General features: G+C 73.9%; 92 protein-coding genes, 3 pseudogenes and 1 riboswitch (1 of these 96 only partly in view). Of the genes and pseudogenes, 51 read left to right on the forward strand and 44 right to left on the reverse strand.

The features are described from left to right. The 3 genes and pseudogenes from ACFPP6_RS23515 to ACFPP6_RS23525 all read left to right on the forward strand — a co-directional run. Window positions 1-364: pseudogene (locus ACFPP6_RS23515) on the forward strand (flavin reductase family protein); the annotation flags it as partial. After that, a pseudogene (locus ACFPP6_RS23520) lies at window positions 348-503 on the forward strand (NF041680 family putative transposase); the annotation flags it as partial. The pseudogenes ACFPP6_RS23515 and ACFPP6_RS23520, both read left to right, overlap by 17 nt. Window positions 504-597: 94 nt before the next feature. After that, window positions 598-1914, forward strand: coding sequence for a CAP domain-containing protein (locus ACFPP6_RS23525; RefSeq protein ID WP_382045690.1), 1317 nt, complete (start codon window positions 598-600; stop codon window positions 1912-1914). Here ACFPP6_RS23525 and ACFPP6_RS23530 read toward each other — a convergent pair. The 7 genes from ACFPP6_RS23530 to ACFPP6_RS23560 form a co-directional block, all read right to left on the reverse strand. Further along, complete coding sequence (locus ACFPP6_RS23530; RefSeq protein WP_382045693.1) at window positions 1860-3011, reverse strand: enoyl-CoA hydratase/isomerase family protein; 1152 nt, start codon at window positions 3009-3011, stop codon at window positions 1860-1862. The two genes, ACFPP6_RS23525 and ACFPP6_RS23530, sit on opposite strands and share 55 nt — an antisense overlap. A 63-nt stretch (window positions 3012-3074) precedes the next feature. Next, window positions 3075-3527 (reverse strand): type II toxin-antitoxin system VapC family toxin, encoded by a 453-nt coding sequence (locus tag ACFPP6_RS23535; RefSeq protein ID WP_382045696.1) that lies wholly within the window; start codon window positions 3525-3527, stop codon window positions 3075-3077. A 668-nt stretch (window positions 3528-4195) separates the two neighbouring features. Continuing rightward, window positions 4196-4723 carry a DUF4352 domain-containing protein gene (locus ACFPP6_RS23540; protein WP_382045699.1) on the reverse strand — a complete coding sequence of 176 codons (528 nt, stop codon included), beginning with the start codon at window positions 4721-4723 and terminating at the stop codon, window positions 4196-4198. Between the two features lie 147 nt (window positions 4724-4870). Further along, the gene (locus ACFPP6_RS23545; RefSeq protein WP_382045701.1) at window positions 4871-5461 is read right to left on the reverse strand and encodes a hypothetical protein; all 591 of its coding nucleotides are present in this window, start codon (window positions 5459-5461) and stop codon (window positions 4871-4873) included. 181 nt (window positions 5462-5642) lie between these two features. After that, complete coding sequence (locus ACFPP6_RS23550) at window positions 5643-6515, reverse strand: undecaprenyl-diphosphate phosphatase (protein WP_382045703.1); 873 nt, start codon at window positions 6513-6515, stop codon at window positions 5643-5645. A gap of 150 nt (window positions 6516-6665) precedes the next feature. Further along, window positions 6666-6986 (reverse strand): nuclear transport factor 2 family protein, encoded by a 321-nt coding sequence (locus ACFPP6_RS23555; protein WP_382045706.1) that lies wholly within the window; start codon window positions 6984-6986, stop codon window positions 6666-6668. Between the two features lie 142 nt (window positions 6987-7128). Continuing rightward, complete coding sequence (locus ACFPP6_RS23560) at window positions 7129-7839, reverse strand: TVP38/TMEM64 family protein (protein WP_382045708.1); 711 nt, start codon at window positions 7837-7839, stop codon at window positions 7129-7131. A gap of 170 nt (window positions 7840-8009) precedes the next feature. On the opposite strand from ACFPP6_RS23560, the gene ACFPP6_RS23565 reads away from it, so the two are divergent. Together ACFPP6_RS23565 and ACFPP6_RS23570 are read left to right on the forward strand one after the other, a co-directional pair. Continuing rightward, complete coding sequence (locus tag ACFPP6_RS23565; RefSeq protein WP_382045711.1) at window positions 8010-9224, forward strand: GTP-binding protein; 1215 nt, start codon at window positions 8010-8012, stop codon at window positions 9222-9224. A 15-nt stretch (window positions 9225-9239) separates the two neighbouring features. Continuing rightward, entirely contained in the window at window positions 9240-10085 is an 846-nt protein-coding gene (locus ACFPP6_RS23570) for a spermidine synthase (RefSeq protein ID WP_382045714.1), read from the forward strand. Between the two features lie 86 nt (window positions 10086-10171). On the opposite strand, the gene ACFPP6_RS23575 is transcribed toward ACFPP6_RS23570, so the two are convergent. Beyond that, entirely contained in the window at window positions 10172-11239 is a 1068-nt protein-coding gene (locus ACFPP6_RS23575; RefSeq protein WP_382045717.1) for a DUF8017 domain-containing protein, read from the reverse strand. Between the two features lie 81 nt (window positions 11240-11320). Here ACFPP6_RS23575 and ACFPP6_RS23580 point away from each other — a divergent pair, with 81 nt between their 5' ends. Beyond that, window positions 11321-11776: a DUF4442 domain-containing protein gene (locus ACFPP6_RS23580; protein WP_058041388.1), complete on the forward strand. Its 456-nt coding sequence runs from the start codon at window positions 11321-11323 to the stop codon at window positions 11774-11776. 136 nt (window positions 11777-11912) lie between these two features. Here the strand turns inward: ACFPP6_RS23580 and ACFPP6_RS23585 are convergent, their stop codons facing one another. Then, window positions 11913-12278: a hypothetical protein gene (locus ACFPP6_RS23585; protein ID WP_382045720.1), complete on the reverse strand. Its 366-nt coding sequence runs from the start codon at window positions 12276-12278 to the stop codon at window positions 11913-11915. A 455-nt stretch (window positions 12279-12733) separates the two neighbouring features. Between ACFPP6_RS23585 and ACFPP6_RS23590 the strand changes: the two genes are divergently transcribed. From ACFPP6_RS23590 to ACFPP6_RS23615, 6 genes are all read left to right on the forward strand, one after another. Further along, a complete protein-coding gene (locus ACFPP6_RS23590) occupies window positions 12734-13828 on the forward strand; it encodes a carbohydrate binding domain-containing protein (RefSeq protein ID WP_382045722.1) in 1095 nt (364 codons plus the stop codon). A gap of 93 nt (window positions 13829-13921) precedes the next feature. Next, the gene (locus ACFPP6_RS23595) at window positions 13922-14788 is read left to right on the forward strand and encodes a glycosyltransferase (RefSeq protein WP_382045725.1); all 867 of its coding nucleotides are present in this window, start codon (window positions 13922-13924) and stop codon (window positions 14786-14788) included. Beyond that, window positions 14785-18804, forward strand: coding sequence for a glycosyltransferase (locus tag ACFPP6_RS23600; protein ID WP_382045728.1), 4020 nt, complete (start codon window positions 14785-14787; stop codon window positions 18802-18804). Before ACFPP6_RS23595 ends, ACFPP6_RS23600 begins: the two co-directional genes overlap by 4 nt. A 412-nt stretch (window positions 18805-19216) precedes the next feature. Continuing rightward, complete coding sequence (locus ACFPP6_RS23605; RefSeq protein WP_382046207.1) at window positions 19217-20488, forward strand: glycosyltransferase family 4 protein; 1272 nt, start codon at window positions 19217-19219, stop codon at window positions 20486-20488. A gap of 50 nt (window positions 20489-20538) precedes the next feature. Beyond that, window positions 20539-21240: a hypothetical protein gene (locus tag ACFPP6_RS23610; protein WP_382045730.1), complete on the forward strand. Its 702-nt coding sequence runs from the start codon at window positions 20539-20541 to the stop codon at window positions 21238-21240. Between the two features lie 169 nt (window positions 21241-21409). Then, window positions 21410-22075, forward strand: coding sequence for a DedA family protein (locus ACFPP6_RS23615; protein WP_382045734.1), 666 nt, complete (start codon window positions 21410-21412; stop codon window positions 22073-22075). A gap of 126 nt (window positions 22076-22201) precedes the next feature. Here ACFPP6_RS23615 and ACFPP6_RS23620 read toward each other — a convergent pair whose 3' ends face one another. Continuing rightward, window positions 22202-22423 (reverse strand): response regulator transcription factor, encoded by a 222-nt coding sequence (locus ACFPP6_RS23620; protein ID WP_058041396.1) that lies wholly within the window; start codon window positions 22421-22423, stop codon window positions 22202-22204. Between the two features lie 291 nt (window positions 22424-22714). Between ACFPP6_RS23620 and ACFPP6_RS23625 the strand changes: the two genes are divergently transcribed. The 4 genes from ACFPP6_RS23625 (at window position 22715) to ACFPP6_RS23640 (ending at window position 36312) form a co-directional block, all read left to right on the forward strand. Further along, the gene (locus tag ACFPP6_RS23625) at window positions 22715-24088 is read left to right on the forward strand and encodes an MFS transporter (protein WP_382045737.1); all 1374 of its coding nucleotides are present in this window, start codon (window positions 22715-22717) and stop codon (window positions 24086-24088) included. After that, window positions 24085-27453, forward strand: a complete 3369-nt coding sequence (locus ACFPP6_RS23630) for a type I polyketide synthase (protein WP_382045739.1) — start codon at window positions 24085-24087, stop codon at window positions 27451-27453. Before ACFPP6_RS23625 ends, ACFPP6_RS23630 begins: the two co-directional genes overlap by 4 nt. Beyond that, complete coding sequence (locus tag ACFPP6_RS23635; RefSeq protein ID WP_382045742.1) at window positions 27450-35468, forward strand: MupA/Atu3671 family FMN-dependent luciferase-like monooxygenase; 8019 nt, start codon at window positions 27450-27452, stop codon at window positions 35466-35468. The genes ACFPP6_RS23630 and ACFPP6_RS23635 overlap by 4 nt, the downstream gene beginning before the upstream one ends. 79 nt (window positions 35469-35547) lie before the next feature. After that, window positions 35548-36312: an acyltransferase gene (locus ACFPP6_RS23640; RefSeq protein ID WP_382045745.1), complete on the forward strand. Its 765-nt coding sequence runs from the start codon at window positions 35548-35550 to the stop codon at window positions 36310-36312. Window positions 36313-36352: 40 nt separating this feature from the next. Here the strand turns inward: ACFPP6_RS23640 and ACFPP6_RS23645 are convergent, their stop codons facing one another. Further along, window positions 36353-36577, reverse strand: a complete 225-nt coding sequence (locus ACFPP6_RS23645) for an MbtH family protein (RefSeq protein WP_382045748.1) — start codon at window positions 36575-36577, stop codon at window positions 36353-36355. A gap of 391 nt (window positions 36578-36968) precedes the next feature. Between ACFPP6_RS23645 and ACFPP6_RS23650 the strand changes: the two genes are divergently transcribed. Genes ACFPP6_RS23650 through ACFPP6_RS23665 form a run of 4 tightly spaced genes read left to right on the forward strand, consistent with a single transcriptional unit; the run spans window position 36969 to window position 51670 of the window. After that, window positions 36969-48323 (forward strand): amino acid adenylation domain-containing protein, encoded by an 11355-nt coding sequence (locus ACFPP6_RS23650; protein WP_382045751.1) that lies wholly within the window; start codon window positions 36969-36971, stop codon window positions 48321-48323. After that, complete coding sequence (locus ACFPP6_RS23655) at window positions 48320-50296, forward strand: class I adenylate-forming enzyme family protein (protein WP_382045753.1); 1977 nt, start codon at window positions 48320-48322, stop codon at window positions 50294-50296. The genes ACFPP6_RS23650 and ACFPP6_RS23655 overlap by 4 nt, the downstream gene beginning before the upstream one ends. A 26-nt stretch (window positions 50297-50322) precedes the next feature. After that, the gene (locus tag ACFPP6_RS23660) at window positions 50323-51099 is read left to right on the forward strand and encodes a hypothetical protein (protein ID WP_382045756.1); all 777 of its coding nucleotides are present in this window, start codon (window positions 50323-50325) and stop codon (window positions 51097-51099) included. A gap of 49 nt (window positions 51100-51148) precedes the next feature. Continuing rightward, the gene (locus ACFPP6_RS23665; protein WP_382045758.1) at window positions 51149-51670 is read left to right on the forward strand and encodes a hypothetical protein; all 522 of its coding nucleotides are present in this window, start codon (window positions 51149-51151) and stop codon (window positions 51668-51670) included. A gap of 391 nt (window positions 51671-52061) precedes the next feature. Here the strand turns inward: ACFPP6_RS23665 and ACFPP6_RS23670 are convergent, their stop codons facing one another. Together ACFPP6_RS23670 and ACFPP6_RS23675 are read right to left on the reverse strand one after the other, a co-directional pair. After that, window positions 52062-52679 carry a TOPRIM nucleotidyl transferase/hydrolase domain-containing protein gene (locus tag ACFPP6_RS23670; RefSeq protein WP_382045760.1) on the reverse strand — a complete coding sequence of 206 codons (618 nt, stop codon included), beginning with the start codon at window positions 52677-52679 and terminating at the stop codon, window positions 52062-52064. A 187-nt stretch (window positions 52680-52866) separates the two neighbouring features. After that, window positions 52867-53733, reverse strand: coding sequence for an EamA family transporter (locus ACFPP6_RS23675; RefSeq protein ID WP_382045762.1), 867 nt, complete (start codon window positions 53731-53733; stop codon window positions 52867-52869). Window positions 53734-53870: 137 nt separating this feature from the next. Between ACFPP6_RS23675 and ACFPP6_RS23680 the strand changes: the two genes are divergently transcribed. Next, complete coding sequence (locus ACFPP6_RS23680; protein ID WP_382045764.1) at window positions 53871-54446, forward strand: helix-turn-helix domain-containing protein; 576 nt, start codon at window positions 53871-53873, stop codon at window positions 54444-54446. A 49-nt stretch (window positions 54447-54495) separates the two neighbouring features. On the opposite strand, the gene ACFPP6_RS23685 is transcribed toward ACFPP6_RS23680, so the two are convergent. From ACFPP6_RS23685 to ACFPP6_RS23695, 3 genes and pseudogenes are all read right to left on the reverse strand, one after another. Beyond that, a complete protein-coding gene (locus ACFPP6_RS23685; protein WP_382045766.1) occupies window positions 54496-54993 on the reverse strand; it encodes a GNAT family N-acetyltransferase in 498 nt (165 codons plus the stop codon). Window positions 54994-55010: 17 nt separating this feature from the next. Next, window positions 55011-55442 carry a CoA-binding protein gene (locus ACFPP6_RS23690; protein ID WP_382045769.1) on the reverse strand — a complete coding sequence of 144 codons (432 nt, stop codon included), beginning with the start codon at window positions 55440-55442 and terminating at the stop codon, window positions 55011-55013. 70 nt (window positions 55443-55512) lie between these two features. After that, window positions 55513-55644: pseudogene (locus ACFPP6_RS23695) on the reverse strand (IS110 family transposase); the annotation flags it as partial. A 111-nt stretch (window positions 55645-55755) separates the two neighbouring features. Between ACFPP6_RS23695 and ACFPP6_RS23700 the strand changes: the two are divergent. Next, window positions 55756-56130 (forward strand): ADP-ribosyltransferase, encoded by a 375-nt coding sequence (locus ACFPP6_RS23700; protein ID WP_382045773.1) that lies wholly within the window; start codon window positions 55756-55758, stop codon window positions 56128-56130. A gap of 21 nt (window positions 56131-56151) precedes the next feature. On the opposite strand, the gene ACFPP6_RS23705 is transcribed toward ACFPP6_RS23700, so the two are convergent. Continuing rightward, window positions 56152-57027 (reverse strand): hypothetical protein, encoded by an 876-nt coding sequence (locus ACFPP6_RS23705; RefSeq protein WP_382045776.1) that lies wholly within the window; start codon window positions 57025-57027, stop codon window positions 56152-56154. Then, the gene (locus ACFPP6_RS23710) at window positions 57020-58549 is read right to left on the reverse strand and encodes a hypothetical protein (RefSeq protein WP_382045778.1); all 1530 of its coding nucleotides are present in this window, start codon (window positions 58547-58549) and stop codon (window positions 57020-57022) included. The genes ACFPP6_RS23705 and ACFPP6_RS23710 overlap by 8 nt, the downstream gene beginning before the upstream one ends. A gap of 762 nt (window positions 58550-59311) precedes the next feature. On the opposite strand from ACFPP6_RS23710, the gene ACFPP6_RS23715 reads away from it, so the two are divergent. After that, window positions 59312-59938 (forward strand): YigZ family protein, encoded by a 627-nt coding sequence (locus ACFPP6_RS23715; RefSeq protein WP_382045780.1) that lies wholly within the window; start codon window positions 59312-59314, stop codon window positions 59936-59938. 94 nt (window positions 59939-60032) lie between these two features. Here the strand turns inward: ACFPP6_RS23715 and ACFPP6_RS23720 are convergent, their stop codons facing one another. Beyond that, the gene (locus ACFPP6_RS23720) at window positions 60033-61007 is read right to left on the reverse strand and encodes a polysaccharide deacetylase family protein (protein ID WP_382045783.1); all 975 of its coding nucleotides are present in this window, start codon (window positions 61005-61007) and stop codon (window positions 60033-60035) included. 99 nt (window positions 61008-61106) lie between these two features. Here ACFPP6_RS23720 and ACFPP6_RS23725 point away from each other — a divergent pair, with 99 nt between their 5' ends. Together ACFPP6_RS23725 and ACFPP6_RS23730 are read left to right on the forward strand one after the other, a co-directional pair. Then, window positions 61107-62276 (forward strand): exonuclease SbcCD subunit D, encoded by a 1170-nt coding sequence (locus ACFPP6_RS23725; protein ID WP_382045786.1) that lies wholly within the window; start codon window positions 61107-61109, stop codon window positions 62274-62276. After that, a complete protein-coding gene (locus tag ACFPP6_RS23730; protein WP_382045788.1) occupies window positions 62273-65428 on the forward strand; it encodes an AAA family ATPase in 3156 nt (1051 codons plus the stop codon). Before ACFPP6_RS23725 ends, ACFPP6_RS23730 begins: the two co-directional genes overlap by 4 nt. Window positions 65429-65528: 100 nt before the next feature. On the opposite strand, the gene ACFPP6_RS23735 is transcribed toward ACFPP6_RS23730, so the two are convergent. Then, entirely contained in the window at window positions 65529-65975 is a 447-nt protein-coding gene (locus ACFPP6_RS23735; RefSeq protein WP_382045791.1) for an Lrp/AsnC family transcriptional regulator, read from the reverse strand. 94 nt (window positions 65976-66069) lie between these two features. Here ACFPP6_RS23735 and ACFPP6_RS23740 point away from each other — a divergent pair, with 94 nt between their 5' ends. From ACFPP6_RS23740 to ACFPP6_RS23750, 3 genes are all read left to right on the forward strand, one after another. Continuing rightward, window positions 66070-66573, forward strand: coding sequence for a rhodanese-like domain-containing protein (locus ACFPP6_RS23740; protein WP_382045794.1), 504 nt, complete (start codon window positions 66070-66072; stop codon window positions 66571-66573). Between the two features lie 78 nt (window positions 66574-66651). Further along, entirely contained in the window at window positions 66652-66882 is a 231-nt protein-coding gene (locus ACFPP6_RS23745; RefSeq protein WP_058041442.1) for a hypothetical protein, read from the forward strand. Further along, the gene (locus ACFPP6_RS23750) at window positions 66882-67253 is read left to right on the forward strand and encodes a hypothetical protein (RefSeq protein WP_058041443.1); all 372 of its coding nucleotides are present in this window, start codon (window positions 66882-66884) and stop codon (window positions 67251-67253) included. Before ACFPP6_RS23745 ends, ACFPP6_RS23750 begins: the two co-directional genes overlap by 1 nt. An 80-nt stretch (window positions 67254-67333) precedes the next feature. On the opposite strand, the gene ACFPP6_RS23755 is transcribed toward ACFPP6_RS23750, so the two are convergent. From ACFPP6_RS23755 to ACFPP6_RS23770, 4 genes are all read right to left on the reverse strand, one after another. Next, entirely contained in the window at window positions 67334-69019 is a 1686-nt protein-coding gene (locus ACFPP6_RS23755; RefSeq protein WP_382045796.1) for a DUF885 domain-containing protein, read from the reverse strand. 74 nt (window positions 69020-69093) lie between these two features. Next, window positions 69094-70491, reverse strand: coding sequence for a GNAT family N-acetyltransferase (locus tag ACFPP6_RS23760; protein WP_382045799.1), 1398 nt, complete (start codon window positions 70489-70491; stop codon window positions 69094-69096). Between the two features lie 258 nt (window positions 70492-70749). After that, complete coding sequence (locus ACFPP6_RS23765; RefSeq protein WP_382045801.1) at window positions 70750-72150, reverse strand: dihydrolipoyl dehydrogenase family protein; 1401 nt, start codon at window positions 72148-72150, stop codon at window positions 70750-70752. Between the two features lie 63 nt (window positions 72151-72213). Further along, on the reverse strand, window positions 72214-73785 hold the full coding sequence (locus ACFPP6_RS23770) for an alkaline phosphatase D family protein (protein WP_382045804.1): 1572 nt from the start codon (window positions 73783-73785) through the stop codon (window positions 72214-72216). A gap of 185 nt (window positions 73786-73970) precedes the next feature. On the opposite strand from ACFPP6_RS23770, the gene ACFPP6_RS23775 reads away from it, so the two are divergent. The 4 genes from ACFPP6_RS23775 to mug all read left to right on the forward strand — a co-directional run bounded on the left by ACFPP6_RS23775 (window position 73971) and on the right by mug (window position 77031). Next, a complete protein-coding gene (locus tag ACFPP6_RS23775) occupies window positions 73971-74636 on the forward strand; it encodes an HNH endonuclease family protein (protein ID WP_382046210.1) in 666 nt (221 codons plus the stop codon). Window positions 74637-74712: 76 nt separating this feature from the next. Then, complete coding sequence (locus tag ACFPP6_RS23780) at window positions 74713-74931, forward strand: hypothetical protein (protein WP_382046213.1); 219 nt, start codon at window positions 74713-74715, stop codon at window positions 74929-74931. Window positions 74932-75058: 127 nt separating this feature from the next. After that, entirely contained in the window at window positions 75059-76492 is a 1434-nt protein-coding gene (gene purB / locus ACFPP6_RS23785; RefSeq protein ID WP_382045806.1) for an adenylosuccinate lyase, read from the forward strand. Then, window positions 76489-77031 carry a G/U mismatch-specific DNA glycosylase gene (mug, locus tag ACFPP6_RS23790; protein ID WP_382046216.1) on the forward strand — a complete coding sequence of 181 codons (543 nt, stop codon included), beginning with the start codon at window positions 76489-76491 and terminating at the stop codon, window positions 77029-77031. The genes purB and mug overlap by 4 nt, the downstream gene beginning before the upstream one ends. Window positions 77032-77132: 101 nt before the next feature. Here the strand turns inward: mug and ACFPP6_RS23795 are convergent, their stop codons facing one another. Both ACFPP6_RS23795 and ACFPP6_RS23800 read right to left on the reverse strand, forming a co-directional pair. Beyond that, a complete protein-coding gene (locus ACFPP6_RS23795; protein ID WP_382045809.1) occupies window positions 77133-77879 on the reverse strand; it encodes an ABC transporter permease in 747 nt (248 codons plus the stop codon). Further along, window positions 77876-78613: an ABC transporter ATP-binding protein gene (locus ACFPP6_RS23800; protein ID WP_058041451.1), complete on the reverse strand. Its 738-nt coding sequence runs from the start codon at window positions 78611-78613 to the stop codon at window positions 77876-77878. The genes ACFPP6_RS23795 and ACFPP6_RS23800 overlap by 4 nt, the downstream gene beginning before the upstream one ends. Before the next feature lie 107 nt (window positions 78614-78720). On the opposite strand from ACFPP6_RS23800, the gene ACFPP6_RS23805 reads away from it, so the two are divergent. From ACFPP6_RS23805 to ACFPP6_RS23815, 3 genes are all read left to right on the forward strand, one after another. After that, window positions 78721-79932 carry a sensor histidine kinase gene (locus tag ACFPP6_RS23805; protein ID WP_382045813.1) on the forward strand — a complete coding sequence of 404 codons (1212 nt, stop codon included), beginning with the start codon at window positions 78721-78723 and terminating at the stop codon, window positions 79930-79932. A gap of 9 nt (window positions 79933-79941) precedes the next feature. Then, window positions 79942-80592: a response regulator transcription factor gene (locus ACFPP6_RS23810; RefSeq protein ID WP_382045816.1), complete on the forward strand. Its 651-nt coding sequence runs from the start codon at window positions 79942-79944 to the stop codon at window positions 80590-80592. 84 nt (window positions 80593-80676) lie between these two features. Beyond that, complete coding sequence (locus ACFPP6_RS23815) at window positions 80677-81858, forward strand: ROK family protein (protein WP_382046219.1); 1182 nt, start codon at window positions 80677-80679, stop codon at window positions 81856-81858. A gap of 221 nt (window positions 81859-82079) precedes the next feature. On the opposite strand, the gene ACFPP6_RS23820 is transcribed toward ACFPP6_RS23815, so the two are convergent. Next, window positions 82080-82823 (reverse strand): GntR family transcriptional regulator, encoded by a 744-nt coding sequence (locus ACFPP6_RS23820; protein WP_382045819.1) that lies wholly within the window; start codon window positions 82821-82823, stop codon window positions 82080-82082. A gap of 205 nt (window positions 82824-83028) precedes the next feature. On the opposite strand from ACFPP6_RS23820, the gene ACFPP6_RS23825 reads away from it, so the two are divergent. Continuing rightward, the gene (locus ACFPP6_RS23825) at window positions 83029-83775 is read left to right on the forward strand and encodes an SDR family oxidoreductase (protein WP_382045822.1); all 747 of its coding nucleotides are present in this window, start codon (window positions 83029-83031) and stop codon (window positions 83773-83775) included. A gap of 17 nt (window positions 83776-83792) precedes the next feature. On the opposite strand, the gene ACFPP6_RS23830 is transcribed toward ACFPP6_RS23825, so the two are convergent. Then, the gene (locus ACFPP6_RS23830; RefSeq protein WP_382045825.1) at window positions 83793-84725 is read right to left on the reverse strand and encodes an RNA polymerase sigma-70 factor; all 933 of its coding nucleotides are present in this window, start codon (window positions 84723-84725) and stop codon (window positions 83793-83795) included. 119 nt (window positions 84726-84844) lie between these two features. Between ACFPP6_RS23830 and ACFPP6_RS23835 the strand changes: the two genes are divergently transcribed. Together ACFPP6_RS23835 and ACFPP6_RS23840 are read left to right on the forward strand one after the other, a co-directional pair. After that, complete coding sequence (locus ACFPP6_RS23835; RefSeq protein ID WP_382045828.1) at window positions 84845-85675, forward strand: alpha/beta fold hydrolase; 831 nt, start codon at window positions 84845-84847, stop codon at window positions 85673-85675. A 111-nt stretch (window positions 85676-85786) separates the two neighbouring features. Beyond that, entirely contained in the window at window positions 85787-86623 is an 837-nt protein-coding gene (locus ACFPP6_RS23840) for an ATP-grasp domain-containing protein (protein WP_382045831.1), read from the forward strand. A 36-nt stretch (window positions 86624-86659) separates the two neighbouring features. Here the strand turns inward: ACFPP6_RS23840 and ACFPP6_RS23845 are convergent, their stop codons facing one another. From ACFPP6_RS23845 to bioB, 7 genes are all read right to left on the reverse strand, one after another. Continuing rightward, a complete protein-coding gene (locus ACFPP6_RS23845) occupies window positions 86660-87499 on the reverse strand; it encodes an SGNH/GDSL hydrolase family protein (protein ID WP_382045833.1) in 840 nt (279 codons plus the stop codon). A gap of 90 nt (window positions 87500-87589) precedes the next feature. Further along, window positions 87590-88606, reverse strand: coding sequence for a hemolysin family protein (locus ACFPP6_RS23850; protein WP_382045836.1), 1017 nt, complete (start codon window positions 88604-88606; stop codon window positions 87590-87592). After that, window positions 88603-89949: a hemolysin family protein gene (locus tag ACFPP6_RS23855; protein WP_382045839.1), complete on the reverse strand. Its 1347-nt coding sequence runs from the start codon at window positions 89947-89949 to the stop codon at window positions 88603-88605. The genes ACFPP6_RS23850 and ACFPP6_RS23855 overlap by 4 nt, the downstream gene beginning before the upstream one ends. A 295-nt stretch (window positions 89950-90244) precedes the next feature. Continuing rightward, the gene (locus tag ACFPP6_RS23860; protein ID WP_382045841.1) at window positions 90245-90955 is read right to left on the reverse strand and encodes a class I SAM-dependent methyltransferase; all 711 of its coding nucleotides are present in this window, start codon (window positions 90953-90955) and stop codon (window positions 90245-90247) included. 141 nt (window positions 90956-91096) lie between these two features. Further along, window positions 91097-91813, reverse strand: coding sequence for a dethiobiotin synthase (gene bioD, locus ACFPP6_RS23865; RefSeq protein ID WP_382045844.1), 717 nt, complete (start codon window positions 91811-91813; stop codon window positions 91097-91099). A gap of 169 nt (window positions 91814-91982) precedes the next feature. Then, entirely contained in the window at window positions 91983-93290 is a 1308-nt protein-coding gene (locus ACFPP6_RS23870) for an adenosylmethionine--8-amino-7-oxononanoate transaminase (protein ID WP_382045847.1), read from the reverse strand. Then, window positions 93283-94497, reverse strand: coding sequence for a biotin synthase BioB (gene bioB, locus ACFPP6_RS23875; RefSeq protein WP_382045850.1), 1215 nt, complete (start codon window positions 94495-94497; stop codon window positions 93283-93285). The genes ACFPP6_RS23870 and bioB overlap by 8 nt, the downstream gene beginning before the upstream one ends. 181 nt (window positions 94498-94678) lie before the next feature. Between bioB and ACFPP6_RS23880 the strand changes: the two genes are divergently transcribed. Beyond that, on the forward strand, window positions 94679-95869 hold the full coding sequence (locus tag ACFPP6_RS23880; RefSeq protein ID WP_382045853.1) for an 8-amino-7-oxononanoate synthase: 1191 nt from the start codon (window positions 94679-94681) through the stop codon (window positions 95867-95869). A gap of 19 nt (window positions 95870-95888) precedes the next feature. On the opposite strand, the gene ACFPP6_RS23885 is transcribed toward ACFPP6_RS23880, so the two are convergent. Then, the gene (locus ACFPP6_RS23885) at window positions 95889-96143 is read right to left on the reverse strand and encodes a DUF397 domain-containing protein (protein ID WP_382045856.1); all 255 of its coding nucleotides are present in this window, start codon (window positions 96141-96143) and stop codon (window positions 95889-95891) included. A gap of 9 nt (window positions 96144-96152) precedes the next feature. Next, a complete protein-coding gene (locus ACFPP6_RS23890; RefSeq protein ID WP_382045859.1) occupies window positions 96153-97031 on the reverse strand; it encodes a helix-turn-helix domain-containing protein in 879 nt (292 codons plus the stop codon). A 282-nt stretch (window positions 97032-97313) separates the two neighbouring features. Between ACFPP6_RS23890 and ACFPP6_RS23895 the strand changes: the two genes are divergently transcribed. After that, on the forward strand, window positions 97314-97751 hold the full coding sequence (locus ACFPP6_RS23895; RefSeq protein ID WP_336013110.1) for an ATP-binding protein: 438 nt from the start codon (window positions 97314-97316) through the stop codon (window positions 97749-97751). 147 nt (window positions 97752-97898) lie between these two features. On the opposite strand, the gene ACFPP6_RS23900 is transcribed toward ACFPP6_RS23895, so the two are convergent. After that, window positions 97899-98369 carry a C40 family peptidase gene (locus tag ACFPP6_RS23900; protein ID WP_382045862.1) on the reverse strand — a complete coding sequence of 157 codons (471 nt, stop codon included), beginning with the start codon at window positions 98367-98369 and terminating at the stop codon, window positions 97899-97901. A 4-nt stretch (window positions 98370-98373) separates the two neighbouring features. Further along, a riboswitch (cyclic di-AMP (ydaO/yuaA leader) is annotated at window positions 98374-98558 on the reverse strand. 730 nt (window positions 98559-99288) lie between these two features. Here ACFPP6_RS23900 and ACFPP6_RS23905 point away from each other — a divergent pair. The 9 genes from ACFPP6_RS23905 (at window position 99289) to ACFPP6_RS23945 (ending at window position 106874) form a co-directional block, all read left to right on the forward strand. Further along, window positions 99289-99591, forward strand: a complete 303-nt coding sequence (locus ACFPP6_RS23905) for an urease subunit gamma (RefSeq protein ID WP_336013106.1) — start codon at window positions 99289-99291, stop codon at window positions 99589-99591. 15 nt (window positions 99592-99606) lie between these two features. Continuing rightward, the gene (locus tag ACFPP6_RS23910) at window positions 99607-99918 is read left to right on the forward strand and encodes an urease subunit beta (RefSeq protein ID WP_382045865.1); all 312 of its coding nucleotides are present in this window, start codon (window positions 99607-99609) and stop codon (window positions 99916-99918) included. Beyond that, complete coding sequence (locus ACFPP6_RS23915) at window positions 99911-101632, forward strand: urease subunit alpha (protein ID WP_336013104.1); 1722 nt, start codon at window positions 99911-99913, stop codon at window positions 101630-101632. Before ACFPP6_RS23910 ends, ACFPP6_RS23915 begins: the two co-directional genes overlap by 8 nt. Next, the gene (locus tag ACFPP6_RS23920; protein ID WP_382045867.1) at window positions 101632-102366 is read left to right on the forward strand and encodes an urease accessory protein UreF; all 735 of its coding nucleotides are present in this window, start codon (window positions 101632-101634) and stop codon (window positions 102364-102366) included. Before ACFPP6_RS23915 ends, ACFPP6_RS23920 begins: the two co-directional genes overlap by 1 nt. 62 nt (window positions 102367-102428) lie before the next feature. Beyond that, entirely contained in the window at window positions 102429-103136 is a 708-nt protein-coding gene (ureG, locus tag ACFPP6_RS23925; RefSeq protein WP_382045870.1) for an urease accessory protein UreG, read from the forward strand. After that, on the forward strand, window positions 103094-103927 hold the full coding sequence (locus tag ACFPP6_RS23930; RefSeq protein WP_382045872.1) for an urease accessory protein UreD: 834 nt from the start codon (window positions 103094-103096) through the stop codon (window positions 103925-103927). The genes ureG and ACFPP6_RS23930 overlap by 43 nt, the downstream gene beginning before the upstream one ends. A 191-nt stretch (window positions 103928-104118) precedes the next feature. After that, window positions 104119-105726 (forward strand): alpha/beta hydrolase, encoded by a 1608-nt coding sequence (locus tag ACFPP6_RS23935; protein WP_382045875.1) that lies wholly within the window; start codon window positions 104119-104121, stop codon window positions 105724-105726. A gap of 196 nt (window positions 105727-105922) precedes the next feature. Beyond that, window positions 105923-106102 (forward strand): hypothetical protein, encoded by a 180-nt coding sequence (locus ACFPP6_RS23940; protein ID WP_079110107.1) that lies wholly within the window; start codon window positions 105923-105925, stop codon window positions 106100-106102. Window positions 106103-106454: 352 nt separating this feature from the next. After that, on the forward strand, window positions 106455-106874 hold the full coding sequence (locus ACFPP6_RS23945; RefSeq protein ID WP_382045878.1) for an SSI family serine proteinase inhibitor: 420 nt from the start codon (window positions 106455-106457) through the stop codon (window positions 106872-106874). A 29-nt stretch (window positions 106875-106903) separates the two neighbouring features. Here ACFPP6_RS23945 and ACFPP6_RS23950 read toward each other — a convergent pair whose 3' ends face one another. From ACFPP6_RS23950 to ACFPP6_RS23970, 5 genes are all read right to left on the reverse strand, one after another. Next, entirely contained in the window at window positions 106904-107062 is a 159-nt protein-coding gene (locus ACFPP6_RS23950) for a hypothetical protein (RefSeq protein WP_382045881.1), read from the reverse strand. A gap of 132 nt (window positions 107063-107194) precedes the next feature. After that, a complete protein-coding gene (locus ACFPP6_RS23955; protein WP_382045884.1) occupies window positions 107195-108148 on the reverse strand; it encodes a cytochrome c oxidase assembly protein in 954 nt (317 codons plus the stop codon). Between the two features lie 112 nt (window positions 108149-108260). Next, window positions 108261-109286, reverse strand: a complete 1026-nt coding sequence (locus ACFPP6_RS23960) for a 6-phosphofructokinase (RefSeq protein WP_382045887.1) — start codon at window positions 109284-109286, stop codon at window positions 108261-108263. A 120-nt stretch (window positions 109287-109406) separates the two neighbouring features. Continuing rightward, a complete protein-coding gene (locus ACFPP6_RS23965) occupies window positions 109407-110135 on the reverse strand; it encodes a type 1 glutamine amidotransferase (protein ID WP_058041480.1) in 729 nt (242 codons plus the stop codon). 28 nt (window positions 110136-110163) lie between these two features. Beyond that, on the reverse strand, window positions 110164-111402 hold the full coding sequence (locus tag ACFPP6_RS23970; protein WP_058041481.1) for a MurT ligase domain-containing protein: 1239 nt from the start codon (window positions 111400-111402) through the stop codon (window positions 110164-110166). 166 nt (window positions 111403-111568) lie between these two features. Between ACFPP6_RS23970 and def the strand changes: the two genes are divergently transcribed. Beyond that, window positions 111569-112144, forward strand: a complete 576-nt coding sequence (def, locus tag ACFPP6_RS23975; protein WP_382045889.1) for a peptide deformylase — start codon at window positions 111569-111571, stop codon at window positions 112142-112144. Between the two features lie 29 nt (window positions 112145-112173). Here the strand turns inward: def and ACFPP6_RS23980 are convergent, their stop codons facing one another. Beyond that, entirely contained in the window at window positions 112174-112818 is a 645-nt protein-coding gene (locus tag ACFPP6_RS23980) for a TetR/AcrR family transcriptional regulator (protein WP_382045892.1), read from the reverse strand. Between the two features lie 158 nt (window positions 112819-112976). Here ACFPP6_RS23980 and ACFPP6_RS23985 point away from each other — a divergent pair, with 158 nt between their 5' ends. Then, a protein-coding gene (locus tag ACFPP6_RS23985; RefSeq protein WP_382045894.1) for an acyl-CoA dehydrogenase family protein crosses the window boundary here: on the forward strand, window positions 112977-113919 show its 5' portion. It continues 284 nt past the right edge of the window; only the first 943 of its 1227 coding nucleotides appear in the window; its start codon is at window positions 112977-112979; its stop codon lies beyond the right edge, outside the window.

Genomic DNA, 113919 nt, shown 5'->3' on the forward strand with positions numbered 1-113919 from the left:
CAACCCGGTGCCCGAGAGCAAGCAGGCGGTGTACCGGTACGAGCCCGACAAGTGCGCCGCGTCCGGGCTCACCCCGGCCGACTCCCACATCGTGAAGCCGCAGCGGGTCGCCGAGTGCGCGCTGCAGCTGGAGGCACGGGCCCGTGCACTGACGCCGGGCGGAGCGGGTCTTTTCTTCAGCGTCGAGTGCGACGTGCTGCGCGTCCACGCCGACGAACGCATCGTCGTGCCGGGCACGCACCACATCGACCCCGCTCTCTGGAGCCCGCTCATCTACAACTTCCGCCACTATCACGGTCTGGCACCGGAGGTCGGATACGGCTTCCGCTCGGAAACGGTGAACGCAACGACCTGTGCTGCATGACAGCCCCTCGGCGTCCAACCGGCCCGGCCCCGGCAGGCCCCTCGGCTCGAAGAACCGCAGGCCGGCACCCCGCTACGACGTAGGTAAAACCGTCAAACGTCCCGAGACACTCATCGAACGCGACCAGGCCAGACCATGAAGAACAAGCTGAGCACCGGCTCGGGAACCTCCCGGACGTACGGCACGTTTTCCACCGCACCGGCCCGAAGGCGGCCGTGTTCGGAGGAGCCGCGATGAACGACCTGGTCGCCGGAGGGAACGCCACGCTGCCCGACGGCACGTTGACGCTCCGCGTGCCCGGCCCCTTCGACCTCTCGGTCATCGTCACCGGCGAGAGCGGAAAGGTCGAAGGGGACGGGGACTTCGTCTTCTACAACCAGCCGTCCGCGCCCGGAGCCCGGCTCGCCGGTGACACCGTCACCGTCGACCCCCGCGGCTTGCGGCGCGGGGCCGCGCGGGTGACGGTCGTGGTCAGCCCGGCCGACCCCGGCACGCGCCTCGGGGCGTTGCCCCTTCCCGTCCTGAGCGTCGCGGGAAGCGGCGGCGGGCTCCTGGCCAGGTTCGCGCCGCCGCGCCCCGGCCCGGAGACCGTGCTGATGCTCGCCGAGCTGTACCGGCGCGGCACCGGCTGGAAGATACGGGCCCTGGGCCAGGGCTACGCGGACGGACTCGCGGGTGTGGCCAGGGACTTCGGCGTGGACGTGGCGGACGAGGGGGACGAGGGGCACGGGGCGCAGGCGACGCACAGGCCGGGCGCGACGCACAGCCCGGACGCGACGGGTGACGCCTTCGCCGCCCTTGTGAACGCCGAGCGGTCCGCGGCCGGGGTGCCGTCCGTGACCGTGGAACACCGGCTGGCCTCCGCGGCCCGGGCACACGCCGCGGACATGGCCGCGCACGGCAACCTCGCCGCCGAGAGCCCGGACGGGACGTCCCTCTACCACCGCATAGCCGCCACCGGCTACCACTGCCTGACCGTCACCGAGCACCTCGTCTCCGGCCCGCGCACCCCGGCCGAGTTCGTCGCCTACTGCCTGGGCGGGAGCGAGCGGGCGCTGCCGTTCCGGGATCCGGCCGTCGCCCACGTCGGCGTGGGCCACGCGGCGGCACCCTCGGGGGACACCTACTGGACCGCCGTGTGGGCCGCGCCCATGACCCCCGGCGGGATCGCCCGGCTTGCCGCGGAGGTCTCCGCCCTCACCAACGCCGAGCGCACCGCGGCCGGTCTGCGCCCGCTGGCCGCCGATCCCCGGCTGGCCGCCGCCGCGCAGGCGCACAGCGACGACATGGTCGCCCGCGACTTCTACGCCCACACCTCGCCGGAGGGCAGCGAGCCCTGGGACCGGGCGCGGGCGGCGGGGTGCCCGCACCCGGGCATCGGCGAGAACATCGCCTGCGGGCAGCGCAGCGCGGCCGAAGTCGTCCGGGGCTGGATGAACAGCCCCGGCCACCGCGCCAACATCCTCAAGCCGGACTTCGCGCACATCGGCGTCGGTTACGCCACAGGCAGCCGGGCCGGCACGTACTGGACGCAGCTGTTCGGCACGTGACCGGGCCCGGCGGTTGGGCCAGGACCGGTGCCGGTGCCGGTGCCGGGCAGGGTCAGGCGAGCCCGAGACCGCCGTCGTCCGCCGGCGCGAAGTCGCTCCACGTCCGCATCCGTCACGGCCTCCAGCCGGGCGGGCGCCCACCGCGGTGTGCGGTCCTTGTCGACGACCTGCGCACGGATGCCCTCCAGCAGGTCGGGGTCGGCCAGCGAGGCGCATATGACGCGGTAGTCCTGCTCCAGCACCTCGGGCAGACCGGGCAGCCGGCGGGCGCGGCGCAGCGCGCTCAGCGTGACCTTCAGCGCCGTGGGCGACTTGCCCCGGATCGCCTCCGCGGCCTTCCCGGCCTCCGCGACGCCGCTCCCGGCGAGCCGGCCGAGGATCTCCTCGACGGTGCCGGCGGAATAGCAGTGGTCGATCCAGTCCTGCTGTGCGGCCAGTTCGCCGGCGGGGGCTGGGGCGGCGAAGGCCCGTACGGCCTCGGCGGGTTCGGCCACGGCCAGCGCGGCGGCGAACTCCTGCAGCCGCGCCGCCGGGACGAAGTGGTCGGCGAATCCGGCGCGCACGGCGTCGCCCGGGCCCATGCGCGAGGTCGTCAGGGCGAGGTGGGTGCCCAGTTCGCCCGGGGCCCGTGAGAGCAGGTACGTGCCGCCGACGTCGGGCGCGAAGCCGATGGCCGTCTCCGGCATGGCCACCGCCGACCGCTCGGTGACGACCCGTATGCCGCCGTGCGCGGACAGGCCGACGCCGCCGCCCATCACCAGGCCGTCCATGAGGGCGACATACGGCTTGGGGTAGGCGGCGATCCGGGCGTTGAGCCGGTACTCGTCGCGCCAGAACTCCCTGGCCTGCGCGCCGCGCCCGGCGCGGACGTCGTCGTGGACGGCCCGGACGTCGCCGCCCGCGCACAGGCCGCGCTCGCCCGCGCCGTCGAGCACCACCGTGGTCACGGCGTCGTCGTGCTCCCACGCGTCCAGGGCGGCGTGGATGCGGCGGACCATGGTGTGGGTGAGTGCGTTGATGGTGCGGGGCCGGTTGAGGGTGATGCGGCCCGCGCGCCCCTGCCTGCGCAGCAGTACGGCGTCGTCGATGGTGGTCATCGTTCCCCTTTCACTGGATGGCGGAGCGGGGTGGCCGGGCGGCGCGCGGCGGGTGGGTTGCCGTCAGGAGCGGCCGGGCGCGGTGGCGGTGCCCGCCGCGTCGGTGATGCCCCGGATCGGGCAGCGCGGGCCGGTGGCGCGCAGCAGCCGCAGGTCGGCCGTCACGAGCGTGGCCCCCAGCTCCTCGGCGACGGCGACGTAGGCCGCGTCGTCCGGCGTGAGGTTGTCCTTCAGCTGCCACATCCGTCCCAGCAGGGGCTCGACGGCGACCTTCCGCAGCGTCAGCCCGGGCAGCTGCCCGGCGACTTCGGCCACCCGCTCGGCGGTCACCTGTCCCGCGAGGTACATCCCGCGCAGGGACTGCATCACTTCCACCAGGATGTGCTCGGGAGCGGCCCACTCGGCGTCCGCCGCGAGCGCGGCGCGGGCGCCGTCGCCCCGCGGTCCGTCGTCGGCGAGCGCCAGAACGAGTGCGGAGGCGTCCACGACGATCAAGGTGTCTCCCAGCGTGTGCATGATGTGGCGGTTGCGGCTGAGGCCGCGCCGCCACCCTAACCGCGCGGGCGTGGCCGCGGAGCGGCCGGGTGTGGCGCCGGCGCCGGCGCCGGACCGGTTTCGCTGCCGCGGACTTGAACGCCCTTCATACGGGCGCGGGCCCGGGCCGGCATGTCAGCTCGGGCTCTCGCCCTGGCTCGGGCTCTCGCGGCTGGGGGCTCGTCCCGGCTTGGGGCTCTCATGTCGGCTTGGGCCCTCGTGTCGGCTTGGGCTCGCGCGGGGTCGGGCTTTCCCCTGGCGTTGGGGGGCTCGCCCCGGCTTGAGCCCTCATGTCAGCTCGAGCTCTCTCACCCTGACTCGGGCTCTCACCCTGGCGTGGTCTCCCGCCCCGGCTTGGGCCCTCGTGTCGGCTTGGGCTCTCACCCCGGCTCGGGCTCTCGTCCCGGCGTGGGCCCTCGCCCCGGCTCGGCCCCTCACGCCGACCTGGCCCTCACGCCGGGCCGGGCCACCCGCCCCCTTACACCGGTCCGCCCTCGTTCCGGCCTGGAAACGCCGACCCCGGTACCGGGTCGTGCGGGGTGTGGCGCGCGAGGGAGCCTGCCGCACGGCACGCACGGCGCCGGTGCCGTGCCGTCACTCGGCCGGGTCGCGCAGCGGTACGCGGTCGCCGTGCCGGCGAACCGTCGCTCTCAGTTCACCGGCCCCGCCCAGTGGACGGTCGCGAACTCCTGGCCGAAGCCGGGGCGGACCGCGACGTCCACGCGGCCGAGTCCCTCCTGCGGCACGTCGAAGGCGAGTGTCGCCTTGCCCGACGCCTTCGGATTCAGGGTGCCGGTGAAGGGGGTGCCGACGCCGCTCGCGCTGTCGAAGATCTGGGCCGCCCGGTCGGCCTTGGCGCCGGATTCGACGGTCACCAGGATGCCCGCCGTGTCGAGCTGCTCCTTGGAGCCGTTGGTGACGCTGACCGTGAACTTCACCGGCTGGTTGCCCGCCGTGTGCCCGAGGGAGGTGCCGGACGGCGTGAACCGTACCGGCTTCGTGACCGTCACCTTCAGGCCGCTGCGGTACGCGTAGGTGTCGCCGAAGGCGGCCACCCGCGCCGAGGGGGAGGCCGAGGGGCCGCCGGACAGCGTGATCGTCTGTCCCGTGCCGACCTTGCCGGAGCCTCCGCAGGCCACGCCCGCCGTCGCCACGGCGGCCGCGGCCGCAAAGGCCACGGCCGCCTTCCGCGCGCTGGGCCGGACCGCGCCCCGGGGCCGAACGTGCGCCGCCCGGGGCGGTCGTCTCGTGCCCATGTGCACTAGCGTGCGCCGCGGGGCGGCGGTGCGCATCCGGAGCGCGGGGGAGCGGTCCGCCCGGCGGTGTCAGCCGCCCAGGACCTTCTTGAGCTGGGCGGTCTGCGGGCCGGAGTCCTGTGCCGGGATCGTCCAGCGGAAGCTCTTGCCCTCGCCGTCGGTGTAGGTGAGGGTGCCGCCGCGCTGGGCGTCGCTGATGTCGAAGGTGCGCGCCCGCACCTGCGAGGCGCCGGCGCGGATCGGGCCGCCCGAGTCGAAGCCCTGCAGGAAGATGTTCGCCTCGTTGTTGGCGGCCTGGCCGTCGGCGGCCATCCACCGCCAGCCGCCCTTCTCGGTCGGCGTGGTCTCGGCGGCGGCCACGTCCGTCATCGGGCGTTCCTTCACCGTGACGATCGCGAACAGGCCGCGCGCGGGCTTGTCGGTGGCGGTCTTGGCCGCGTAGACGACGCTCATGGGCGTGATTTCGAGCTTGCCTCCGCCGCCCGCGCCGACGGTCTCGGTGCCCTTCCCCATCGGCAGGGCCTCGCCCGCGGGCTCGTCGGCCGCGGCGGAGGGCGACGAGCCGGCTGACTTCACGGTCTCGGCCTTCGTCTCGCCGCTGCAGGCGGCGAGGGACAGGGCGGCAGCGAGGCAGAAGGCGGTGACGGCTGTGGTGCGCATGCATCCCCCGGAGGTGCGGGTTACTTGAGGTACGAACGGACCGGGGAACCGTACCCTCGGTAACAACCGCAAACGTGCCGTCTGCATCAATCGTGACCAGCTCGCTACCTTCCCGGTATTGCGAAGGGATTGCTTCGTCCTACTAAGGCGCCCCGAAAGGGGATGAGCCGGGCCTGCGCTCTCAGCCGAGGTCCTCCCCGGCACGAGGGCTCAGCACCCCCGCCGCCACCAGGGCGAACAACAGCAGCCCGAGCAGGACGCGATAGATGACAAAAGGCATGAAGCTCCTGGTGGAGATGAAGCGCATGAACCAGGCGATCACGGCATAACCCACCACGAACGCAACGGCCGTTGCGAAGATCGTCGGCCCCCAGGCGGTGTGCCCCGTACCCGCGTCCTTCAGTTCGAAGACCCCGGAGGCGAGCACCGCCGGGACGGCGAGGAGGAAGGAGTAGCGGGCCGCCGCCTCGCGGGTGTAGCCGATGAGCAGGCCGCCGCTGATCGTCGCGCCCGACCGGGACACGCCGGGCACCAGCGCCATCGCCTGGCAGAAGCCGAAGACCAGGCCGTCCCGGACCGTCAGGTCCCGCAGCTCCTTGCGCCGCCTCGCGGCCCGGTGCCGCCCGCCGCCCTCGTCGCGCGCGGCCAGCCGGTCGGCGCACCCGAGCACCACGCCCATCACGACGAGCGTGGTGGCGATCAGCCGCAGATCGCGGAACGGCCCCTCGATGGCGTCCTTGAGCACCAGCCCCAGCACCCCGATGGGGATCGAGCCGACGATGACCAGCCACCCCGTCCGGGCGTCGGGATCGCGTCGCGCCCGCCGGTCGTGCAGCGACCGGAACCAGGCGCCGACGATGCGTGCGATGTCCTTGCGGAAGTAGATGAGCACGGCGGCCTCGGTGCCGATCTGGGTGACCGCGGTGAACGCCGCGCCCGGGTCCGGCCGGTCCGCGAACGCGGCCGTCAGCCGCAGGTGGGCGCTGGAGGAGACCGGGAGGAACTCGGTCAGTCCCTGGACGAGCCCGAGGACGAACGATTCGAACCAAGACATGTGGGCCTGTGCCATCCAAGTCGTCGCGGCCGGGCCGGCACGATGGCACCGGCCGCCCGATCATCCACAGGATGGAAGGCGCGCCGAAGTCGTACGGGTGAACGGTTCCTTAACCCGGGGCCGTAGCGGACGACGGATGCGGACGGAGCGTCAGGCCTGCCCCGTCTCGAAGCGGGTGACCTTCCCGCCGTCGACGGTGAACCGCCACTTGGTGCGCATCTCGCCCCACGTGTCGTTGCGGTAGCGGGCGACGAGGGCCAGGCCGTCGTCGCTCTCGGACTCGACGTCCATGTGGCCGTTGGACGTGAAGACCTCGCGGTCCGCCCACTGGGTGAGGTTCCGGTCGGTGCCGTCGTCGGCCATCGTCGCGCCCGGCGCGAGGGACTCGTGGAAGGCGGTGCGGTCGCCCGCGTTGAGGGCGCTCACCAGCGTCCGTACGGCGGGTTCGGAGAGCTGTTCGACGGGGATCACGGGGCGGCTCCTTTCGGGGGTGTGTCCAGGACAGGACAGCACCCCCGCAGTGCCGGCGCGCGCCGGGCCCGCCCGGATGGCGGAGGGCCCAAGTCGCCCACCGGCGGCCGGAAACGGGCGGAGTGAGCCGGAAACGGCCGCGCTACGACGACCGCGACAGCCGCCGCGACAGGCCCTTCTTGCGCCACGCCACGACCACCGCCGCCAGACCGGTCACCGCGATGAACGCCGTCGCGCCGAGGAAGGCGGGCGACGTCGGCGCCGTGGCGTGGCTGCCCGCGATCACGTAGGCGGCCGTGGCCGGCGCGCTGCCCAGGGCGGTCGCCAGCAGGAACGGGGTCCAGCGCATGCGGGAGACGGCGGCGCAGTAGTTGGCCGCGGCGAAGGGCACGCCCGGGAAGAGCCGGACCGCCATCATCGACCGGAAGGCGTGCCGGCTCAGCTGCCGGTCCGCGGCCTTCAGCCACCGGCCGCGCAGCAGCGGCCGCAGCGCGTCCTGCCCCAGCAGCCGGCCCAGCCCGAAGGACGCGGCCGAGCCCAGCACCGTGCCGACCACCGCGGCCGCCGTCCCCGTGGGGGCGCCGAAGAGCGCTCCGGCGGCGATGTTCAGGATCGGGCGCGGCACGAACGCCGCGGTGCACAGCCCGTACGCCGCGGAGAACAGCACCACCGCAGCGCCTCCCGACAGCTCCGGCCAGCCCTCGGCGAGCATCCGCTCCGGGCGCAGCGCGAGCACCGTGGCCGCGGCGGCGGCCAGCAGCGCCACGAGCAGGCCCAGACGGAACCACGGGGACAGCCGGGCATGCGAGCGGAGCTCGGCGGGGCCGGGGGAGTGCGGGGCGGCTTCGGGCATCGCTGGAGCCTAACCGACAGGGATATAAAGAGGTCGTCATCCCGGAAAGACGGGGCGGCGCCAGAACACTCCTTCCCCGTACGTTCACTCGAACGCCTTCCGTGCGCCCACCGCCCGTGGCCGGGGAAAACCGTTCGACGCCCCGCACACCGTGCGCGAGCATCGAGCGCATGAACCGGCCAGCATCCGGCCATCCGCGCCACAAACCGCACGTCAACATCGCCACCCTCGGCCCCGCCGGCCACGGCAAGACGACGCTCACCGCCGCCCTCACCCACGTCCTCGGCACCCGCGCCCGGGCCCTCTCCGCCCCGCCCGCCGGCCCCGGCCCTGGCCCCGGCCCCGGCTCCGGCCCCGGCCGCGGCCCGGGGGAGAGCGCGCCCCGCGCCACCGTCGCCTGCGTCCACGTCGCCTACGAGACCGGCACCCGTCACTACGCCCACACCGACCCGCCCGGCCGGCCCCGCTTCACCAAGAACCTGCTCGCGGGCACGGCCCGGCTCGACGGCGCCGTCTTCGTCGTCTCCGCCGTCGACGGGCCCGCGGCGCGGGCCTCCGGGCACCTGCTGCTCGCCCGCCGGGCGGGCGTGCGCCACCTCGTCGTCGCCCTCACCAAGGCGGACGAGGCCGGGCCTGAGCTCACCGACCTGGTCGAGCAGGACGTGCGCGCCCTGCTCACCGCCCACGGCTACGACGGCGAGCACACCGCCGTCGTCCGCGTCTCGGCGCTGTGCGCGCTGCGGGGCGACCCGCGCTGGACCGCCACGATCGAGGCCCTCCTGGACGCCGTCGACACCTACGTGCCGACGCCCCTGCGCTACACGGACGCGCCCTTCCTGCTCTCCGTCGACAGGGTCCTCACCGTGCCCGCGCGCGGCACAGCCGTCACCGGCGTCATCGAGCGCGGCACCGTCCGGCTCCGCGACCACGTCCGGCTCCTGGGGCACGAGGGCCCCTGCGACACCCATATCACCGGGCTGGAATCGTTCGGTCGTCCGCTGACGGAGGCCCGGGCCGGAGACCGCGTCTCCCTGCTGCTGCGCGGCTTGCACCGCGAGCACGCGCACCGGGGCGACACCGTCGCGGCGCCCGGCAGCGTCGTGCCGCGGCGCCGCTTCACCGCGGACGTGCGCCTGCTGCGCGCGGACGAGGGCGGCCGGCACACGCCCCTGTTCTCCGGATACCGGCCGCAGTTCCACCTCCGCACGGCCGACGTCCCCGGCACCGTGATCCTCGGCGGCCTTGGCGTGGCGCTGCCCGGCGAGACCGTCACGATGTCGGTCGTCCTCGACCGGGAGTTGCCCCTCGAAACCGGCCTCGCCGTCGTCATCCGCGAAGGAGGCCGCACCGTCGGCACCGGAACGGTCTCCCCCGCCGTGCCGTGAACGCACAATAGGGGAGTGGAAGAACCGATACCCGTCACGCGGGACGTGGACTGGGGCACCGCCAAGCTGATGCCCGACGTGGACCGGCAGCGGGCCTGGCTGCTCACGGTGAACGGCGCGCCCCAGTCGTACGTCGACCTGGACGACCCCACCCACCTCGAATTCGAGTACGCCCAGCGGATCGCCCACGTCCTCGACGCCGCCGCGGAGCCGCACCGGGCCCTCGACGTGCTGCACCTCGGCGGCGGGGCGCTGACGCTGCCCCGCTACGTCGCCGCCACCCGCCCGGGCTCGCGGCAGCGCGTCGTCGAGGCCGACCGAGGCCTGCTCGCGCTGGTCACCGAGCACCTGCCGCTGCGGCACGGCTCGGGCGTCGAGGTGATCGCCGGTGACGCGCGCAGCGAGCTGGAGGCCGCCGCGGACGCCTCCGCCGACGTGATCGTCGCCGACGTCTTCGGCGGCTCGCAGGTGCCGGCCCACCTCACCTCGCTCGCCTACGCGCGCGCCGCCGCCCGGGTGCTGCGACCGCACGGCCGCTACGCGGCGAACCTCGCCGACGGCGCGCCCTTCACCTTCCTGCGTTCACAGGTGGCCACGTTCCGGGCCGTCTTCGCCCACGTGTGCCTGATCGCGGAACCGTCGGTGCTGCGCGGCCGGCGCTTCGGCAACGCGGTCCTCGTCGCCTCGCACACCGAACTCCCCGTCGCCGCGCTCGCCCGCCGCGCCGCCGGGGACGCCTTCCCGGCCCGGGTCGAGCACGGGGAGGCGCTGGAGCGGTTCGCGGCCGGCGCGCGGCCGGTCGACGACGCGGACGCCGTGGGATCCCCCGAGCCGCCGGGCGGGGCGTTCAGCGTGGGCTGACGCGGACGCTGCGGGTGCCTCGGACGCCACGGACGCCACGAGTGTCGCGAATGCCGCGGTCCGGCGGGGGCGGGGGTCACCGGGGATCAGGAGCTCTTCAGGGGCCTGAGGGAGCTCATGATCTTCTTGATGACGTCGTCGGGCACCTCGTCCTCGGTGCCCGTGGCGCTGTAGAGACACCATGTGGCCAGGTCGCCGTTGACGTCCTTGTACGTCACGGTCACGGACTTGGCGCTGGTGGCGCAGTGGTGCTTCTTCGCGATTCCCGTGACCGTCGCCGAGGCGGAGGTGCCGGTCAGGCCGTGGTCGCTCTTGAACTCCTTGCCCTTGGAGTAGTTGAACTTCCCGGTCTTCTTCTGGTCGAAGCCCCAGAAGAGCCAGTTCAGCGCCTCGTTCTCGGCGGCGTCGGCCTCGCTCTTGGCGCCCTGGGCGCCCTTGGTGCCGGCGGAGACCGGGGTGGCGTCCTTCTCGCACCGGTCCTCGTTGAACTGGGCCGTCCCGGTCATGCTGATGCCCTTGCCGTTGGGCGGGAACGACTTGTCGTCCTCGTCCTGGAAGCCGATGCTCGTTCCCGGAGGAGCGACCTTCCACTCCGGCGGCACGTCGAAGACGACGTGCCGCTTGCTGTTGGTGACCACCTTCCAGCCGTCGATCACGGGCTTGACCTGGACGTTCGCCCGCGGGTTGTCGGCGGGGTCCTCACTGGCGCCCTGGGAGGGGGACGGGGCCGCCGACGACGAGGACGCCGAGGGCGCCGTCGTCGGGTCGCTCTTCGCCACGTTCTCCTTGTCGTCGTCCTTCAGGACGACGACACCGGTGATCACGGCGGCGGCCACGACGGCGATCGCCGCGGTGACCGCGATCACGGTGGTGCGCTTGCGGTTGTCCCGCGGCGGCTCCGGGGCCCCGGGCGGGCCCGGCGCGTGCCACTGCCGGCCGATGGGCGGGGTCGGGTGCTGCGTCCCGGCGGCCTGCTGCTGGTACGGATTCGGCTGCTGGGCTCCGGCCTGGGCACCCGGCTGCTGGTACGGGTTGGGTTGCGGGTAGCCCGGCTGGGCGCCGGACGGCGGCCCCGGCGGCGGCACCGGCGTCTTGTACGGATTCGGGTCCTGCGGGTTCTGCTCGCCCCCGGGCGGCTGCTGTCCTGGCCACATGGCCGATAACCATAGAGGCAGAAGACGACCTCGGTGAGGGCACCCCTTCCCGCCATTGCTACCGACTGGTAACTTTCGGGCATGTCTGAGACCACCCAGCCGTCGATCGGCGACATGCTCCTGGCCACCGTGCCCATGGCCAAGACGCTCAACCTCGTCTTCGAGGAGGCCAACGCCGAGCGCGCCGTCGTCCGCCTCCCCGACCAGCCCGACTACCACAACCACGTCGGGGGCCCGCACGCCGGCGCCATGTTCACCCTGGCCGAGTCCGCGAGCGGCGCGATCGTCCTCGCCGCCTTCGGCGACCAGCTCTCGCGCGCCGTGCCGCTCGCCGTCCGCGCCGAGATCGGCTACAAGAAGCTCGCCATGGGCCCCGTCACCGCCACCGCCGAGCTCGGCCGCCCGGCCGCCGAGGTCGTCGCCGAGCTGGACGCGGGCGGCCGGCCGGAGTTCCCCGTCCACATCGCCATCACCCGCGAGGGTGGCGACGTCACGGGCGAGATGACCGTCGTCTGGACCCTGCGGCCCAACGCGTAGCGGCTGCTGAGTCCGCCCGCACGGCGAGAAGGCCCCACCCGGCTGTACGGGTGGGGCCTTCGTCGGTTTGCGGCCCCGGTCACCGCTTCATGGAGACGGTGACCGTTCGGTTGCCGGCGCCAGGGGAGGGGCCGGGTTACGAGCTGGACCCTGCAAGGTCGGCGATGACGAGCACGTTGACGGTGGCGCGGAACTGGAAGGCCGGGTTCGTCTTCGCGACGACTTCCTGCGGGCGTATGTTGGCGCGCACGGTGACCGTGACCCTGCGGCGCCCCTTCGGCGCGACCTCGAGCGCGACGGACTCGCCGCCGATTTCCCAGTCCTCCGTGTTGCCGTTCACGAAGTTCTCGAACTTGAACGACTGGAGCGCGGCCCGGACGACATAGCCGTCGTCGTCCTCCCGGATGGGGGTCGGGAATTCGATGTCGTACTTCCCCTCCGCCGTGTTCGAGGACGGGGTGATGGGGAGGTCGAATTCATGAGACTTGAACGCCAGTGCCATTGCCTTTACCTCCGATGAATTCGGGAAAGGTGTTACCCGCTGCGCCGGTGATTTCGGCGAGGGGGCTTGCGGGGTCATTGATAGCACGCCGGGAAGTGCGGCTGCCAGTTGATGCCGGGCGGGCGCCGAATTTTGGTCAGCAGGCTGTTTCGGTGACGGTTCAACCGTATTGGCGCCATGTTCGAGCCGGTTCCCGCTCGGGACGTTTACCTGTGTTTATGCGTGGTCAGGGCGCTCTTGACGCCGGGTCGGCCGTAACGGTATCCGGACCCGGATTCTCTAGATCGTAAAGCTCGGGATCAGGCTGATCCGCTGGCTCGATGTGCGTGACATATACCGAAGCGGACGACTCCGTTTTGCATTTCTTTATCCGCCCGTCGGTAATCTCTCCCTCGGCTCGAACGGACAAGTGAGAGGTGGGATTCATGCCCTTCGTCATTGCTCAGGGACTTCCTGTGCCGAGGCGTCTGGCCCGCGGGCAGCAGGAGTTCTTCGCGATAGACCTCCGGCTGACGCCGGGGAGTCTGCCGATCAGCGGTAAGGAGGAGACGATCTGGATCGAGTTCCCGGAGGGGGTGACGTTCCCCGAGGGCGGAAAGGTTTACTACCACTCGCCGAAGAAGCCGCGGGAGGAGCTCAGCCCCCGCCCTTACGACAAGGCGACCCGGCAGCTGCGGTTCGTCCATTCCATCCATCTCGGGGATCACTCGGAAGCGGCCGACGGCTACTACTCCGTCAATGTCCAGGTGCTGCCCGAAGCCCCCGAGGACCTGCTGTGGGGGCGGATAGGGATCGGTACCGCCACGGCGCCGCTGCGCATTCAGGTGGGTGCGCCCGGGCCCGGGCCCGAGCCGGAGAACCTGATCAAGAACGGTGGGTTCACCGACGTCCGGTTCAAGCCCGGCAAGGACTGGCAGGCCCTCGGAGGAGTCCTCTACGGGCGGGACGCCCAGCAGCTCGGCGCCTGGACCGTCGGCCAGTACAAGGGCAGGGGGGTCTGGGAGACCTCGAAGACCGGCGAGCCCGGCAGGCTCATCGACCTGATCAACGGTGACGCCGACGGACACTTCCCGGCCGACGCCGAACCCCCCTTCGACAAGGGGGAGAACGTCGTCGACATCAACGGCGACAACACCTGCGGCTTCATCGAGCAGGCCGTCGACGTCACCCCCGGCGCCTCGTACCGGCTCGCGTTCCACACCGGCTACCACGTCCTGCCGAACCCCGAGGCCCCTTATCACCGGCCCACCTGCCTGCGGGCGGAGGTGCGGTACGGAAAACCGGGCGCCGAGACCGTCCTGGCCTGGGACGACTACGTCCAGTACTGCACCGGCGCCGGCGCCGCCGCCTCCCACGACGCAGGGAAGAAGCTCAACGCACCCGGCTGGCGCGAGCGCCTGCTGCCCTTCCGGGTGCCCCAGGGCGTCACCTCGGTGACCGTGCGGTTCGCCAATCCCGGACGGTCCGGCTTCGACAAGGAACTCGACGCCAACCCCGACGGCAGCTCCGGAATGCTGCTCGCCCACGTCCGGCTCAGCGCCACCCCGTAACCGCGCGACAGGGACGGTGGCCCGCCGTACGCGAAGGCGGGCCCCCGGTTCCCGCGCGCCCGCACGCCCTCGCACAAGGAGACGTCCCCACCCATGAACAGCCCCCAGACGGCAGCACCCGCACCGAACGAGGACTCCGCCCCCGTCCCCTCACCCGGGGCCGGCCCCGGCCCCGCGCCGGTCGCCACCGCCTGTGACCTCGAACTCGTCATCCCCGCCTACAACGAGGAGCAGCGCCTGGCCCCCACCGTGCTCGCCCTCGCCGAGCACCTGCGTGGCATGCCCCTGACCGCCGCGCTGCGCGTCGTCGACAACGGCAGCAGCGACCGCACGGCCGAGTGCGTGGACCGGCTCGCCGCCTCCGGCATCCCCGTCACCGTCACCGGGTGCTCCCGCCGCGGCAAAGGGGCCGCGGTGGCCCGGGGGATGGTCGGCACCAGGGCCCGCTGGGTCGGCTTCTGCGATGCCGACCTCGCGACCCCGGCCACCGCCGTCGACGACGCGGTCGCCCTCCTGCGGGACGGCTGGCAGGTCGTCATCGGCTCGCGCCGTTGCACGGGAGCGCGCATCCCGGTCCGTCAGCCCGCCCTGCGGCGGCTGGGCGGGGCCGGGTTCCGGCTGGCGACGCGGCGGTTCTCGGGGCCGGTCAAGGACACCCAGTGCGGGTTCAAGTTCTTCGAGGCGGGGGCAGCGCGGCGGGTCTTCGCCGATGTCACCACCACCGGCTTCGCCTTCGACCTGGAGGTCATCGCCCGGGCCCGGGCCCTCGGGCTGAGCCTGACCGAGTTCCCGGTCGTGTGGAGCGACCAGGAGGGCTCCAGCTTCCGGCCGTTCGCCGACGGCCGCCGGGTGGCCGGGGAACTGTGGCGGCTGCACCGGACCATGCACCGGCTCCCGCCCCGGGTCGTGCACCACGCCCACGCCGCCCCCTCCGCCCGTGCTGCCGGGGAGGCGGGATGACCCCGACGGACTTACGAGCCGCCCTCCCCGCCACCCGGGACTGGCAGGGCCGTCACGTCGTCGTCTGCAACTGGCGCGACAGCCGCCACCCGCAGGCGGGCGGTGCCGAGCTGTACTGCGAGGAAGTCGCACGCCGGCTCCATGACGCGGGCGTCCGCGTCACCTACCTGACCTCCCGGCCCCGGGGCACCGCCCGCCGCGAGGACACCGGTTTCGGCACCGTCGTGCGCGGCGGCGGCCGGTTCACCGTCTACGCGTTCGTCCTGCTGTGGCTGCTGCGCCACCGCCGCTCCGTGGCCGGTGTGATCGACTCGCAGAACGGCATCCCCTTCTTCACCCCGCTGGCGCTCCGCCGCCGCACCCCCGTCGTCCTGCTCATCCACCACGTCCACCAGGGGCAGTTCGCCCTGTGGTTCCCGCGCCCGGTCGCCGGTTTCGGCCGCTGGCTGGAGGGGCGGGGGAGCGGTCTGGCGTACGGGCGGCGCGCGGTGTGCGCCGTATCGCCCTCCACCCGGGCGGAGATCCGCCGGTGGCTCGCCGTGCGCGGCCCGGTCCACTTCGCGCCCGCCGGCCTCGATGCGGTGCCGCCCGCGGGCCGCCCCCGGCAGCGGGCCGCCGCACCGCGCATCGTCTGCGTCGGCAGGCTCGTCACGCAGAAGCGCGTCGACCGGCTCGTCCGCGCCATGCCCGCGCTCCGCCGTGAGCTGCCGGACGCGGAACTGCACGTCGTCGGCGACGGCGAGGCGCGCGATCAGCTGCGCGCACTTGTGGACGAACTCGGCGTCGGCCACTGCGTCGTCCTGCACGGCCGCGTGCCGCAGGAGGAGCGGGACGCCCTCGTCGACTCGGCGTGGATCACCGCCACCACCTCCCTCGCCGAGGGCTGGGGCCTGTCGGTCATGGAGGCCGCGGCGGCCGGGGTGCCCGCGCTCGCCTACGACGTCCCCGGGCTGCGCGACACCGTCCGCCACGACGTCACCGGCTGGCTCCTCGACCCCGACGACGATCTCGCCTCCGGCCTCGTCAAGGCCCTGCGGGCCGTCGCATCACCGCAGGACGCCGCCCGCTGGGAGGCCGAGTGCCGGAAGTGGGCGGCCGGGTTCAGCTGGACGGCCACCGCCTCCCACCTGCTCGCCACACTCACCGCCGAGGACGGCCGGCTGAGCCGGACAGGCCGGCGGAAGGCCGCCGAGCGGCGCACCGTCACCGACGCCTGCACCCTCGTCAGCGCCCCGGCCGACGTCCTCGAACGCGCCGATCTCGCCGCCCTGCGCGCGACCGACCTCGTCGACCTCGCCGGCCCCCGCCCCGGCCTGCTCCTGCTCGGCGCCGACGAACGGGACGCCGAGGCCGTCCTGGCCCGCATCGGCGTCGACACCGGCGACGAGCGGGTGTCCGTCCGCCTCGCCCGGCACAGCGACATCCTCGGCTGGCAGGCCCACCCCCCTGCCCGGGCGCGGCGGCATGACGCGGGCCGCCGCCGCGCCACCACCCGGGCCGCCGGCCTCGGCGCCCCGCTCGCCCTCCTCGCCCTCTCCGCGCTCGCACTCGCCCTGCGCCTGGCCTTCACCGGCCGTTCCTACGACGTCTTCGTCGACGAGCTCTACTACACCGCCATCAGCCGGCACCTCGCCGACGGCCAAGGCCCGCTCTTCGACGGGCAGTTCTTCGCCCTCCACCCGCCCGCCCTCTTCGCGCTGCTGGCCGCCTTCATGCGCCTCACCGGCCAGGGATCCGGCGACCTGCTGCACCAGGTACTGGACCTGCGGCCTGTCATCGCCGTCACCGGCGCGGTGACCGTCGTCGCCGTCACCGCACTGCTGCGCCGCGCCGCCCGGGGCCCGCTCGCGCTGCTCGCCGGGCTGTTCCTCGCACTCGACCCGTTCCTCAACCGCTTCGACAGCCGCGTCATGCTCGAAGCCCAGGCCACGGCCGCCGCCGCGCTCGGCATGCTGGTCCTCGCCCGCACCCCGGCAACGCCCCGCGGCCGGGCCGCCACCGGCGCCGGCGCGGGGCTGCTGTTCGCGCTCGCCGTGACCACCAAGGAGCCCTACGCGCTGGGCACGTTCGTGCCCGTCACCGTGCTGGGCCTGGCGGCCCGCGGCGAGGTGCGGCGGATGCGCCTGACGGCCGCCGCCGTCACCGCCGCCGGGTACGCGGTGTACGTCGTGACGACGGCTGCCACGGGCAACTGGGCGGCTTGGTGGGCGCAGAAGACCGACGGCATCGCCCGCGCCCTCGGCATCAAGCAGATCAGCGGCTTCAACAGCGGCGACGGCTCGGTCGCGTTCACCGACCGGCTGCTCGTCCAGCTCGGCCAGTTCGCCGTCCCCTACGCGCTGATCGCCCTCGGCACCGCCGCCACCGCGTGGCTGCTGTGGTCCCGTGCCCGGCGACCCGGGATGTTCACGGAACGGCCCGGGCGGATCCTGATCACGGCGTGGGCGGCGTGCACGCTGCTGCACCTGCTCTACGCCATGGCGCTGGGCACCCTCGAGGAGCAGATGTTCTACCCGCTGGTCGTCACCAGCACCGCCGCCCTCGCCCTCGCGGCCGACGTCCTCCTCCTCCGGGACAGGGGCAGGGGCAGGGGCAGGGGCAGGGGCAGGGGCAGGGACAGGGGCAGGGACAGGGGCAGGGACAGGGACAGGGATGGGGACAGGGGCATGGCTACGGCGACCAGGGCGCTCGCCGTGCTCGCCGCCCTCGCCCTGGCCGCGAACGCCGTCGTCTGGACGCGCGTCCACACCCGCCACGACGACGCCCTCCGGCGGACCCTGGCCTGGTCCCGGTCGCACCTGCCCGAAGGCAGCGTCGTCGCGGCCACCGACGAAGGCGCGTCCTTCGTCCTGCCCGGCGCCCGGCTCGCCGAGTGGCGGACCACGGCCGACCTCAGGCGTGACCGCGTCGACTACCTCGTGCTGTCCACCGAGCTGGTGCAGCAGGGATACGCGCGGATCGGCCCCCGGCTTCCCGGCGTGCTGGAGCGCGAGGCCCGGCTCGTCCACAGCGAGCGCGGGGCGACCGTCGGGGCGCTGCGCGTGTACGACGTGCGGGCGCTGTCGCCGGCTCCGGAAAGGCGGGCTGACGATGGTGACGACGACCGCCGCTCCCGCAGTGACCCCGGCGCAGGAGAACCCGGAGAAGGGGACGGTCCACGGAGCACTCCCCCTCGCCCTGTCCGCCGTGCTGGTCGGCATGGGGAACTACGGGCTCTCGCTGTTCCTCGTCCACCGCCTGTCCGCGCCCGACTTCACCGTCTACGCCGCCGTCTCCTCGGTCCTGCTCAGCGTGGGCACCCTCGCCGGCGCCACCGTGCCCTGGGTGCTGGCCCGCGAGGTCGCCGCCAGTGCCCCGGGCAGCGCACGGCGGCGGCAGTCGGTGCGCACCTGCCTGTGGCTGGCTCTCGGCCTGGCCCTCCTGACCGCCGCCGCGTCGTGCGGGGCCGTCGCCTCGTACGCCGGGACGGGCCCGCTCGCCGGCCTGGCGGCGGCCTGCCTGATGCTCTGGCTCAACTCGGTGGGCGCCGGCCACCTGCAGGGCCGCGAGCGCTTCGCCGGGCTGGCCGCGCTGCGGGTCGCCGAGGTGGCCGTCCGTATCGCCGCCACCGCCGGGGCCGTCGCGGCCGGGTGGGGGAGCGCCGGTGCCATCGGCGCCTTCGCCGCCGGTGCGGGGGTCACGGCCGCCGCCGGGCTCGTCGCCCTGCGCGGGGAGCGGACGGCGTGCGGACAGGCCGCGGCGGAGCCGGGCGACCGGGCTTCCGAAGTTCCGGGAGTTTCCGAAGGCCGTACGGAGTGGTGGCGGCGGGCGGTCGCCGTCGGCGGCATCCAGGTCCTCACGTGCGTGCTGTTCACGCTGGACGTGGTGGTCGCCGTGGCGGTGCGGGGCGGATCGGCCGACCTGGCGCCGTACCAGGCCCTGCTCGTCCTCGCCCGGGTGCCGCTCTTCCTGTCGGCCGCACTGGCCACCGTCGTCTTCCCCCGGCTGGCGGCCGGGCCGTCCCCCGCGGCGGGTGAGCGCTTCCGGAGCGCGCTGCGGCTGCACTGGATCACCGGCACCGCCGTCACCGTCACCATCGCCACCTGCCCCGGCGCGCTGACCGGGCTCGTCCTGCCCCGGCACTACACCGCCTCGGCCGCCCTTCTGCTCCCGCTCGCACTGGCCGGGTTCGCGGGCGCCACGATCGCCCTGGCGAGCGTCGTGTTCCAGGCCTGGGGCCCGGCCCGGCGGGTGGTCGTGCCGCTGGGTCTCGCCTGCCTGGCCGGGGGCGCCGGCTACGCGCTCACGGCCGCCCGCCCCCTGGCCCTGGCCTGGTGCTCGGCCGCCGTGACCTGTGCTGCCGCGGTGGTGACGGTGGGGCGCGCGCGGCGCCGGGTCCCCGGCCTCGGCCCGGCCGCGGGGGCCGCCGGCCCGCTCGCCGCGGGGGCCATGGCCTGCTGCGTGCTGCTCGCCCTGCGGCCGCACCCCGTGCTGTGGGCGCTCGGGGCGCTCGCGGTGCTGGGCGCTGCGGGCCCGGCGGCTCGCACCCGTCCCCGCCGGCCAGGCCCGTACCGCGTGCTCCACCTGGGCTTCGAGGACCCCCGGCGGCCCGGCGCGGGCGGCGGCTCGGTCCGTACGCACGAGGTCAACCGGCGGCTGGCCGCGCGCGGCGTCGACGTGACCGTCGTCGTCGCGCCCTGGCCCGGCGCCACGGAGACCGTCCGCGACGGCGTGCGGTACGTACTCCTGCCCGCGCACCCGGGCCCGTTGGCCCGCAGCCGCTTCGCCTCCCAGATCGCCTACTTCGCGGTCGTCGTCACCCGGCTGGGGCGGCTGACACGCCGGTACGAGCCGGACGTCGTGGTGGAGGACTTCGCCGCCCCGTTCTCGTCCGTCTGCGTCCCCCACCTGACCCGCAGGCCCGTCGTCGGGCTGGTGCAGTGGCTGTTCGCGGCGGACAAGGCCCGCGAGTTCCACCTGCCCTTCGGCGCCGTCGAGCGGCGCGGGCTCGCCTCCCACACCACGCTGCTCGCCGTCAGCGACGACCTCGGCGCCGAGCTGGGCCGGCGCAACCCGGCCGCGCACGTGGAAGTGATCCCCAACGGCGTCGACCGGGCAGCGTTCACCCGGCCGCGCGTCGAGCGGGCCGACCACGTGCTCTACCTGGGCCGCCTGGAGACGACTTCGAAGGGCCTGGACCTGCTGCTGCGCGCCTACGCCCTCGCCGCCCCGCACACCACCGCCGCCCTGCACATCGCCGGCGACGGGCCGCACGCCGACGCCGCCCGCGCCCTGGCCGCCGGGCTCGGCATCGCCGACCGCGTCCGGTGGCTGGGACGCGTCGACGGCCCGGCCCGCTTCGACCTGCTGGCCTCGGCCCGCCTGGCCTGCGTGCCCAGCCGCCGGGAGACCTTCGGCATGGTCGCCGCCGAGGCGCTGGCCACCGGCACCCCCGTACTGGCCTTCGACATCCCCCGCCTGCGCGACCTGGTCACCGACGACGTGGGCGTACGCGTCCCGCCCGGCGACCTCCACGCCTACGCGGCCGCCCTGGCCGCGCTCACCCGCGACCCGGCCCGCTGCGCGGCGCTGGGCGCGAAGGGGCCGCCGACGGTGGCCCACCTGGACTGGGACCGGATCGCCGCCGCGCAACTCGCGGCCTACCACCGGGTCACCCCGGGCGTCCGGCTCCCGCACGAGGCACCTGTCACCGACGGGTGACCGCTCACCGAGAGACACCAAGAGAAACCGAGAGAAGAGGAAGCAGAGACATGGCCTTCCACATCAACCAGGGCAACCCGATCCCGCAGGTCCTGCAGCCCGGGGCGAACGCCTCGTTCGCGATCGAGGTCTACGTCGACGGCAACCCGGTCGGCCCCGGCGAGATCATCCAGGTGAAGCTCCCCGACGGCCTGGTCTTCCCGCCCACCGGCGAGATCCGCTTCATGAACCTGGACGCCGGCATCAACCGCCCCCTGCCCATCGAGAGCCGTGACCCCGACGGACGGCTCGTGCGCTTCAAGGCCGAGGCCATCGGCAACAAGCCGGAGGGCTTCTACTCCGTGAACGTCCAGGCTCTGCCGAACGCCGCACCGGGCGACCGCAGCGTCACGGACGGCCTCACCATCGGCGCCACCGCGGCGAAGCTCAGCTTCCGCGTCGGCGGTCCGCGGCCGGTGGAACAGCGGGTGTACGGAATCGTCCGGTCCGACGGAGCTGTCGTCGTCGGCTCCGGCTTCACCGCGAAGCTGTCACCGAACCCGACCTCGACCTCGACCGTCACGATCACGTTCGCCAAGCCCTTCACCACGGCGCCGGTCGTCGTGGCCACCGCGACGCTGGCGAGTCCGTCGGTGAGCGTCACGATCGGCGGTGTCTCCGCGACGTCGGCCACGATCTGCACCGCGAGCCCGGTGGGCACCTGGAAGCCCCTGTCGTTCCACTTCATGGCCATGGGGCTCGCGCAGCCGTAGCCGCGACCGCGGGGCGGCGGTGCGGAACGGTGTGAGCCATCTCGCCCGGCAACGCGCGGCCTCAGCTCAACCTCCGAGCCGCTCAGTGAGTCCTTACCTCAAGTAGGCTTCCCGCCGTGCGCCGCATCGGCGCACGGCGGGAAGCAGGTCTTAACGGGAGGAACCGGCGTTGCACATCCAGGAGTGGCTCGAAACGGTACCGGCGATCGCCGTCTACCTCTTGGTGGGCGGGGTCATCGGACTGGAGAGCCTGGGTATTCCGCTCCCCGGTGAGATCGTCCTCGTCAGTGCCACGCTGCTGGCCGCCACCCAGGACCACATCAACCCGTACGTTCTGGCGGCGTGTGCCATCACGGGCGCCATCGTCGGCGATTCCATCGGCTACATGATCGGCCGCAAGGGCGGCAAGCCGCTGCTGGAGTGGCTCGGCCGGAAGTTCCCCAAGCACTTCGGCCCGCACCACGTGGCCACCGCCGAGCGGTCCTTCCAGAAGTGGGGCATGTGGGCGGTCTTCGTCGGCCGCTTCATTGCTCTGCTGCGGATCTTCGCGGGCCCGCTCGCGGGCGTGCTGAAGATGCCGTACTGGAAGTTCCTGATCGCCAACGTGCTCGGCGGCATCGTCTGGGCCGGCGGCACCGTCGCCGTGATCTACTCCGTCGGCAAGGTGGCCGAGGAGTGGCTGAAGAAGTTCTCCTGGCTGGGTCTGGTGGCCGCTCTGCTCTTCGGTCTGGGCTCGTTCGTCGTGATGCGGATCAAGGCCAAGAAGGCCGAGGCCGCCCACGCCGCCGATCCCGCCGCCGCCGCTCAGCCGGAGCCGGTCCGGGCCGCCGACTGATCGCCGGGTGACCTCGGGGCTCCCCGGAGCCTCGCCGAAGCCCCCGGGCCCTGCAGAGGGTCCGGGGGCTTTTTGCGTCCGTCCGCGCTTTCGCGCTGCCGCGCTCTCCGTGTTGCCCGCGGTCGCTCAGCCCGCGTCCTGGCTGATGCTGAGGCGTACGAGATCCGCCAGCGTCGGCGCGGGGCGTTTGGCGCGGATGCGGCGGAGGTAGGTGCCGACGGTGTGGACGCTGATACCGAGCCGCCTGGCCGTCTGGTGGTAGGTGAGCCCCGCCCCGATGTGGGCCAGCACCTGCCGCTCGCGAGGCGAAAGGCGCGGCGGTCCCGTCTGGACGCTGAGGCCGGGCATCGGTTCTCCATGGGGCAGGCGGAGCCGCGCGGCATGGGTGGCCCGCGGCCGGCCGCGGGTGAAGTTCCTTCCCCCCGCGCGACGCTTTTGAATGGATCTAACCACGAACTCGGCTAAAAGCAAGCAAAAAATACTGGCCAACCGGTCAATGGCCCCTTAATCACAGGTAAGACGACTGTCAAGTCCCCAACTTCCGTGGCTCCAGCGCCGCTTCGAACAGGGCGAGTGTGAGAGCGTGCGCCGCCGACCGCGGCGTCGACGCAACCCGGAGCGAGCGGAGGGGGACCGCGCATGGGGCACTTCCGTCTGCTCGTCGTCGGAAACGGAATCTCGGCGTACGGCAGCTACTTGAACATGGTGGCGCTGAACGTCTTCATCTACCACGTCACCGGCAGCGCGCTCACCGCCGGCCTCTTCATGGCCGTCCGCCTGGTCACCAACGTGCTCTCGGGCTTCGTGGCCGGGCGTCTCGTCTCGACCTGCGACCGCAAGCGGCTCATGGTGGGCGCCGACCTCACCCAGGCCCTGGCCCTGATCGCCCTGCTGCTCGCGCCCGACGGGGCCCGGGTCGGGCTGCTCTTCGGCCTTGCGGTGATCACCGGGTTCTGCTCGACGCTCTCCCAGGTCGCCCTGCGCAGCAGCGTGCCGGAGATCGTCGGCGCCGAGCACCGGGCCCGCGCCAACGGCCTGCTCGTCACCGGCCGCTCGCTCGCCATGATCGCGGGCTTCGCGTCGTCCGGCCTGGTCGTGGCGCAGCTCGGCTACTCCGCGGCGTTCGCGCTGGACGCCGCGACCTTCGTGATCTCCGCGACCGTCCTGTTCCTGCTGCCCGTACGGACCCGGGCGGCCGCGGAGGACCCGGCGGCGCAGGCGGGCGCCGAACAGGAGCAGGGCGGCGCCGCGAGCGGCTTCGCCCGGATGCTGCTGCGCACGGCGCCCCTGCTCGCGGTGATGATTGCCGTCCGGGCCGTCGACGGGCTGGGTTCCTCGTCCCACAACGTGGCCCTGCCCATCTACTCGGACAGCCTCGACCCGGGCCACCCGGCGACGTTCATCAGCCAGTTCTGGGCCACCTGGGCCATCGGCAACATCGTCGCGCAGCAGCTGTTCGGCCGGGTCACGAAGAAGACCGGCCGCACCCCGGGGGAGCGGGCGTTCGCGCTCGGGGCGTGCGTGATGTCGGCGGCGTTCATCGTGGTCTTCGCCGGTCTGCCCACCGTTCCGGCCATCATCGCCGCGCTCGTGGCCGGCATGGCCGACGGGTTCACGGAGATCGTGTACATCTCCCGGCTCCAGGCCGCCCCCGACGCCCGGCGCGGCCGGCTCTTCGGGCTGTCCGCCTCGGCCGAGAACACCGGGTTCGGCCTCGGCATGATCGTCAGCGCGGCCCTGCTGGAGTCGTTCTCGCCGCTGCAGGTGGTGGCCGCCTTCCACGGCCTGGCCATCGCCCTGTGCGTCGCCCTGCTCGCTCTGCTCCTCAGGCGCGGCGGCAGGCTCACGCGGAGGGAGGACGGGCCGGCCGGTGATCAGGATGTACGGGATGTACGGGATGCGCGGGACGTATCGAAGGGTGCCACGACGGACGTATCAGCGGGCGCATCGGCTGACCACGCGACGGACGACGCATCGACGGACGTAAAGACGGCGGAAGGCCGCAGCTCATGACATCCACACACCACGAAGGCGCCGGTCAGGGCATCGCCGTCATCGGACTGGCCTTCCGGTTACCGGGAGCGGACACCCCCGAGGAGCTCTGGCGCGTCGTCCGCGAGGGGACGGACTGCATCACCCGCTTCACCGACGAGGAGCTCGCCGCGGCCGGGGTGCCCGCCGAGCACTACGAGGCCCCCGACTTCGTCGGCGCCTCCGGCATCCTGGACGACCTCACCGGCTTCGACGCCCAGCACTTCGGGATGAGCGCCCGCGAGGCGCGGCTCACCGACCCGCAGCAGCGCATGTTCCTGGAGTGCGCCCAGCACGCCCTGGAGAACGCGGGATACCCGGGAGAGCGCGACGGCACCAGGGTGGGCGTCTACGCCACCACGGGCTACCACCTCTACACGCTGGAGACCTACCTCCTCAACCACGTCCTGCCGAGCGTGCCCGCCGACAACTGGATGACGGGCATGCAGATCGTGACCGGCAACGCCCCGGACTTCACCGCGACCCGCGCCGCCTACCGGCTCGGCCTGACCGGGCCCGCCGTCAACGTCCAGACCGCCTGCTCCAGTTCGCTCGTGGCGGTGCAGACGGCCGCGCAGGCGCTGCTCGCGGAGGACTGCGACATCGCCCTCGCCGGCGCGGCGGCCGTCCACGTGCCGCAGGTGCTGGGCTACCGGTACGTCAAGGGCTCCATCCTCTCCAAGTCCGGCCGGCTGCGCGCCTTCGACGCGGGCGCGGACGGCACCGTCGGCGGCACCGGTGTCGCCGCCGTCGTCCTCAAGCGGCTCGACCGCGCCCTCGCCGACGGCGACACCGTCCACGGCGTCATCCGCGGCTGGGGCGTCACCAACGACGGTGCGGACAAGAAGGCGTACACCGCCCCCAGCGCCGGCGGCCAGTGCGCCGCCATCCGCCGGGCCCTGGAGCGGGCGGGCGTCGGCGCGGACACCATCGGCTACCTGGAGACCCACGGCACGGGCACCCTCAAGGGCGACCCGATCGAGTTCGACGGCGCCGCGGCCGCCTACCGCCAGGACACCGACCGGACCCACTACTGCGCCCTCGGCTCGACCAAGGCCAACATCGGCCACCTCGACGTGGCCTCCGGCCTGGCCGGCCTGATCAAGACGCTGCTCGTCCTGAAGCACGGCGTCGTCCCGCCGATGGCGAACTTCACCACGCCCAACCCGCTGCTCGCCCTGGAGGGCAGCCCGTTCTACATCCCCGGCACGGCCGTGCCCTGGCCGGAGGGGGACCACCCGCGCCGCGCGGGCCTGACCTCGCTCGGCATCGGCGGCACCAACGTCCACTTCGTCCTCGAACAGGCCCCCGAGCCCGAGCCCGCGCCCCGGCCGGCCGCCGCCGTAGCCCCGCCGGACGTCCTCCTGGTCTCCGGCAGCAGCGAGGAGGCGCTGGCCGCCAACGCCCGCGCCTTCCGCGACGCGCTGCGGCAGCGCCCCGGGACCCCGCAGGCCGACCTCGTCACCACCGCCGCGCTCGGCCGCACCCACCACCGTCACCGGCTCGCCGCCCGCGGTACCACCCCGGCCGCGCTCGCCGACGCCCTCGACGCCTGGCTCGCCGGCACGGGCACCGCGGCCGTGACGACCGGGACGGCGCCGCGCGAAGGCGCCGCCGGCGCCGCCTTCCTCTTCACCGGGCAGGCCAGCCCGTACCGGGGCATGGCCGCGGAGTTGTACGAGCGCTTCCCCGCCGTACGCGACGTCCTCGACGCCTGCGAGCGCCATTTCCGCGACCTCACCGGGGGCACCCTGCTCGACGGGCTGCTCGGCGGACCTGGCTCCACGGGAGACGGCTCCACGGGCGACGGCTCCCCCTGGCCCACCGACACCGCCCAGCCCGCCCTGTTCGCCCTGCAGTGCGCCCTGACGAGGCTGTGGCAGGACACCGGCGTCACCCCCGCGGCCGTCACCGGGCACAGTGTCGGCGAGTACGCGGCCCTGCACGCCGCCGGAGCGCTCTCGCTGGAGGACGGCCTGCGGCTGACCGCCGGGCGCGGCCGGCTGATGCAGCGGCTCTGCGCCCCCGGCGCGATGGCGGCCGTACCGCTCACCCGCGAAGAGGCCCTCGCCCTGGCGGCCGAAGTCCCCGGCGCCGAGCTGTCCGTGGCCAACGGCGAGCGTTCCCACGTGCTCGCCGGGCCCGCGGCCGCCGTGGACCGGGTGTGCGCGCTGCTGGAAGCGCGCGGCACGCCGGGCGAACGCCTGCCCGTCGACCGCGCCTTCCACACCGCCCTCATGGACCCGATGCTGGAGGACTTCCGGGCGGTGCTCGGCGCGGTCACGTTCCGGCCGACGGCGATCCCCTTCGTCAGCGGGCTCGACGGCACCGTCCGCCCGCCCGGCTGGACCCCGGACACCGCGTACTTCCTGCGGCACACCCGGGAGCCCGTCCGCTTCGACGAGGCGCTGCGCACGATCGGCGGGACGGCGCCCGCGGCACTGGTCGAGATCGGCCCGCACACCACCCTCAGCGGCCTGGCCCGCCGGGCCCTGCCCGGAGTGCCCGCGCTGCCCTCGCTCCGCCGCGGCACCGGCCTCGGCACGCTGTGGGGCACGGCGGCGGGCCTGCACTGCGCGGGCGCGGACCTGGACTGGCGGCCGCTGCTCACCGGCTGCGGCGGCCGCAGGATCCCGCTGCCGGGATACCGATTCCAGCACAAGGACTACTGGACAGGGCCGGAGTTGACGGCCGTACGTACCGGAACACCAGCGACATATGGAGCCACAGTGGTAGAGCACGAGGCAGCGGTCGAGCGGGTCGTCCGAAGCATCATCGAGTCCACCGCCCGGCATCTCGGCCACGACCCGGAGGCCATCACCGGGGACACCTCCTTCTTCGACCTCGGCGCCGACTCGCTGCAGATGATCAGCGTGCTGCGCGAGCTGGAGCAGGAGCACCAGGTCAAGGTCTCGATGCGGGAGCTGTTCGAGGAGACCGGGACGCCGCTGCGGCTCGCGGAGCTCATCGCCGGCCGGATGCCGGGGCAGGCCCCCGGGGCGGCCGCGCCCGCTGCGGCGCAGGCCGCGCCACCTGTGGCGCCTGTGGCGCCGGTTCCGCCCGTACAGCCCGTACAGCCCGTGGCGCCTGTGGTGGAGCAGCCGGTCGCGCCGCAGCCTGCCGCCGCGCAGTGGCCCGCCGCGCCCGCACCTGCCGTTCCCGCGGCCCCCGCCGCCCCTGCGGCCCCCGCATCCGAGTACGCCACGCGCCGGGAGCTGGAGGACCTCGCCCACAAGCTGCAGCAGATATCGCAGATACAGCTGCAGATGATGTCCCAGCTCTCCCAGTTGCTGTCCCTGCAGACCGCCGCCGCGACGGTCCGCCTCAACGGCAAGGTGGCCCAGTGACCGGCCTGGACGCCGCCTCCGCGGCGCTCGAACAGGACCTCGCCGCCATGACCGAGCTCTCGCGGCGCATCGCCGAGCAGATCGGCGGCGGACCGGCGGGGAGTCCTCCGGACGGGAGGGTGCCGGGCACGGAGAAACCGGCGGGCACGGACAGGCCGCCGGTCGGGGCAGCGCCGGCAGGCGTGGAGCATCCGGCGGTGTCGGGCCAGGCGCCCGCCACGGGAACGCCGGCGATCACCGCAGACCCGGTGGCCCCGGGCAAGCCGCCCGTCGCGGAGGCACCGGCGACCGCGGGCGGGACGGCGGCCACGGGTGAGGCGGCGGCCGCGGAGCAGGCCGCCGCGCCGCGCCGCGTCCACGGCCCCTGGGTGACCGTCTCGCGCGCCTCCGGCATGGTCCAGGGCGGTGCCCCGCGCTCCCAGCAGGACCACCTCGACGACCTCGTGCGCCGCTACACCGCCAAGACGCCCACCTCCAAGCAGATCGCCCAGCGCTACCGCCGGGTCCTCGCCGACAGCCGCGCCGTCGTGGGCTTCCGCAGCGGCACGAAGGAGATGCTCTACCCCATCGCGGGCCGCCGGGCGAGCGGCGCCCGCCTGCAGGACGTCGACGGCAACGAGTACGTCGACATCACCATGGGCTTCGGCGTGCTCCTCTTCGGGCACGAGCCGGCCTTCGTCAGCGAGGCGGTGCGCGAGCACCTCGGCCGCGGCATCCAGCTCGGCCCCCGCAACGCGGAGACCGGCGAAGCCGCCGAGCTGCTGGCCGGCATGACGGGCATGGAGCGCGTGGCGTTCGCCAACTCCGGCACGGAGGCGAACTCCGCGGCGATCCGCCTCGCCCGCTCCGCCACCGGCCGCAACAAGATCGTCACCTTCCTCGGCGCGTACCACGGCCACGCCGACACCGTCCTCGGCCGCTCCTCGGGCGGCCCAGGGGCCCGGGTCACCGTGCCCGTCTCCCGCGGCATCCCGGACAGCGCCGTCTCGGACCTGATCGTCCTGGAGTACGGCGGCGACGCCTCCCTGGAGGCCATCGCGCAGCAGGCCGGCGACATCGCCGCGGTCATCATCGAGCCCGTGCAGAGCCGGCACCCCGAGCTGCAGCCCGTCGAGTTCGTACGGAAGCTGCGCGAGCTGACCGCCCGCCTCGGCATCATCCTCATGTTCGACGAGATGCTGACCGGCTTCCGCCCCGCGCTCCGCGGCGCCCAGGAGCTGTACGGCGTCACGCCCGACCTCGCCACCTACGGCAAGCTGCTCGGCGGCGGCTTCCCCATCGGGGCCATCGCCGGCCGCGCCGACATCATGGACGGCGTCGACGGCGGCTACTGGTCGTACGGCGACAACAGCTACCCGCCCGCGGACACCACGTTCTTCGGCGGCACGTACATCCAGCACCCGGTGTCGATGGTCGCCGCGCGCGCCGTCCTCACACACCTCAAGGAGCACAGCCCGCTGCTGCAGGAGCGGCTCAACGCCCGCACCGGCGAGCTGGCCGCGGGGCTCAACGCCTTCTTCGAGGCGGAGGAGTTCCCGCTGCGGATGAGTCACTTCGGCTCGCAGTTCCGCTTCGACCACCGTGCGGACATGGAGCTCCTGTACCACCACCTGATGCTGCGCGGTGTGCACGTGTGGGAGTGGCGGAACTTCTTCCTCTCCACCGCGCACTCGGACGGCGACCTCGAGTTCATCGCGGACGCGGTGAAGGGTTCCCTGCGGGAGCTTCGGGGTGCGGGGTTCTTTCCGGGCGCCCACCGCGCGGCGCCTGCGGCGGGTGGGGCGTCCTTGGCGGACCTGGTCACCGTAGCCGCGAAGGCCCCGGAGCCGGCCGCACCGCCCCGGGGCTCCGCCCCGGACCCCGGTCCTCAATCTCCCCCAGCTACCGCTGGGGGTGCCCCCAACGGGCATGAAAAGGAAGGGGATTCCGGTCCGCTGGAGCCGAGCGTCCCCGGCGAGGGGAAGGTTTCCGTCCTGCAGGCGGCGGGAGAGCCCGGCCGGGAGCGGGTTTCCGGCCCGCAGGAGACGGGCCGGCCCGCCACGGGGCAGGTCCCCGGCCTTGAGGGGCTGGGCGGGCCCGGCCAGGAGCGGGCCTCAAGCCCGCACGAGGCGGGCGGGCCCGGCCCGCAGGCGGACTCCGCCGGCGACGGGCCCCGCGGGCCCGGGCGGCGCGTCGCCGCCATGGCCTGGAACACGGCCGCGGCCGTCGCCCCGGCCGCGCCGCAGGGAACCTCCGCCCCGGCCGCGCCGCAGGCAACCTCCGCCCCGGCCGCGCCGCAGGCAACCCCCGCACCGGCCGCACCGCAGGCAGCCCCCCGTACGCCCGACTTCAGCGTCTACTTCTTCGGCGACTACCCGCAGGACGCCGGCGCCGGCGCCGCACCCCGCGTGGGCAAGTACGAGCTGCTCCTGGAGACCGCGCGGTTCGCGGACCGGAACGGGTTCCACGCGCTGTGGATGCCCGAGCGGCACTTCCACTCCTTCGGCGGGCTCTTTCCCAACCCCGCCGTGCTCGCCGCCGCCCTGTCCCGGGAGACCTCGCGCATCCGGCTCAACGCCGGGTCCGTCGTCCTGCCGATCCACGACCCGATCCGGGTCGCGGAGGAGTGGTCGATGGTGGACAACCTCTCCGGGGGCCGCGTCGGCATCGGCATCGCCAGCGGCTGGCACGCCAACGACTTCGTCTTCTTCCCCGAGCGCTTCGGCCGGCACAAGGAGGCGATGTACGAGCAGCTGGAGCAGGTGCGGCGGTTCTGGCGGGGCGAGGCGCTGCGCCGGACCACCGGTGACGGCGAGGCCGACGTGCGGCTCTTCCCGCGGCCCGTCCAGGACGCCCCGCCCATGTACACCGCCGTGGTCGGCAACCCGGCCTCGTTCGAGCTGGCGGCCCGCCACGACCTCGGCGTCGTCACCAACCTGATGACGCAGAGCGTCGAACAGCTCGCGGAGAACGTCGCGCTGTACCGCCGCACCCGCGAGCAGCACGGCCTGGACCCGGCCGCCGGGCGCGTGGCCGTCCTGATGCACACCTACCTCGCCGGCCGTCACGACGTCGCGCGGGCCGAGGCGTACGAACCCCTGTCGCGCTACATGCGGGCGTCCCTGTCGCTGTTCGGCGGTGTCACCAACAGCCTCGGGCACAACGTGGACCTCTCCTCGCTCAGCGAGGACGACCTCGACGTGGTGTTCCGCCGCGCGTACGACCGCTACTGCGACCAGCGGGCGCTGATCGGCACGGTCGACAGCGTCTCGTCCGTGGTGCACACGGTGACCGCGGCCGGCGCCGACGAGATCGTCTCGCTCGTGGACTTCGGCGTCGCGCCGGACGAACTGCGGGCGAGCCTCACCCACATCGACGCGCTGCGCCGCCGCCACCGCCAGGTCCCGGCCGGTACCGGGGCCGGGACGGAGGGCGGGGCCCAGGCGCCGGCCCCGGCGCTCGTGCCCGCCGCACTCCTCACCCCCGCGCCCGTCCCCGCTCCCGCGGACGCCCCCGCGGACGCCCCGCTCTCGCCGGGCCAGCAGCGGATCTGGTTCCTGGAGCGCATGCTGCCGGGCCGCACCGCCTACAACGAGACCAAGGCGATCCGGCTCGACGGCCCCCTCGACGTGGCGGCCCTGCGCGCGGCGCTGCGCGGCCTGGTGGCGCGCCACGAAGGCCTGCGCACCGTCTTCCGGGAGACCGGCAACGAGCCGCGCCAGGTCGTACGGGCCCCCGCCGAGCCCGACTTCGCCGTCGTGGACGGCACGGGGCGGGGCGAGGCGGCGGTGCAGGAGGTCCTGGCGGCCGAGAGCGCCCGCCGCTTCGACCTCGCGGAAGGGCCCCTGTTCGTCACGCGGCTGGTGAAGCTGGCCGACGACGCGCACGTCCTCGTGCTGTCCCTCCACCACATCGTGGTCGACGCGGCCTCCGCGACCGTCCTGACCCGGGACCTGTCCGCCCTCTACCGTGCCTGGCGCGACGGCACCGAGCTCGGCCTGCCCGAGCTGACATGGAGCTACGCCGAGCACGCCCGCGAGCAGGCCGCCGCCCTGGAGGGGCCGGAGGCCGCAGCGGACCTGGCCTACTGGCGCGAGACGCTCGGCGGCGGCCTGCCCGCCCTGAACCTGCCCACCGACCGGCCGCGCCCGGCGGTGATGACGTCCAACGGCCGGGCCGTCTTCCGCACCCTGGACCCGGAGCTCTCCACGCGGCTGCGGGAGCTGAGCCGGGCCCGCCGCGGCACGCTGTTCATGACCCTGCTCGCCGGCTACGTGGCCATGCTGCACCGGGTCACCGGGCAGGACGACATCGTCATCGGCACCCCGATCTCGGACCGGCCGCAGCACGCCGAGGACCTGCTCGGGTTCTTCGTCAACACCCTGGCCCTGCGCTTCGACCTCTCCGGCGACCCGTCCTTCGCGGCGCTCCTGGACCGGGTGCGCGGCCGCGCCCTCGACGCGTACGACCACGCGGGCGTGCCCTTCGAGGCAGTGGTGCGCGAGCTCGCGCCGCCGCGCGTCCTGGACCGCACCCCCGTCTTCCAGGTCCTCGCCGAGTTCCAGAGCAGCGAGCCGTTCCGCTTCGAGCTGCCCGGGGTGCGGGCCACGCCGCTGGACGCGGGCCCGGACAAGGCCCTGACGGACTTCACCGTCTACTTCACGGACCAGCCGCAGGGCATCCGCTGCCACCTGGAGTACAACACCGACCTGTTCGACCCGGAGACGGCCGAGCGGTTCTTCGGCACCTTCCGGGACCTGCTCGCGGCCGCCGTCGAGGCGCCGGAGGCCCCGCTGTCCCGGCTCGCCGCGACGGCCGCCCCCGGCGACCCCGTACCGGCCGCATGGCAGAACGGACCGGTGCGGCCGGTGGCGACCGGCACCGTCCACGAACTGGTCGCCCGGCAGGCCGCGGCGGCGCCCGACGCCACCGCCGTGATCGACGGCGCCACCGTCCTGACCTACCGCGGGCTGGAGGAGCGGGCCGAGCGGCTGGCCGCCGTGCTGCGGGAGCGGGGCGGCGACGGCGCCCCCGTCGCCCTGTGGCTGCCGCGCTCCGCCGACCTCGTCGTCGCCATGCTCGCGGCGCTCAAGACCGGCCGCGCGTACGTGCCCCTGGACCCCGCACTGGGCCGCTACCGCGCCGAGACGGTGCTCGCCGAGTCCGGCGCCCGCACCCTGGTGTCCACGCACGACCGGGCTGCGGACCTCCGCCTTCCGGCCGGCGTCACCGTCGTCACCCCCGACGACGTCCCGGCCGGCACCGCGGACGGCACGGCACCTGTGGCGCCCGCCGTGGACGGCGAGTCCCTCTGCTACGTCATCTACACGTCGGGCAGCACCGGTACGCCCAAGGGCGTCGCCGTGCCGCACGGCGCCGTCACCGACCTGTGCGCGTGGCAGCACCGCCGCTTCGGCTTCACCGCCGCCGACCGCAGCGCCGTCGTCTGCAGCCAGAGCTTCGACGCCTCCGTCATGGAGATCTGGCCGGCGCTGACCGCGGGGGCCTCGGTCGCCGTCGCCGGCGACGCCGTCCGCAAGGACCCGCTCGCGCTCGCCCGCTGGTACGCCGCTCAGGGCGTCACCTTCACCATCCTGCCGACGGCCCTCGGCGAGACCGTGCTGCAGCTCGCGCCGGACGACCAGCCGCCGCTGCGCCACCTGCTCCTGGGCGGTGACGTGATGCGCACCCGGCCGCGCCCCGGCACGCCGTACGAGGTCGTCAACGTCTACGGGCCCACCGAGGTCACCGTGCTGTGCACCGTCGGGACGGTCGACCCCGGCCCGCAGGCCGGCGGCGAGGAGATCGCGATCGGCCGCCCCGTCGACAACGTGCGCCTGCGCGTCCTGGACGAGTCCGGCGCGCCGGTCCCGGTCGGCGGGGCGGGGGAGCTGTACGTCGGCGGACCGGGCGTGGCCCGCGGCTACCTGAACCGGCCCGAGGCCTCCGCAGGACGCTTCCTGCCCGACCCCGACGGCGGCCCGGACGCCCGGCTCTACCGCACGGGCGACCTCGTGCGCTGGACCGCCGACGGCAGGCTGCAGTTCCGCGGCCGCACCGACGACCAGGTGAAGATCCGCGGCTACCGCGTCGAGCCGGAGGAGGTCTCCCGCGCGCTCAACGCCCTGGACGGGGTGCGCGAGGCCGTCGTCCTGGCGCGCCGCAACGGCCGGGGCGAGGCGTACCTCGCCGCCTTCGCCGTCCCCGCCGACCCGGTGGGGGACGGGGCCGACGACCGGCAGGCGTTCGCCGACCTCATGGCCGACGCCCTGGCCGAGCGCCTGCCCGAGTACCTCGTGCCGCGCGCCTGGACGGTCCTGGCCGCGCTGCCGGTGACGGCGGCGGGCAAGCTGGACCGCGCGGGCCTGCCGGCTCCGGACCTCGTCACCGCAGCACCGGCCGCATCCGCTGCCGCGACCCCTGCCGCTCCGGCCGTGCCCTCTGCATCCGCAGCGCCCGCGCCCCGGAACGACGTCGAGCGGCGGCTGCGCGCCCTGTGGGCCGCGGAGTTCGGCACCGACGCCGGCGCCATCGCCCCCGACGCCTCGTTCTTCGACCTCGGCGGCCACTCCATCACCGCGATCCGGCTGGTCAACCGGGCCCGCGAGGAGTTCGGCACCGAGTACCCGATGGTGCGCTTCTACGAGGAGCCGACCCTGCGGGCCATGGCGGCCTTCCTGTCCGGATCACCCTCGTCGCAGGAGGACGCGGACGCGGGAGTGGTCTTCGGTGACGCCGTGGAGCACCGGGCCCCCGCCACCGAGCAGCAGATCCGCTTCGCCACGGGCCAGCTCGGCCACCCCCTCCCGCAGGTGTTCAACGTCGCCATGCGCCTGACCCTCACCGGCGACCTGGACGTGGCGGCGCTGCGCACCGCCCTGACCGGGCTCGTCGCGCGGCACGAGGGCCTGCGCACCCGCATCGTCCCGGCGGGCGACGACGACTGGCAGCAGGAGATGCTGCCCGCCGGGCCCGTCGACCTGCCCGTCGAGGACCTGAGCGGGCTGCCCGCGGGGGAGCGCGAGGCGGGTCTGGAGCGGATCGCCGCCGAGGCCGCCGAGGCGCCGTTCGACCTCGCCGCCGGAGCGGGGCCGAGGCTGCGTCTGCTGCGGGCCGGTGAGCGCACCTGGGTGCTGCTGTTCGTCCTGCACCACGCGGTGTGCGACGGGTGGGCCGTCAGCCTGGTGCTGAAGGAGCTGGCCGCGCTCTACGGCGCCGCCGCGAAGGGCCTGCCCGACGGGCTGGCACCCGAGCCGCTGCAGCCGGGCGCGTACGCGCGCTGGCAGCGCGAGCACGCCGACCCGGCCGCCGACGAGCGCAAACTGGAGTTCTGGCGGCGGGAGCTGGACGGCGTGCCGTTCGGCATCGACCTCCCGCTGGACCGGCCGCGACCGGAGAAGGCGAGCGGGCGGGGCGGCGCCGTGATGTTCACGGTGCCCGCCGACGTGCGCGCGGACGTGGAGCGCCTGGCGCGCAGCAGGGGCACGACGCCCTACGTGGTCACCGTGGCGGCGCTGGGCCGGCTGATGGCCCGGAAGTCCGGCCAGTCCGACGTCGTGTTCAGCATCTCCTACGCCAACCGGGAGCGGCGCGAGTTCGAGTCGCTCGTGGCCTGCACGACCTCCGGGTTCGCGCTGCGGGTGCGCGACGGCGAGGCGGCGTCCTTCGCCGCGCTGACGGACCGGGTCGCCCGTACGTCCGTGGAGTGCATCGACGAGCTCCTGCCGCCGCGGCGCCTCGCCCCCCTCATGCAGCGGGAGGGGGTGGACATGCCGGACCGGCTCGCGGTGGGCTTCGCGTACCAGAGCTCGCTGGACACCGACATCGAGATGCCGGGGCTGACCGTGGCCGTCGAGGACCTCGCGCCCGCGGCCTCCCGGGCGGAGCTCACCTTCGGGCTCGTCCCGGCGGGCGACGTGCTAGCGGGGATGGCCGAGTACTCGTCCGACCTGTGGGACCGGGAGACCGTCGAGGGCTGGACGCGCGACTACGTCGAGCTGCTGCGCGACGAGGTCCGGGCGGCCCTCGGAGGGTGATCGGTCCGGCCGGCCGGTGGGGTGAAGATCACAGGTCACCCCGGCGGCCGGCCGGCACCCGGCCGATTACCGTGTCCGGGTGCCGAAGAACCGGAACACGTTCTCTTCCGACGCCTCCGCCGCCCTGCGGGCGTGGGGGCGTCGTGCCGCGTCCCGCGCGGTCCACCGCGGCTGGCGGTGGGTCCAGGAGGCGGGTGCGGTGACCGCCGAGCGGCCGGGCCCGTACCGCTTCCGCCGGATCGGTCCGGCGACCAGGCTGGCCTTCCCGCTCGGCACGGTCTTCGGCGAGCGCTGGATCGAGCTGGGCGACCACTGCATCATCGGCGAGCAGGTCACCCTCACCGCCGGGATGATGCCCGGCCTCGACCTCGGGCCCGACCCCGTGCTCCGGCTGGGCAACGGCGTCGTCCTCGGCCGGGGCAGCCACGTCGTGGCCTCGCAGCCGGTGACCTTCGGCGACGACGTCTTCTGCGGCCCGTACGTCTACGTCACCAGCGACAACCACTCCTACGACGACCCGCACCAGCCCATCGGCAGGCAGTGGCCGCGCAGCGCGCCCGTCTCCATAGGCTCCGGCAGCTGGCTGGGCACCGGCGCGGTGATACTGCCCGGCGCCCGCCTCGGCCGGAACGTGGTGGTCGCCGCGGGCTCCGTCGTCCGCGGGGAGGTCCCCGACCACGCGGTGGTCGCGGGCGCCCCGGCGAAGGTCGTACGCCGCTGGGAGGCGGCGACCGGCTGGATCCCGCCACTGCGGACGGCGCCTCCGGTGCCGATCCCGGCGGAGATGACAGCGGAGCAGCTCAAGGCGCTCGCCGAACTGCCGCCACCGGTGGACGGGGCCTAGCCGGCGAGGCCGGGTCCCCCCCGGCCCCACCGGGCGCGTGTCAGGATGCGCCGGGGCCCTCCATGGCCTGGACGAGGCTCTTGGGGCGCATGTCGGTCCAGTGGGTGTCGACGTACTCGAGTGCCGCCTCGCGACCGGTCTCCTCGAGGACGGTCCGCCAGCCCGCCGGGACGTCGGCGAATGAGGGCCACAGCGAATGCTGTCCCTCGTCGTTGACCAGAACCAGGTATGTGGCGTCGGGGTCCTCGAAGGGATTGCTGCTCATCCGGTCACTCCCTCTCAGCGAATACTGCCGGCCCTGCTGAACCGGCACCGCAGGCGGCGCGGGAACCGGACCGACCGGCCCGCCCCGTCTACGCGATACGTCTCACCGAAGCGCTGCACGTTCCCACGCCCCGGCCCACGGTGTCCACCTTCCTTCCCGCCCCGTGGTGGTCGTTCGACGTATGACGTCCCCTGTGGCGGCGGGTGCGGTGCTCTCTCCTCCGCACGTCCCGGGAGGGCTTCAAGTAAACGTGACATAGCCCATATTGCCGCGTCTTTACTCGCCCATTGCCTGCTGTGTTTCGATGGAGCGGGCCACTTGATCAACCGCGCACATCCGAACGGCAGTCGCCGGCGTCACGTCGGCAAGACCGATAGGGATGCTCATACTCATGCCCGAAGGCTGTCCTGAATTACCCCTGTCCGAGGCTCAACTCGGCGTCTGGCTGGCGGAGCGTGCCGGGCGCAGCCGTCCCGGCGCCTACCAATGGGCCGAATACCTCGTTCTGGACGGCGATGTCGACGTCGGCCTCCTGGCCGCCGCGGTCACCAGGGCGGCTGCCGACTGCGAGGGGGTCAACGTCCGCATCGTCGAAGCGACGGGTTCCTCGCCGGTGCAACGGCTCCTCCGGGATCCGGAACACACCGTGGAAGTGGTCGACCTCAGGGGAGAGCCCGCCCCGGACGCCGCCGCACTGGAGTGGATGCGGGCCGAGATGGCCAAGGCCGGGGGCAGCGACGCCGGGCCGTTGTTCCTGGGGGCCGTGCTGCGGGTGACCGACGACCGCTCAATGGTGTACCACCGGGTTCACCACATCGCCCTGGACGGGGCGGGCATGGCCCTGTTCGCCGAACGCGTCGCCGAGGTCTACAGCTCTCTGCACGACGGGCGCGCCGTTCCGGAGAGCGGCTGGGCCGGGCTCCGTTCGCTGGTGCACGCCGAGGCCGCCTACCGGGAGGCCGCCGAACGCGCCGCGGACCGGGACTGGTGGCTGGAGCGACTGGCAGGGCGGCCGGACTTCCTGAGCCTCGGCACCCACGCGGCCGCAGCCACGACCCGCTCGCTGCGGCTGACCAGGGTGCTGCCGGCGGAGGAGTTCGCCGGTTTGCGGGACGGCGCGCAACGACTGGGGCACCGCTGGACCCGGTTGCTCACCGCGGCGACCGCTGTCCACCTGCACGCGGTGACCGGCAGCCGTGACGTCGTCCTGAGCCTGCCGGTCGCCGGCCGTCCGGCCGCACTCGCCCGGACCGTGCCCGCGATGTCGGCCAACGTCCTCCCCCTGCGGTTGCACGTCGATCCGGCGGCCCCCCTCGGCGCCCTCCTCGACCAGGTCGCCGGCGAGCTGCGGCTGGTGCGCCGCCACCAGCGGTACCGGGGCGAGCACCTGCGGCGCGAGCTGGGCTACCCCGAGGACGGCCGGAAGTTCTTCGGCCCGGTGCTCAACATCCAGCGGTTCGACCGGCCGTTGCGGTTCGGCCCGACGACGGCGACCGCCCACAACCTGCAGGCGCCGCCGTCCGAGGACCTCTCGATCGTCGCCTACGACCGTGGCGACGGCGTGCTGCGCCTCGACTTCGACGCCAATCCCGGCAACCACGACGAGGAGTTGCTGCAGGACGTCGCCGACCGCTTCCTGCACGTGCTGCGGCAGGTGGCGGTGGCCGGCCGGGAGACCCCACCGGCGCGGGTGGCGGCGTCCACGGCCCGGGAGCGCCGGCACACCGCCGCTCTGGGCACGGGCCAGCGCACGTCGGCCGCGCCCGCCGGCACGGCCGCCGGCTGCTTCGCCGCACAGGCGTCCCGTACGCCCGACGCGGTCGCGGTCCGCTCGGCCGGGACGGGGGAGCGGCTGACCTACCGCGAGCTGGACGCGCGGAGTTCGGCGCTGGCCGCCGCGATCACCGCCGCCGGCGCGGGCCCGGAGCGGACCGTCGCGCTGCTGCTGGAGCGATCGGTGGACCTGGTCGTCGCGGCGCTCGCGGTGGTGAAGGCGGGCGCGGCCTATGTTCCCCTGCAACGGGACGACGCGCTCTCCCGGCAGGAAGCGGTGCTGTCCGACGCGGGAGCACGGGTGCTGCTCACCGACCGGACCACCGAAGGGGACCGCATCGTCGCGTCGGCACGTGACCGTGGCGTGCGGCAACTGGACGTACGGGCACGGGAAACCGCGGCCGGGGAGCCCCCGGCGACGCCGGACGCACTGGCGTGCGTGATGTTCACCTCCGGCTCCACCGGGCGTCCCAAGGGGGTCGCCGTCACGCAGGGCAACCTGGCCGCGCTCGCCGCCGACCGGTGGTGGTCCGAGGGCGGCGCGGACCGGGTGCTGCTGCACTCGCCGCACGCCTTCGACGCGTTCAACCTGGAACTGTGGGTGCCGTTGCTGACCGGTGGTGAGGTGGTCGTCGCCCCGCCGGGGAGGCTGGACCCGGCCGCACTGTCCCGGATCACGGCCGCCACCGGGATCACCGGACTGTGGCTGACCGCCGGGCTGTTCAACGCCTTCGCCACCGAGGACCCCGGCTGTCTGGGCGGGCTGCGCCAGGTCTGGACGGGCGGTGACGTGGTGTCCCCGGCGGCGGTGCGTGCCGTGCGGTCCGCGCTGCCGGAGCTCACCGTCGTCAACGGTTACGGGCCCACCGAGACCACGGTGTTCGGGACCAGGTTCGCCGTCGAGGAGCTGGCGGAGGACGCCGGCGCGGTGCCCATCGGCACGCCGCTGGACGGCAAGCGGGTGCTGCTGCTCGACGACGCGCTGCGGCCGGTACCGCCCGGCGTGGTGGGCGAGGTGTACCTCGGGGGCGCGGGGGTCGCGCGCGGCTACCTCGGGCGGGCGGCCGCGACCGCCGAGCGTTTCGTGGCGGACCCGTCGGGGCCGCCCGGCGCCCGCGTCTACCGCACGGGCGATCTGGCCCGCTGGAACCGCGACGGGCGGCTGGAGTTCGCCGGGCGGGCCGACCGGCAGATCAAGCTCCGCGGCTACCGGATCGAACCGGGGGAGATCGACGCCGCGTTCCTGGCCGAGCCCGGGGTGCGGCAGGCCGCGACGATCCTGCGCGAGGACCGGCCGGGGGTGCGGCGGCTGGTCTCCTACGTGGCCGCGTCCGGTGACACGACGCGGCTGCTCGGCAGCGTGGCGGACCGGCTGCCCCCGTACATGGTGCCGTCGGCCGTGGTGGCGGTGGACCGGCTGCCGCTGACCCGCAACGGCAAGCTGGACCGGCGCGCGCTGCCCGCTCCGGAGTCCGGGAGCACGGACGTGCCCAGGGCGCCCCGCACGGCTGCCGAGCAGCGGCTGGCAGAGCTGTTCGGCGAGGTCCTCGGCCTGGAGAGCGTTCCGCTCGACAAGGACTTCTTCCAGCTCGGCGGCGACAGCATCAAGGCGATCCAGCTCGCCGGTGCGGCGCAGCGGGCCGGTCTGGCCGTCAGCACCCCGGACGTGTTCCGCACGCCCACCGTCTCCGCGCTCGCCGACGGCATCGCAGCGGTGCCGGAACCGGGGCACCGGATCGCGCTGGGCGACGCGGACGATCCCACGGTCCCGCTCACGCCCGTCATGCACTGGCTGCGCGAACGCGGCGGCCCGGTCGACGGCTTCGTCCAGTCCCTGACCGTACGCACTCCGGCGGGCATGACCGAAGAGCAAGTGCGCGCGGTGGTGCAGGCGCTGGTCGACCACCACGGGATGCTGCGGCTGTCGCTGAAGGCAGTGGACGGGCTGTGGAGCCTGGAAGTGCTGCCGCACACCACCGTCGAGCTGAACCGGCCGGGCACCATGCCCGACCCGGGGAACGGCCAAGTGGTCCGCGCGAGCTGGCAGGACCCCGGACCGGCGGAACCGGGCGAACTGACCCTCACCGTGCACCACCTCGCCGTCGACGGCGTCTCCTGGCGCATCCTCCAGGAAGACCTCCGCGCCACGTGGGAGGCCGTCCGGCACGGGCGCACACCGCGGCTGCAGCCGACGGGGACCTCCTTCCCCCAGTGGGCGAAGGCACTGGTCCAGTACGCGCACCACCCGTCCGTCCTCGGGGATTTCTCCCGGTGGCAGGCGATACCCGAGGATCCCCCCGTCGCCGGCCGTGCGCTGGACGGTGCGGTGGACACCGAGGACACCCGGCGCCGGCACTCCGTCACCCTGCCGGGCGCGCTCACCGCGCGTCTGGTGAGCGACGCGACCGCGGCCTTCGACTGCTCGGTGCACGAACTGCTGCTGACCGCGTTCGCACTGGCCGCCGCCGACTGGCGGGAGGGACCGGACGCACTGCTGGTGGACCTCGAAGGCCACGGTCGCGAGGAATTCGCCGCCAACCTGGACCTGTCCCGCACGGTCGGCTGGTTCACCACCCTGTGCCCCGTGGTGCTCGATCCCGGCTGCTCCTGGGCGGACACCCGCACCGATCCGGCCGCGCTGGACGGCGCGGTGGCCATGGTGCGGTCCTGCGTACGGGACGCCGCGCGCGCCGGCCTGACCTACGGACTGCTGCGCCACCTCAACCCGCAGACCGCTCCGGCGCTGGCCGCCCGGCCGGCGCCGCAGTTCGCGTTCAACTACCTGGGCCGGTTCGACGTCGGCGGTGCCGGCGACTGGGCGGTGCCGGCCGGCCCCTCGGTGCTCGGCCCGGCCACCGGCGGCAAGCTGGCGCTGGGCCACACCGTGGAACTCGACACGGTGATCACCGACCGGCCGGACGGCCCCCGGCTCGTGGCGCACTGGTCCTGGCCGGGCGAACTGCTCACCGAGGAGCGGATCTCCGGGCTCGCGCGCCGCTGGTTCGACGTGCTCGAAGCGCTGGCGCGGCGGGGCCGCGCCCGGGCGACGGGCGAGCTGCCCCTGCCGCCGCTGGCGCAGGGACTGCTGTTCCACTCGCTCTACGACCACGACGGCACCGACCCGTACCTCGTCCAGTTCGTCTTCGAGCTGGGCGGAGCGCTGGACCCCGCCGCGCTGCGCGACGCCCTCCACCGCCTGCTGCTGCGCCATCCCCAGCTCTCCGCGGGCGTGCGGCACGGTCCGTCGGGGCGTCCGGTCCAGGTGGTCGTCCCGGACTTCGCCGTGGAATGGCAGGAGATACCCGCGCACGAGGACCTGGAGCGTTTCCTCGACGCCGACCGCAGGAGACGGTTCGACCTCGCCAGCCCCCCGCTGGTCCGCGCGGCCCTGCTGCACCACGCCGACGCGCGGCACACCTTCGTCCTGACCACGCACCACCTCCTCCTGGACGGATGGTCCATGCCGATCCTGATCGAGGAGCTGTTCTCGCTCTACGCCGGCCACGCGCTCCCGCCCGCGACGCCGTACCGCGACTTCCTCGACTGGCTGTCGACGAGGGACTCCCGCGCGGACGAGGCCGCCTGGCGCGCGCTGCTGTCCTCCGTGGACGGTCCGACGCTCGTCGGCACCGCGGGGCGGCGCGGTTCGGCCGCGGCCCGCCACCGGCTGACAGCGGAGCTGGACGACGCCACGAGCGCACGGATCGACGCCGTGGCACGCCAGTACGGGCTGACCGCCAACGTCGTCGTCCAGCTGGCGTGGGCCGTCCTGCTCGGCGCCATGACCGGCCGCGACGATGTGGTGTTCGGCGCGACGGTCTCGGGCAGACCGGCGGAACTGCCCGGTGCGGAACGCATCATCGGCCTCCTGATCAACACCGTGCCGGTGCGGGTCCGCCTCGATCCGCGCCGCTCGGTCGCCGAGAGCCTCGCCGGGCTGCGCGCCCAGCAACTGTCCACGCTGGAGCACCAGCACGCCGACCTGACGCGGCTGCAGTCGATCGCCGGGCACGCCGAACTCTTCGACACCGTCGTGGTCTTCGAGAACTACCCGATCGACGAGGGCGCCCTGCGCGATCTCGTGCCCGGCCTCGACATCCGGGACGTCCAGGGCCGGGACGGCACGCACTACCCCCTGACGCTGATCGCCATGCCGGGCCGCGGCCGCCTGCGGCTCCGCCTCGACCACAGCGCCGACCTGCTCGACGAGGAGGGGGCCCGCCGCCTGCTCGACCGCCTCGGCGCGCTGCTCCACCGGATCACCGCGCATCCGGAGGCGCGGCTGGGGCAGCTCGGTCTGCTGCTCCCGGACGAGCAGGAGGAGCCGGCGGACACCGGCGTGCGGACGACCCCGGTAGCCCTGCCCGCGCTGTTCGAGGAGCAGGTGCGCCGCCGGCCGGCGGCCCCCGCCCTCACCTGCGGGGACGCCACCTTGTCGTACGGGGAGCTCAACGCGCGGGCGAACCGTCTCGCGCGGCTCCTCGTCGCGCGCGGGGCCGGGCCGGAACGCCTGGTGGCCCTGGTGCTCGGACGTTCGACGGACCTCGTGGTCGCGGTGCTGGCCGTGCTGAAGTCGGGAGCCGGGTATCTGCCCCTGGACCCGGCCCTCCCGCAGGAGCGGCTGCGGCAGGTGCTGGCCGACGCCGCCCCCGTGCTCGTGGTGACCTCCGAGCCGCTCGCGGTGCCGGACGCGCAGATCGTCCTCGACGCCACCGACCCGGCCGCCCGCTACCCGTCGGACGACCTCGGCCGGGCCGTGGCCCCCCACGGCGTCGCCTACGCGATCTACACCTCGGGCTCCACCGGAACGCCCAAGGGCGTCGTGGTGTCGCACCACAACGTCGGGCGGCTGCTCGCGGTGACCGACGCCCGGTTCGGCTTCGGTGACGACGACGTGCACACGCTGTTCCACTCCTACGCCTTCGACGTCTCGGTGTGGGAGATGTGGACGGCGCTCGGCCGCGGCGGCCGCCTGGTGGTGGTGCCGGACGACGTCGCCAAGTCGCCGCGGGAACTCCTGGCGCTGCTCGCCCGGGAACAGGTCACCGCGCTGAGCCAGACCCCGTCGGCGTTCTACCAGCTCATGCAGGCCGAAGCGGAAGCGGAGCCGGGCGCGCTGCCCGCCCTGCGGGTCGTCACGTTCGCCGGTGAGGCGCTGGAACCCACGCGCATCCGCTCCTGGCACGGCCCCGGTCGGCCGAGGCTCGTCAACATGTACGGGATCACCGAGACCACCGTGCACGCGACCTACGCCGAGCTGACCGACCCCGGCGAGACCGCCGGCGTCATCGGCACCGCGCTGCCCGACCTGCGCCTGCACCTGCTGGACCACGCGCTGCGGCCGGTCCCGCCCGGCTGCCCCGGTGAGATCTACGTGGCCGGTCCCGGGGTGGCGCGAGGCTACCTGGGACGCCCCGGGCTGACCGCGAGCCGTTTCGTCGCCGACCCCTTCGGCGCGCCCGGTGCCCGCATGTACCGCTCCGGGGACCTTGCGCGGCGCCGGGCCGACGGCACGCTGGAGTACCTGGGCCGGACGGACCACCAGGTCAAGATCCGCGGCTACCGGATCGAGCCCGGGGAGGTCGAGCGCGTCCTCGAACAGCACCCCGCCGTGGACCGCGCCGTGGTGCTCGCGGACGCGGACGCCGACGGCGGCCGGCTGCTCTGCTACGCCGTGACGAAGGGGGAGCCGGCACCCGGCGAGCTGCGCGAGTACGCCCGGACGGTCCTGCCCGCGCACATGGTGCCCGCGTTCATCCTGCCGGTCGACGAGATCCCGCTGACCGGCAACGGCAAGCTGGACCGCAGGGCCCTGCCGCGACCGGAGTCCGCGGTGCGGGCGAGCCGCCCGCCGGCGACCGACCGGGAACGGCTCCTGTGCGCGCTGTTCGCCGAGACGCTGGGGGTCCCCGAGGTCGGCGCGGAGGACAGCTTCTTCGATCTGGGCGGGCATTCGCTGCTGGCCACCCGCCTGATCAACCGGGTGCGGGCGGAGACCGGCTCCGAGCTGAGCATCCGTACCCTGTTCGACGCCCCGGTCGTCGCCGACCTGGCGAAGCGCCTTCCGGAGCCGGCCGGCACCCCGCGTGCCGCCTTCGCCACGGCCGCGCGGCCGGAGCGGATCCCGCTCTCGCCCGCGCAGCGCCGGCTGTGGTTCTTCAGCCGTTTCGCCGGCCCCAACTCGGTCTACAACATGTCCTTCGCGACCCGGCTGAGCGGCCCCCTGGCACCCAGTCACCTGCGCGCGGCCCTCGGCGACGTGCTCGTCCGCCACGAGAGCCTGCGCACCACCATCGCCGAGACCGGCGGCGAGCCGCACCAGCGCATCGGCGGTGCGCAGGAGCTGCCGTTCGAGGTGGTGACCACGTCGGAGGCCGAGCTGCCCGGCCTGCTCGCCGAAGCGGCGGCGCACGTCTTCGACCTCGGCAGCGAACTCCCGGTCCGGGCCGTGCTCTTCGAGACCGCACCCGAGCGGTACGTGCTGCTGATCCTCCTGCACCACATCGCCGCCGACGGCTGGTCACTGGCTCCGCTGGCCCGCGACCTGTCGACCGCGTACCGGGCACGCGCCGCGGGCGGGGCCCCGCAGTGGACCGGCCGCCCCGTGCAGTACGCGGACTACGCCCTCCGGCAGCACGGCACCGACCTCAGTGCCGGGACCGCCTACTGGAAGGAGAGGCTGCGCGGAGCCCCGGAGGCGCTCGCGCTGCCCTTCGACCACGCAAGGCCCCAGGTGTCCGCGCACCGCGGGGAGACCGTCGGCTTCGCCCTGGACGCCGGCCTGCACGCGCGGCTGGAGCGGCTCGCACGGTCCACCGGCTGCAGCTTGTTCATGGTGATGCACGCTGCGATCGCCGCGCTGCTGTCACGGCTCGGCGCCGGTGCGGACATCCCCATCGGCACACCGGTGGCCGGACGGCACGACGAGGCGCTGCACGAGACCGTCGGCTGCTTCGTCAACACGGTGGTGCTGCGCACCGACCTCGGCGGAACACCGACGTTCGCCGAACTGCTGCAGCGGGTCCGGGCCACCGATCTCGACGCCTTCGCCCATCAGGAAGTGCCGTTCGAGGCGGTGGTCGAGGCGGTCAACCCGCCGCGCTCGCTGTCCGCCCACCCCGTCTTCCAGGTGATGCTGGCCTTCCAGGACACGCCGCCCCCCGTGTTCGACCTGCCGGGGCTGCGCGCCGAGCCGTTCGCCGCGCCCGGCGGCGCCTCCCGCATGGACCTGCTGTGGAGCCTGCGCCCGCGCCACGGCGACCACGGTGCGGCGGCCGGTGTCGAAGGCGAGCTGGAGTACGACACCGAACTGTTCGCCCCCGCCTCCGCCCGTCTGCTGCTCGCACGGCTGGAACGGCTGCTGCGGGCGGCGGTGGCGGAGCCGGACCGCCCGGTCGCCGACCTTCCGGTCCTCGTCGCCGGCGAGCGGGAGCAGATGATCTTCCGCTGGAACGCCACCGCCCACGAGGTGCCCGAAACCACCGTGGCCGGGCTGTTCGCGGCACAGGTGCTCCGTGCTCCCGACGCACCGGCCGTACGGCACGGGGAGAGCGTGTGCACCTACCGGGAGCTGTCCGAGCGGGTGCCCCTGATCGCGGCGGAGCTGAGCGCCCGCGGAGCCGGCCCGGGCAGCCTGATCGCACTGGAGCTGAGGCGTGACCTTGACCTGCCCGCCGCGCTGCTCGCGGTCCAGTCGGTGGGTGCCGCCTGGCTGCCCGTCGACCCCGCGCTGCCGCCGCGGCGGAAGGCGGCGCTGCTGGCGGACGCCCGCCCCTTGCTGGTGGTGTGCAACGCGGTGTGCAACGCGGTGGACGACGACGATGGGTTCGACGGCGGGCTCACCGTCAGCACCGGTGCCCGGGAACCGGCGGTCGTGCCGCGGAACACGGCGTACGTGACGTACACCTCCGGCTCCACCGGGCGGCCGAAGGGCGTCGTCGTGCCCCACAGCGCGCTGACGAACCTCGTGCTCGCGCTGCGCGAGCAGCTGGCGGTCGGTGCGGCCGACCGGGTCCTGGCCGCCGCGCCCGCGGGCTTCGACATGTCCCAGCCCGAGCTGTGGCTGCCCCTGGTCACCGGCGCCACGATGGTGCTCGCCGGCCAGGGCGCGCTGCGCGAGCCCGGCGAACTGTCCGCGCTGCTCGACCGGCACGGGGTCACCGTGATGCAGGCGACCCCGTCGCTGTGGCAGGCCCTCGTGGCCCGGGGGCCGGAGCGGCTGCGCCACGTCCGCGCGGTCATCGGCGGCGAAGCCGTACCCGCGGAACCGGCCGCGGCGCTGTCCGGCCGCACGGCGTCGCTGCTGGCCTGTTACGGCCCGACGGAGACGACCGTCTGGTCGACCACCCACCCGGTCGGCCGCGCGGCGGGCGCCACGGTGCCGCTCGGGCGTCCCCTGTGGAACACCCGGTGCTACGTCCTCGACGCCCGGCTGCAGCCGGTGCCCCCGGGCGTGGCCGGCGAGCTCTACCTGGCCGGCGCCGGTGTCGCGACGGGATACCTGCACCGGCCGGGGCTGACCGCGACCCGGTTCGTCCCGGACCCCTTCGGACCGGAGGGCCACCGGATGTACCGCACCGGCGATCTCGCGTCGTGGACCTCCGACGGCGTCCTGCGCTTCCACGGACGGACCGACGATCAGGTCAAGATCCGCGGCCACCGCGTCGAACTCGGCGAGATCGAGGCCGTGCTCGCCCGCCACGAGGACGTCGACGCGGCCGCGGTGGCCGTACACGACCGGAAGGCCGACGACCGCCGCCTGGTCGGCTACGTCGTCCCCGCCGGCGCCGACCTGCGCTCCGTGCGCGCGCACCTGGCCGCGCACCTGCCGGACTACATGCTGCCCGCCCGTCTCGTCGGGCTGGACGAACTCCCCCTCAGCCCCAACGGGAAGCTGCTGCGCGACCGGCTGCCCGAACCGGACTGGGCCCCCGCGGGAGACCCGGCGCCTCCGGAGAACCTCGACGAGCACTTCATGTGCGGACTCTTCGCCGACGTGCTGGACCTGCCCCGGGTCGGTCCCGGCGACAACTTCTTCGAACTGGGCGGGCACTCGCTCCTGGCGGCGCGGCTGACCGACCGGGTACGGACCGTGCTCGGGCTGGAACCGACGATCCGGAACGTCTTCGAGGCGGCCACCCCCGCCGCGTTGACCCGTCTCCTGAACCGGGCGTCGCCGGAGAAGGCGCCCGCGCACCTCGTGCCGTTCCGCACGGGCGGCCCGGCGGCGCCGGTGTTCTGCGCGCCCCCGCTCAGCGGGATCAGCTGGCTGTACGCGGGGCTGCTGCGGCACATCGACCGGGACCACCCGGTGTACGGCATCCAGGCCGAGGGACCCGGCGGGGTGGGCGACCTGCCCGGCAGCGTCGAAGCGATGGCCGAGCGCTACGTGGACCTGATGCGTTCGGTCCGCCCCCGCGGCCCGTACCACCTCGTCGGCTGGTCCTTCGGCGGGCTGGTGGCCCACGCGATGGCGGTCCGGCTGCACGAGCTCGGCGAGCCGGCCGGCGCGCTGTGCCTGGTGGACACGGCCGCCGACGCCGCGGCCGCACCGGAAGAGCCCATCAACGACCAGCGCATCCACCGGGTGCTGCTGACGGCCGCGGGCCTGGACGACGAACGCTGGGCCACGACGGGCCTGGACTTCGCGACCGTCTCGGCACTGCTGCGCCGGGAGGGAAGCGTGTTCGCCCGGTTCACCGAGGACGACATCCGCCGTGTCATCGCGGTGTCGCGTCACCACGACAAGCTCGCGCGGGCCCACCGGCTCCCGCACTACCCCGGCGACGCCACCTACATCGAAGCGACGGGGGACGGGCCGCGCCCCGTCCCGAACCACGAACTGTGGCGGCCCCACATCGGTGGCGACCTGACCGTCGGGTACGTCACCGCGCGCCACTACCGGGCGATGCAGCCGCAGCACGTGCACGAAGTCGGGATCCAGCTCCGCGATCTGCTGAGGAGGCAGCGTTGACCCGCACCGATTCCGGCGCCCCCACTGATTCCTGCGCCCGTACCCATTCCGGTGCCCTCGCCGGGCTGCCCGCGGGCGCGCGGGTGGTGATCCGGCTGCCCAGCGGCCGCGAACTGGCGGACGTGCTGCTCGCCTGCTTCGACCTGCGCCTCGTCGCGGTCCCCCTGCACCCCCGCACCACCGACCGGGCCGTCACGGGCATCGCCGAGCGCGTCTCCGCGGCGGCCCTGGTGGACGTCCGCGGGCTGCACCGCACCGGCCTGCCGGAGGTCCGCACGGGCCTGGCCACGGCCCCGGCCCCGGCCCCGGACGACCTGGCCTTCATCATGTTCACCTCGGGCTCCACCGGCCCGCAGAAAGGGGTCATGCTCGGCCGGCGAGCCGTCCTGGGCAACGCCGCCAAGACCGCGGCACTGCACGGACTGACACCGCAGCGCCCCCACGGGACCTGCCTCCCGCTGTATCACTGCAACGCGCTGGTCATGTCGCTGCTCGGCACGCACCTCACCGGCACGCCGCTGACCCTGCAGGCCGCCTTCGACCCGGCCGGCTTCGACCCGGCCGGGTACTTCGCGGCGCTGGACGCCGGCGGGGTCCGGACCGCCTCGATCGTGCCCGCCCTGCTGGCGGACCTGCTGGAGGCCGGCCCCGACTGGCCGGACGGCCTGGAGTACCTGATCACCGCGGCCGCCCCGCTGACCAGCGATCTCGCCCGCCGGTTCCACCGCCGCTACGGCCCGCGCCTGCGGCAGGGCTACGGCTTGACCGAGGCGGTCAACTTCAGCTTCACCATGCCCCGGCTCGACGACGCCGGGTTCCGCGACCAGTACCTGGAGCACACGCCCCCGGTCGGGGCACCGCTGCCGGAGACCGAACTGCGGCTGGAGTCCGGTGAAGTGTGGATCAGAACGCCGGACCTGATGGCCGGCTACTGGCAGGACGGGCCGGCCACGGCGGCCGCGATCACCGACGACGGCTGGCTGCGCACCGGCGACCTGGGCGAACTGCGGGACGGCCTGCTGGTCCTCCGGGGCCGCGCGGGGGAGCGGATCAACCGGGCCGGGGAGAAGTACTACCCGCTCGACATCGAGCACCGCTGGCGCGAGGCCGGTCTGTCCGGCCGGTTCGCGGCCGTCGCGGTGGACGAACCCACGCTCGGCCAGGACATCGGTCTGGTCGCCACGGACCAGCCGGTCTCCGCCGTGCGCGAACTGTACGAACGGGCGCCGCTGCGGCCGTCGGCGATCCAGTTCGGCGGGTTCCTGGCGACCTCCACCGGCAAGCCCCGGCGCACGGCGATGGGCCGGGGCCTTGCCGTGCGCCGCCTGGCTCCCGCACGGTACGAACGGCTGCTGCACCACGCCGCGGCCACCGCGCACGACCTGCTGCGCACAGGGGCCGAGCGTCCCGGCCTGCGCGCGCTGGCCGCCTGGGCCTCTCCCGGGGACCGCCCCCCACGGGCGGACGGCGAAGTCGTCTTCGGCGCCCTCGACTTCATGCGGGAGCACTGGCACGACGAGGGCGACGAGGACGACGCGGAGCTGTCCCGGGCCAAGGCCCGCTGGCACAGGACACTCCTCACCGAGTGGCCCCTGGCGGCGCACGCGGAACTGGCCGCGGACGTGGCGGCCCGCCACGGATACGAGGGACCACCCGTGCCGCTGGGCACCGAAGCCCGCTTCGGGGACGGCTCGCTGCTCGTACTCCCGCACGGGCCCGCGGCCGGCGGCCCGGTGTGGCCGCTGGGCCCGCTGCTGTCCTTCCTGGACGGTTCCACCGGGGTATACGCAGACGGCGGCGGGACGGACCGCTGGACGTGGCTGACCCGGCTGCGCGAGCGGGGGTTCCCGGCCACGGGCTGCTCGGTGCTGCGCGCCGGGCGGCACGACCTGGGCGGCGTGCTGTGGGCACGACAGCCGGATTCCGGACCGCTGGATTCCGGACCGAACGAGCGCGCTGGAGCGACGGGATGACACACCGCACCGGAACAGACAGACGCATGAAGCAGTCCCCCGACCACGAGGACGAGATCCTCGACGTCCGGCGGCACCAGGACCCCGGCCGGAACCAGCTGACCCCGGTGGTACAACTGCCCCCGGACGTCGCCCTGGCCGTGGTCGACGCCCTCGCCGGCCTGGTCCGGGCGGCCCACCGCACCGAGGAGGCGAGCCCGACCCCGCCCGGTGCGCTCAAACAGGCCCAGGAGTTCGAAGAAGGCGACGTCTTCATGCTGGAGCCCCCCTTCGAGGGCTTCTTCGCCGACCGCTACCTGATGGACTTCTACGACACCACCGAACGCGACATATGCTCGCGCATGCACCTGCACACCGGGCTGCGCTTCGTCCGGATGATGACGGGCCCGGAGACCACCATCCGGGTCTCCAGCCTCTCCCCGATCACGGTCCGCCCCGCGGCGGCGGGCTGGACCGGTCCGCTGAGCGCGTTCACCGACGCACTGCCCGGCACCCCCACCGGGGTCCACCGGGACCGGCACAACGTGATCGTGCCGCCGAACTCCTGGGTGGACATGCAGATACCGCGCGGGGTGTCACACCAGTTCAACGCGGTGGGGCCGCACGCGGTGATCGACTCGGTCCACCCGGAGGAATCCATCGAGACGCTCCGCGAGGGCATGTCGGGCTACCGCATGATGGCCCAGACCATCTTCCTCTCCAAGGACAAAAGCCCGGCCACCACCTGCGCCGACCTCACCGAACCGCCGGGAACCGATCGTCGTGCCCCCGGCGGAGGCGTAGCCGGGGACGTGGGGTGGTGATGTACCGCGCCGGCGTCATCCCCCACTGGAGCGCGGGTCCTGACAGATCATGATCACGGCATCCGACCCCTGGCAGGAGCACAACTTCGCAGCCCTGCTTGCCATCCTGATCGCCGGCACGGCGACCCTGCTGGGCCTCGCCGGGTACCTGTGCTCGCGGCTCACCCGACAGGCCCGGCGAGGATGCACGCCCGTCCGCCTATGGCGAGACCTGTCCCTGCTGACGGCCGCCGTCGCGCTCGCCGTCTACTTGTGGGGATGTCTTCACCTCCTCTTCCTCGAAGACCAGGAACTGGCCGAGAGGTGCGAGCGGCAGCGCCCCGCTGGAACACCGACCCTGGTCGGCCGCAGAGGCGACTTCATCCCGCTGCGTCTCGTGTGCGAGGCATCGAACGGCCACGACTACTCCGTCGTCATCCCCGGCTACATCAACCCGGCCGTCGCTCTCCTACTGCTCCTCGCGCTCACCTGCGCCCTCATCTCCGTCGTCCTCCACTCGGACCCGCCGCGGGGCCGTCCTCCTCGCAACCGACCGACTACGGCAACTGACAAGGAAGCGGAGCAAACGTGAGCACGCCGATCCGCTTGATCGACCCCTCCGACGCCCCCGCGCCGGCCGAGTTGCTCACCAAGGACAGGCAGGCGTACACGCGCTGGCTGCCTGCCAGGCCCGAGGAGTTCTACACGCCCGACGGCCAGACCGCGGCCATCGCGACCCTGCTCGAGTCCCACGACAAGGGGCTCACGTGGCCCGGCGTCATGGTCTCCGACGGGAGCGCCATGGGGCAGGTCACCATCAGCTCCATCCTGCGCGGCCCGTTCCGGAAGGGGTTCCTCGGCGGCTGGATCTCCACAGCCTGGAGGCACACACCCAACTGGAGAACCTCGCCTCTGAGACGATCCTCCGCAAGCACGGATTCCGTGGCTCCTGCAGCCGCCGCTGCTGTAGCCACAGGCACCGCTCACAGGCTCGCGAGCAGATCGTCGAGCGGAGCCGGTACCTGTCCGGGGCCGAGGGCCTCGACGAGGAGGTGGCCGTAGCGGATCTTGCGGCCTTTCTTCGTGCCGAGGAAGCGCCGCAGCTGCTGCTGCCGGGGCCGGCCGTGCTGCGCGGGCTGGCGCAGGAAGGTCTGCCAGGCGCGGAGGTCGCCCTCGGCCCGGACGATCTCCTCGACCCTCGCCGTGCCCTGCGCGCGGATGAGTTCCTCCTCCAGGTCCCGCACGCAGACGAAGAAGCTCCGCTTCGGCGCCCCTGCGCGCTGCAGCCCGCGGTCGTAGAAGCGCTGCTCGCCCTCGTCGCACAGTCCTGCCAGGCGCAGGCCGAGGCCGGGCGGCCCGAGGAGGCCCGCGTAGCGGCCGACGCTCATCGCCCCGCCCATCGGCACGACGCACACCCCCTCGGCGTCGAGGTCCCGGCCGCGCCGTGCGGCCAGCGTCTCCACGGCCGCGAGGTCACTCGGCCCTTCCAGCAGCACCGCGGTCCGCACGCCCAGCCGCACGGCCAGCTCGCTCGCCGCCCCGCCGGAACCACCGTCGGCCCAGCCCCGCACCGCATCTTGAAACGCCCTCATGTCCGCCATGCAGCGAGTCTGCGCTTCCGCCGGCGGCACGGCACGGAATATTCGCCGGGACTCGCTCGGCATGGCCGCCCCGGCGGTGCGCGGTGCGCGGGATGACGGGTCCTGACCGGTCACCGCGCACCGCGGCCACTGCCAAGACCGGCTGACCTGAGCTGTCTTCCCGGTGAGCGCGCTGCTCGCCGGGGGCTCAGCCCGTGGCCAGCAGGACCGTGCCCATGAGTGCCAGGCCGGCACCCGCCGCCTGGACCGTGCGCAGGCGTTCGCTCAGGACGCCCCGTGCGGCGAGGGCCGTGACGACGGGGTAGAGGGAGGCGAGGACGGCGGCGACGGTTACGGGGCCGTTGCTGGCGGCGATGGAGTACGTGCCGTTGGCGGCTACGTCGGCGAGGCCGACGAAGGCGAGCGGGAGCAGGGAGGAGCGGATGCCGTTCCAGCCGTCCTCCGGGAGGGCGGGCGCGCCGCGCCGTACGGAGATGTAGAGGGCGCCGCCGCCCACGACCACGTTGCACACGCGCTGGACGAACAGGGCGAGGAACAGGCCGGTGAGGTTGTGGGAGGCCTCGGCGATCAGGGCCATCACGGAGCCGAAGCCGAAGGCGGCGACGAGCGTGAGCATCAGGGTCTGACGCTGTACGGGGGCGCCGCCCTTGCTCGGGCCGCTGGCGAGGACGACGCCGGCAATGGCCACCGCGATGCCGGCGACCTGCAGGATGCCGGGGCGTTCGCCCAGGACGAGGCTGACGCCCAGCGGCACGGCGACGCCGCCGAGTGCGCCCAGGGGAGAGACGACTCCCATGGGGCCGAGGGCCAGCGCCCGGTAGAAGGCGAGCATGGCCGCCGGGCCGACGACGCCGGCCGCCACCGCGTACCAGAGCTGGGGGCCGGCCTCCGACCAGGCGCCCGTGGCGACGACGATCGTCCCCAGGGCGCCGACGGCCAGGAGCTGGGAGACCAGGACGACGGTCAGGGCCGGTATGCGCCGGGTCAGCAGCCCGCCGCCGAAGTCGGCCAGCCCCCACAGGAAGCTCGTGGTCAGGGCGAAGACCGCCGTCATCGGGACACCTCGCAGTACAGTGTGGTGAACAGTGCAGTGCACTACACCGTAGTTCACTATCGTCGACTTCGGTAATAAAATATTGACGGCACCGGTACGCAGCAGACGGCAGAGACGACGGAAGAGAAGACGCACCCATGGCGACGGACCTCGACCGGCTCACCCAGTCGCTCGCCCGCAACCTCAAGCGCTGGCGCGGCGAGCGCCACCTCACCCTCGACGCGCTGGCGGCCCGCTCCGGGGTCAGCCGTGGCATGATCATCCAGATCGAGCAGGCCCGCACGAACCCCAGCGTGGGGACGACCGTCAAGCTCGCCGACGCGCTCGGCGTCAGCATCACCACGCTCCTCGACCAGGAGCGGAGCACCCGCGTCCAGCTGGTGCCCAAGGAGCAGACGGTGCGGATGTGGTCGACGGAGGCGGGCAGTCACACCACCCTGCTCGTGGGGGCCCAGGGCCCCGGGCCCGTCGAGCTGTGGGACTGGCGCATCGCCCCCGGCGACGTCAGCGCCTCCGACCCGCACCCGGCCGGCACGCTCGAACTGCTCACGGTCACCGCGGGCGAGCTCAGCCTCGTGGTGGACGGCGAGGAGTTCACCGTGCCCGCCGGCGCCTCCGCGACGTTCGAGGCGAACGTGCCCCACACCTACCGCAACGACGGCGCGGAGCCGGTGGAGATGACGATGGCCGTCGTCGTGCCGCCCGCCCACTGACCGCGCCGGCACCGGCCGCCCGCGGGCGGCCCCGTCGAAGGCGCCTCCGTCAGGGCCGCGCCGCGCGCGACGCCACGTTCAGGGACAGCGCCATCGAGTGCTCGGCGAAACCCAGGCTCCGGTAGAGGTGTTCGGCGTCCGGCGTCGCGTGCAGGTCGACGCGCGTGACGCCCTGCCCGGCGAACCAGTCCAGCAGCGCCTCTGTGGTCGCCCGCGCGAAGCCGCGCCCTCGGTAGCGCTCGTCGGTGGACACGGTGAAGACGAAGCCGAACCGCCCGTGCGGGTGGCCGGGCGCGGCCAGCCGCTCCTCCACCCGGCCCACGGCGCACGCGGCCAGGTGCGGCGGCCCGCCCCGCGCCGGGTCGCCGTCCACGACGAACGCCCCGAGCAGGCGCGGCCGTGCCGCGAGCTGCCGGCGCGCCTGCTCCTCCGCCGCGCGCTCCCAGTCGCCCCGGGCATCGTCGTCGTTCATCGAGGCGAACATCAGCCGGCGGAGCCGGACGATCTCGGCGGCGTCCTCCGGGGTCGCCTCCCGCACGCCGGTCATGAGATGACGCCTCCCGGTCATGAGGTGACGCGCGCGTTCCGGAGCCGCAGCGCGTCCAGCTCGATGGCCGGGCACCGGTCCATCACCATGTCCAGGCCCGCCGCACGCGTCCGCTCGTAGGCCTCCTCGTCGACGACGCCCAGCTGGAACCAGACCGCCTTCGCGCCGATCGCGACGGCCTCGTCCGCGACCGGGCCCGCGAGGTCGCTGTTGACGAAGACGTCCACCACGTCGACCTCGAAGGGGATCTCCGCCAGGGAGGCGTAGCCCTGCTCGCCGTGCACCGTTTCGGCCTTGGGGTGCACCGGCACGACGCGCTTGCCGTGGCGCCGCAGCACCTCGGCCACGCCGTAGGCCGCCCGCCGCGTGTTGGACGACAGTCCGACCAGCGCCCACGTGTCGCCGGTCTCCTCGATGATCTTCCGGATGATCCCCGGTTCTGCGTACATGCCCGCTCAACGATCATCCCCCCGCCACCATTCCCGGGGCGCCGCATAGACACCTCGCGACGCTAAGGCGTCAAGCGGCGGCGGTGAGAGGTGTGGGGAAGGCGAGCTGTTCATCGAACAGCTCGCCTTTCTGCAGGCAGTGGTAGAGCTGTCCGATCATGCGGTTGAAGAGGTTCCTCTGCGCGGAGGCGTGCCAGTCTCCGTGCGGGGACAACCACCGGCTCATCAACCGCGTTCTCACCACCCCGCGGATTCACGTCGATCGGCGTCGGCCGGCACACTGCTGCGGGACGAGGCCAAGACCCACGCCGACATGCTCGCCGACTCCCTGCACCGGCTGCCTCCCGTCAAGGGAACGGTGTACCGCGCGGGGTGGGAGATGTGGCCCCGGAAGCGGCTGTCCTTCAGCGGCTTCACCAGCACCAGCGAGAAACGGAAGAAGGCCGAGGAATTCCTGCCGCTCCAGTACCCGACCGCCGGCGGCCGCAGGGCCCTCTACCAGCTCGCGCTCGCCGGACGTAGCGGGCGGGACATCTCCGCCTTCTCGCAAAAGCCGGAGGAGAAGGAAGTGCTCCTCCTGCCAGGGGCGGCGTTCACCGTACAACTGCGCAACCGCAACGAAGTCGTACGCGTCCAGGGACAGGAGATCCGCTACGACTTCGTCTGGGCCACGGAAGCGACCGGCTGACTCAGGTGCTTTCCGGCTCGGCTACGGCTTGGCCAGGAGGTCGGTGCGGTGCTGTTCGAGGTCGGTGACGTTTTTGAGGCCCGCCTGGACCGTGTACCGGGTGTGGACCCCGTCGGGACCCTTCTCCGGGGTCAGCTGCAAGCTGTTCGCGACGAAACCCCAGCTGCCGCCTGTATAGACGCCCTTGATCCTGCCGTCCACCGTCCCGGCGGCGTCGAAGGGTTCGCCCTTCCAGCGGAAGGTCCAGTGGGTGCGGTACCAGGCGTCCAGCTGCTCCGGGGCGGCCAGGAAGTGCTCGCCGCTCGGGTCCCGGGGATCGGCGACGAGCTCCTCAGGCCGGTCATCCCCGGTGGTCAGAGCGATGAGGCCCGACGCGTCTGCCTCAGCAGCGGCCGGATACGTCCGGCCGCGGTGAACCGCGTAGGCCTTGGGGCGGAAATGGTCAAACTCGTCCAGACGCCGCACGAGAGCGTGCCGGGGCTGGAGGAGATCCTTGCGGTGCTGCTCCAGCTCGGTGACCTCGTCGCGCGGGAAAACGCCGCGGTAGCCGATGACCCGGCGCTTGAGGTGCTCCTTGGCGAAGCGTTCGTCGGAGCCGAGGTAGTTGCCCGACAGCGTGGTGGGCGTGGTGGCGGTGCACTCGAAGAGCTCGCCGCGCCAGCGGAACGTCCACGTCACGGCATACCAGGCTTCCAGGCGCTCCAGCGGAACCGGGTATCCCACCGATCCGTCGGCGGCCCGGCGCGGCGCGACCTCTTCGGGTGCGGGGCGCCCGGGCTCGGGCAGCAGCTCGACACACGGCCACAGACCCTCGGCGCCACGGGCCTGATAGAGCTCACCTCGGAAGACAGCGACCTCGCCCTTGACCGGGGAGGGTTGGCCCACGGGGTCAGCCATAGTATTTCCACAGCCTTTCGTTCTTGTCGAAGAAGCCGACGGCCTCTTCGGTGCCATCGTCATGCATGAGCCAGATCTCAGCATCGTGGGGGAAGCCGGTGGGCTCGGCCATCCACTCCGGGACACCCCCGCCGGTGTAGCCGGTGCCGAGGAACGGATCAAGATAGGCCAGTCCCTCGCTCCGGCCGGTCATGCGGGCGACGTGGTCGGCCCGCTCCTGGTCGCCGACGGCGCCGAAAGACGGCTCGGCACGCATGTCGTCCGGTGCCGGGAAGCGCAGCTGGTACGTCTCGGACGCGCCCGGTGGGACCGCGGACCAGCCGGCGCCGCCATCGTCAAGAGCGAGCCCGTCGCGCAGTTGGTCCATGCTGCGCAGGTCGGCGGTGTCACAGCCGCGCGCGATGGAGCCGCCGAACTGGGCGGGCCTGAATTTGTCGTCCTCGTCGGACGGTGTGAAGTTCTCCAGGTAGGCCTGCGCGCGCTCGGGTGTGACCACCTTGGTCACCATTTGGCCCTCGCCGAGCTTGATCGCGTCACGGACCCCGACGACCTCACGGGCCTGCTCATCCGTCAGCTCGTTGGTCCGGCTGATCCGGAGCTTGTCGTGCTCGGAGCGGTCCAGGCCGCGTGCGCCCAACTCGTCATCGAGCTCATCCTGGTAGTTGGGGCCGTCGCGCAGCGCGTCGTTGCCGTACCGTCCTTCCGAAGCCTCATCGACCGGGCCCAAGGCATCCGCAGGCTCGCCCTGCGACTCATCACCCGGGTCCGGAGCATCGTCCGCCTGCTCGGCACCCGCGTCCTGCGCGACTGCGGGGTCTGTCTCGGAGTCCGCGTCCGCCGCGTCAACGGGTTCCGGGGCAGCATCGTCGGACTGCTCAGCCTCCGGATCCGGAGCGTCGGATTCTTCTCCGTCCGTGGGTTCTGGGGCGTCTGTCGGGCCTATGCCGGAGTCTGCGTCCTCAGCGGTCGTCGGTTCCGGGGCGTCAGCGTCCCATCGCTCGGCTTCCGGTTCCGGAGTCTCGGCTTGCTCGGGCGCACTGTCGGATTCCTCTACGGCCTCCGACTCCGGGGCCTCGTCCGCTTCGTCGATACCCGTGTCTTCGGCACTCGCTTCCTCGGCACCCGTTTCCCGTGAGTCCTGCGCATCCGTCGGTTCCGGAGCATCGGCGTCGGGTCGCTCGGGCCCCGGTTCCGGCGCGTCGGCCTTCTCCGGTGTGCGGTCGGCTTCCTCCGCGCCCACCGGTTCCGGGGCGTCGGCTTTCGGCTGCTCGGATTCCGGCTGTGGCGCGTCGCTGTTCTCCGGCGCGTTGTCCGGTTCCTCCGCAGCCGCCGGATCCGGGGCGTCGTCCGACTGCTCGGCATCCGAGGCGCGCCCGCCCGTGGGTTCCGGGGCGTCCGCCGGGCCCGTACCGGAGTCCGCATTCGCCGCGTCCGTCGCCTTCGTCGGTTCCGGGGCGTCGACGGGCTCGGGCGGCGGGGCCTCTTGGGGCGGCGGGGGCTGCTCGGGCGGACGGTCGCTCATGAACGGCATTCTGACACGGTCACGTCAAAGCGTTTCAACTCGGGCGTACGGGGACCCCCGCGCGCGATTCCCGTGCCGTGATGCGTTTGTGCCCTGGCCACCGGACCGGTGGCCAGGGCACAAACGCGAAAGACGATGGTCAGGCGGCAGGGCCGGCCGTGGCCGGCCGTGCGCGGACGCGGGTGAGGACGGCCGTGCCTTCGTACGTCGTCACCTTGTCCTCGGCGGGCGGGTTGAGGATGCTTCGGCCCAGTCGATTCCGCAGGAGATCAAGTCATTCCTCTCTTTGAGCATGAGCTGTTTGCGCTGGTCACGAGGGCATGCGGGCCACGCAGCGACCTAATTCCAGGACTCGGCCAGAGACCGGTCCGCCACCTCGCTAGCCGTTCGTGGCACCAGCGCGCCGCGCGGGCCTCGGTCTATGCGGGAGCTCGGACAGGCTCGGGCGAATCGAGAGGTCACCGTGTAGCGGGCTCGCACCACGAAGATCAACGAGTCGACAGCACGGAAGGTGGTGGCGGTCATGAAGACGCCGGACGCCGCCGCTCTGCACTGAGGCATCGAGCGCCCGGCAGCCAATAGGCATCCGCCCGGCGCCCGCGCGACCGCCACCATCAGCACGAGGACCGTCCACACGGTCCAGCCGGAGGCCTCACAAGCCCGGCTCAATCAAGGCATCGCGGTCCTCAGCACTCGAACAACCCCCACAGGGCCAGCCCGTGCGCCTCAAAGGGATCGTTCAGAAGGAATTAGGCTGGCGGGATGACGGAGCAGTACCGGACGGTCGCGCGCGAGGGCGTGCACGAGATCGAGATCAGCAAGTCGCGCTTCATCTGCGCGCTCGCGCCAGCCGCCACCGAGGAGGAGGCGCAGGCGTTCGTCGCGCGCATCCGCAAGGAGCACCCCACCGCCCGCCACCACTGCTTCGCCTACGTGCTGGGCGCCGACGGGTCCGTGCAGAAGGCGAGCGACGACGGCGAGCCGGGCGGCACCGCCGGCGTGCCCATGCTGCAGATGCTCCTACGCCGCGAGGTCCGCTACGCCGTCGCCGTCGTCACCCGCTACTTCGGCGGCGTCAAGCTCGGCGCGGGCGGGCTGATCCGCGCCTACGGGGGCGTGGTCGGCGAGGCCCTGGACGTGCTCGGGACCGTCACCCGGCAGCGCTTCCGGCTGGCGTCCGTGACCGTCGACCACCAGCGCGCCGGCAAGCTGGAGAACGACCTGCGGGCGACGGGGCGGGCCGTGCGCGAGGTGAGCTACGGCGCGGAGGTCCGCATCGAGGTGGGACTGCCCGAGGCGGACGTCGAGGGCTTCCGCGCCTGGCTCGCCGACACCACCGCCGGCGCCGCCCGCCTCGAACTGGGCGGGGAGGCCTACGGGGACGCCTGAGCCCCGTCCGGTCCCGAGGCCTGCATGGTCTCGGGGCCACCCCTTCCCGGGCCGGGAGCCCCGGTCGGCCCGCCCGTTCCCGTCGCCGGCCGCGTCAGGCGTAGTCCTCCAGCCGCGCCAGCGCGTAGCCCTGCTCCGTGAGCTTGCGCAGCACCGTCCGCAGCATGTCGCACATGGTGCCGCCCCATGCCCTGGGCCCGTTGAAGTGGGTCAGGATGATGTCGCCGGGGTGGAACTGCTGGTCGTCGTGGCGGAAGTCGATCCGGTCCGCGAAGGCCTCCTCGTTCCACAGGGGCGCGGCCTGTATCCCGCAGTCCTCCGCGACGGCGAGGGTGTCGGCGTCGAAGTCGCCGAACGGCGGCCGGAAGAGCGACGGTGTGACGCCTATCTCACGTTCCAGGATCTCCTGCTGGCCGCAGATCTCGTTGTACTTCTCGTCCTCGGAGACGTGGTTCAGCTGCGGGTGGCGCAGCGTGTGGTTCTGGATGGAGACGCCGAGGGCGTGCAGGTCGCGGAAGTAGCCGTAGTCCTCGGCCGCGGACTCGTCGGTGAGGAAGGCCGACAGCGGCACCTGCAGCTCCCGCACCATGTCCAGGAACTCCCGGTCCTTCGCCGCGCCGTCGTCGATCGTCAGGAAGGCGATCTTCTCGGTGGTCGGCACGGAGGCGGGTGCGGGGATCAGCCCCGATCCCTTGTCCGCCCACTCCGGCGTGGACAGCTCCGGCTTCTCCTTCGGCGGGGGCGGCGCGACGAGCGGCGCCTCGTCCAGGCCCCAGCGCTGTGCCGCCGCGAGCCGCTGCTCGGGGGTCAGCTTCGCCTTCGGCACCGGTGGCGGCTGCTCCCGCGCCTGCTGGTGGGGGTGGCCCGGTCGGTGCCCGGGGCCGGCCGCGTTCTGGCCGTCCCCGGTTCCGGGCAGGGAGCCGTCCCGGGTCGCGCACGCGGCTCCGACGGCGAGCAGCAGGACCGCGGTCAGCACCAGGTGGAGGGGGCGCGGGGTGCGGCGGCGGCGTATGGAGCTGCGGGCACCACCGTGCCGCCGCCGCCCGAAGGCGTTTCGTATAAGTCGCATATTTCCGGATCCTTTCAGCGGGTTGCCGCGCCCGCCCGCCCGGTTCACCCATCGGGGCCATGCCCCGCCACCCGCCCGCAGATGGAACACTTGGGGCCCGTGAGGATCCTGCATACGTCCGACTGGCACCTGGGCCGCTCGTTTCACCGGGTGAACCTGCTGGACGCCCAGCGCGACTTCATCGGCCACCTCGTCCGCACCGTCCGGGACGAGCGGGTCGACGTGGTGCTCGTCGCGGGCGACGTCTACGACCGGGCGGTCCCCCCGCTCGGCGCCGTCGCCCTGTTCGACGAGGCGCTCCACCGCCTCGCGGACCTCGGCGTGCCCACCGTCATGATCTCCGGCAACCACGACTCCTCCCGCCGCCTGGGCGTGGGCGCGGGGCTCCTCGACCGGGCCGGCATCCACCTGCGCACCGACCCCGCCGGCTGCGCCACCCCCGTCGTCCTCACCGACGCCCACGGCGACGTCGCCTTCTACGGCCTGCCCTACCTGGAGCCCGCCCTCGTCCGCGAGCAGCTCGGCGCCGAGCGCGCCGGCCACACGGCCGTGCTGGAGGCCGCCATGGCCCGCGTCCGCGCCGACCTCGCCACGCGGCCCGCAGGCACCCGCTCCGTCGTCCTCGCACACGCCTTCGTCACCGGCGGCACCACCAGCGACAGCGAGCGCGACATCACCGTCGGCGGCGTCGCCCAGGTCCCCGCCGCCGTCTTCGACGGCGTCGACTACGCCGCTCTCGGCCACCTGCACGGCTGCCAGACCATCACCGAGCGCGTCCGCTACTCCGGCTCGCCGCTGGCCTACTCCTTCTCCGAGACCGACCACCGCAAGTCCATGTGGCTGATCGACCTGGACGCCGCCGGAGCCGTGACCGCCGAACGGATCGACTGCCCGGTCCCGCGCCCGCTCGCCCGCATCCGCGGCCGCCTCGACGACCTGCTGCAGGACCCGCGGCTCGCCCGCCACGAGGACGCGTGGGTCGAGGCCACCCTCACCGACCCCCACCGCCCGGACGAACCCATGGCCCGGCTCGCCGCCCGCTTCCCCCACGTCCTCAGCCTCGTCCTCGACCCCGAACGCACACCCCAGGACCCCCTCGCCTCCTACGCACGGCGCCTGCGCGACCGCACCGACCGGGAGATCGCCGAGGACTTCGTGGCCCACGTGCGCGACGGCCTGGGGCCCGACGACGCCGAACGCCAGATCCTCACCGACGCCCTCGACCACGTACGGCTGGCCGCGGCCGGCGAGGAAGCGGGGGCCCGATGAGGCTGCACCGGCTGACCGTCACCGCCTTCGGACCCTTCGGCGGCACCCAGCACATCGACTTCGACGCGCTCTCCGCCGACGGCCTCTTCCTCTTCCACGGCCCCACCGGAGCGGGCAAGACCTCCGTCCTCGACGCCGTCTGCTACGCCCTCTACAACGAGGTGCCCGGCACCCGCCAGGGCAGCGGCGCCCCCGTGCTGCGCAGCGACCACGCCGCCGACGGCACCCTCACCCAGGTCGTGCTCGACCTCACCGTCGGCGGGCGCCGACTGGAGATCACCCGCCGCCCCGAGCAGCTGCGCCGCAAGAAGAAGGGCACCGGCTTCACCAAGGAACGGGCCGCCAGCGAGCTGCGCGAGCACCGCTCCGGGACGTGGGAGGGCCTCAGCCGCTCCCACCAGGAGATCGGCGAGGAGATCAAGCAGCTGCTCGGCATGAGCCGGGAGCAGTTCTGCCAGGTCGTCCTGCTGCCCCAGGGCGAGTTCGCCCGCTTCCTCGGAGCGAAGGACGCCGCCCGCGGCGAACTCCTCGGCAGGCTCTTCGACACCGGCCGCTTCGGCGCCGTCGAGAAGCGCCTCGCGGAGCTGCGCCGGGCCGCCGAGGCGGGCGTACGGGCGGGCGACGACGGGCTGCTCGCCCTCGCCCACCGGATGCGCCAGGCCGCCGGAGACCCGTCGCTGCCCGAGGTGGGCACGTCCTCGCCCGCCGCGGCGACCGGGGGCGGCACCACCGCACCCGCCGGCCGCGCCCGCGACGGCGTCCCGGCACCCCGCACGGCGTCCGGTCGTCCGGCCGCCGCCGGGCGGGCCGTCCCGGCCCAGCGCACCGCCGCGGCCCCGCTCACCCCCGGCGACCCCGGCCTCGCCGAAGCCGTCCTGGAGTGGGCCGCCCTCGCCCGCAGCAGCGCCCGGGAACGCCGGGACATCGCCGTCGTCGCCGCGCGCACCGCCGAGCACGCCCACCGGGCCGCCCAGGAACACGCCGACGCCGTACGCGAACTCGCCCGCCTCCAGCACCGGCACGCCGCCGCCCGCGAGCGCGCCGCCGCCCTGGCCGCCCAGGGCGACGCCCATGAGGCCGCCCGCGAAAGGATGCGCCGGGCCCTCGCAGCCGACGGCGTCGTCCCCCTCCTGGACCTGCGCGCCGAAGCCGAGCGGGCCCACGCCGCGGCCGTCGCCGGTGAGCAGCGCGCCCGCGCGGCGCTCCCCGAAGGACAGCAAGAAGCAGGGGCCGGGCAACTCGCCGCACGGGAGCGGAGTCTCCGCGAGGAGCTCGGCTCGCTGTCGGCCGCCCGCCGCGCCGAGGAGCGCGCCGCCGGGATCGCGGTCCAGCTGCGCGAACTGGAGCACGAGGCCCGCACCGACGAGGACGAGCTCGCCGAGGCCGGCGCCTGGCTCGACGGCTGGGACGCCCTGCGCGACGCCTGCGAACGACGCGTCGAGACCGCACACACCGAAGCCACCCGGGCCGTCCGCCTGGAGGCCGAGACCGGCCCCCTCCGCACGCGGCTGGCCGCCGCCCGCGACCGCGACCGCCTCACCGGCGACGCCGCCGCGGCCGAGCAACGGCTCACGGACGCCCGGGAGAAGGCCGTCACCGCCCGCACCACCTGGCTCGACCTCAAGGAACGCCGCCTGGACGGCATCGCCGCCGAGCTCGCGGGCGGGCTCCAGCCCGGCACCGCCTGCAAGGTGTGCGGAGCCACCGAGCACCCCGACCCGGCGCGCGCCGCCGCCGGCCGGGTCGACCGCGCCGACGAGGAGGCCGCGCTGGCCGCCTTCCAGCGCGCCGACGCCCGGCGCGAGGAGGCCGCCCGGGAGCTCCAGGGACTCCGGGACGCCCTCGCCCGCGCCGAGGCCGACGCCGGCGGAGCCACGGCGGCCGAGCTCGAAGCGCTCGCCGGTGAACTGGGCCGCTCCCTGGCCGAGGCACGCGCGGCGGGCGCCGACCTGCACGCGGCCCAGGAGGCGCTCCGGCGGGCCGAGCGCGAGCACGACCTGCGCCGCGAGGCCCGGCAGGCCGCCCTGACGCGGACCACCGCGCGCACGACGCGCCGCGAACAGCTCGACCGCGACCTGGCCGCCCTGGAGGAGGAGCTGGCCCGGGCCCGCGGCGGGGAGGAATCCGTCGCCCGCCGGGCCGCCCACCTGGAACGGCAGCTGGACGTCCTGGCCGGCGCCGTCGAGGCCGTCCGCGCCGCGGCGGACGCGGCCGACCGGCTGAAGGAGGCCGACGCCCGGCTCGCCGACGCCGCCTTCCGCGCCGGCTTCGGCAACCCCGCGCTCGCGGAGGAGGCCGTGCTCGGCCCGGCGGCCCGGCGGGAGCTGCAGGAGCGCCTCGACGCGCGGGCCCGCGAGGAGGCCGCCGTGGCCGCCGAACTCGCCGACCCGCAGACCGTGGACGCCGCCGCCCGCCCCGCCGCCGACCCCGAGGCCGCCGCCGTGGCCCTCGCCGCCGCGACCGCCCGGCTCCGCGAGGCCTCCTCCGCCGAGGCCGCCGCCCGCACCCGCTGCCAGGAGCTGGACCGGCTCTCCGCCTCGGCCGTCACCGACGCCCGCCGGCTCGCCCCGCTGCGCGAGGAGTACCACCGCGTGGCGGAGCTGGCGGCGCTCGCCGCGGGCACCTCCACCCGCAACGAACGCCGGATGCGCCTGGAGTCGTACGTCCTGGCCGCCCGCCTCGAACAGGTCGCGGCCGCCGCGACCGCCCGGCTGCGGCGCATGTCCGCCGGCCGCTACACCCTCGTCCACTCCGACGCCCGGGCCGGCGGCAACGCCCGCTCCGGCCTCGGCCTGCACGTGATCGACCACTGGACGGGCAAGGAGCGCGACACCGCCACGCTCTCCGGCGGCGAGACCTTCTTCGTCTCGCTCGCCCTCGCCCTGGGCCTCGCCGACGTCGTCACGGAGGAGGCGGGCGGCGTCCGCCTGGACACCCTCTTCATCGACGAGGGCTTCGGCAGCCTCGACGAGCAGACCCTGGACGAGGTGCTGGACGTCCTGGACTCGCTGCGCGAGCGGGACCGCGCCGTCGGCATCGTCAGCCACGTCGCCGACCTGCGCCGGCGCGTGCCCGCACAGCTGCGGGTGGTCAAGGGCCGCTCGGGCTCGGCCGTCCGCCACGAGGTCGCCGGCGCCGGCCTGCCCGACTGAGCACGCCGCGCAAGGTCCGGGCCCGGCCCGCACGGGGTCCGGGCCGGGTTCGGTCCGCACCGGCCCGGCCCGGTCCGCACCGGCCCGGTACGGCGCGGCTTCAGCGGCCGATCGCGCGCCGCGGCAGCGGGGAGGAGTACACGACGCTGGTGGTCACCGACCCCAGCGCGCCGATCCGGCCCGCCACCTCCTCCAGGTGCCGCATCGACCGGGCCGCGACCTTGATCACGAAGCAGTCGTCGCCGGTGACGTGGTGGGCCTCCAGGATCTCCGGCGTGCTCTCCAGCAGGTCGTGGAAGGGTTTGTAGTTGCCGTTGGGGTAGCGCAGCCGGACGAAGGCGAGGACGGACATGCCCAGCTTCTCGGGGTCGACGACGGCCGTGTAGCCGCCGATGACGCCCGCCTCCTCCAGCCGGCGCACCCGCTCGGTGACGGCGCTGGAGGACATGTTCACGATCCGCGCCAGCTCGGCGTAGCCGGCGCGTCCGTTGTGCTGCAGGGCGTCGAGGATGCGCCAGTCGGTGGCGTCGGGGGAATAGCCGGTCATGGGCGATGTTTAGCAGTGAAATCCCTGGTAACTCAAGAGTTTTGCCGAGGAATGACGGTTCTCCTCCGTGATCTTGCACCGTAGATTCACGGTCATGAACACCACCGCTTCCACCACTGCTCCTGCTCCCGCTCCCGCCACGAGCCGCGTCATGGCCGTGCCGCCCGCACCCTCCGCCGACGCCGCCGCGTACTTCGCCGCCCGGCTCGCCTTCCACACCGACGTCGCCGACGTGCACGCCGCCCTCGCCGAAGGCGCCGCGGACTTCGTCGTCGTGGACTCGCGCTCCACCGCCTCCTGGGACCAGGGCCACGTCCCCGGCGCCGTCCACCTGCCCACCGCGCAGATCCCGCAGCTGGCCCGGCAGTTCCTCGACCCCGCCGTCCCCGTCGTCGTGTACTGCTGGGGCCCCGGCTGCGACGGCGCCACCCGCGCCGCCCTGGCCCTCGCCCGGCTCGGCCACCGCGTCAAGGAGATGCTGGGCGGCATCGAGTACTGGATCCGCGAGGGCTACGCCGTGGAGACCGCCGACGGCACCCGGCAGCTCCCGCCGGACCCGCTCACCGCCCCGCTCGGCACGGACGACTGCGGCTGCTGACCGGCCGGGCGGGCGCCCCGCGCGCGAAGTCCGCCCGGGCCGCTGCCGCCCGCGGTACTCGGCCGGTACCGTGGGGGCATGCCGGCACTCAACATCGAATTCACGGAAGAGGAACTCGCGGCCATCCGCGAGGCCGCTGCCGCGGACGGCAAGAGCATCAAGGCGTACGTGCACGACCTGTCCGTGCGCGAGCAGCAGCGCCGCCGCTTCGTGGAGCGCGCCGCCAAGTTCTGGAACGAGCACGTGGCGGAGTTCGACGCCGCCTTCCCCGAGGAGGCTCCGCCGTCCACGGGTGGTGCGGCTGCCTGATGTCGCTGCTCATCGATCTGCCCTGGCTCCTCGGCGTACAGGAGCAGAAGCTGTACGAAGAGCCCGCCGTCCACGACTACACCGCCCTCGCCGCCGCCGTCTCGCGGCACGCCTTCGACGTGGCGAAGTTCGACCACGAGCCCGACGCCGCCTGGCGCGCGGCCGCCCTGATGCACACCCTCGTCCGCCTGCAGCCGCTGCCGGTGCGCAGCAGCCTGTACGCGTGCATGGTCGTCGTGGCCTACATGGCCGCGGCCGGCGAGGGCATCGACCCGCCGTACGGGTCGATAGTCGACCTCGCGCGCGACATCAAGGAGTACCGCGTCGACGTCTACGAGTGCGCCGACCGGATCCGGACCTGGCGGATCTGAGCGGATCCGAGCGGGTCCGAGCGGATCCAAGAGGTCCCAAAAACGAAAGGGGGCGGGCCCGTAGGCCCGCCCCCTCGCCGTCACAGCACGGACAGCTCGGCCACCAGGTCGTCCAGGCCCAGCGAGCCCTGCGACAGCGCCGCCATGTGCCAGGCCTTGGCGTCGAAGGCGGCACCGTGCGCGGCGCGGGCGGCGTCGCGGCCGGCCAGCCAGGCCCGCTCGCCCAGCTTGTAGCCGGTCGCCTGGCCGGGCATGCCGAGGTAGCGCACGAGCTCGCTCTCGACGAAGTCCGCCGGGCGGCCGCTGTGCATGCCGAAGAACTCCTGCGCCAGCTCCGGCGTCCAGCGCTCACCGGGGTGGAAGGGGGAGTCCGCGGGGATCTCCAGCTCCAGGTGCATGCCGATGTCGACGATCACGCGGGTGGAGCGCATCATCTGGGCGTCGAGGTAGCCCAGCCGGTGCTCGGGGTCGGTGAGGAAGCCCAGTTCGTCCATGAGCCGCTCCGCGTACAGCGCCCAGCCCTCGGCGTTGGCGCTGACCCCGCCGAGGGTGACCTGGTAGCGCGAGAGCTGCTCGGCCACGTGCATCCACTGCGCGAGCTGGAGGTGGTGGCCCGGGACGCCCTCGTGGTACCAGGTGGACACCAGGTCGTAGACGGGGAAGCGGGTCTGACCCATGGTCGGCAGCCACGTGCGGCCCGGGCGGGAGAAGTCCTCCGACGGCTCGGAGTAGTACGGGGCCGCCGCGCCGCCGGGCGGGGCGATGCGGGACTCGACCCGCTTGACCCGCTCGGCCAGCTCGAAGTGCGTGCCGTCCAGCGCCTCGATGGCCCCGTCCATCAGCTCCTGCAGCCAGACGCGCACCTCCTCGACGCCCTCGATGTGCGTGCCGTGCTCGTCGAGGTGGGCCAGCGCCTCCCACGGCGTCCTCGCCCCGGGCAGCACCTTCTCCGCCTCGGTGCGCATCTCGCCGAGGATGCGGTGGAACTCCGACCAGCCGTACGCGTAGGCCTCGTTGAGGTCGAGGTCCGTGCCGTTCCAGTAGCGCGACCAGCGGGCGTAGCGCTCGCGCCCGACGACCTCCGGGGCCCCTTCGACACCCGGCGCGTAGACGTCGCGCAGCCAGTCGCGCAGCACGGCGAGGCCGCCCGTCGCGGCGGCCGCCGCCGCGTCCAGCTCGGCGCGCAGCTCCTGCGGGCCCTCGGCGGTGAAGTCGCCGAACCAGCCGTTGCCGGTGCCGATCCACTCGTCCAGCTGCGTGAGGTTGGTGGCGACCTGCCGCGGCCCGGCGGGCAGCTTGCGCTCCAGGCCCTCGGCGAGCGAGGCCCGGTAGCCCTCCAGGGCCGCGGGTACGGCCCGCAGCCGCTCGGCGATCGCCGCCCAGTCCTCGGCGGAGTCGGCCGGCATCATGGTGAACACCTCGCGCACCGAGTGCAGTGGCGAGTGGATGTTGCTGACGGCGCGCAGGTGCTCGTCCGCGTCGTGCACCGCGAGCTGGGCGGTGAGGCGCTCGCGCAGCAGACGGGCGCAGCGGCGCTCGATGCCGGAGTCGGCGCCGGGCTGCCGCTCGGCCTCGGCGAGGCGGTCGAGCGTGGTGCGCGCGAGGTCGGCGACGGCCTGCTGGCCCGCGGGGGAGAAGTCCGGCAGCCGCGACGCGGACCCCGCAACTCCGAGATAGGTGCCCGTGATGGGGTCGAGTTCGGTGTACGCGTCGACGTAGGCGTCGGCGACCTGGCGGGGAAGCGGGGTGCTCGTCTCGTTCGGCATGCCGACATCCTCATACGGCGGGGCCTGCGGCGTCACCGGTATTTCGGCACTTCGGGCCGGGATCCGGGGGAATGTCACGGTGCGGGCGGGAGCGCCGGGACGCGGGCCGGGGCGAGCCGGGCGGTGATGACGAGCGTGCCCTCCTCCACCTGGTAGTCCAGCGGCAGGTCCAGTGCCCGCATCGCCGCGACCATGCCCGTGTTGGAGGACCGCGTGACGGCGTAGACGCTGCCGCAGCCGGCCTCCACGGCCAGGTCGACCAGGCGGCCGAGGAGTTCGCCGCCGACGCCGCGGCGCTGCCACTCGTCCTCGACGAGCAGGGCGACCTCCGTCTCGTCGCCGTCCCACAGCAGGTGGCCCAGGGCGACCAGGCGGCCCGTGGCGGTGTACGCGGCCAGGGTGCGGCCGAAGCGCGGGCTCAGCAGGTGGCGCAGGTAGCGGTCGGCGTCGCCCACGGGCCCGTGGTAGCGCTGGGCGAGCGTCGCGGGGGAGCAGCGCTCGTGCATGGCGCGCGCCGCGGCCAGGTCGCCCGCGTCGGCGCGGCGGACGGTGATCGCGTTGCCCTCGGGCAGGGTGAGCACGTCGGTGCGCGGCGGGACGCGCGGGCCGAGGCGGGCGTCGAGCTCGACCAGGGCGCGGGCCCGGGCGAACTCGGTGGGCGTGAACGGCAGGTACGGGCGCTCGATGGTGATGGAGCCGCCCGCGGGGTCGCGCAGGCGCATCACGGTCCCCTCCCACACCCCTTCCGCCGGAACGGGCTCGGCCGGGGCGCCGCCGCGCGGCGAGCGGGCGGGAACGGAGTGGATCGTGCAGCGGCCGAACAGCCGGCGCAGCGCGAGGGGGAGTTCCGCGGCGTCGAGCGCCGTGCGGGTGGCGAGGTTGAGGACCCGGGTGGGGGCGTCCACGAGGTCGTGGGCGTCGGCCCGCTCCAGCCAGGTGCCGCTGCCGCCGCCGGTGGCCGCGGCCTCGGCGAGGTCGCGGGCGGCCAGGGTGCCGGGGGCCCGCAGCAGGAGCTCGTCGACGACGCCGTCGGCCAGGGGGTGCGTCTGCAGGGAGAGGATGTCGACGCCGTGGCGGGCGAGGGAGGAGCAGAGCGCGGCCAGGCTGCCGGGCTCGTCGCGCACGGTCGTGCGCATCCGCCACAGGGTGGTGGCGCCGGCGGCGCCGGAATCCGGGGTGTCCTTCGCCGCGGCGCGGCCGGAGTGCGCGGCGGCGGGGGCGGGGGAGTGCGCGGTGGTCTGCGGGGCGGGGGGAGCGTGGCGGTGCCGGCGCGCCCACCAGGTGTGGAAGGCCGTCGTGGCCAGCAGGGCGGCGGCCGAGGAGACGAGCAGTACGGGTCCGTCGGGCCCGTGTGCGACGGTGTCGGCCAGGGTGTCGGCGGCGGCGACCGCGGTGAACAGGGCGGCCAGTTCGACCAGGTCCCGCCGCCAGTGATGGGCACGGTGGGGCTTCGCGTCGGTCTCGTCCGTCATGGGCACCACCCTGACGGAGGGGTGTTGCGTGATCACGAACAGTCTGTGACCGATGGGTTAAGCGCCTTCTTTCTGGTAACTGTCCGGATTGGGCAGCCGCGCCGAGGGAGACTCGGCACCGCCGGTCCGGCACGGCGTGGCTTCTCGCCGCTGCGGCGGGAAAGGACGCCCGCCGCAGCGGCGAATGCCGCAGCGGTGGGCGTCCGGCGGTGTGCGCGATTCCCGCAACCGGCATGTGCCGGCCGGACCGCCGGAGGCTTACGCGTCCGGCCGGGTCTCGCTCGTGCGGAGGTCGGCCAGCGCGTCCTCCACGCCCCGGTGGAACGTCGGGTAGGCGAAGATCATGTGCCGCAGCGTCTCCACGGGCACCTCGGCCTGTACGGCCACGGCCAGGCCGTACAGCACCTCGCCGCCCATGGGCCCGGCCGTCGTCGCCCCCACGAGCACGCCGCGGTCCGCGTCCTCGACGAGCTTGACCAGGCCCTCGTTGCCCGCCTTGTGGATCCAGCCGCGCGCGGAGGACGGCACGCGCGAGAGCCCCGTGCGCACCCGCAGCCCCTTCTCGCGGGCCTGGTGCTCGGTCAGGCCCACCGCGCCGACCTCCGGGTCGGTGAACGTCACCCGCGGCAGGGCCCGGTAGTCGGCCTTGGGGCCCGGCTCGCCGAGCACCGAGCGGATCGCGACCTCCGCCTCGTACATCGCCACGTGGGTGAACGCGCCGTGGCCCGTCACGTCTCCCACGCCCCACAGCCCCGGCGCGGCCAGCATCCGGCCGTCCGTCTTCAGGGCCCGCCCGCCCGGGTCGAGGCCCACGGTCTCCAGGCCCAGGGCGCTCAGGTCCGCCCGGCGGCCCGTGGCCACCAGCAGCTGATCGCCCGTCAGCTCCGTGCCGTCCTCCAGCGTCAGCGCGAACGCGTCGCCGCCGTGCCGCACCCCGGTCGCCCGGGCGCCCGTGCGCAGCGTCAGCCCTTCCCCGCCGAGGACCTCCGCCAGCAGCGCGGCCGCCTCCGGCTCCTCGCCCGGGACGAGCCGGTCCATCGCCTCCACCACCGTGACGCGCGTGCCGAAGCGGGCGTAGACCTGGGCGACCTCCAGACCGATCGCGCCCCCGCCGAGCACGAGGAGCGAGCGCGGCGGCTCCTTCGCCGAGACCGCGTCCCGGTTCGTCCAGTAGGGGACGTCCGCCAGGCCCGGCACCGGCGGGATCTGCGGCCGGGAACCGGTGGCGAGCACCACGCCCAGCCTCGCCTCGAACTCCTGCCCGCCGCCCTCGCCGCCCTCGACCACCACCCGGCGCGGGCCCGCCAGCCTCCCGCGCCCGCGCACCAGACGGCCGCCCTTGCCGGTGAAGCGGTCGGCCGCCACCCGGTCGTTCCAGTCGTCCGTCGCCTCGTCGCGGATCCGGTCGGCCACCGGCGCCCAGTCGGGCACGACCTGCTGCACCGAACCCGCCATGCCCGGCACGCGCCGCGCCTCGGCCAGCAGGTTCCCCGCCCGGATCATCATCTTGCTCGGCACGCACCCCCAGTACGGGCACTCGCCGCCGACCAGCTCCGCCTCGACGCCCACCACGTCCAGCCCCGCCTCGGCGAGCCGGCCCGCGACCTGCTCGCCGCCGGGGCCCATGCCGATGACGACGACGTCCACCTGCTCGGCCATGGCAAGCCACCTTCCGCTCGGGTCGGCCGGACAGCCCCACCTTCCCACCGCCCGCAGGCGGCGTCATTGTCCGACGCGCCCCGGCTGCAGCACCTTGGTGAACAGCACCGCCCCTTCCTCGTCCCGCAGCCGCACGGTCAGCTCGCCGCCCTCGCCGTCGATGCACACCTCGCCGAAGAACTGGCTGCCCCGGCCGGGCGGGACGTTGGCGGTGGCCGGCGCCTTGAGGAAGACCTGCTGCGGGCCGAACGTGCCGTCCAGCTCGTTCGCCGGGAAGCCGCCCGCGTTCAGCGGCCCCGAGACGAACTCCCAGAACGGCGCGAAGTCCTTGAAGGCGGCCCGCTCCGGGTCGTAGCGCTGCGCCGAGGTGTAGTGCACGTCCGCGGTCAGCCAGACCGTGCCGGTGATCCGCCGGTGCTTGACGTGCCGCAGCAGCTCGGCGATCTGCAGCTCGCGGCCGAGGGGCGCGCCCGGGTCGCCCTGCGCGACCGCCTCGAAGTCCGCCGGGCCGTCGGTGACCACGAGCCCCAGCGGCATGTCGGAGGCGATCACCTTCCACACCGCGCGCGAGCGCGACAGCTCCCGCTTGAGCCACTCCAGCTGCCGGGCGCCCAGGATCCCCTGCGCGTCGTCGGGCCGCCGGCCGGGCGAGTTGGCGTTGCGGTAGGTGCGCATGTCCAGGACGAAGACGTCCAGCAGGGGGCCGTGGCGCAGGACGCGGTAGACGCGGCCGTCACCGTCCTCCTGCTGCGTGGAGAGGGGGAAGTATTCGGAGAAGGCCCGCCGCGAGCGGGCGGCCAGGACGTCCAGGCTCTTCTCCGTGTAACGCGCGTCGTCCATGATCTGGCCGGGGTACCAGTTGTTGTGCACCTCGTGGTCGTCCCACTGGACGACGGTGGGCACCTCGGCGTTGAACCGGCGCAGGTTGGCGTCGAGCAGGTTGTAGCGGAACGCGCCGCGGAACTCGGCCAGCGTCTCGGCGACCTTCGCCTTCTCCTCGGTCGTGACGTTCCGCCAGACGCTTCCGTCGGGCAGCGTCACGGACGGGGCGATGGGGCTGTCCGCGTAGATGGTGTCGCCGCTGCACAGGAAGAAGTCCGGCTCCAGGCGGCGCATGTGCTCGTAGATGCGGTAGCCGCCGCGGTCGGGGTTGATGCCCCAGCCCTGCCCGGCCAGGTCGCCCGACCACAGGAAGCGCACGTCCGAGCGGCGGGCGGGCGCCGTGCGGAAGGTGCCGTGGACCGGGCGGCCGGTGCGGCGGGGGTCGTCCGGGTCGGCCAGCAGGACGCGGTAGTGGATCCGCTCGCCGGGCGGCAGGCCGCGCAGGGCCGTCCTGCCGGTGAAGTCCGTACCGGGGCCGACCAGCGGGCCGTGCCACCGGCGCACGGAGCGGAAGGACTCCGTGGCCGAGGTCTCCACGATCATCCGGGCGCGGCGGTCGGCCCGCACCCACACCAGGCCCGAGGAGGCCGTCACGTCACCGGCCTGCACACCCCACCGCGCCTCCGGCCTGCCCGCCAGGGCCGGCGCCGGAGCGGCGCCCACGGCCGGCGGCACCGCGACCGCCGCGGCGGCGCCCGCCGCCCCCCGCAGCACCGCGCGTCTGCCGACTGCGTGCCCGGACCCCTGCGCCATGGGAACTCCTCCTGTGCCGACGGCTGCGCCGTGCTCGGTGATCGCTTCCGACGTTCCTACCGGCGCGAGGTGCCCGGCGGTGGAACGCGCCGTGAACAACGGCGTCAACGAGCCACGGCGGCACGTCGCCATCCGGGGTATATGTCCCGTATAGAGGGGTTATTGCCGGTATTTATGGATCTGTGATCCTACGAAACCGGTGGCGTCGCGCCACCGCCGCCGCGGCCCTGTGCCTGTCCGCCGTCCTCGCCCCCGCCGTCCCGCCGGCGTCGGCCGCACCGCCGCCGGTGCCGCGCGACCTGCCGGAGCCGCCGGCGGTGTCCGCCGCCCGGGTGGAGCTGGCCGACCTGACCGTCGAGGCACCGCACTCGATGGCCGGGTACAGCCGCGCGAAGTTCCCCCACTGGATCAAGCAGATGGGCACCTGCGACACCCGCGAGGTGGTCCTCTCCCGCGACGGCCGGGACGTCAGGACCGACGACCAGTGCCGCGCGGCCTCCGGCCAGTGGCACAGCGCCTACGACGGCAAGGACTTCACGGCGGCCGGCCAGCTCGACATCGACCACATGGTGCCCCTCGCCAACGCCTGGCGGTCGGGGGCCGACACCTGGACCACGGACCGCCGCAAGCAGTTCGCCAACGACCTGGTCAACCCCCAGCTCATCGCCGTGTCCGCCGCCTCCAACCGGTCCAAGGGCGACCAGAGCCCGGACCAGTGGCGGCCGCCGCTGAACTCGTACTGGTGCGCGTACTCCCGCTCCTGGACCCACATCAAGCACCTCTACAAGCTCAGCGTGACGCAGAGCGAGCAGGACACCCTTACTGCCATGCTGGACACATGCGATCGATGAGCAGCAGCCGGTGACCGGCGGCGGAGCCCCGGGCGGGCACCTCGTGGACCAGGTGACCGCCGGGCCGGGCGGGGCGATGACCGACGACGTCGGCGTCATCACGGGCGACCTGACCGTCGCCACCACCGCCCTGCCCGGCGGGCGGGCCCGGGTCGAGGTCCAGTACACCGGCGCCGAGGAGTGGTACACGCTCACCGGCAGCCCGGTGCCCCTGCCCGCGGCCGGCCTGGCGGCCCTCCACGACCAGGTGCTCGCCCGCATCCGCGAGGGCGGCGCGGCCGAGGTCCCCCGCTGAGTCCCCCCGCGTAGGATCGGGGCGTGCCCTCCGGGGCCGCCGGGCACGCCCCCGGAGCCGCTCTCGTAGCAAGCTACGAACGAGCCCCGTGCCGGAGTCTGCAGCAACCGACAGTAGACTCGGCAGCGTGTCTGTGAAGCCCCGCATCCCCAATGTCCTGGCCGGCCGCTACGCCTCCGCCGAGCTGGCCGTCCTGTGGTCCCCCGAGTACAAGGTGACGCTGGAGCGGCGGCTGTGGCTCGCCGTGCTGCGCGCGCAGAAGGACCTGGGGATCGAGGTGCCGGACGCAGCCCTCGCCGACTACGAGCGGGTGCTCGACCAGGTCGACCTCGCCTCGATCGCCGAGCGCGAGAAGGTCACCCGGCACGACGTCAAGGCCCGCATCGAGGAGTTCAACGCCCTCGCCGGCCACGAGCACATCCACAAGGGCATGACGTCCCGCGACCTCACCGAGAACGTCGAGCAGCTGCAGATCCGGCTGTCCCTGGAGCTCGTCCGGGACCGGTCCGTGGCCGTCCTCGCCCGCCTCGGGAAGCTCGCCGCGGAGAACGCCGAGCTGGTCATGGCCGGCCGCTCGCACAACGTCGCCGCCCAGGCCACCACCCTCGGCAAGCGCTTCGCGACCGGCGCCGACGAGCTGCTCGTCGCCTTCGCGCGCCTGGAGGAGCTGCTCGGCCGCTACCCGCTGCGCGGCATCAAGGGCCCCGTCGGCACCGCCCAGGACATGCTCGACCTGCTCGGCGGGGACGCCGCGAAGCTGGACGAGCTGGAGCGGCGCATCGCCCACCACCTCGGCTTCGCGCAGGCCTTCACCTCCGTCGGCCAGGTCTACCCGCGCTCCCTGGACTACGAGGTCGTGACCTCCCTGGTGCAGCTGGCCGCCGCGCCGTCCTCGCTCGCCAAGACCATCCGGCTGATGGCCGGGCACGAGCTGGTCACCGAGGGCTTCAAGCCCGGCCAGGTCGGCTCGTCCGCCATGCCGCACAAGATGAACACCCGCTCCTGCGAGCGCGTCAACGGCCTCATGGTCATCCTGCGCGGCTACGCCTCCATGGCCGGCGAGCTCGCGGGCGACCAGTGGAACGAGGGCGACGTCTCCTGCTCCGTGGTGCGCCGCGTGGCCCTGCCGGACGCGTTCTTCGCGCTCGACGGCCTCATGGAGACCTTCCTGACGGTCCTCGACGAGTTCGGCGCCTTCCCCGCGGTCGTCGCCCGCGAGCTGGACCGCTACCTGCCGTTCCTCGCCACCACCAAGGTCCTCATGGCGGCCGTGCGCGCCGGCGTCGGCCGCGAGGTCGCGCACGAGGTGATCAAGGAGCACGCGGTGGCCTCCGCGCTGGCCATGCGCGAGCAGGGCGCCGAGCGCAACGAGCTCCTCGACAAGCTCGCCGCCGACGAGCGCATCCCGCTCGACCGGGCCGGCCTGGACGCCCTGATGGCCGACAAGCTGTCCTTCACCGGCGCCGCGGCCGACCAGGCCGCCCTGGTGGTCTCCCGCATCGAGGAGATCGCCAAGCGCCACCCGGAGGCCGCGGCGTACGCGCCGGGGGCGATCCTCTGACACCGGAGCAGCTGGAGGCCGCCCGCGACCGCCTCGTCCCCGACGTGGTCGCGGACGGCCTCCGCGTTCTCTTCTGCGGCATCAACCCCGGCCTGATGTCGGCCGCCACCGGCCACCACTTCGCGCGCCCGGGCAACCGCTTCTGGCCGGTCCTGCACGCCTCGGGCTTCACGCCGCGGCAGCTGCGCCCCGCCGAGCAGGAGAAACTGCTCGGCTACGGGCTCGGCATCACCAACGTCGTCGCCCGGGCATCGGCGCGCGCGGACGAGCTGAGCACCGCGGAGTACGTCGAGGGCGGCCGCATCCTGACGGAGAAGGTGGAGCTGCTGAAGCCCCGCTGGCTCGCGGTCGTCGGGGTGACCGCCTACCGCGTCGCGTTCGCCGACAAGCACGCGAAGATCGGCCCGCAGGAGCGGACGATAGGCACCACCCGCATCTGGGCCCTGCCCAACCCCAGCGGCCTCAACGCCCACTGGCCGCTGCCGAAGATGGCCGAGGAGTACGCGCGGCTGCGGGCGGCGGCCCAGAGCGAGAGCTGAGCCCGGGCGCTGCCGCACCCGCCGGCTCCCGCCCGGCCGCCCGCCCCGTACGGCGCCGCGGCACCGGCTCCGGCGCGCACCGGCCGGCCTCCCCGGAGGGGTCACGCGTCGCGGCGGTGCAGGGACCACCAGCCCGCCGCGGCCGCGAGCGCCGTCCACAGCGCCATCACGCCCAGCCCCGACCACGCCCCGAGCGGGCCCTCGGGGACCGGGTGCAGGATCTGCTGCCCGGCCCGGTCCGGCAGGAAGGCCACCACCTTCCCGATGCCGGAGACCCCCGCGAAGACCGGCGAGATCAGGAACACCACGGGCGTGAGCACCGACAGCGCCCCGACCTGGCTGCGGACCACCGCGGCCACCCCGGCCGAGAACACGGTGAGCAGCGCGAGGTAGACGCCGCAGCCGACCGCCGACCGCAGCGCGCCGGGGGTCCCCAGCCCCACGCCGTACTCGCCCAGCAGCACCTGGGCGCCGAGGAAGCAGCCGAAGCCGGTCGCCAGCCCCACCGGCAGGGCGGCGGCGCCCAGGACGAGCAGCTTGCCCGCCCAGAACACGCCGCGCCGCGGGACGGCGGCGAGCGACAGGCGGATCCCGCCGCCCGCGTACTCCCCGGCCACCGCCATCACACCGAAGCAGACGGCGGCGATGTGCCCGAAGTTGAGGCCGAAGTACGAGCTGTACACCGCTTCGAAGTCCGCCTCGTCGGCCTCGGCCCTGCCGACCATCGCATGCACCAGCACGGTGACTCCGACGGAGGCGACGAAGGCGGCCGACAGGGCGACGAGCAGGGACCTCACCGAGCGGATCTTGGCCCACTCGGAGCGGAGGACGGGCGCGAGGACGTTCATGAGGGCGTGCCTTCCTGGTGCGTGAATTCGGCGGAGCCGTCGGTCAGGGCGAAGTAGGCCTCCTCCAGGGAGGCGCTCCCGCCGACGAAGTCGCTCAGGGAGGCGTCCGCGAGCAGCCGGCCCCGCCCGAGCACGACGAGGTGATCGGCGGTCTGCGCCATCTCGCTCATGAGGTGGCTGGAGATCAGGACGGTCCGCCCCTCCTGAGCCAGGCGGCGCGTCAGCCGGCGCAGCTGGAGGATGCCCTCGGGGTCGAGGCCGTTGGCGGGCTCGTCGAGCAGGAGCACGGGCGGGTCGCCGAGGAGCGCCGCGGCCAGCCCGAGGCGCTGCCGCATCCCCAGGGAGAAGGTCCGCACGCGGCGCCGCGCCGCGGACGCCAGGCCCGTCTCCTCCAGCACCTCGCCGACGCGGCGGGCGGGGATGCGGTTGGCGAGGGCGAGGGTGAGCAGGTGGTCGTGTGCGGTCCGGCCGGGGTGGGCGGCCGAGGCGTCCAGCAGCGCGCCGACGTGCCGCAGCGGCTCGGCGAACGAGGCGTACGGGCGGCCTCCGACCAGGGCCGCACCGGACGTGGGCCGGTCGAGGCCGAGGACCATGCGCATCGTGGTGGACTTCCCGGCGCCGTTGGGGCCCAGGAAGCCGGTCACCCGGCCCGGCCGGACGGTCACGGTGAGCCCGTCCAGGGCGCACACCGGGCCGTACCGCTTGGTGAGTTCACGGATCTCTATCGAGGTCATGGCTCAAGACTCGCGTCCGGCCGCAGACGGCACTTCCCCCTCGCGTGGGGACCGTCTCCCCCACGCGGGGGAGGCCGTCACCAGGGCGGACTTGGGAGGATGCCGTCATGATCGCTCCCCTGCGCCCGGTGACCCGCGCGGTCACGTACACCCGCTGGCTGCACCTGGTGATGGCGATGGTCGTCGCCACGGTCTTCGCCTTCGTGGTCCCCGGGCTCGCCAACATGGACACCCTCGCGGGCGCCTGGCTGCTCGTGGCGCCGCTGCCGCTGCTGGTGGCGGCCGGCACCGTCCCGGGGGTGCGGCTCTCGGAGGGCATGCAGGCGCAGCTGCTGCTCCATCCGGCCCGCCAGGACGGCCGGGAGCCGGACTTCACACCCGCGCCCTCGGCCTCGTGGAGCGATCGCCGTCGCACGGTGCTGTGGCTGGTCCTGCGCTACGAACTGGGCACGCTGACGGCCTTCTTCTCGGTGCACACGCCGACGCTCGCGGTGAACCTCATCAGCGCCGCGTGCGGCGGGCGGCCCGAGAGCGTGCTGTCCCTGTGGAAGCCCCGGGGCGGCCACTGGTGGTACGCGCTCGTGGCCCTGGCGGCCCTGGCGCTGCTCCTGGCCTTCGTCGTCGTCGCGGGCGAGGTGACGGCGCGCGCCGCGCAGGCGCTCCTCGGCCCCTCGGCGGCCCAGCGCCTGGCCGCGCTGGAGGAGCGCACGGAACGCCTGCTGGAACACAACCGGCTCGCCCGGGAGCTGCACGACTCCGTGGGACACGCGCTCACGGTCGCCGTGCTCCAGGCGGGCGCGGCGCGCGCCGCAGGCTCGCCCGAGTTCACCGACAAGGCGCTGGCGGCCATCGAGGAGACGGGCCGGCACGCGCTGGAGGACCTGGAGCGCGTCCTCAAGGTCCTGCGCGAGGACGCGTCCGGACCGGTGGCGGGACGTCCCGCCCTGACCGACATCGAGCGGCTGCTGACCGCCGCCCGGGGCTCCGGCACCGAGGTCACCGCCGAGGTCAGCGGCGCCCTGGAGGCCCTGCCGGGCCCGGTCTCGCGCGAGGGCTACCGCATCGCCCAGGAAGCGCTCACCAACGTGGTGCGGCACGCGGGCCCCATGCCGGTGTCGCTGCGCATAACGGTCCGCGCGGACGCCCTGGAGCTGGACATCCGCAACCCCCTCCCCGGAGCCGCGGGCAGCGCCGTCAGCGGCACCGGCAGCGGCTTGCGGGGCATCCGCGAGCGCGCCGCCCTGCTCGGCGGCCACGCGGAGACCGGGGTGCACGAGGGCGCCTGGCGGGTGCGGGCCGTGCTCCCGCTGAGCGCCTAGGGTGAACCGGTGCCGATAACTGTTCTGCTGGTCGACGACGAGCCGCTCGTCCGCGCGGGCCTGCGCGCCATCCTCGAAGCGCAGCCCGACATCGAGGTGACGGGCGAGGCCGCCGACGGGGCGGCCGTGGTGCCGATGGTGCGTCAGCTGCGGCCGGACGTCGTCGCGATGGACGTACGAATGCCGCTGCTGGACGGCATCGAGGCGACGCGGGCCGTCCTGCGCACGGTGCAGCCGCCGCCGAAGATCATGGTCGTGACCACCTTCGAGAACGACGAGTACGTCTACGACGCGCTGCGCGCCGGCGCCGACGGCTTCCTCCTCAAGCGCGCCGCGCCCGCCGAGATCGTCCATGCGGTCCGCACGGTCGCCGCCGGCGACTCGCTGCTGTTCCCGGCCGTGCTGCGCGAGATCGCGGCGCACCGAGGCAACGAGCGGGCCAGGGCGGCGATGGAGAAGGCCGCCCTGACGGCCCGTGAGGCGGAAGTGCTGCGCCAGATGGCCCGCGGCCTGTCCAACGCGGAGATCGCGGCCGCCCTGCTGCTCGGCTCCGAGACGGTGAAGACGCACGTCAGCGCGGTGCTGGCGAAGCTGGGGGCGCGGGACCGCACCCAGGCGGTGATCGCCGCGTACGAGTCGGGGTTCGTCACACCCGGGTGAGTCCCGAGGCTCGCCGCCGGTCACCGCACCCGATACGATCCGGCCAGTAAGCAAAGGATGCGCAAAAGCGAGGAGGCGGCAACGTTGGGGCGGCTCACCGGCGGGGACCCGTCCCTGCTGCGGCGGATCAACTCGGCCGTGGTCCTGCACGCGCTCCGCACGGCCGTCTCTCCCGCGTCCCCGCTGTCCACCGCGCCCACCCTCACCGACCTGGTCAAGGTCACCGGCCTGTCCCGGCCGACCGTGGAGGGCGTGATCGAGGGCCTGATGGAGTCCGGCCTGGTGGTGGAGGCACCCGCAGGGGAGGGCGAGGCGCGCCGCCAGGGCCGCCCCGCGCGCCGCTTCCGCTTCCGGGTGGAGGCCGGCCACCTGCTGGGCATCGAGATCGGGCCGCACCGGATCGCCGCCCTGATGGCCGACCTGAGCGGCCGGGTCATGGGCTCGGCGTCCCTGGACGTGCCGGAGACCGCCCCGGCGGACGAGCGGCTGGACCGGGTGCGGGACGCGGTCGCCGATCTGCTCGCGCGCTCCGGAGTGCCGCGCAGCGGGCTGCGGGCCGTCGGCGTGGCCAGCCCGGGCATCGTGGAGGCCGACGGCACCGTCCGGCTGGGCACGGCGCTGCCGGGCTGGACCGGCCTGCCGCTCGGGGAGCGGCTGCGCCGCTCGTTCCGCTGCCCGGTCCTCGTGGAGAACGACGCGAACGCGGCCGCGGTGGCCGAGCACTGGAAGGGCGCCGCCACCGGGTCGGACGACGTCGTCTTCGTCCTGGCCGGGCTCAGCCCGGGGGCCGGCTCGCTGATCGGCGGGCGGCTGCACCGGGGCTTCGGGGGCGCGGCCGGCGAGATCGGCGCCCTGCACCTGCTCGGCCGGGAGGCGACCCCGGAAGAGGTGCTGTCCACGACGGGGGAGCCGCTGCACCCGCTGGACGAGGCGCAGGTGGCACGGGTCTTCGCGCTGGCGCGCGAGGGCGACGAGCAGGCCGCGGCGGCCGTGGAGCGCTTCATGCGCAGGCTCGTGCACGACGTGGCCGCGCTGGTGCTGGCCCTGGATCCGGAGATGGTCGTCGTCGGCGGCTGGGCGGCGGGGATCAGCGGAGTGCTGGAGCCGCTGCGGAGGGAGCTGGCCCGCTACTGCCTCCGGCCGCCGCAGGTGGTGCAGTCGATGCTGGGCGAGGCCGCGGTCGCCACGGGCGCGCTGCGTCTGGCCCTCGACCACGTGGAGAAGCAGCTGTTCGCCGTGGAGAGCACGGTCACCGCGCGGAGGTGAGCGGCGAGCGGGGCGGTGGGGAGCACCCCGCCCGTGCTTGTGCGGCGGTTCCTCGCCGGGCGGTGCCGCGGTCCGGCACCGCCGGGGCGCGCCACGTCGCGGATGAGCGCCGCTGCGGCGGCTTCACCTCGGGGGCCCGTGACGGCCGTCGCCACGCCGCGGCGAGGGACCGGCGGAACGCGAGCCCGTCGTGACCGGCGCGGACCGCCGGAGGCGCTCGCTCAGCCCGCGGCCAGGAGCTGCACCCCGGCCTCGCCGAACGTGAGCCGGCAGGTGTCCGCACGGTAGGTGGCGACGGCCACGGCCGCCGTGGCGCCCTCGGCGAAGTAGCGCGTGGTGACGAGGAGGACGGGCGCGCCGGGCAGCCGGTCGAGCTGCTTGGCGTCCTCGGCGCGGGCCGACCCCAGCTCCACCGCGCAGTCCTGGCCCTCCAGGCCGAGGCGCTGCAGCTCGCGCAGGACCGTGCGGGCGCGGGCGGCGCCCGGCGCGGCGTCGATCGCGGCGAGGCCGGGAACGGACGACCCCGGCACGTACAGCAGCTCGGCGGCCACGGGCTGGCCGTGCGTCCGGCGGATCCGGCGCACGGTGTGCACCGTCTGGCCGGCGGCCGTGCCGAGCAGCCGGGCGACGGCCGCGGGCGGCGCCGTCTCCTGGCAGTCGACGGCCTGCCAGGAATCCGTGGCGGCGCCCGGCCAGGCGTCCTCGGCCTCTCCGACGGCCACGCCCACGCGGGGCGGGGCGACGGTGGTGCCGACGCCGCGGCGGCGCTGCAGCCGCCCTTCGAGCTCCAGTTGTTCGAGCGCCTGCCGGAGCGTGGCCCGTGCGACGCCGAACCGGGCGGCGAGCTCCCGCTCGTTCGGCAGGATCTCACCCACCGCGAACTCGGAGTCGAGCGCCTCGCTGAGCACGGTCTTCAGGTGCCAGTACTTCGGCTCCGGCACCGTTTCGAGCTGCGTGGTCCCCACCCTGATCCTCCGCAAAGCATTTTGCGCGCTTCTTTATTAAAGGTTGTTGCAGTATGGCGACCATAGGACGGTGCCCGGACTTGGTCAAGACCAATGCCCCGATTAACGGCCCGGTACGCGATCCCTTCGAGCCCTTCGGCTACGGTCGTCGCCCATGGGCCCCGGCGCACGTGCGTAGGGGCCCGGACGAGCGAGCGGAGGGGCGATGGGCCAGGTCACGGTGGTCACGGGAGGCAGCCGGGGGATCGGTGCGGCCGTCGCGGTGCGGCTGGCGCGCGCCGGCCACAGCGTGGGCATCGGCTACGAACGGGCGGCCGGGGCCGCCGAGGAGACGGCCCGGGCCGTGCGCGCCGAAGGCGTCGGATGCGTGGCCGTCCAGGCCGACACCAGCGTGGAGAGCGCGGTGGACGCCCTCTTCGACACGGTGCGGGCGGAACTGGGCCCGGTCACCGGGCTGGTGAACAACGCGGGCGTCACCGGCCTGCTCGGCCGGTTCACCGAGACGCCCGTGGAACGGATGCGGCGGGTCGTCGACGTCAACGTGACGGGCGCTCTGATCTGCGCCCGGCGGGCCGCCCTGGAGATGTCCACCCGCCACGGCGGCCGGGGCGGCGCGATCGTGAACATCTCCTCGGGCGCGGCCACCCTAGGCAGCCCGGGGGAGTACGTCCACTACGCGGCGAGCAAGGCCGCCGTCGACGCGATGACCATGGGCCTGTCCAAGGAGCTCGCCGAGGAGGGCGTCCGCGTCAACTCCGTACAGCCCGGGATGATCGTCACGGACATCCACGCGGCGATGGGCGACCCGGAGCGGCCGTGGCGCAACTCCGGCCGGGTGCCGATGGGCCGCCCCGGCGAGCCCGACGAGGTCGCGGCGGCGGTGGCGTGGCTGCTCTCGCCCGACGCCTCGTACACCACCGGAGCGGTGCTGCGGGTGGCCGGCGGCCTGTAGCCGACCGGCCGTACCGGCTAGCCCGCCAGGCCTCCGAGCTTGTCGGGGTTGCGCACCAGGTAGACCGTCGTGATCCTGCCGTCCGCCACCTCCAGGCTGAAGGCGGTGTCCGGGCGTCCCCCGGACAGGACGAGGAGGCCCGGGCGGCCATTGATCTCCATGAAGCGGGTCTCCAGCCCCGGCAGGGGCTGCTGCGCCACCGCGTACAGGAAGCGCCCGACCTTGTCCGCCGTCTCGATGACGCGCAGCGGGGCCTTGGACTTGCCGCCGCTGTCGCCGACGAGCCGCACGTCGGGCGCGAGCAGCTCCAGCAGGTTCCCGATGCTGCCGCCCGTGGCCGCCGCGAGGAACTTCTCGGTGAGGTCGCGCTGCTCGGCCGGGTCCACGGTGAAGCGCGGCCTGCGCTCGTCGACATGGCGGCGCGCACGGGCCGCGAGCTGGCGCACGGCCGCCTCCGAGCGGTCGAGCGTCACGGCGATCTCGCCGAAGGGGAAGCCGAACGCCTCCCGCAGCACGAAGACCGCGCGCTCCAGCGGGGAGAGCGACTCCAGGACCACCAGCACGGCCAGGGACACGGAGTCCGCCAGGACCGCCTGCTCGGCGGTGTCGGGGACGGCCGGGCCGTAGTCGGTGGCGATCGGCTCGGGCAGCCAGGGGCCGACGTACGCCTCGCGCCGCGCCTGCACCTGGCGCAGCCGGTCGATCGCCAGCCGGGTGGTGACCCGCACGAGGTACCCGCGGGGGTCGCGCACGTCCTCGCGGGCGGCGCCGGACCAGCGCAGCCAGGCCTCCTGGACGACGTCCTCGGCGTCGGCGACGCGGCCGAGCATCCGGTAGGCGACGCCGGTCAGCACGGAGCGGTGCTCCTCGAAGGCGTCGAGTGCGGCGTCGGATGCGGAGTCGGGTGCGGTCACCGGTCCATCCCAGCGGACCCGGTGGGGCTTGTCCATGTGAACTCGCTCTCGGAGCACCGCCGTACAGGACTCGCACAAGGTCTACCCCGCGGTAACTCTTACTGACATCCTGTCTCAATACCTCACCGGCACCCCAGGATGACGAGGAGCCACCCATGGCCGACACGGTCGTCTTCCCCATCGACACCCCCACCGGACGGCGGAGCGCGGAGGTGTCCTACGAACGGCTCGGCGGCGGGGAGCCACTGGTGCTCCTGCACGGCATCGGCCACCACCTGCAGGCGTGGGACCCGGTCGCCGGCATCCTCGCCGCGGAGCGCGACGTCATAGCCGTCGACCTGCCCGGCTTCGGCGACTCCCCGGCCCTGCCGGACGGCATGGCCTACGACCTGCGCGGCGTGGTCCCCGTCCTCGGAGCGCTCTTCGAGGCGCTGGACCTCGACCGGCCGCACGTGGCCGGCAACTCGCTCGGCGGACTGCTGGCCCTGCAGCTCGCGCACGAGAAGCTCGTGCGCTCCGCGACGGCGATCTCCCCCGCCGGCTTCTGGACCGCGGGCGAGCGCCGCTACGCCTTCGGCGTGCTGCGCGGCATGAAGCGCGGCGCCGACTCGCTGCCCCCGCGGACCGTCGCCCGGCTGGCCCGCACGGCCGCCGGCCGCGCGGCGCTGGCCGGCACCATCTACGCCCGCCCCGGCCGCCGTTCGCCGGACGCGGTGATGGCCGAGACGCGTGCGCTGCGCGAATGCACCGGCTTCGCCCCCACGCTGGAGGCCGGCCGCGGCATCCTGTTCACGCACGACGTCACGGACGTCCCCGTCACCATCGCCTGGGGCACGCGCGACCGGCTGCTGCTGCGGCGCCAGGGCGTCCGGGCCAAGAAGGTCATCCCCGGGGCCCGCCTGGTCCGGCTGCCCGGCTGCGGGCACGTGCCCATGAACGACGACCCGGCCCTGGTGGCCAGAGTCATCCTGGACGCCACGCGCTGACCGGACCCCGCCCGGCCCCCGGGCCGGGCGGGACCCGAGGAACCGGCTCTGACCTGCACGGATATCATCGGGTGGACCGCCCGTGGGCAGTCAACGCACCAGGAGAGCCCCATGCCGTCCGTCCGGCCCCGCGTCCTCTACGTCACCGACCTCGCCTACCCGGCGAAGGGACGCAGATACTGCGACGAGGACATCTTCCTGTCCTCCCGGCTGCGCGAGGACTTCGACGTGGCACTGTGCCACCCGCTCGACGCCGCCGCCCTGATGACCGGCTTCGACGCGGTCGTGGTCCGCAACAGCGGGCCGGTGCTGCACTACCAGGAGGCCTACGACGACTTCGCCCGGCGGGCGAAGAAGGACGGCGTCCTCGTCTACAACCAGCTCACGGGCAAGGCCGACATGGCCGGCAAGCAGTACCTGCCGGACCTCAGCGCGGCGGGCCACCCCGTCATCCCGACCGCCGACCGCGCCGAGGACGCCGGCCGCCTGCCCGACGTGGCCGAGTACGTGGTCAAGCCCAAGCTCGGCGCCGACTCCATAGGCCTGCGCTTCGTCCCGCGCGAGGAGCTCGCGGACGTCGACTACGACGGCGTCCTCGTCCAGCCCCGCATCCACTTCCGCTACGAGGTCTCGTTCTGCTTCGTCGACGACGCCTTCCAGTACGCCCTCCACGCACCCGACCCCGCCCGGCGCTGGGTCCTCGAACCGTACGAGCCCACCGCGGAGGACCTGGCCTTCGCGCAGCGCTTCATCGACTGGAACGGCATCGAGCACGGCATCCAGCGCGTGGACGCCTGCCGCACCCCGGAGGGCGAGCTCCTGCTGGTCGAGCTGGAGGACCTCAACCCCTACCTGTCCCTCGACCTCGTGGCCCCGCGGACGCGCGACGCCTTCGTCGACGCGCTCAAGGCCTCGCTGCACCGGCTGATCGGAAACAGCGCCTCGTAGCCCCCGCGGTCACCGGCGCCGGCCTGGCTGAGGGTCTTAGCCCTCGGCCCGCAGCCAGGCCGTCACCTCGCCGGGCCCCGCCCCGCCCGCCGGCGGCGTCACCCAGAACGCCTTGCCCGCATCGGCGCTGAAGTGCGCGCCCGTCCGCCCGTCCCCGGACGAGCGGCCCGTCAGGCGCCGGCCGATCCACGGCACGAGGTGCTCGCGGGTGAAGCGGGCGTCGGCGGCGCGCCGGGACGCCCAGCCCGGGCGCACGGCCGGCGGCAGCGCAGCGCGCCAGTCGGACCCGGCCTCGTGGCCGAGCGCCTGCCACACGGCCTCGGCCACCCGCCGGTGGCCCTCGGCGTTCAGGTGCAGGCGGTCGTCGGCCCACAGCCGCGAGTCGCCCAGCACCTCGGCGCCGAAGAGGTCCACGACCAGCGCGCCGTGCCGCTCGGCCAGCTCGTCGACGAAGGAGAACAGCTGCTCCATGCGGGGGCGGAACCGCTCCAGGACCGGGCCGCGCCGACCCGGGCTGCGCATCAGCACCAGCTGCTTGCAGCTGGGCGCCAGCCGGTCCGCGGCCTCCGCCAGCCGTGCGCACACCACGTCCACGTCGCACTTGGGCCGCAGCACGTCGTTGAGGCCGCCGACCAGGGTGACCAGATCCGCGCCCAGCGCGGCGGCCGGAGCGGACTGCTCGTCGGCGATCTGGCCGATGAGCTTGCCGCGCACGGCGAGGTTGGCGTAGCGGAAGCCGGGGGTGCGGGCGGCCAGCCGCGCGGCGAGCAGATCGGCCCAGCCGCGGTAGGAGCCGTCCGGCAGTCCGTCGGACATGCCCTCGGTGAAGGAGTCCCCGACCGCGACAAAGCTGGTGTACGTGACATTCATCTGCATGGCGCGGGTGATCCTACTCCTCCGCCGCGAACCGCCCCGCCCCCGCCCGGGCACTGCCGGACGGGGGCGGGGGAGCGGAGCCGGGGCGCGTCACTGCGCCGGGCGGCCCACCAGCTCGCGCAGGAGGTCCTCCAGCGTGACCAGTCCGGCCGGCCGGCCGTCCTCGCCGATCACCGCCGCGAGGTGGGTGCCGGTGCCGCGCATCGCCGTGATGACGTCGTCCAGCGGCGTCGTCGCGCGCACCGTCGCGATCCGGCGCATCCGCTGCAGCGGGAACGGGAAGTCCCGCGGCCGGGCGTCCAGCGCGTCCTTCACGTGCAGGTAGCCCAGGATCCGGCCGGCGGCGTCCACCACCGGGAACCGGGAGAAGCCGGACTCGGCCGACAGCTGCTCCAGCCCCTCGGGGGTGATGCCGAGCGGCGCGGAGACCACCCGCTCGACGGGCGTGACCACGTCCTTCACCGGGCGCTTGCCCAGCACCAGGGCGTCCCGCAGCCGTTCGGTGGCCCGGGAGTCGAGCAGGCCTGCCGCGCTGGAGTCGGCGACGATCCGCGCGAGCTGGTCGTCCGAGTACGTCGCCGCCACCTCGTCCTTCGGCTCCACCCGCAGCAGCTTCAGCAGGCCGTTGGCGAAGGCGTTGATGGCGAAGACGAACGGGCGCAGCGCCCGCGCCAGGGTGACCAGCGGCGGGCCGAGCAGCAGGGCGCTGCGCACCGGCTCGGCGAGCGCGATGTTCTTGGGCACCATCTCGCCGAACAGCATGTGCAGGTACGTCGCCACGGCCAGCGCGATGACGAACGACACCGGGTGGACCAGGCCGTGCGGCACGCCGAGCGCGTCGAAGACCGGCTCCAGCAGGTGCGCGATCGCGGGCTCGGCGACGACGCCCAGGACCAGGGTGCACAGCGTGATGCCGAGCTGGGCCGCGGCCATCAGCGCCGAGATGTGCCGCAGGCCCCACAGGACGCTGCGGGCGCGCCGGTCGCCCCGGTCGGCGTACGGCTCGATCTGGCTGCGGCGCACCGAGATGAGGGCGAACTCCGCGCCCACGAAGAAGGCGTTGACGACGAGCGTCGCCAGGCCGATGAGCAGTTGCACGAAGGTCATCGGCCGGCCTCCTCGCGCACCTCGGCGCCGCTGCCGGCGTCCGCGGGCGGACCGGTCAGGCGCACGCGGGCCGCGCGGTGGCCGGCCGCGTCGACGACGTCGATGCGCCAGCCCGCGACCTCCACGGTGTCGCCCCGCAGGGGGATGCGGCCGAGCTCGGTGGCCACGAGACCGGCCAGCGTCTCGTAGGGGCCGTCCGGCGCCCGCAGCCCGATGATCTCCAGCTGGTCGGTGCGCGCCGCGCCGTCCGCGTCGTACAGCGGCCGGCCGCCGGCGTCCGTGCCGGCGGGGGCGATGTCGGGCACCTCGTGGGGGTCGTGCTCGTCGCGGACCTCGCCGACGACCTCCTCCACGATGTCCTCCAGGGTGACGACGCCGGCGGTGCCGCCGTACTCGTCGATGACGACGGCCATGGTGCGCTTGCCCGACAGCCGGTCCAGGAGCCGGTCCACGGTCAGCGACTCCGGCACGAGCAGCGGCTCGCGCAGGATCGAGGTGACCGGGTGGCGGTGGCGGCGGTCGGCGGGTATGGCCAGCACGTCCTTGATGTGCGCGACGCCGATGACGGTGTCCAGGCTTCCGCGGTAGACGGGGAAGCGCGACAGGCCGGTCGCGCGGGTCGCGTTCGCGACGTCCTCGGCGTTGGCCTGGGCGTCGAGGGCGGTGACCTGGACGCGGGGCGTCATCACGTTCTCCGCCGTCAGCCCGGCGAGGTTCAGGGTCCGCACGAACAGCTCGGCGGTGTCCGCCTCCAGGGCGCCCTCCTTGGCGGAGTGCCGGGCGAGCGCGGCGAGCTCCTGCGGGCCGCGCGCGGAGGCCAGCTCCTCGGCGGGCTCCAGGCCCATCCGGTGCAGGGTGCGGTTGGCGGTGTTGTTCAGGTGCCGGATCAGCGGGCGGAAGGCGGCGGAGAAGGCGCGCTGCGGACCCGCGACCCGCTTCGCCACCGGCAGCGGGCGCGAGATCGCCCAGTTCTTCGGGACCAGCTCGCCGACCACCATCAGCACGACGGTGGACAGCACCGTGGCCAGCACCAGGGCGGTCGAGGAGGCCGCGGCGCCGAGGCCCACGGCCTTCATCGGGCCCGTGAGCAGCGCCGCGATGGACGGCTTGGAGACCATGCCGATGATCAGGCCGGTCACGGTGATGCCGAGCTGGGCGCCGGAGAGCTGGAAGGTGAGGCTGCGCACGGCCTCGACGGCGCCGGCCGCGCCGCGCTCGCCCCGCTCCGCGGCGCGCTCGAGGTCGGCGCGCTCGACCGTGGTCAGCGAGAACTCCGCCGCGACGAAGACGGCACAGGCCAGCGTCAGCAGCAGGGCGACCACCAGCAGGACTACCTCGGTCATCGGTTCACCTCCGTCCCATGGTCGGACGAAGGGGCGGGGACCGCGCGATGTCGACTGCGGGGACTACTGGGAGGCTCGCCCATGGGCGGACGCTCACACCTTTCACGTTGAACGGGGCCTTTGCCCATCCATGGTAAAGGATGGGCAAAGCAATGATCCGGACGGAGCTCCGGAGTGGTCGGGGGAGTGTACGCCCCACCGGAGTTCCCCGATCACCGGTGCGAACGCCTCCAGGGCCGGCGCCTCGCTCAGGTCCGGGGCGTGGGCGGCTCCTTCGCGGGCGGCGGCCAGGCGCTCACGCGTGCCCGTCGACCGCGTCCGCCGCCTCCGGCGGGGCCGCCGGCCGTCTGGCCACCCCCAGCACGCACGGGGAGGCCGGGGTCGGCACCCGGCTCTGCGGCACCCGCAGCCGGCTGAACGCCCCCAGCTCGAACCCCGCCGCCTCGATCGCCGCCAGCGGATCCCGCGCCGTGTGGCACCCGCCGAACAGCACCGGCCAGACCGTGCGGTCAAGCGCCCGCTGGGTGACCGCGAGCGCCACGCCCTCCGCCCGCCCGTGCTCGAAGAACCGCAGCTCGCCGCCCGGCCGGAGGACCCGCCGCAGCTCCGCCAGCGCGCGCCGCACGTCCCGTACAGAGCACAGCACCAGCGAGGTCACCGCCGCGTCGAACGCCTCGCTCTTCACCGGCAGCGCCTCGGCCGCGCCCGGCACGACGTCCACCGGGACGCCCGCCCGGAACGCCGCCTCCACCGCGATCCTGCGCAGCCCGCGCTCGGGCTCGATCGCCACGACCTCCGAGACCGTCGGCGGGTAGTACGGGAAGTTCAGGCCGTTGCCCGCGCCGATCTCGATCACCCGCCCCGACAGGCCGGCCAGCAGCTCGCGCCGGTGCTCCCCGATCCCCGCCCGCTCGTCGATGATCGGGCTCACCTTGGCGTAGAAGCGCGCGAAGACAGGATGGTGCACGGCGTCGTGCGGCAACCTGGTGCTCCGAAGCGGCGGCATGGCACACCCCTTTCCGGGGACGACGGCTACCGCGATTGTTCCCCGGCCGGACCGGCCCGCACCGTCGGCGCGCCGCAATGTCCGCTGCGGTCGCGGCAGTTGGGGCGGGAGGGGTGCGTGGGGCGGCCGGGGAGGGCGGGGTCAGCGGTGGGCCGCCGTGAAGCCGGCCGCGTCCCAGGTGCCGGACAGCTCCGGCGCCAGCCAGCCGGGGGCCGCCGCCCGGAACGCCTCCGGCGCGAGGGCGCTCGCGCCCTGCGGGACGGCGCCCAGCAGCGGGGCGCCGGCCGCCTCCGGCAGGTCGGCGAGGTTGCAGCGCATCGCCAGGTCCGGGGCGGCCGGCCAGCTGCCGATCACTGTGCCCGCGCAGCGCAGGCCCCGCGCGCGCAGGGCCTCCGCGGTGAGCTCGGTGACGTTCAGCGTGCCGAGGCCGGCCTGCGTGACCACCAGGACCGGGGCGTCCAGCAGCCGGGCCGCGTCCGCGAGGGTCGTGCCCTCCTCGTCCAGGCGGACGAGGAGACCGCCGGCGCCCTCGACGAGGACCAGGTCGTGGCCCTCCGCCAGCCGCGAGGCCGCCTCCGCGATCTGCGGCGGGCGCACGGGGGCCAGGCCGGCCCGGGCCGCCGCCGTACCCGGCGCGAGCGGCTCCGGGAACCGCGCGAGCTCCTCCCCGGTCACCCCGCTCCCCGCGAGCCGCCGCACCTCGGCGACGTCACCGGGCTCGCCCGGGGCGACACCGGTCTGCGCGGGCTTGAGCACGGCGACGGAACGGCCCGCTGCCCGCGCCGCCGCCGCGACGGCAGCGGTGACCACGGTCTTCCCGATCTCGGTCCCGGTGCCTGTGACGATCAGTACTGCCATGGTGTTCGGTGTCTCCGTTCGTGGTCACTGAGGAAGGTTCTTGCCGAGGACTCGCACGGGCGACCACACGCGGTGCTCGGCCACGACCGTGGAACCCGGCGGTGCCGAACGGCCCGGCCGCCCGTTGGGCAGGGGGCCGCCGGGCGAACCGTCGAACGAGGTGCGGCCGTCAGGCGACCACGGCCGCCGCGCGCACCGCCGTGCACACCCGGGCCAGGTCCTCGTCGCCCGTGACGTACGGCGGCATCACGTACAGCAGGTCCCGGAACGGACGCAGCCACACGCCCTCGCGGACCACCGCGCGCGTCGCCGCCGCGACGTCCACCTCGTGGTCGAGCTGGACGACGCCGATCGCGCCGAGGACCCGGACGTCCCGGACGCCCGGCAGCGAGGCCGCCTCGGCGAGGCCGTCGCGCAGCCCGGTCTCGATGCGCTTGACCTCCGTCTGCCAGTCCTGTTCCAGCAGCAGGTCGATCGACGCGTTCGCCACCGCCGCGGCGAGCGGGTTGCCCATGAACGTCGGCCCGTGCGCGAGCACCGGCACCTCGCCGCGCGAGATGCCGTCGGCGACCCGCGCCGTGCACAGCGTCGCCGCCATGCTGAGGTACCCGCCGGTGAGCGCCTTGCCCAGGCACATCACGTCGGGGGTGATGCCCGCGTGCTCCGCGGCGAAGAGCCGGCCCGTGCGGCCGAAGCCGGTGGCGATCTCGTCGAGGACGAGGAGCACGTCGTGCTCGTCGCACGCTTCCCGCAGGACCCGCAGGAACACGGGATCGTGGAAGCGCATCCCGCCCGCACCCTGCACCACCGGTTCGACGATGACCGCCGCGAGTTCGTGGGCGTGGGCCGCGATCGTCCCGCGCAGGTGCGCCGCGTAGGCCCGGACGACCTCGGCACCGCTGGCCACGGCCGGCGGCACGTCCGCGAAGACGTGCTTCGGGAGCGCCCCGGACCACAGCTCGTGCATCCCGCCGTCGGGGTCGCACACGGCCATCGGCTGCCACGTGTCCCCGTGGTAGCCGCCGCGCCACGTCATCAGCCGCCGCTTCTCGGGGCGGCCGGCCGAGCGCCAGTACTGCAGGCACATCTTGACGGCGACCTCGACGGCCACCGAGCCGGAGTCGGAGAGGAAGACGTGTTCCAGCCCCTCGGGGGTGATCTCCACGAGCCGGGCGGCCAGCCGCACGGCGGGCTCATGGGTGAGCCCGCCGAACATCACGTGACTCATCCGCCCGAGCTGCTCGCGCGCGGCCTCGTTGAGGACGGGGTGGTTGTAGCCGTGGACGGCGGACCACCACGACGACATCCCGTCGATCAACTCGTGCACGCCGTCGACCGGTTCGGCGAGCCGCAGCCGCACCCCCGACGCGGACTCCACGAGCAGCGGCTCCTGGCGGCCGGGCATCGGACCGTAGGGGTGCCACACGTGCTGCCGGTCGAGGGCGAGGAGCTCGCCGGGGGTGAGCGGCTCAGGCATTGGGGGGCAGGTCCGTCCCCGCGCCGCGGCGCCGCACGGCGACCAGGTCCGTACGGGCCTCCTGGCCGGCGACGGCCTCGGGCGCGACGCCGGCCGTGACCTCGGCCTCGGGCGCCGCCGCGGCCGGGGCGCCGCCGTCCCCGCAGGGCCCGCACGAACCCCCGCCGCAACCGGAACCGGCGGCCTCCGCGGCGGCGACGTCCGCCCGGTGCGCCGGCAGCGTCGTCGTGCCGGCGCCCTCCACCTCGAAGCCGGCGTCCGCGATCATGTCCAGGTCGGCCTTGCCCTCCTGACCCTCACTGGTGAGGTAGTCGCCGAGGAAGATCGAGTTGGCCAGGTGCAGGGCGAGCGGCTGCATCGAGCGCAGGTGCACCTCGCGCCCGCCGGCCAGCCGCACCTCGACGTCCGGGCAGACGAACCGCACCATCGCGAGGATGCGCAGCGCCCGCTGCGGCGTGAGGTTCCACTCCTTGGCCAGCGGCGTGCCCTCGAAGGGGATGAGGAAGTTGACCGGCACCGAGTCGGGGTCCAGCGCGCGCAGCGAGAAGACGACGTCGACGAGGTCCTCGTCGCTCTCGCCCATGCCCGCGATCAGCCCGGAGCAGGCGGACATGCCCGCGGCCTGCGCCTGCTGCACGGTGTCGACGCGGTCGGCGTAGGTGTGGGTGGTGGTGATCTCGCCGTAGGTGGCTTCGGAGGTGTTGAGGTTGTGGTTGTAGGCGTCGGCGCCGGCGGCGCGCAGCCGCTCGGCCTGGCCCGCGGAGAGCAGTCCGAGGCAGGCGCACACCTCGACGTCCTCGTTCTGCTCCTTGATCGCCTCGATGGTCCTGGAGACCCGGTCGATGTCCCGGTCCGTGGGCCCGCGCCCGCTGGCGACCAGGCAGACCCGCTTCGCCCCGCCGGCGACACCGGCCGCGGCGGCCTTGGAGGCGTCCTCCGGCTTGAGCCACGTGTACTTGAGGATCCCGGCCTTCGAACCGAGCCGCTGCGAGCAGTACGAGCAGTCCTCGGGGCAGAGCCCGGACTTGAGGTTGACCAGGTAGTTGAGCTTCACCCGGCGCCCGAACCACCTGCGGCGTACCTTGCCCGCCGCGGCCACCACGTCGAGCAGGTCGTCGTCGGACGTCGCCAGCACGGCGAGCGCCTCTTCGCGGGTCGGCAGCTCGCGCCGCAGCCCCTTGTCCACCAGCGTGTTCAGCAGGTCCATGGCGGTGATCCTCGCTCACGGCCGTACCCCGGGCCAAGGTAGGGATCGCACAACTCCGGCGGATTGATGTGTGTGTATTGCCACACCCTGACCAGGTGTGACGCCCGCTACGTTCTACAGAGGTTCTATCCGGGCTCCACAGAACCGGCCCCCAGCCCCTTGGAACGCGAAGGACGGCCGCATGCCTCAGGACTCGACCCGGGACACGCCCCGGCCCGCCCTCCGGGACCCCTTCGCCTGGATCGACGCGCACCACGAGCGGCGCCTGGCGGCCGGGCTCGTACGGACCCTGCGGCCCCGCCCCGCGGACTCGCCGCTGACCGACCTGGCGGGCAACGACTACCTGGGCCTCACCCGCCACCCGGAGGTCACCGAGGCCGCGGCCGAGGCCGCCCGCCGGTGGGGCGCCGGGGCGACGGGCTCCCGTCTGGTCACCGGCAGCACCGCCCTGCACGCCCGGCTGGAGGAGGAGCTCGCCGCCTTCTGCGGCTTCGAGGCCGCGCTCGTGTTCTCCTCCGGCTACACGGCCAACCTTGCCGCCGTCACCGCGCTCGCCGGGCCCGACGCCGGCGGTCCGGCCCTGCTCGTCTCCGACGAGGGCAACCACGCCTCCCTGATCGACGGCTGCCGGCTGGCCCGCGCCGAGAAGGCGGTCGTGCCGCACGCCGACCCGGACGCCGTCCGCAAGACCCTCGCGGCACACGGCGGACGCGCGCTCGCCGTCACCGACTCCGTCTTCTCCGTCGACGGCGACGCCGCCCCGCTGCCCGCGCTCGCCGGGGCGTGCCGCGAACACGGCGCGGCCCTGCTCGTGGACGACGCGCACGGGCTCGGCGTCCTCGGCGAGGGCGGCCGGGGCGCGGTGCACGCGGCGGGGCTGGCGGGCGCCCCGGACGTCGTCGCCACGGTGACGCTGTCGAAGGCGCTGGGCAGCCAGGGCGGTGCGGTGCTCGGCCCGGAGCGGGTGATCAGGCACCTGGTGAGCAACGCCCGCACGTTCATCTTCGACACCGGCCTCGCACCGGCGGCGGCCGGCGCTGCGCTGGCGGCCCTGACGGTGCTGCGCCGCGAGCCGCAGCGGGCGCGGCGGGTCCGGGAGATCGCCGCCGAGCTGCACCGCAGGGTGGTGGCGGCGGGCTTCGCGGCGGTACGGCCCGACGCGGCGGTGGTCTCCGTACGGGCCCCCTCACCGGAGGCGGCGGTGCGGTGGGCGGCGGACTGCCGGGAGGCGGGGATCGCGGTCGGGTGCTTCCGGCCGCCGTCCGTGCCGGACGGCGTCTCGCGGCTGCGGCTGACCGCCCGGGCCGATCTGTCGGACCGGCAGGTGACGGCCGCGGCCGACGCGATCGTACGGACCGCGCCGGCCGCCTGAGAGAAGGAGTCCTACCGGGTCAGAGCGGGTCGGGCCCGCCGTCGCGCAGCCCCTCGACGAAGCAGGTCCACGCGGCGGAGCGGAAGAGGAGCGCGGGGCCGCCCGCCCGCTTGGAGTCGCGCACGGCGAGGAGGCGGCCGGGGAGCGGTCCGGCCGTCTCGACGCAGTTGTTGTATCCGGTGCTGTAACTGCTGCGCCGCCATGGAGCCTCACGGAGCAGGGAAAGCGCTGCAGGGGTGGAACGGTGGGGTACGTACCGAGGCATTGCGGACATGGTGCCTCCTTACGCGCCGTCGTTGATCCCGGCGATGAATTCCAGCGATTTCTCGTGCGAGAGGGCGTGTGCGCGCAGCGTCGTGAAGGCCGCGCCGTACGCCCGGAGGTCTTCTTTCCGCTCCAGGTAGAGGCTACTCGTCAAGTGGTCGAGAACAACCACGTCCAGATCAGCAATGCGCGGAAATGAGAAAATAACAAAAGGCCCGGTGATGCCGATATGGCCGCCACTGGAGAAGGGCAGGACGTGCAGCCGCACGTGTCCCAGCGATCCCGTCTCCACCAGGTGCCGCAACTGCCCGGCCATGACCTCCGGTCCGCCGACCTCATGGCGCAGTACCGCCTCGTCCAGCACGGCGCACACCTCCAGCGGCTGCTCGCCCCGGAGCACCGCCTGGCGCGCCAGGCGCACCCGCACCAGCTCCTCGACCTGCTCCGGCGCGGGGTCGCCGAGGGCCGCGCGGGTCACGGCGCGGGCGTAGTCCGGCGTCTGCAGCAGGCCGGGGACCACGGTGGTCTCCAGGGTGCTTAACCGCGAGGCCTCCGACTCCAGGCTGATGAAGTCGAGATAGGCGGGCGGCAGCCGGTCGCGGTAGGCGTACCACCAGCCGCGCCGGGCACCCGCGCCCTCGCCCGGTTCGGGGGACCCCGCGCCGCACAGCGCCCCCAGCAGCGCGCGCAGCTCGGCGTCGGTGACCCCGTAGGCGTCCAGCAGCCGGGCCACGTCCGCCGGTTTCACGCCACTGCTGCCCGTCTCGATCCGGCTGACCTTCGACTGGTGCCAGCCCACCGCGCGCGCGGCCTCCAGGCTCGTCAGCCCGGCCAGTTCGCGCTGGCGGCGCAGCTCCGCCCCCAGCTTGCGGCGGCGTACCGCCGGTCCGTACCGCATTGGCCCTCCCCTGGGTCACTGTCGTTGTCATACGTCAGTGTCAATAGCCCAGTGTGCCGCGTGAATCCGGTCGCTCGTCGTAGAGTTCACTGCTTCGGGCGACAGATATATGCATATCTTGGGGGATCGCTCCCATCACAGGCGTTATCAGTGGCAGTCTGTCGCGCAGAGCCGTCCGAGGCCGCTCATGCCCCCCACGACTTACGGCACGCTTCCCGGTTTTCCGCGGCAGTGCACCGGAAGTCCGGTCTCGGCGGGACCTCGGCTGAAAGGGCCACCGCCATGGCAGACCACCAAGAAGCCACCGTCACGCTGCCGAGCGCCCCCGCCTCGGTCTCCACGGCGCGCCGCTACGTCGCGGAGGTGCTGGCGGACTGGGGGCTTCCGGGCGGGACGGACACTTCCGAGACCGTGCGCCTGATCGTCTCCGAGCTCGCGACCAACGCCGTGCAGCACACCCGGGGCCAGTCGCCCACCTTCACCGTGGACGTCCGCCTCGACCGCGATCAGCAGCTGCGCATCGGCGTCACGGACAGCCACCCGCGCTTCCCCCGGCGGCTGCCCGCCGCGGTCCAGCAGGACAACGGCCGCGGCATGGTGATCATCCGCTGTCTCACCGCGGAGCACGGGGGGCGGCTGTTCTGCACGCCGACCTCCGACGGCGGCAAGACGGTGTGGATCTCCCTCCCCTGGACCGCGCCGGTCAGCGCAGAGCGCTGAACTCCCCTCCGGCCGGCCAGGCCCCCCGCACCCGGGTGCGGGGGGCCTCGGGCCTCTTCGGGCCCTCGTGCGGGGAGTTGCGAGTCGTGCGGGGATCACGTCACCGGGCAGCCTTCCGGGGTCTCCGGGCGGGCCGGTGACGCCGGGTCAGCCGACCCGGCCGTAGAGGACGCTGCTGGTCCAGATCCGCTCCAGGCGGACGACCGCGCCCGTCTTGGGTGCGTGCCAGATGCGGCCGTCCCCGTTGTATATCCCCACGTGGTAGATCCCGCGCCCGGAGACGAAGAAGACGAGGTCGCCGCGTTCGCGTGCGGAGCGGGGGATGTGGCGGGTGCTGTTGTACTGCTGGGCGGCGGTGCGGGGCAGGGACTTCCCGGCCCCCTTGAAGGAGTAGAGCGTCAGGCCCGAGCAGTCGAACCGGTGGGGTCCGGTCGCCCCCCACTGATAGGGGGAGCCCTGCTTCGAGGCCGCGATCCGCAGTGCCTGGGTGGAGACGGTAGACGCCTCCGCCTCTGCCGCGCCGCCCGGAGCCAGCACGGTGGCTCCGACGGCGGCGAGAGTGAGGGCCGATGCTGCACCGGCCCTGGACAGCTTTGACGGACGTTTGTGCGCGCCCATGCGCTAACCCTTCGTCAGCCGCCTGTGAAGGATGACCTGTCGGGTTCGGGCAGGCGAAGGTTGCCCGGCCGCTGTCAACGGCTTCACCCCAAGGGCCGACCGCACTACTCTTGGTCGTCCCACCACTCTTGGGTCCTCCATCCCTGCCGTTGCACTCAAGTCGACCCGGCATCCCGGCGGCGGCAGGGTTCGGCGTCCGCCGGGACCGCCCCGCCTGGGTGGCGGGGTCTTGTCGTCGGAGGGATCTTGGCGCAGCCGCCGTGCCGATTCCGAGCGGAACCAGGGGTATGTGAGCCTGATCACTTCTGGGCAATTCCGGTGGACGCGGGGCGATTTGGTGGTGTGCGCCCAAGCCGGCTGAGCCGCTGGCCTGCGGCGGTTCGTACCGGCCCGGGGGCAATCCGGCCGCCCGCGCCAAATCGATCACCGCGCCCCGTCTACGCCGTGATCCTTCATGGAGGGGACCGGGGTTTATTCGCGTGCGGACCCCCGGCCCTCCGGCGCACATGGCGCGGAGATCCCTTCGCCCCCGGCGCTCTGCGCCGGGGACCCGTACCGTCCGCGTCGGCATGACCCGCTCGCACCTTCCGTTCACCCGTTTCGGATGGGCGTGCGATCCGCGGCGCCGTCGCACCACCGCGACGACCATGGTCTGCGCCGCCCGTAGCCGGCGGTACGTGTCGTGCGGACGGGCGGCCATGATCCGGCCCAGAAGATCCAGTAGGTGCAGACGACAGACGGCACCCGGGTCCGTGGCCATGGCAATGCAAAGAGCCAGTTAACGCGTTGGAAAAGGTTCCGCCCTAATCTGCAATCACTGGCCACCGGCCGAAGAACCCCAGGTCAACCCCGTGTTGAACTCGGGTGGCGTCCCGGTGCGTCCATCCGGGACCCCTGGGACGACAGTGAGGTGGGACGCATGCAACTCTCCCCGCGCGAGCAGGAACGACTGCTCCTGCACGTGGCCGCCGACGTGGCCGCCAAGCGCAAGGCCCGCGGCCTGCTCCTCAACCACCCCGAGGCGGTGGCCCTGATCACCGTCCACGTCCTCGAAGGCGCCCGGGACGGCCGCACCGTCGCCGAGCTGATGTCCTCCGGGCGCGGGGTGCTCACCCGCGACGACGTCATGGAGGGCATCCCCGAGATGCTCCACGACGTCCAGGTCGAGGCCACCTTCCCCGACGGCACCAAGCTCGTCACCGTTCACGAACCGATCTGCTGACGGGGAGGACCCGCGATGATCCCCGGAGAAATCCTGTACGCCGCCGAGCCCGTGGCCCTCAACCAGGGGCTGCACCGCACCCGGCTCACCGTGCTCAACGCCGCGGACCGCCCGGTGCAGGTCGGCTCGCACTACCACTTCGCCGAGGCCAACCCCGGCCTCGACTTCGACCGTGCGGCGGCCCGTGGCAAGCGCCTCGACATCGCCGCCGGCACCGCCGTCCGCTTCGAGCCGGGCATCCCCCTCCGGGTCGACCTCGTCCCCATCGGCGGCAAGCGCATCGTCGAGGGCCTGCGCGGAGAGTGCGGGGGACCGCTCGATGACTGAACTCAGCCGCGTCGCCTACGCCGGCCTCTACGGGCCGACCGCGGGCGACCGCGTCCGCCTCGCCGACACCGACCTCGTCGTCGAGATCGAGGAGGACCGCAGCGGCGGGCCCGGGCACGCCGGCGACGAGGCGGTCTTCGGCGGCGGCAAGGTCATCCGCGAGTCGATGGGCCAGTCCCGCGCGACCCGGGCGGACGGGGCCCCCGACACCGTCATCACCGGGGCCCTCGTCCTCGACCACTGGGGCGTCGTCAAGGCCGACATCGGCATCCGTGACGGCCGGATCACCGGCGTCGGCAAGGCCGGCAACCCCGACACCATGGACGGCGTCCACCCCGACCTCGTCATCGGCCCCGAGACCGAGGTCATCGCCGGCAACGGCAAGATCCTCACCGCCGGGGCCGTCGACGCCCACGTCCACTTCATCTGCCCGCAGGCGGCGGACGAGGCCCTCGCCTCCGGCGTCACCACCCTGCTCGGCGGCGGCACCGGGCCGGCCGAGGGCAGCAAGGCCACCACCATCACCCCCGGAGCCTGGCACCTCGCCCGGATGTTCGAGGCCATGGAGGGGTACCCCGTCAACGTCGGCCTGCTGGGCAAGGGCAACACCGTCTCGTACGACTCGATGCGCGCCCAGCTGCGGGCCGGCGCCGTCGGCTTCAAGATCCACGAGGACTGGGGGGCGACCCCCGCCGTCATCGACGCCTGCCTGGCCGTGTGCGAGGAGAGCGGCGCCCAGCTCGCCATCCACACCGACACCCTCAACGAGGCCGGCTTCGTCGGCGACACCCTCGCCGCCATCGCCGGCCGGTCCATCCACGCCTACCACACCGAAGGCGCAGGCGGCGGGCACGCCCCCGACATCATCACCGTCGTCTCCGAGGCCAACGTCCTGCCCAGCTCCACCAACCCCACCCGGCCGCACACCGTCAACACCGTCGACGAACACCTCGACATGCTGATGGTCTGTCACCACCTCAACCCGGGCGTCCCCGAAGACCTCGCCTTCGCCGAATCCCGCATCCGGCCGGGCACCATCGCCGCCGAGGACGTCCTGCACGACCTCGGCGCGATCTCGATCATCTCCTCCGACTCCCAGGCGATGGGCCGCATCGGGGAGGTCGTGCTGCGCACCTGGCAGACCGCGCACGTGATGAAGAGACGCCGCGGCGCCCTGCCCGGCGACGGGCCGGCCGACAACGCACGAGCCCGCCGCTACGTCGCCAAATACACCATCAACCCGGCCGTCGCGCAGGGCCTCGACCACGAGATCGGCTCCGTGGAGCCGGGCAAGCTCGCGGACCTCGTGCTGTGGGACCCCGCCTTCTTCGGCGTACGGCCGCAGCTCGTCATCAAGGGCGGCCAGATCGCCTACGCGCAGATGGGCGACGCCAACGCCTCCATCCCCACCCCGCAGCCGGTGCTGCCGCGCCCCATGTTCGGCGCCCACGGCCGCGCCCCGGCCGCCAACTCCCTCAACTTCGTCACCCAGTGGGCCATGGACGACGGCCTCCCCGAACGCCTCGGCCTCGGCAAGCGCTTCGTCCCCATAAGGTCCACGCGCGGCGTCACCAAGGCGGACATGCGCAACAACGACGCCCGGCCGAGGGTGGAGGTCGACCCCGACACGTTCACGGTCACCGTCGACGGCGAAGTGATCGAACCCCGTCCGGCGGCGGAACTGCCGATGGCCCAGCGTTACTTCCTGTTCTGATGAGCACGACGACCGAGGCCGCCACGGGCGCGGAGCCGGCCCGGCCCGCGACGAGGGCGGCCGGGCCCGCAGCCCTCCTCGTCCTCGCCGACGGGCGCTTCCCCGCCGGCGGCCACGCCCACTCCGGCGGGGCCGAGGCCGCCGTCAAGGCCGGGCGGATCACCGACGGCCGGACCCTGGAGGAGTTCTGCCGGGGCCGGCTGCACACCGCCGGGCTCACCGCGGCCGCCCTCGCCGCCGCGGCCGCGGCCGGCCTCGACCCGCTCGCTCTCGACGACGCCGCGGACGCGCGGACCCCCGCACCCGCCCTGCGCGCCGCCGCCCGGCGCCTGGGCCGGCAGATGATGCGCGCCGCCCGCGCCGCCTGGCCCTCGGCGGAGCTCGACGCCCTCGCCGCGGCCCGCCCGCGCGGCGCCCACCAGCCGGTCGTCCTCGGCCTCGCGGCCCGGTCCGCCGGGCTCGTCCCGCTGGACGCCGCCTACGCCGCCGTCTACGAGTCGGTCAGCGGTCCGGCCACCGCGGTCGTACGCCTGCTGAGCCTCGACCCCTTCGTGGCGACGGCGGTACTGGCCCGGCTGGCACCGGAGCTCGACGCGGTGGCGGCCGCCGCCACCGCGTCCGCACACCGCGCGGCCACCGAGGGCCCCGACGCCCTGCCCGCCCGCTCGGCCCCGCTGCTCGACATCACCGCGGAGCTCCACGCGGCCTGGCCCGTAAGGCTCTTCGCGAGCTGAACCACTCACCCGCACACAGCCGAAGCACCGACCGCAGACAAACGAACCCCCGGGAGGGGACCATGCACCTCGACCACCCCGAGACCTACCCCCACCGCCACACCTACAGCGCCGCCTCGCCCGTCCGCCCCGACGGGACGCGCCGCGCCCTGCGGATCGGCCTCGGCGGCCCCGTCGGCTCCGGCAAGACCGCGACCGTCGCCGCGCTCTGCCGCGCCCTGCGCGAGGAGCTGTCCATCGCCGTCGTCACCAACGACATCTACACCCGCGAGGACGCCGAGTTCCTGCTGCGCAACGCCGTCCTGCCGGCGGAGCGGATCACCGCCGTCGAGACCGGGGCCTGCCCGCACACCGCCATCCGCGACGACATCTCCGCCAACCTGGAGGCCGTGGAGGACCTCGAGGCTTCGTTTTTCTCCTCGGGGGCCGGCCCGCTCGACCTCGTCCTGGTCGAGTCCGGGGGCGACAACCTCACCGCCACGTTCTCCAAGGGCCTGGTGGACGCTCAGATCTTCGTCATCGACGTCGCGGGCGGCGACGACATCCCGCGCAAGGGCGGCCCCGGCATCACCACCGCCGACCTGCTCGTCGTCAACAAGACCGACCTCGCCCCGTACGTCGGCGTCGACCTGGAGGGCATGGCCCGCGACGCCAAGGCGCAGCGGGGCGGACTCCCGGCCGTCTTCACGTCCCTCGTCACGGAGGGCGGCGTGGAGCCCGTCTCGGCGTGGGTGCGCGCTCGGCTCGCCGCCTGGACCGCGTCCTCGTGACCGCTCTCGCCGCCGCCCCCGCACCGCCGCAAGGGGCCGGGCTGCTGGCCTCCGCCCGGATCGTGGCCGTCGCGGACGGCAGGGGCGGCACCGCCCTGCCCGTCCTCGACGGCGGCGGCCCGTTCGCCCTGCGGCGGCTGCGGTCGCCGGGCGCCGAGGCGCGGGTGTGCCTGGTCGGCGCGATGAGCGCGCCGCTGGGCGGCGACGTCCTCACGCTGACCGCCGAGGTGGAGGACGGCGCCGTGGTGCACTTCTCCACCACGGCCGCCACGATCGCCCTGCCCGGCCGCACGGGCGCGCCGGCGGCCTACAACGTATACATCCGCGTCGGCGACGGCGCCGAGCTGCGCTGGCTCCCCGAGCCGCTGATCTCCGCGTGCGGCGGCGAACTGCGGATGACCACGCGCATCGAACTCGCGCCCACGGCACGGCTGGTGTTCCGCGAGGAGCAGATCCTGGGGCGCGCGGGGGAGCGGCCGGGACGGCTGACGGCCCGTCTCACCGTCCGGCACGGCGGGCGCCCGCTCTACGACCAGGAGTTGTCGTACGGTCCGGGCGTGCCCGGCTGGGACGGCGGGGCGGTCCTGGGCGGCCACCGGGCGGCCGGTCAACTCCTCGTCGTGAACCCGGCCTTCGCGGCGGCACCCGTCGCACCGCGGGTGCTGGGCCCGGCGGCCGTCCTCGCCCCGCTGGCCGGCCCGGCCGCGGTGGTGAGCGCCGTGGCCCCCGACGGCCTGCAGCTGCGTACGGTGCTCGAAACCGGACTCTTGGGGATGGAAATCGGCAGATAGCGCGATACGGGCGATGTGGTGCGCCGGGGGTGAATGCCGCCACATGTGTCACTGCGTGTTTCGTCATTCTTACGGATTAGTAAAGAACACTCGTACGACCTGTCCATTGTGGGATAGGAGACGAAAGGATCCCCCTGCAGCATTGCGATCTCCGCCGCTCCAAGCGGCGTACCCAGCAGGGGGATTCCTACGTGAGACACACGTCAATACTCGGCGCGGCCGGCACCCTGGTGACCGGCGCGCTGGTGGCCGGGTTCCTGACCGCCCCGGCCGCCGGCGCGAGCGAGCGCGTGCCGGGCGGGGCCGCAGAGGCCCGCGGTGTGAAGATTGCCGCCGATCGCGCGGCCAAGGCGGGCATCAAGTGGCAGGACTGTCCTGCCTCCTGGGGCCTCGAGAAGCCCATCCAGTGCGGTTACGTCACCGTTCCGGTCGACTACGCCAAGCCGAACGGCCCCACCATCAAGATCGCAGTGGACCGGGCCCGTTCGACCGGCACCGCGGACGAGCGCCAGGGCGCCCTCCTCTACAACCCCGGCGGCCCCGGCGGCTCCGGCATGAGGTTCCCGCGCCGCGTCACCACCAAGGCCCCGCTCTGGGCGAAGACGGCGAAGGCGTACGACTTCGTGGGCTTCGACCCGCGCGGCGTGGGCCACTCCGCCCCGATCTCCTGCGTCGACCCGCAGAAGTTCGTGGCGGCGCCCAAGCCCGACCCGGTGCCCGACAGCGAGGCCGACAAGCTCGCCCAGCGCAAGCTCGCCCGCCAGTACGCGGACGGCTGCGCCGAGCGCAGCGGCAAGCTGCTGCCGTACCTCACCACGGCGAACACCGCGCGCGACGTCGACGTCGTCCGCGCCGCCCTCGGCGAGAAGAAGCTCAACTACCTGGGCGTCTCCTACGGCACCTACCTCGGCGCCGTCTACGGCACCCTGTTCCCGACCCACGTCCGCCGCCTCGTCGTCGACAGCGTCGTCAACCCGGCCCAGGACAACATCTGGTACCAGGCCAACCTGGAGCAGGACGTCGCCTTCGAGGCCCGCTTCAAGGACTGGGAGGACTGGGTCGCCAAGTACGACTCCACCTTCCACCTCGGCGCCACCCGGGCCCAGGTCCAGAAGAACTGGGAGAAGCTCCGGGCCACCGCCAAGAAGAACCCCATCGGCGGGGTCGTCGGCCCGGCCGAGCTGATCAGCTACTTCCAGGGCGCGGCGTACTACGACTCCTCGTGGGTCCCGGTCGCCGAGACCTGGAGCAAGTACGTCGCCGGCGACGAGAAGGCGCTGGTCGAGGCCGCCGGCCCCGACCTGTCCAACACGGCGGGCAACATCGCCGCCGAGAACGGCAACGCCGTCTACACGGCGGTCGAGTGCGCCGACGCCAAGTGGCCCACCAGCTGGAAGAAGTGGGACCGCGACAACACCCGCATCCACCGCCAGGCCCCCTTCATGACCTGGGCCAACGCCTGGATGAACCTCCCGTGCGCCACGTGGAAGGGCCCGCAGGGCACGCCCATCGAGGTCACCACGCACAAGGGCCTGCCGCAGACCCTCATCATCCAGAGCGAGCGCGACGCGGCCACCCCGTACGCGGGCGCCGTGGAGCTGCACAAGCGGTTCAAGGGCTCCCGCCTGATCACCGAGAAGGGCGCCGGCTCGCACGGCGTCACGGGTGAGGCCAACGCCTGTGTCAACGCGAAGCTCGACGCCTACCTCATCGAGGGCAAGCTCGACGCGAAGGACGTGACGTGCGCGCCGCACGCCATCCCCGAGCCGCCGAAGCCCGCCGCGGCGAAGAAGGCGTAGCCGTTCCACCGCACCACACGGCGCCCCGGTCCCGCGGACCGGGGCGCCGCTGCGTCCGCGGCCGGTCCCCGGAGGCCCTCGGCGGGTCACGGAGGGGCATCAAGGACGTATCAGGCTGGATGACCATTTGATGAGCATTCTGCGAACCTCGACGGTTCTCGGTGTTTTGGCCGCCCGCTCCTCGTAGCCTGTGTTCATGCCCGCCACCCCGGACCTCACCCGGTCGCCCGAGGAGATCAACGACGCGATCCGTGCGTTCCTGGCGGAGCGCCGCGGCCGGATGCTCAACGGTGAGGAGCGCCGGGCCTACGAGCGGCTGCGGGCGGAGTGGCTGGCGGCGGTGCGGGGTGGGCCGTGCCTGACCGGGCAGCGGTGACGCGCAGGCCCCACGCCGCCTCGGCAGGGCCGCTGCGGGACACGGGAGCCGTATGCGCCCCCGCACCGTGCTGCACTCCAACGCGCCCCCGTCCGCCGCGTGTTCCCCCGCATCCCCGGCATCACAGGGCCCTGGCAAGGGGGTTACGGGCGGTACGGTGGCCCTGCCCGCGGCCGACCGTCCCGTGCCGACCCGCCGTCAGCGCCCTGTTGCCCCGACCCCGCGGCGCCGGAGGACCGGCCGGGTGACCTGCCGCCGCCACCCGGGCGACGGCACGGTGTGGCAGCTTGCCCGGCGCGGTCCGCGCGCGATGGCCTTGGGCCCGGGCACCCCCGCGCCCCAGGAGGCACCGATGTCCCTACCCCGTACCGCCGTGGCCGCCGCGGCGACCACCGCCGCGCTCCTCGCCCTGGCCTCCCCGCCCGCCGCGGCGGACGAGCTGCAGGGCCCCGCCGGCGGCCCGGACGGCACCGACGGGCGGTTCTTCCTCACCGTCTCCGGCGCGCAGAACACCTGGATCCGCGGGGTCCAGCTGAGCTGCCCGGACGCCGGCGGCCACCACCCCCACGCGACGGAGGCGTGCACGACGCTGCACCGCGCGAAGGGCGACCCCGGCCGGGTGACCGGAGCCGGGCACCAGTGCACGCGGGAGTACGACCCGGTGACCGCGACCGCCGAGGGCGACTGGAACGGGCGCCCCGTCGTGTGGCACAAGACCTTCCCCAACCCCTGCGCGCTCGACGTGGCGACCGGGCCGGTCTTCCGCTTCTGACCTGCTTCCGGCCCGCCCGGGCCCCCTGCTCACGTCCCCCGGGCCACGAGCGTTCCTATCGTCAGCAGCGTCAGCATCACCCACGCGAACCACAGCCAGCCGTTGCTGCCGATGGTCACCGTGTACGCCGTCACCACGACGAGGCCTCCCACCGTCAGCCCCGCCATCGTCTTCGTCGATCCGGGCATCCCCGCACCTCCTCACGGCGGCCCGGGAGCGCGCCGACGCGCGAAAGGGGCCGCGGCCTGGAGTCCATGGTCTCCCGGCCGCGGCCCCTGCCGCCAGAGCTCGCGCGCACGCCTCCCGCGTACGCCCGCCCGTCAGGTCTCCCGCGAGCGCAGCGAGGCGAGGTAGGCGTTGTAGGCCTCCAGCTCCTTGTCGCCGTTGCGGTCCGCGGCCCGGTCCGAGCGCCGCGCCTGCCGCTGCTCGGAGCGGTACCACTGGTAGGCCAGCGCGAGCAGCACCACGACCGACGGGATCTCGCTGAACGCCCAGGCGATGCCGCCGCCCGCCTGCTGGTCCTCCAGCGCGTCGATGCCCAGCGAGGCCGGCGGGTGCATGTACGTGCCGATCATCGGCTCCGAGGCCATCATCAGCGCGATGCCGAAGAACGCGTGGAAGGGCATGCCCGCGAACAGCTCCAGCATCCGCATCACGTAGCCCGGGCGGTGCGGGCCCGGGTCCACGCCCATGATCGGCCAGAAGAACACCAGGCCCACGGCGAGGAAGTGCACCATCATCGCGATGTGCCCCGTCCTGGACTCCATCAGGAAGTCGAAGAGCGGGGTGAAGTACAGCGCGTACAGGCTCGCGATGAACAGCGGGATCGTGAACACCGGGTGCGTGATGACACGCATGTAGCGGCTGTGGAGCAGGGCGACCAGCCACTCGCGCGGGCCCTTGCGGCCGCGCCCGGCCGCCGGCAGCGCCCGCAGCGTCAGAGTCACCGGGGCGCCGAGGAGGATCAGGATCGGCGACAGCATGCTGATGACCATGTGCTGCACCATGTGCACGCTGAACATGACCATGCCGTAGTCGTTGAGCTTGGTGCACATCACCAGCCACACGCTCAGCACACCGAGGACGAACGCGACGATCCGGCCGACGGGCCAGGCGTCACCACGCCGCCGCAGCCGGACCACCGCCCAGCCGTAGAGGGCCAGGGCCAGCAGACAGCCGATCATGAAGAATGGATCGCCACTGAACTGCAGACCCCGTTCCAGCGTGAACGGCGGCATGTCCATGTGCATCATGCCGTGCCCGCTGTGATCCATCCGCTCTCTCCCATTTCGCACCGATGCGCCGGGACCAGAGTAGAGGCGCCCCGGGCCGCGCCCGCGGCCGGGGGCGCCCCGCCGGAAGGCGGGGGACACCGGGACAAACGACTCAGAGCACGCACTCGACCTCGGTGTACCGCTCCTGCGGCACGGTCTTGAGCCGCTCGACGGCCTCCGCCAGCGGCACCAGCGTGATGTCGGTGCCGCGCAGGGCCGTCATCATGCCGAACGCCCCGTGGTGCACCGCCTCGACCGCGTGCCAGCCGAACCGGGTCGCGAGGACGCGGTCGTACGCGGTGGGCGTGCCGCCGCGCTGCACGTGGCCGAGTATCACCGGGCGGGCCTCCTTGCCCAGGCGCCGCTCCAGCTCGTCGGAGAGCTGCCGGGCCACCCCGGCGAACCGCTCGTGCCCGTAGACGTCCGTGGCGCCCGTCTCGAAGGCCATGGAGCCCTCGCGCGGCTTGGCGCCCTCGGCGACGACGACGATCGCGAAGCGCTTGCCGGCCTCGAAGCGCCGGCCGACGACCTCGGTCAGCTCGTCGATGTCGAAGGGCCGCTCGGGCACGACGATGGCGTGCGCGCCGGCGGCCATGCCCGAGTGCAGGGCGATCCAGCCGGTGTGCCGGCCCATGACCTCCACGATCAGCACCCGCTGGTGCGACTCGGCGGTGGTCTTCAGCCGGTCCAGCGCCTCGGTGGCCACGCCCACGGCCGTGTCGAAGCCGAACGTGACGTCCGTCGAGGCGATGTCGTTGTCGATGGTCTTGGGCACGCCGACGATCGGCAGGCCCGCGTCCGACAGCAGGCGGGCGGCCTTGAGGGTCCCCTCGCCGCCGATGGGGATGACGGCGTCCAGGCCGAGGCCGGCCACGTGGCCCTTGGCCCGCTCGACACCGTCGCGCAGCTGCGCGGGCTGTACGCGAGAGGAGCCGAGGATGGTGCCGCCGGTGGCCAGGATGCCGGCCACGGCGTCCAGGTCGAGCCTGCGGTGGTCGCCTTCGAGGAGGCCCTTCCAGCCGTCGTGGAAGCCGATGACCTCGTCACCGTGGTCGACGACCGCGCGGTGCACGACGGACCTGATGACGGCGTTCAGACCGGGGCAGTCGCCACCGGAGGTGAGTACACCAATGCGCATGACAGGGGGAAACCTTCGCAACAGGGCGGGAGACCGGACCCCGTCGTCCGGTTGCGTCCCCGCCACCTTACTAGCGGTAGGTGGCGGGGGGCGCGACCGTCCGTCATGCGGTCGGCAGGGCTACGCCGACTGGGTAGCCGCCGCGATCCGCTCGGCGCGCAGCGCCTCGTACCAGCGGTCGTCCACCGGCGGGAGGGCGTTGACGTCCAGCGCCAGCTTGATCAGCATGTCCGAGATGTGCGGGTTGCGGGCCATCACCGGGCCGTGCATGTACGTACCGAAGACGGTGTCGTTGTACGCGCCCTCGAAGCCGTCGCCCGTGCCGTTGCCGTTGCCGTAGCGCACGCGGGCGAACGGGCGGGCCGTCGGGCCGAGGTGGGTGATGCCCTGGTGGTTCTCGAAGCCCGTCAGCGGCGGCAGGCCCAGCGGCTCGTCGATGTCCGCGAGGACGTCGCCGACGCAGCGCTCGCCCTCGCCACGGGTGCTGATGACGTCGAGCAGGCCGAGGCCCTGCTCGCGCTGGCCCAGGTCGTTGATGAACTCGTGGCCCAGGATCTGGTAGCCGGCGCAGACCGAGAAGACGATCGCGCCGTTGGCGACGGCCCGGTTCAGGCCGCCGTCGCGGCGCAGCCGCTCGGCCGCGAGCCGCTGCGGGCGGTCCTCACCGCCGCCGATCAGGTAGATGTCCCCGGAGGTCGGGATGGGCTGGTCGGACCGGATGTCGACGCGCTGGACATCCAGCCGGCGCTGGCGCGCCCGCCGCTCCAGGACCAGGACGTTGCCCTGGTCGCCGTAGGTGCTGAGCAGGTCGGGGTAGACCCACACCACACGCAGACTGTTCTGGCTCATGCTCACAATCCTTCAGTGCTTGCGGGGGTCAGTTGCCGACGCGGCGGCGGACGTCCTGGAAGGCGGTGTAGTTGGCGATCAGCTCGATCTTGCCGGGCGGGCACTGCTGCACGGCCTCGTCCACGGTCTCGCAGACCCGGAAGTCCAGGCCCGCGACCTCCAGCCGGACGGCCAGGTCCAGCTTGCGGTCGCCGATGACGAAGATCGGGTGACCGGCGAGGCGCGGGTAGTCCACGTCCCACAGCCACGAGGTGTCGGTGCCGTCCGCGCCGCGGGCGTTCACCGCGAGGATCACCGGCGCCGGCGGCCCGTCGATCAGCGAGAACGTCTCCAGCCAGCCGGCCGGGTTCTTGGCCAGCAGCAGCCGGATGTCGCGGCCGAGGAACTGCACCACGTCGAACCGGCCCGCGACCGCCTGCACCTGGTACATCCGCTCCAGGGCGACCTGCGGCGGTACGCCGAAGGTGGCCGCGACGGCCGCGGAGGTGGTGGCGTTGGCCTTGTTGGCCCGGCCCGGCAGCTGCAGGTGGATCGGCCAGGCCGAACCGTGCGGGTCGAGGACGTAGTCGCCCGACAGCGCCCAGCTGGGGGTCGGCCGGCGGAAGCCGCACTCGCCGCAGAACCAGTCGTCGCCGGGGCGCTGCATGACGCCGCCGCACGACGGGCAGGACCAGGCGTCGTCCTTCCACTCCTGGCCGGCCGCCACCCACACCACGTTCGGCGACGAGGAGGCCGCCCACACGATCAGCGGGTCGTCGGCGTTGGCGATGATCACCGCCTTGCTGCCCGCCAGGCCCTCACGCCACTTCTCGGCGAGCATGCGCGTCTCCGCGGCCCGGTCGAGCTGGTCGCGCGAGAGGTTCAGCAGCGCTATGGCCTTGGGGGAGACGTCCCGGGCGACACCCGCCAGGTACTTCTCGTCCACCTCGATCACGCCGTAGCGCGCGTCCGAGCCGCCCGCCAGGGCGGAGGTGATGCCCGCGGGCATGTTCGCGCCCAGCGCGTTGGACACGACGGGTCCGCTGGCGCGCAGCGCCTCGGCGATCAGCCGGGTCGTGGTCGTCTTGCCGTTGGTGGCCGACACCAGGACCACGTCCAGGTGGGTCGCCAGCCGGGCCAGCAGGTCGGGGTCGAGCTTGAGCGCGACCTTGCCGCCGATCACCGATCCGCTGCCACGGCCTGCGGCCCGCGACACCGCCGCAGCCGCCTTGCCCGCCGTCACGGCCAGCTTGGCCCGCGGCGACAGTGGCCCCGAGTTGCCTGCCATCGTCCTAGATCCTCCTTGTTGGGCGCCGGGCCTGTTCCCTGGTCCGCCGGTGGTGGAACGCCCCCTCCGCGCCGAATCGCCAGCCAGGAGGCTCCGGTCGGGGATCAGCCTATCGAGATCCGGCCGCAGGCCCGAACCGGCCGTCCACGGAACGTAGGGTTGACCCATGCGAAACGGCTCCATCCCCGGCTCTTCCGGACGCGTACGGCCCATGCGGCTGCTCGGCGACCCGGGGCTCGGCACCCCCTGCGAGGACGTCACGGACTTCGGCGACGGCCTCGCGCAGCTCGTCGAGGACATGTTCGCGACGATGTACGCCGCGGCCGGCGTGGGCCTCGCGGCCAACCAGATCGGGGTCCCGCTGCGCGTCTTCGTCTACGACTGCCCGGACGACGAGGACCGCCGCCACCTGGGCCACCTGGTCAACCCCCGGCTCGTCGAGGCCGACGGCTTCACCGTCCGCGGACCGGAGGGCTGCCTGTCCGTCCCCGGCATCGAGGCGGGCACGCCGCGCTTCGACCGCGCCGTCGTCGAGGGCTTCACCCTGGACGGCGCCCCGGCGCGCGTGACCGGCACCGGCTTCTTCGCCCGCTGCCTGCAGCACGAGTGCGACCACCTCGACGGCGGGCTCTACCTCGACCACGTGACGGGGCTGCGCCGCCGCCGGGCGCTGCGGGCCGTACGCCGTGCGCCGTGGGCGGGGCGCACGGAGGCGCAGCCGGAGCCGGCCCGTACGGCGTAGGGCGTACGGGCGGCCGGCCGCGGCACGCGTCAGAAGCCGGGGCCGCCCGGCAGGTCGCCCGAGGAGGCGAGCCGTCCCCACAGCAGGTCCGCGAGGTGGCGCACCAGGTGCTCCCGCGGGAAGGGGCGCTCGCGCAGCCACCAGTCACCGGCGGCGTGCATCATGCCGACGATGCCGTGGCCCCAGGCGCGCGACAGCTCGTCGCTGTCGGGGCCGAGGTCGACGCGCTCGGATATGACCTGGGCGAGCTCCTCGCCCATCCGCCGCAGCAGGGGAGCGGAGTGCCGCCCGACGTCGAAGCCCTGCTCGGAGGGCTGGCCCTCGTCGGCGGGGTGCATCAGGAAGCGGTAGACCTGCGGCCTGGCCTCTATGGCCGCGAGGTAGCTGTCGAGCGTCCGCTCGACGCGGTCGCGGCGCTCGGCGGGGGCGTCCAGCGCGGCCCGCAGCCCCACGAGCAGCGCGTCGGTGTGCCGGGCGGCCAGGGCGCGGTAGAGCCCGCCCTTGTCGCCGAAGTGCCGGTAGAGGATGGGCTTGGTGATGCCCGCCTCGGCCGCGATGGCGTTCATCGACGCACCGGGGCCCTCCCGCAGCACGACCCGGTCCGCCGCCTCGAGCAGCTCCTTGCGGCGGCGCTCCGCCGCATGCTGCTGGTCCTCCCGCTGACTGGTTTCCATATGACCTGCCTCCCCGCCCCTGTGATTCCTGACGCCTGCGCAACGTAACACCCGCTCCACCCAGCGAATCCGGGAGGCGGGACGGTTGACACTACTACCGGTCGGTAACATACTCATGTTACCGCGAGTAAGGGTCGCCGGCAGGGGTGGGAGACGCCATGGCCGAATTCACGATGGAGCTCAACGAGGACCAGCGGGGGGTGCGCGACTGGATCCACGGCTTCGCGGCCGAGGTGATGCGCCCGGCTGCCGCCGAGTGGGACGAGCGCGAGGAATTCCCCTGGCCGGTCGTCCAGGAGGCCGCCCGCATCGGGCTGTACTCGCTCGACTTCTACGCCCAGCAGTTCTTCGACCCCACCGGCCTCGGCATCCCCATGGCCATGGAGGAGCTCTTCTGGGGCGACGCCGGCCTCGGCCTCGCCATCACCGGGACCGGGCTCGCCGCCATCGGCGTCCTCACCAACGGCACCGAGGAGCAGATCGGCACCTGGCTCCCGCAGATGTACGGCGACGCCGGCGATGTGAAGATCGCCGCCTTCTGCTCCTCCGAGCCGGACGCGGGCTCGGACGTCTCGGCCATGCGCACCCGCGCCGTCCACGACGAGGCCAAGGACGAATGGGTCCTCGACGGGACGAAGACCTGGGCGACGAACGGCGGCATCGCGAACGTGCACGTCGTCGTCGCGGTCGTCGACCCCGGGCTCGGCGCGCGCGGCCACGCCTCCTTCGTCGTCCCGCCGGGCACCCCGGGGCTCTCCCAGGGGCAGAAGTTCAAGAAGCACGGCATCCGCGCCTCGCACACCGCCGAGGTCGTCCTCGACGGCGTCCGCCTGCCCGGCCACTGCCTCCTCGGCGGCAAGGACAAGCTGGACGAGCGCCTGGCCCGCGCCCGCGAGCGCGTGCGCACCGGCGGTGCCCGTACGCACAACGCAGCCATGGCCACCTTCGAGGCCTCCCGCCCCACGGTCGGCGCCCAGGCCGTCGGCATCGCCCGCGCCGCGTACGAAGTGGCGCTCGACTACGCCCAGACGCGCCACCAGTTCGGCCGGCCCGTCATCGACAACCAGGGCGTCGCCTTCCAGCTCGCCGACATGCGCACCC

It is taken from the genome of Streptomyces aureoversilis (genome assembly GCF_042657885.1).
GTDB lineage: Bacteria > Actinomycetota > Actinomycetes > Streptomycetales > Streptomycetaceae > Streptomyces > Streptomyces aureoversilis.

What these genes read in the sequence shown, in the direction of transcription:
- ACFPP6_RS23525 (WP_382045690.1), top strand. Translation starts at nt 598, where the DNA reads ATGAACGACCTGGTCGCCGGAGGGAACGCCACGCTGCCCGACGGCACG.
- ACFPP6_RS23530 (WP_382045693.1), bottom strand. Translation starts at nt 3,011, where the DNA reads ATGACCACCATCGACGACGCCGTACTGCTGCGCAGGCAGGGGCGCGCG.
- ACFPP6_RS23535 (WP_382045696.1), bottom strand. Translation starts at nt 3,527, where the DNA reads ATGCACACGCTGGGAGACACCTTGATCGTCGTGGACGCCTCCGCACTC.
- ACFPP6_RS23545 (WP_382045701.1), bottom strand. Translation starts at nt 5,461, where the DNA reads ATGCGCACCACAGCCGTCACCGCCTTCTGCCTCGCTGCCGCCCTGTCC.
- ACFPP6_RS23550 (WP_382045703.1), bottom strand. Translation starts at nt 6,515, where the DNA reads ATGTCTTGGTTCGAATCGTTCGTCCTCGGGCTCGTCCAGGGACTGACC.
- ACFPP6_RS23560 (WP_382045708.1), bottom strand. Translation starts at nt 7,839, where the DNA reads ATGCCCGAAGCCGCCCCGCACTCCCCCGGCCCCGCCGAGCTCCGCTCG.
- ACFPP6_RS23565 (WP_382045711.1), top strand. Translation starts at nt 8,010, where the DNA reads ATGAACCGGCCAGCATCCGGCCATCCGCGCCACAAACCGCACGTCAAC.
- ACFPP6_RS23575 (WP_382045717.1), bottom strand. Translation starts at nt 11,239, where the DNA reads ATGTGGCCAGGACAGCAGCCGCCCGGGGGCGAGCAGAACCCGCAGGAC.
- ACFPP6_RS23580 (WP_058041388.1), top strand. Translation starts at nt 11,321, where the DNA reads ATGTCTGAGACCACCCAGCCGTCGATCGGCGACATGCTCCTGGCCACC.
- ACFPP6_RS23585 (WP_382045720.1), bottom strand. Translation starts at nt 12,278, where the DNA reads ATGGCACTGGCGTTCAAGTCTCATGAATTCGACCTCCCCATCACCCCG.
- ACFPP6_RS23595 (WP_382045725.1), top strand. Translation starts at nt 13,922, where the DNA reads ATGAACAGCCCCCAGACGGCAGCACCCGCACCGAACGAGGACTCCGCC.
- ACFPP6_RS23600 (WP_382045728.1), top strand. Translation starts at nt 14,785, where the DNA reads ATGACCCCGACGGACTTACGAGCCGCCCTCCCCGCCACCCGGGACTGG.
- ACFPP6_RS23605 (WP_382046207.1), top strand. Translation starts at nt 19,217, where the DNA reads ATGGCCTGCTGCGTGCTGCTCGCCCTGCGGCCGCACCCCGTGCTGTGG.
- ACFPP6_RS23610 (WP_382045730.1), top strand. Translation starts at nt 20,539, where the DNA reads ATGGCCTTCCACATCAACCAGGGCAACCCGATCCCGCAGGTCCTGCAG.
- ACFPP6_RS23620 (WP_058041396.1), bottom strand. Translation starts at nt 22,423, where the DNA reads ATGCCCGGCCTCAGCGTCCAGACGGGACCGCCGCGCCTTTCGCCTCGC.
- ACFPP6_RS23625 (WP_382045737.1), top strand. Translation starts at nt 22,715, where the DNA reads ATGGGGCACTTCCGTCTGCTCGTCGTCGGAAACGGAATCTCGGCGTAC.
- ACFPP6_RS23630 (WP_382045739.1), top strand. Translation starts at nt 24,085, where the DNA reads ATGACATCCACACACCACGAAGGCGCCGGTCAGGGCATCGCCGTCATC.
- ACFPP6_RS23645 (WP_382045748.1), bottom strand. Translation starts at nt 36,577, where the DNA reads ATGAGCAGCAATCCCTTCGAGGACCCCGACGCCACATACCTGGTTCTG.
- ACFPP6_RS23650 (WP_382045751.1), top strand. Translation starts at nt 36,969, where the DNA reads ATGCCCGAAGGCTGTCCTGAATTACCCCTGTCCGAGGCTCAACTCGGC.
- ACFPP6_RS23660 (WP_382045756.1), top strand. Translation starts at nt 50,323, where the DNA reads ATGAAGCAGTCCCCCGACCACGAGGACGAGATCCTCGACGTCCGGCGG.
- ACFPP6_RS23665 (WP_382045758.1), top strand. Translation starts at nt 51,149, where the DNA reads ATGATCACGGCATCCGACCCCTGGCAGGAGCACAACTTCGCAGCCCTG.
- ACFPP6_RS23670 (WP_382045760.1), bottom strand. Translation starts at nt 52,679, where the DNA reads ATGGCGGACATGAGGGCGTTTCAAGATGCGGTGCGGGGCTGGGCCGAC.
- ACFPP6_RS23675 (WP_382045762.1), bottom strand. Translation starts at nt 53,733, where the DNA reads ATGACGGCGGTCTTCGCCCTGACCACGAGCTTCCTGTGGGGGCTGGCC.
- ACFPP6_RS23680 (WP_382045764.1), top strand. Translation starts at nt 53,871, where the DNA reads ATGGCGACGGACCTCGACCGGCTCACCCAGTCGCTCGCCCGCAACCTC.
- ACFPP6_RS23685 (WP_382045766.1), bottom strand. Translation starts at nt 54,993, where the DNA reads ATGACCGGCGTGCGGGAGGCGACCCCGGAGGACGCCGCCGAGATCGTC.
- ACFPP6_RS23690 (WP_382045769.1), bottom strand. Translation starts at nt 55,442, where the DNA reads ATGTACGCAGAACCGGGGATCATCCGGAAGATCATCGAGGAGACCGGC.
- ACFPP6_RS23700 (WP_382045773.1), top strand. Translation starts at nt 55,756, where the DNA reads ATGCTCGCCGACTCCCTGCACCGGCTGCCTCCCGTCAAGGGAACGGTG.
- ACFPP6_RS23705 (WP_382045776.1), bottom strand. Translation starts at nt 57,027, where the DNA reads ATGGCTGACCCCGTGGGCCAACCCTCCCCGGTCAAGGGCGAGGTCGCT.
- ACFPP6_RS23710 (WP_382045778.1), bottom strand. Translation starts at nt 58,549, where the DNA reads ATGAGCGACCGTCCGCCCGAGCAGCCCCCGCCGCCCCAAGAGGCCCCG.
- ACFPP6_RS23715 (WP_382045780.1), top strand. Translation starts at nt 59,312, where the DNA reads ATGACGGAGCAGTACCGGACGGTCGCGCGCGAGGGCGTGCACGAGATC.
- ACFPP6_RS23720 (WP_382045783.1), bottom strand. Translation starts at nt 61,007, where the DNA reads ATGCGACTTATACGAAACGCCTTCGGGCGGCGGCGGCACGGTGGTGCC.
- ACFPP6_RS23730 (WP_382045788.1), top strand. Translation starts at nt 62,273, where the DNA reads ATGAGGCTGCACCGGCTGACCGTCACCGCCTTCGGACCCTTCGGCGGC.
- ACFPP6_RS23735 (WP_382045791.1), bottom strand. Translation starts at nt 65,975, where the DNA reads ATGACCGGCTATTCCCCCGACGCCACCGACTGGCGCATCCTCGACGCC.
- ACFPP6_RS23740 (WP_382045794.1), top strand. Translation starts at nt 66,070, where the DNA reads ATGAACACCACCGCTTCCACCACTGCTCCTGCTCCCGCTCCCGCCACG.
- ACFPP6_RS23745 (WP_058041442.1), top strand. Translation starts at nt 66,652, where the DNA reads ATGCCGGCACTCAACATCGAATTCACGGAAGAGGAACTCGCGGCCATC.
- ACFPP6_RS23750 (WP_058041443.1), top strand. Translation starts at nt 66,882, where the DNA reads ATGTCGCTGCTCATCGATCTGCCCTGGCTCCTCGGCGTACAGGAGCAG.
- ACFPP6_RS23755 (WP_382045796.1), bottom strand. Translation starts at nt 69,019, where the DNA reads ATGCCGAACGAGACGAGCACCCCGCTTCCCCGCCAGGTCGCCGACGCC.
- ACFPP6_RS23760 (WP_382045799.1), bottom strand. Translation starts at nt 70,491, where the DNA reads ATGACGGACGAGACCGACGCGAAGCCCCACCGTGCCCATCACTGGCGG.
- ACFPP6_RS23765 (WP_382045801.1), bottom strand. Translation starts at nt 72,150, where the DNA reads ATGGCCGAGCAGGTGGACGTCGTCGTCATCGGCATGGGCCCCGGCGGC.
- ACFPP6_RS23770 (WP_382045804.1), bottom strand. Translation starts at nt 73,785, where the DNA reads ATGGCGCAGGGGTCCGGGCACGCAGTCGGCAGACGCGCGGTGCTGCGG.
- ACFPP6_RS23780 (WP_382046213.1), top strand. Translation starts at nt 74,713, where the DNA reads ATGACCGACGACGTCGGCGTCATCACGGGCGACCTGACCGTCGCCACC.
- ACFPP6_RS23795 (WP_382045809.1), bottom strand. Translation starts at nt 77,879, where the DNA reads ATGAACGTCCTCGCGCCCGTCCTCCGCTCCGAGTGGGCCAAGATCCGC.
- ACFPP6_RS23800 (WP_058041451.1), bottom strand. Translation starts at nt 78,613, where the DNA reads ATGACCTCGATAGAGATCCGTGAACTCACCAAGCGGTACGGCCCGGTG.
- ACFPP6_RS23805 (WP_382045813.1), top strand. Translation starts at nt 78,721, where the DNA reads ATGATCGCTCCCCTGCGCCCGGTGACCCGCGCGGTCACGTACACCCGC.
- ACFPP6_RS23825 (WP_382045822.1), top strand. Translation starts at nt 83,029, where the DNA reads ATGGGCCAGGTCACGGTGGTCACGGGAGGCAGCCGGGGGATCGGTGCG.
- ACFPP6_RS23830 (WP_382045825.1), bottom strand. Translation starts at nt 84,725, where the DNA reads ATGGACAAGCCCCACCGGGTCCGCTGGGATGGACCGGTGACCGCACCC.
- ACFPP6_RS23835 (WP_382045828.1), top strand. Translation starts at nt 84,845, where the DNA reads ATGGCCGACACGGTCGTCTTCCCCATCGACACCCCCACCGGACGGCGG.
- ACFPP6_RS23840 (WP_382045831.1), top strand. Translation starts at nt 85,787, where the DNA reads ATGCCGTCCGTCCGGCCCCGCGTCCTCTACGTCACCGACCTCGCCTAC.
- ACFPP6_RS23845 (WP_382045833.1), bottom strand. Translation starts at nt 87,499, where the DNA reads ATGCAGATGAATGTCACGTACACCAGCTTTGTCGCGGTCGGGGACTCC.
- ACFPP6_RS23850 (WP_382045836.1), bottom strand. Translation starts at nt 88,606, where the DNA reads ATGACCTTCGTGCAACTGCTCATCGGCCTGGCGACGCTCGTCGTCAAC.
- ACFPP6_RS23855 (WP_382045839.1), bottom strand. Translation starts at nt 89,949, where the DNA reads ATGACCGAGGTAGTCCTGCTGGTGGTCGCCCTGCTGCTGACGCTGGCC.
- ACFPP6_RS23860 (WP_382045841.1), bottom strand. Translation starts at nt 90,955, where the DNA reads ATGCCGCCGCTTCGGAGCACCAGGTTGCCGCACGACGCCGTGCACCAT.
- bioD (WP_382045844.1), bottom strand. Translation starts at nt 91,813, where the DNA reads ATGGCAGTACTGATCGTCACAGGCACCGGGACCGAGATCGGGAAGACC.
- ACFPP6_RS23870 (WP_382045847.1), bottom strand. Translation starts at nt 93,290, where the DNA reads ATGCCTGAGCCGCTCACCCCCGGCGAGCTCCTCGCCCTCGACCGGCAG.
- bioB (WP_382045850.1), bottom strand. Translation starts at nt 94,497, where the DNA reads ATGGACCTGCTGAACACGCTGGTGGACAAGGGGCTGCGGCGCGAGCTG.
- ACFPP6_RS23880 (WP_382045853.1), top strand. Translation starts at nt 94,679, where the DNA reads ATGCCTCAGGACTCGACCCGGGACACGCCCCGGCCCGCCCTCCGGGAC.
- ACFPP6_RS23885 (WP_382045856.1), bottom strand. Translation starts at nt 96,143, where the DNA reads ATGTCCGCAATGCCTCGGTACGTACCCCACCGTTCCACCCCTGCAGCG.
- ACFPP6_RS23890 (WP_382045859.1), bottom strand. Translation starts at nt 97,031, where the DNA reads ATGCGGTACGGACCGGCGGTACGCCGCCGCAAGCTGGGGGCGGAGCTG.
- ACFPP6_RS23895 (WP_336013110.1), top strand. Translation starts at nt 97,314, where the DNA reads ATGGCAGACCACCAAGAAGCCACCGTCACGCTGCCGAGCGCCCCCGCC.
- ACFPP6_RS23900 (WP_382045862.1), bottom strand. Translation starts at nt 98,369, where the DNA reads ATGGGCGCGCACAAACGTCCGTCAAAGCTGTCCAGGGCCGGTGCAGCA.
- ACFPP6_RS23905 (WP_336013106.1), top strand. Translation starts at nt 99,289, where the DNA reads ATGCAACTCTCCCCGCGCGAGCAGGAACGACTGCTCCTGCACGTGGCC.
- ACFPP6_RS23910 (WP_382045865.1), top strand. Translation starts at nt 99,607, where the DNA reads ATGATCCCCGGAGAAATCCTGTACGCCGCCGAGCCCGTGGCCCTCAAC.
- ACFPP6_RS23915 (WP_336013104.1), top strand. Translation starts at nt 99,911, where the DNA reads ATGACTGAACTCAGCCGCGTCGCCTACGCCGGCCTCTACGGGCCGACC.
- ACFPP6_RS23920 (WP_382045867.1), top strand. Translation starts at nt 101,632, where the DNA reads ATGAGCACGACGACCGAGGCCGCCACGGGCGCGGAGCCGGCCCGGCCC.
- ureG (WP_382045870.1), top strand. Translation starts at nt 102,429, where the DNA reads ATGCACCTCGACCACCCCGAGACCTACCCCCACCGCCACACCTACAGC.
- ACFPP6_RS23940 (WP_079110107.1), top strand. Translation starts at nt 105,923, where the DNA reads ATGCCCGCCACCCCGGACCTCACCCGGTCGCCCGAGGAGATCAACGAC.
- ACFPP6_RS23945 (WP_382045878.1), top strand. Translation starts at nt 106,455, where the DNA reads ATGTCCCTACCCCGTACCGCCGTGGCCGCCGCGGCGACCACCGCCGCG.
- ACFPP6_RS23950 (WP_382045881.1), bottom strand. Translation starts at nt 107,062, where the DNA reads ATGCCCGGATCGACGAAGACGATGGCGGGGCTGACGGTGGGAGGCCTC.
- ACFPP6_RS23955 (WP_382045884.1), bottom strand. Translation starts at nt 108,148, where the DNA reads ATGGATCACAGCGGGCACGGCATGATGCACATGGACATGCCGCCGTTC.
- ACFPP6_RS23960 (WP_382045887.1), bottom strand. Translation starts at nt 109,286, where the DNA reads ATGCGCATTGGTGTACTCACCTCCGGTGGCGACTGCCCCGGTCTGAAC.
- ACFPP6_RS23965 (WP_058041480.1), bottom strand. Translation starts at nt 110,135, where the DNA reads ATGAGCCAGAACAGTCTGCGTGTGGTGTGGGTCTACCCCGACCTGCTC.
- ACFPP6_RS23970 (WP_058041481.1), bottom strand. Translation starts at nt 111,402, where the DNA reads ATGGCAGGCAACTCGGGGCCACTGTCGCCGCGGGCCAAGCTGGCCGTG.
- def (WP_382045889.1), top strand. Translation starts at nt 111,569, where the DNA reads ATGCGAAACGGCTCCATCCCCGGCTCTTCCGGACGCGTACGGCCCATG.
- ACFPP6_RS23980 (WP_382045892.1), bottom strand. Translation starts at nt 112,818, where the DNA reads ATGGAAACCAGTCAGCGGGAGGACCAGCAGCATGCGGCGGAGCGCCGC.